Origin of the sequence: Serratia sp. CY84636, from assembly GCF_052166245.1 — a bacterium.
Classification (GTDB): Bacteria; Pseudomonadota; Gammaproteobacteria; order Enterobacterales; family Enterobacteriaceae; genus Serratia; species Serratia nevei.
Genome location: NZ_JBJNOX010000004.1, coordinates 57,672 through 170,218, shown reverse-complemented (window position 1 = coordinate 170,218; position 112,547 = coordinate 57,672). Strand labels below are relative to the sequence as shown.

General features: G+C 57.0%; 112 protein-coding genes and 6 tRNA genes (1 of these 118 only partly in view). 47 read left to right on the top strand and 71 right to left on the bottom strand.

Going from position 1 to position 112,547, the window contains the following annotated elements:
• Positions 1-33 precede the first annotated feature (33 nt).
• From rpsO to rlmE, 13 genes are all read right to left on the bottom strand, one after another.
• The gene (gene rpsO, locus ACJ8QI_RS15090; protein ID WP_004933502.1) at positions 34-303 is read right to left on the bottom strand and encodes a 30S ribosomal protein S15; all 270 of its coding nucleotides are present in this window, start codon (positions 301-303) and stop codon (positions 34-36) included.
• A gap of 124 nt (positions 304-427) precedes the next feature.
• Positions 428-1,372: a tRNA pseudouridine(55) synthase TruB gene (gene truB / locus ACJ8QI_RS15085; RefSeq protein WP_039567792.1), complete on the bottom strand. Its 945-nt coding sequence runs from the start codon at positions 1,370-1,372 to the stop codon at positions 428-430.
• Positions 1,372-1,782, bottom strand: a complete 411-nt coding sequence (gene rbfA, locus ACJ8QI_RS15080) for a 30S ribosome-binding factor RbfA (RefSeq protein WP_004933508.1) — start codon at positions 1,780-1,782, stop codon at positions 1,372-1,374. Before rbfA ends, truB begins: the two co-directional genes overlap by 1 nt.
• Positions 1,783-1,852: 70 nt before the next feature.
• Positions 1,853-4,540 (bottom strand): translation initiation factor IF-2, encoded by a 2,688-nt coding sequence (gene infB, locus ACJ8QI_RS15075; RefSeq protein ID WP_004933511.1) that lies wholly within the window; start codon positions 4,538-4,540, stop codon positions 1,853-1,855.
• 23 nt (positions 4,541-4,563) lie between these two features.
• Positions 4,564-6,072 (bottom strand): transcription termination factor NusA, encoded by a 1,509-nt coding sequence (gene nusA / locus ACJ8QI_RS15070; RefSeq protein WP_019453340.1) that lies wholly within the window; start codon positions 6,070-6,072, stop codon positions 4,564-4,566.
• 21 nt (positions 6,073-6,093) lie between these two features.
• On the bottom strand, positions 6,094-6,546 hold the full coding sequence (rimP, locus tag ACJ8QI_RS15065) for a ribosome maturation factor RimP (protein ID WP_028127574.1): 453 nt from the start codon (positions 6,544-6,546) through the stop codon (positions 6,094-6,096).
• A gap of 217 nt (positions 6,547-6,763) precedes the next feature.
• A tRNA-Met gene (locus ACJ8QI_RS15060) sits at positions 6,764-6,840 on the bottom strand.
• Between the two features lie 60 nt (positions 6,841-6,900).
• Positions 6,901-6,987, bottom strand: a tRNA-Leu gene (locus ACJ8QI_RS15055).
• A 70-nt stretch (positions 6,988-7,057) separates the two neighbouring features.
• A complete protein-coding gene (secG, locus tag ACJ8QI_RS15050; protein ID WP_004933519.1) occupies positions 7,058-7,393 on the bottom strand; it encodes a preprotein translocase subunit SecG in 336 nt (111 codons plus the stop codon).
• Between the two features lie 220 nt (positions 7,394-7,613).
• Complete coding sequence (glmM, locus tag ACJ8QI_RS15045; RefSeq protein WP_038879137.1) at positions 7,614-8,951, bottom strand: phosphoglucosamine mutase; 1,338 nt, start codon at positions 8,949-8,951, stop codon at positions 7,614-7,616.
• A 4-nt stretch (positions 8,952-8,955) separates the two neighbouring features.
• A complete protein-coding gene (gene folP, locus ACJ8QI_RS15040) occupies positions 8,956-9,792 on the bottom strand; it encodes a dihydropteroate synthase (protein WP_033648673.1) in 837 nt (278 codons plus the stop codon).
• Positions 9,793-9,884: 92 nt separating this feature from the next.
• The gene (ftsH, locus tag ACJ8QI_RS15035; RefSeq protein ID WP_004933529.1) at positions 9,885-11,816 is read right to left on the bottom strand and encodes an ATP-dependent zinc metalloprotease FtsH; all 1,932 of its coding nucleotides are present in this window, start codon (positions 11,814-11,816) and stop codon (positions 9,885-9,887) included.
• Positions 11,817-11,872: 56 nt separating this feature from the next.
• Positions 11,873-12,502 carry a 23S rRNA (uridine(2552)-2'-O)-methyltransferase RlmE gene (gene rlmE / locus ACJ8QI_RS15030; RefSeq protein ID WP_004933533.1) on the bottom strand — a complete coding sequence of 210 codons (630 nt, stop codon included), beginning with the start codon at positions 12,500-12,502 and terminating at the stop codon, positions 11,873-11,875.
• A 143-nt stretch (positions 12,503-12,645) separates the two neighbouring features.
• Between rlmE and yhbY the strand changes: the two genes are divergently transcribed.
• Positions 12,646-12,939: a ribosome assembly RNA-binding protein YhbY gene (gene yhbY, locus ACJ8QI_RS15025; protein ID WP_004933536.1), complete on the top strand. Its 294-nt coding sequence runs from the start codon at positions 12,646-12,648 to the stop codon at positions 12,937-12,939.
• A 112-nt stretch (positions 12,940-13,051) separates the two neighbouring features.
• Here yhbY and greA read toward each other — a convergent pair whose 3' ends face one another.
• Positions 13,052-13,528 carry a transcription elongation factor GreA gene (gene greA / locus ACJ8QI_RS15020; RefSeq protein WP_004933539.1) on the bottom strand — a complete coding sequence of 159 codons (477 nt, stop codon included), beginning with the start codon at positions 13,526-13,528 and terminating at the stop codon, positions 13,052-13,054.
• Positions 13,529-13,784: 256 nt separating this feature from the next.
• Here greA and dacB point away from each other — a divergent pair, with 256 nt between their 5' ends.
• Genes dacB through pmrB form a run of 3 tightly spaced genes read left to right on the top strand, consistent with a single transcriptional unit; the run spans position 13,785 to position 16,947 of the window.
• The gene (gene dacB / locus ACJ8QI_RS15015; RefSeq protein WP_048232490.1) at positions 13,785-15,218 is read left to right on the top strand and encodes a serine-type D-Ala-D-Ala carboxypeptidase; all 1,434 of its coding nucleotides are present in this window, start codon (positions 13,785-13,787) and stop codon (positions 15,216-15,218) included.
• 8 nt (positions 15,219-15,226) lie between these two features.
• Positions 15,227-15,889 (top strand): two-component system response regulator PmrA, encoded by a 663-nt coding sequence (gene pmrA, locus ACJ8QI_RS15010; RefSeq protein ID WP_019453348.1) that lies wholly within the window; start codon positions 15,227-15,229, stop codon positions 15,887-15,889.
• The gene (gene pmrB / locus ACJ8QI_RS15005) at positions 15,886-16,947 is read left to right on the top strand and encodes a two-component system sensor histidine kinase PmrB (protein ID WP_197658050.1); all 1,062 of its coding nucleotides are present in this window, start codon (positions 15,886-15,888) and stop codon (positions 16,945-16,947) included. The genes pmrA and pmrB overlap by 4 nt, the downstream gene beginning before the upstream one ends.
• 36 nt (positions 16,948-16,983) lie before the next feature.
• Here pmrB and cgtA read toward each other — a convergent pair whose 3' ends face one another.
• From cgtA to rplU, 4 genes are all read right to left on the bottom strand, one after another.
• The gene (gene cgtA, locus ACJ8QI_RS15000; RefSeq protein ID WP_004933553.1) at positions 16,984-18,156 is read right to left on the bottom strand and encodes an Obg family GTPase CgtA; all 1,173 of its coding nucleotides are present in this window, start codon (positions 18,154-18,156) and stop codon (positions 16,984-16,986) included.
• A gap of 16 nt (positions 18,157-18,172) precedes the next feature.
• Positions 18,173-19,144, bottom strand: a complete 972-nt coding sequence (locus ACJ8QI_RS14995) for a DMT family transporter (RefSeq protein ID WP_055311901.1) — start codon at positions 19,142-19,144, stop codon at positions 18,173-18,175.
• A gap of 105 nt (positions 19,145-19,249) precedes the next feature.
• The gene (gene rpmA, locus ACJ8QI_RS14990; RefSeq protein ID WP_004933559.1) at positions 19,250-19,507 is read right to left on the bottom strand and encodes a 50S ribosomal protein L27; all 258 of its coding nucleotides are present in this window, start codon (positions 19,505-19,507) and stop codon (positions 19,250-19,252) included.
• A 17-nt stretch (positions 19,508-19,524) separates the two neighbouring features.
• Entirely contained in the window at positions 19,525-19,836 is a 312-nt protein-coding gene (rplU, locus tag ACJ8QI_RS14985; RefSeq protein WP_004933561.1) for a 50S ribosomal protein L21, read from the bottom strand.
• A 270-nt stretch (positions 19,837-20,106) separates the two neighbouring features.
• Between rplU and ispB the strand changes: the two genes are divergently transcribed.
• Positions 20,107-21,078, top strand: a complete 972-nt coding sequence (ispB, locus tag ACJ8QI_RS14980) for an octaprenyl diphosphate synthase (RefSeq protein ID WP_047729263.1) — start codon at positions 20,107-20,109, stop codon at positions 21,076-21,078.
• 48 nt (positions 21,079-21,126) lie between these two features.
• Here the strand turns inward: ispB and ACJ8QI_RS14975 are convergent, their stop codons facing one another.
• Positions 21,127-21,483: a DNA-binding protein gene (locus ACJ8QI_RS14975; RefSeq protein ID WP_038879765.1), complete on the bottom strand. Its 357-nt coding sequence runs from the start codon at positions 21,481-21,483 to the stop codon at positions 21,127-21,129.
• A gap of 180 nt (positions 21,484-21,663) precedes the next feature.
• Here ACJ8QI_RS14975 and ACJ8QI_RS14970 point away from each other — a divergent pair, with 180 nt between their 5' ends.
• Positions 21,664-21,924 carry a helix-turn-helix domain-containing protein gene (locus ACJ8QI_RS14970; protein ID WP_038879152.1) on the top strand — a complete coding sequence of 87 codons (261 nt, stop codon included), beginning with the start codon at positions 21,664-21,666 and terminating at the stop codon, positions 21,922-21,924.
• A gap of 66 nt (positions 21,925-21,990) precedes the next feature.
• Here the strand turns inward: ACJ8QI_RS14970 and mdh are convergent, their stop codons facing one another.
• On the bottom strand, positions 21,991-22,929 hold the full coding sequence (gene mdh, locus ACJ8QI_RS14965) for a malate dehydrogenase (protein ID WP_004933569.1): 939 nt from the start codon (positions 22,927-22,929) through the stop codon (positions 21,991-21,993).
• Positions 22,930-23,393: 464 nt separating this feature from the next.
• Here mdh and argR point away from each other — a divergent pair, with 464 nt between their 5' ends.
• The 3 genes from argR to yhcN (ACJ8QI_RS14950) all read left to right on the top strand — a co-directional run bounded on the left by argR (position 23,394) and on the right by yhcN (ACJ8QI_RS14950) (position 24,915).
• Positions 23,394-23,864: a transcriptional regulator ArgR gene (gene argR, locus ACJ8QI_RS14960; RefSeq protein ID WP_004933572.1), complete on the top strand. Its 471-nt coding sequence runs from the start codon at positions 23,394-23,396 to the stop codon at positions 23,862-23,864.
• Positions 23,865-24,267: 403 nt separating this feature from the next.
• Positions 24,268-24,531, top strand: coding sequence for a peroxide/acid stress response protein YhcN (yhcN, locus tag ACJ8QI_RS14955; RefSeq protein ID WP_038879766.1), 264 nt, complete (start codon positions 24,268-24,270; stop codon positions 24,529-24,531).
• Positions 24,532-24,651: 120 nt separating this feature from the next.
• The gene (gene yhcN / locus ACJ8QI_RS14950; protein WP_004933578.1) at positions 24,652-24,915 is read left to right on the top strand and encodes a peroxide/acid stress response protein YhcN; all 264 of its coding nucleotides are present in this window, start codon (positions 24,652-24,654) and stop codon (positions 24,913-24,915) included.
• Positions 24,916-25,112: 197 nt separating this feature from the next.
• Here yhcN (ACJ8QI_RS14950) and mpl read toward each other — a convergent pair whose 3' ends face one another.
• Complete coding sequence (mpl, locus tag ACJ8QI_RS14945) at positions 25,113-26,492, bottom strand: UDP-N-acetylmuramate:L-alanyl-gamma-D-glutamyl-meso-diaminopimelate ligase (RefSeq protein WP_442532752.1); 1,380 nt, start codon at positions 26,490-26,492, stop codon at positions 25,113-25,115.
• 169 nt (positions 26,493-26,661) lie between these two features.
• Between mpl and fbp the strand changes: the two genes are divergently transcribed.
• Positions 26,662-27,666, top strand: coding sequence for a class 1 fructose-bisphosphatase (gene fbp / locus ACJ8QI_RS14940; RefSeq protein WP_004933587.1), 1,005 nt, complete (start codon positions 26,662-26,664; stop codon positions 27,664-27,666).
• Between the two features lie 45 nt (positions 27,667-27,711).
• Here the strand turns inward: fbp and ACJ8QI_RS14935 are convergent, their stop codons facing one another.
• The gene (locus ACJ8QI_RS14935) at positions 27,712-29,265 is read right to left on the bottom strand and encodes a methyl-accepting chemotaxis protein (RefSeq protein WP_084826940.1); all 1,554 of its coding nucleotides are present in this window, start codon (positions 29,263-29,265) and stop codon (positions 27,712-27,714) included.
• A 260-nt stretch (positions 29,266-29,525) separates the two neighbouring features.
• On the opposite strand from ACJ8QI_RS14935, the gene ppa reads away from it, so the two are divergent.
• Positions 29,526-30,056, top strand: coding sequence for an inorganic diphosphatase (gene ppa / locus ACJ8QI_RS14930; RefSeq protein ID WP_004933594.1), 531 nt, complete (start codon positions 29,526-29,528; stop codon positions 30,054-30,056).
• A 53-nt stretch (positions 30,057-30,109) separates the two neighbouring features.
• On the opposite strand, the gene ACJ8QI_RS14925 is transcribed toward ppa, so the two are convergent.
• Genes ACJ8QI_RS14925 through tamA form a run of 3 tightly spaced genes read right to left on the bottom strand, consistent with a single transcriptional unit; the run spans position 30,110 to position 35,993 of the window.
• Positions 30,110-30,457, bottom strand: a complete 348-nt coding sequence (locus ACJ8QI_RS14925) for a gamma-glutamylcyclotransferase family protein (RefSeq protein WP_033648686.1) — start codon at positions 30,455-30,457, stop codon at positions 30,110-30,112.
• A 2-nt stretch (positions 30,458-30,459) separates the two neighbouring features.
• Complete coding sequence (gene tamB, locus ACJ8QI_RS14920) at positions 30,460-34,278, bottom strand: autotransporter assembly complex protein TamB (protein WP_060421927.1); 3,819 nt, start codon at positions 34,276-34,278, stop codon at positions 30,460-30,462.
• Positions 34,275-35,993, bottom strand: a complete 1,719-nt coding sequence (tamA, locus tag ACJ8QI_RS14915) for an autotransporter assembly complex protein TamA (protein WP_204275932.1) — start codon at positions 35,991-35,993, stop codon at positions 34,275-34,277. Before tamA ends, tamB begins: the two co-directional genes overlap by 4 nt.
• Positions 35,994-36,298: 305 nt before the next feature.
• On the opposite strand from tamA, the gene msrA reads away from it, so the two are divergent.
• Together msrA and ACJ8QI_RS14905 are read left to right on the top strand one after the other, a co-directional pair.
• On the top strand, positions 36,299-36,940 hold the full coding sequence (gene msrA / locus ACJ8QI_RS14910; protein ID WP_049201433.1) for a peptide-methionine (S)-S-oxide reductase MsrA: 642 nt from the start codon (positions 36,299-36,301) through the stop codon (positions 36,938-36,940).
• Between the two features lie 180 nt (positions 36,941-37,120).
• Positions 37,121-38,452: a hemolysin family protein gene (locus ACJ8QI_RS14905; protein WP_049270169.1), complete on the top strand. Its 1,332-nt coding sequence runs from the start codon at positions 37,121-37,123 to the stop codon at positions 38,450-38,452.
• Between the two features lie 68 nt (positions 38,453-38,520).
• Here the strand turns inward: ACJ8QI_RS14905 and ACJ8QI_RS14900 are convergent, their stop codons facing one another.
• Positions 38,521-38,727, bottom strand: a complete 207-nt coding sequence (locus ACJ8QI_RS14900; RefSeq protein ID WP_019453363.1) for a DUF1107 domain-containing protein — start codon at positions 38,725-38,727, stop codon at positions 38,521-38,523.
• Between the two features lie 330 nt (positions 38,728-39,057).
• On the opposite strand from ACJ8QI_RS14900, the gene ACJ8QI_RS14895 reads away from it, so the two are divergent.
• Entirely contained in the window at positions 39,058-39,615 is a 558-nt protein-coding gene (locus ACJ8QI_RS14895; protein WP_025159587.1) for a YtfJ family protein, read from the top strand.
• Between the two features lies 1 nt (position 39,616).
• Here the strand turns inward: ACJ8QI_RS14895 and cysQ are convergent, their stop codons facing one another.
• Positions 39,617-40,357, bottom strand: a complete 741-nt coding sequence (gene cysQ / locus ACJ8QI_RS14890) for a 3'(2'),5'-bisphosphate nucleotidase CysQ (RefSeq protein WP_033644177.1) — start codon at positions 40,355-40,357, stop codon at positions 39,617-39,619.
• Between the two features lie 255 nt (positions 40,358-40,612).
• On the opposite strand from cysQ, the gene ACJ8QI_RS14885 reads away from it, so the two are divergent.
• Both ACJ8QI_RS14885 and ytfE read left to right on the top strand, forming a co-directional pair.
• On the top strand, positions 40,613-42,565 hold the full coding sequence (locus tag ACJ8QI_RS14885; protein WP_442532751.1) for a bifunctional 2',3'-cyclic-nucleotide 2'-phosphodiesterase/3'-nucleotidase: 1,953 nt from the start codon (positions 40,613-40,615) through the stop codon (positions 42,563-42,565).
• A 118-nt stretch (positions 42,566-42,683) separates the two neighbouring features.
• Entirely contained in the window at positions 42,684-43,349 is a 666-nt protein-coding gene (gene ytfE / locus ACJ8QI_RS14880) for an iron-sulfur cluster repair protein YtfE (protein WP_070913671.1), read from the top strand.
• A 43-nt stretch (positions 43,350-43,392) separates the two neighbouring features.
• Here ytfE and fklB read toward each other — a convergent pair whose 3' ends face one another.
• The gene (gene fklB, locus ACJ8QI_RS14875) at positions 43,393-44,013 is read right to left on the bottom strand and encodes an FKBP-type peptidyl-prolyl cis-trans isomerase (protein ID WP_442532750.1); all 621 of its coding nucleotides are present in this window, start codon (positions 44,011-44,013) and stop codon (positions 43,393-43,395) included.
• A gap of 267 nt (positions 44,014-44,280) precedes the next feature.
• On the opposite strand from fklB, the gene ACJ8QI_RS14870 reads away from it, so the two are divergent.
• Positions 44,281-44,949, top strand: coding sequence for an OapA family protein (locus ACJ8QI_RS14870; protein ID WP_047729278.1), 669 nt, complete (start codon positions 44,281-44,283; stop codon positions 44,947-44,949).
• A 3-nt stretch (positions 44,950-44,952) separates the two neighbouring features.
• On the opposite strand, the gene ACJ8QI_RS14865 is transcribed toward ACJ8QI_RS14870, so the two are convergent.
• The 5 genes from ACJ8QI_RS14865 to rpsF all read right to left on the bottom strand — a co-directional run bounded on the left by ACJ8QI_RS14865 (position 44,953) and on the right by rpsF (position 46,866).
• Complete coding sequence (locus ACJ8QI_RS14865; RefSeq protein WP_033636795.1) at positions 44,953-45,306, bottom strand: DUF488 domain-containing protein; 354 nt, start codon at positions 45,304-45,306, stop codon at positions 44,953-44,955.
• Positions 45,307-45,417: 111 nt separating this feature from the next.
• Positions 45,418-45,870 carry a 50S ribosomal protein L9 gene (rplI, locus tag ACJ8QI_RS14860; RefSeq protein WP_004933629.1) on the bottom strand — a complete coding sequence of 151 codons (453 nt, stop codon included), beginning with the start codon at positions 45,868-45,870 and terminating at the stop codon, positions 45,418-45,420.
• 39 nt (positions 45,871-45,909) lie between these two features.
• Positions 45,910-46,137 (bottom strand): 30S ribosomal protein S18, encoded by a 228-nt coding sequence (gene rpsR / locus ACJ8QI_RS14855; RefSeq protein WP_000135199.1) that lies wholly within the window; start codon positions 46,135-46,137, stop codon positions 45,910-45,912.
• A gap of 4 nt (positions 46,138-46,141) precedes the next feature.
• Entirely contained in the window at positions 46,142-46,459 is a 318-nt protein-coding gene (gene priB, locus ACJ8QI_RS14850) for a primosomal replication protein N (RefSeq protein WP_049233092.1), read from the bottom strand.
• Between the two features lie 8 nt (positions 46,460-46,467).
• On the bottom strand, positions 46,468-46,866 hold the full coding sequence (rpsF, locus tag ACJ8QI_RS14845; protein ID WP_004933634.1) for a 30S ribosomal protein S6: 399 nt from the start codon (positions 46,864-46,866) through the stop codon (positions 46,468-46,470).
• Positions 46,867-47,102: 236 nt separating this feature from the next.
• Here rpsF and ACJ8QI_RS14840 point away from each other — a divergent pair, with 236 nt between their 5' ends.
• Together ACJ8QI_RS14840 and ACJ8QI_RS14835 are read left to right on the top strand one after the other, a co-directional pair.
• Positions 47,103-47,324: a hypothetical protein gene (locus ACJ8QI_RS14840; protein WP_126179771.1), complete on the top strand. Its 222-nt coding sequence runs from the start codon at positions 47,103-47,105 to the stop codon at positions 47,322-47,324.
• Entirely contained in the window at positions 47,321-47,587 is a 267-nt protein-coding gene (locus ACJ8QI_RS14835; RefSeq protein WP_004933636.1) for a DUF1471 domain-containing protein, read from the top strand. Before ACJ8QI_RS14840 ends, ACJ8QI_RS14835 begins: the two co-directional genes overlap by 4 nt.
• 96 nt (positions 47,588-47,683) lie before the next feature.
• On the opposite strand, the gene ACJ8QI_RS14830 is transcribed toward ACJ8QI_RS14835, so the two are convergent.
• Complete coding sequence (locus tag ACJ8QI_RS14830) at positions 47,684-48,046, bottom strand: hypothetical protein (RefSeq protein ID WP_442532749.1); 363 nt, start codon at positions 48,044-48,046, stop codon at positions 47,684-47,686.
• A 123-nt stretch (positions 48,047-48,169) separates the two neighbouring features.
• On the bottom strand, positions 48,170-48,922 hold the full coding sequence (yjfP, locus tag ACJ8QI_RS14825) for an esterase (RefSeq protein ID WP_442532748.1): 753 nt from the start codon (positions 48,920-48,922) through the stop codon (positions 48,170-48,172).
• Positions 48,923-49,049: 127 nt separating this feature from the next.
• Here yjfP and bsmA point away from each other — a divergent pair, with 127 nt between their 5' ends.
• Positions 49,050-49,358, top strand: a complete 309-nt coding sequence (gene bsmA, locus ACJ8QI_RS14820) for a biofilm peroxide resistance protein BsmA (RefSeq protein ID WP_038879199.1) — start codon at positions 49,050-49,052, stop codon at positions 49,356-49,358.
• A 122-nt stretch (positions 49,359-49,480) separates the two neighbouring features.
• Positions 49,481-49,756 (top strand): DUF1471 domain-containing protein, encoded by a 276-nt coding sequence (locus ACJ8QI_RS14815; RefSeq protein ID WP_033638652.1) that lies wholly within the window; start codon positions 49,481-49,483, stop codon positions 49,754-49,756.
• On the opposite strand, the gene ACJ8QI_RS14810 is transcribed toward ACJ8QI_RS14815, so the two are convergent.
• The 16 genes from ACJ8QI_RS14810 to nnr all read right to left on the bottom strand — a co-directional run bounded on the left by ACJ8QI_RS14810 (position 49,753) and on the right by nnr (position 68,378).
• A complete protein-coding gene (locus tag ACJ8QI_RS14810; RefSeq protein WP_015376394.1) occupies positions 49,753-50,151 on the bottom strand; it encodes a DUF350 domain-containing protein in 399 nt (132 codons plus the stop codon). The two genes, ACJ8QI_RS14815 and ACJ8QI_RS14810, sit on opposite strands and share 4 nt — an antisense overlap.
• Before the next feature lie 66 nt (positions 50,152-50,217).
• Entirely contained in the window at positions 50,218-51,846 is a 1,629-nt protein-coding gene (locus ACJ8QI_RS14805; RefSeq protein ID WP_442532747.1) for an isovaleryl-CoA dehydrogenase, read from the bottom strand.
• Between the two features lie 116 nt (positions 51,847-51,962).
• On the bottom strand, positions 51,963-52,694 hold the full coding sequence (gene rlmB, locus ACJ8QI_RS14800) for a 23S rRNA (guanosine(2251)-2'-O)-methyltransferase RlmB (protein WP_442532746.1): 732 nt from the start codon (positions 52,692-52,694) through the stop codon (positions 51,963-51,965).
• Positions 52,695-52,755: 61 nt separating this feature from the next.
• Positions 52,756-55,230: a ribonuclease R gene (rnr, locus tag ACJ8QI_RS14795; protein WP_060421893.1), complete on the bottom strand. Its 2,475-nt coding sequence runs from the start codon at positions 55,228-55,230 to the stop codon at positions 52,756-52,758.
• A gap of 59 nt (positions 55,231-55,289) precedes the next feature.
• Positions 55,290-55,715 carry a nitric oxide-sensing transcriptional repressor NsrR gene (gene nsrR, locus ACJ8QI_RS14790; protein ID WP_015376391.1) on the bottom strand — a complete coding sequence of 142 codons (426 nt, stop codon included), beginning with the start codon at positions 55,713-55,715 and terminating at the stop codon, positions 55,290-55,292.
• Positions 55,716-55,948: 233 nt separating this feature from the next.
• On the bottom strand, positions 55,949-57,247 hold the full coding sequence (locus ACJ8QI_RS14785; protein ID WP_025159583.1) for an adenylosuccinate synthase: 1,299 nt from the start codon (positions 57,245-57,247) through the stop codon (positions 55,949-55,951).
• 98 nt (positions 57,248-57,345) lie between these two features.
• Positions 57,346-57,546, bottom strand: a complete 201-nt coding sequence (locus ACJ8QI_RS14780) for a DUF2065 domain-containing protein (RefSeq protein WP_004933666.1) — start codon at positions 57,544-57,546, stop codon at positions 57,346-57,348.
• Positions 57,547-57,609: 63 nt separating this feature from the next.
• Entirely contained in the window at positions 57,610-58,614 is a 1,005-nt protein-coding gene (gene hflC, locus ACJ8QI_RS14775) for a protease modulator HflC (RefSeq protein ID WP_004933669.1), read from the bottom strand.
• Between the two features lie 3 nt (positions 58,615-58,617).
• Positions 58,618-59,868, bottom strand: coding sequence for an FtsH protease activity modulator HflK (gene hflK / locus ACJ8QI_RS14770; RefSeq protein ID WP_038879209.1), 1,251 nt, complete (start codon positions 59,866-59,868; stop codon positions 58,618-58,620).
• A 68-nt stretch (positions 59,869-59,936) separates the two neighbouring features.
• The gene (gene hflX, locus ACJ8QI_RS14765) at positions 59,937-61,217 is read right to left on the bottom strand and encodes a ribosome rescue GTPase HflX (RefSeq protein ID WP_004933675.1); all 1,281 of its coding nucleotides are present in this window, start codon (positions 61,215-61,217) and stop codon (positions 59,937-59,939) included.
• A 98-nt stretch (positions 61,218-61,315) separates the two neighbouring features.
• A complete protein-coding gene (gene hfq, locus ACJ8QI_RS14760; RefSeq protein ID WP_004933678.1) occupies positions 61,316-61,624 on the bottom strand; it encodes an RNA chaperone Hfq in 309 nt (102 codons plus the stop codon).
• A 114-nt stretch (positions 61,625-61,738) separates the two neighbouring features.
• The gene (gene miaA, locus ACJ8QI_RS14755) at positions 61,739-62,680 is read right to left on the bottom strand and encodes a tRNA (adenosine(37)-N6)-dimethylallyltransferase MiaA (RefSeq protein WP_442532745.1); all 942 of its coding nucleotides are present in this window, start codon (positions 62,678-62,680) and stop codon (positions 61,739-61,741) included.
• Positions 62,673-64,556: a DNA mismatch repair endonuclease MutL gene (gene mutL, locus ACJ8QI_RS14750; RefSeq protein WP_442532744.1), complete on the bottom strand. Its 1,884-nt coding sequence runs from the start codon at positions 64,554-64,556 to the stop codon at positions 62,673-62,675. The genes miaA and mutL overlap by 8 nt, the downstream gene beginning before the upstream one ends.
• Positions 64,557-64,578: 22 nt before the next feature.
• Positions 64,579-66,375: an N-acetylmuramoyl-L-alanine amidase AmiB gene (gene amiB / locus ACJ8QI_RS14745; protein WP_442532743.1), complete on the bottom strand. Its 1,797-nt coding sequence runs from the start codon at positions 66,373-66,375 to the stop codon at positions 64,579-64,581.
• Between the two features lie 7 nt (positions 66,376-66,382).
• Positions 66,383-66,853, bottom strand: coding sequence for a tRNA (adenosine(37)-N6)-threonylcarbamoyltransferase complex ATPase subunit type 1 TsaE (gene tsaE / locus ACJ8QI_RS14740; protein WP_038879220.1), 471 nt, complete (start codon positions 66,851-66,853; stop codon positions 66,383-66,385).
• A gap of 10 nt (positions 66,854-66,863) precedes the next feature.
• Positions 66,864-68,378: a bifunctional ADP-dependent NAD(P)H-hydrate dehydratase/NAD(P)H-hydrate epimerase gene (nnr, locus tag ACJ8QI_RS14735; RefSeq protein ID WP_084826949.1), complete on the bottom strand. Its 1,515-nt coding sequence runs from the start codon at positions 68,376-68,378 to the stop codon at positions 66,864-66,866.
• Between nnr and queG the strand changes: the two genes are divergently transcribed.
• Positions 68,377-69,516 (top strand): tRNA epoxyqueuosine(34) reductase QueG, encoded by a 1,140-nt coding sequence (gene queG, locus ACJ8QI_RS14730; RefSeq protein WP_060421876.1) that lies wholly within the window; start codon positions 68,377-68,379, stop codon positions 69,514-69,516. The two genes, nnr and queG, sit on opposite strands and share 2 nt — an antisense overlap.
• Before the next feature lie 311 nt (positions 69,517-69,827).
• Here the strand turns inward: queG and ACJ8QI_RS14725 are convergent.
• The 4 genes from ACJ8QI_RS14725 to orn all read right to left on the bottom strand — a co-directional run bounded on the left by ACJ8QI_RS14725 (position 69,828) and on the right by orn (position 70,913).
• Positions 69,828-69,903 (bottom strand) — tRNA-Gly (locus ACJ8QI_RS14725).
• Positions 69,904-69,957: 54 nt separating this feature from the next.
• Positions 69,958-70,033 (bottom strand) — tRNA-Gly (locus ACJ8QI_RS14720).
• A 66-nt stretch (positions 70,034-70,099) separates the two neighbouring features.
• Positions 70,100-70,175: transfer RNA gene (locus ACJ8QI_RS14715), tRNA-Gly, on the bottom strand.
• A 192-nt stretch (positions 70,176-70,367) separates the two neighbouring features.
• Positions 70,368-70,913 (bottom strand): oligoribonuclease, encoded by a 546-nt coding sequence (orn, locus tag ACJ8QI_RS14710; protein WP_130017348.1) that lies wholly within the window; start codon positions 70,911-70,913, stop codon positions 70,368-70,370.
• Between the two features lie 245 nt (positions 70,914-71,158).
• On the opposite strand from orn, the gene rsgA reads away from it, so the two are divergent.
• From rsgA to mscM, 3 genes are all read left to right on the top strand, one after another.
• Positions 71,159-72,208 carry a small ribosomal subunit biogenesis GTPase RsgA gene (gene rsgA, locus ACJ8QI_RS14705; RefSeq protein WP_004929686.1) on the top strand — a complete coding sequence of 350 codons (1,050 nt, stop codon included), beginning with the start codon at positions 71,159-71,161 and terminating at the stop codon, positions 72,206-72,208.
• A 76-nt stretch (positions 72,209-72,284) separates the two neighbouring features.
• On the top strand, positions 72,285-73,178 hold the full coding sequence (asd, locus tag ACJ8QI_RS14700) for an archaetidylserine decarboxylase (RefSeq protein WP_060440899.1): 894 nt from the start codon (positions 72,285-72,287) through the stop codon (positions 73,176-73,178).
• A gap of 13 nt (positions 73,179-73,191) precedes the next feature.
• A complete protein-coding gene (mscM, locus tag ACJ8QI_RS14695) occupies positions 73,192-76,539 on the top strand; it encodes a miniconductance mechanosensitive channel MscM (protein WP_442532742.1) in 3,348 nt (1,115 codons plus the stop codon).
• A 68-nt stretch (positions 76,540-76,607) separates the two neighbouring features.
• Here mscM and epmA read toward each other — a convergent pair whose 3' ends face one another.
• On the bottom strand, positions 76,608-77,585 hold the full coding sequence (epmA, locus tag ACJ8QI_RS14690) for an elongation factor P--(R)-beta-lysine ligase (protein ID WP_004929681.1): 978 nt from the start codon (positions 77,583-77,585) through the stop codon (positions 76,608-76,610).
• Between the two features lie 385 nt (positions 77,586-77,970).
• Here epmA and frdA point away from each other — a divergent pair, with 385 nt between their 5' ends.
• The 5 genes from frdA to blc all read left to right on the top strand — a co-directional run bounded on the left by frdA (position 77,971) and on the right by blc (position 81,892).
• Complete coding sequence (gene frdA, locus ACJ8QI_RS14685; RefSeq protein WP_038879239.1) at positions 77,971-79,767, top strand: fumarate reductase (quinol) flavoprotein subunit; 1,797 nt, start codon at positions 77,971-77,973, stop codon at positions 79,765-79,767.
• Complete coding sequence (locus ACJ8QI_RS14680) at positions 79,760-80,494, top strand: succinate dehydrogenase/fumarate reductase iron-sulfur subunit (RefSeq protein ID WP_033648713.1); 735 nt, start codon at positions 79,760-79,762, stop codon at positions 80,492-80,494. The genes frdA and ACJ8QI_RS14680 overlap by 8 nt, the downstream gene beginning before the upstream one ends.
• Before the next feature lie 15 nt (positions 80,495-80,509).
• Positions 80,510-80,902, top strand: coding sequence for a fumarate reductase subunit FrdC (frdC, locus tag ACJ8QI_RS14675; protein ID WP_038879241.1), 393 nt, complete (start codon positions 80,510-80,512; stop codon positions 80,900-80,902).
• 12 nt (positions 80,903-80,914) lie between these two features.
• Positions 80,915-81,274 (top strand): fumarate reductase subunit FrdD, encoded by a 360-nt coding sequence (frdD, locus tag ACJ8QI_RS14670; RefSeq protein ID WP_004929672.1) that lies wholly within the window; start codon positions 80,915-80,917, stop codon positions 81,272-81,274.
• 84 nt (positions 81,275-81,358) lie between these two features.
• A complete protein-coding gene (gene blc / locus ACJ8QI_RS14665; protein ID WP_141957765.1) occupies positions 81,359-81,892 on the top strand; it encodes an outer membrane lipoprotein Blc in 534 nt (177 codons plus the stop codon).
• Here the strand turns inward: blc and sugE are convergent.
• The 4 genes from sugE to efp form a co-directional block, all read right to left on the bottom strand.
• Positions 81,886-82,203: a quaternary ammonium compound efflux SMR transporter SugE gene (sugE, locus tag ACJ8QI_RS14660; protein WP_004929669.1), complete on the bottom strand. Its 318-nt coding sequence runs from the start codon at positions 82,201-82,203 to the stop codon at positions 81,886-81,888. The two genes, blc and sugE, sit on opposite strands and share 7 nt — an antisense overlap.
• Before the next feature lie 192 nt (positions 82,204-82,395).
• Positions 82,396-82,527 (bottom strand): entericidin A/B family lipoprotein, encoded by a 132-nt coding sequence (locus ACJ8QI_RS14655; RefSeq protein ID WP_033636766.1) that lies wholly within the window; start codon positions 82,525-82,527, stop codon positions 82,396-82,398.
• Positions 82,528-82,648: 121 nt separating this feature from the next.
• The gene (locus ACJ8QI_RS14650) at positions 82,649-82,780 is read right to left on the bottom strand and encodes an entericidin A/B family lipoprotein (RefSeq protein ID WP_049202118.1); all 132 of its coding nucleotides are present in this window, start codon (positions 82,778-82,780) and stop codon (positions 82,649-82,651) included.
• A gap of 70 nt (positions 82,781-82,850) precedes the next feature.
• The gene (gene efp, locus ACJ8QI_RS14645; RefSeq protein ID WP_004929666.1) at positions 82,851-83,417 is read right to left on the bottom strand and encodes an elongation factor P; all 567 of its coding nucleotides are present in this window, start codon (positions 83,415-83,417) and stop codon (positions 82,851-82,853) included.
• Between the two features lie 42 nt (positions 83,418-83,459).
• On the opposite strand from efp, the gene epmB reads away from it, so the two are divergent.
• Positions 83,460-84,488, top strand: coding sequence for an EF-P beta-lysylation protein EpmB (epmB, locus tag ACJ8QI_RS14640; RefSeq protein WP_442532741.1), 1,029 nt, complete (start codon positions 83,460-83,462; stop codon positions 84,486-84,488).
• Positions 84,489-84,569: 81 nt separating this feature from the next.
• Here the strand turns inward: epmB and ACJ8QI_RS14635 are convergent, their stop codons facing one another.
• From ACJ8QI_RS14635 to ACJ8QI_RS14615, 5 genes are all read right to left on the bottom strand, one after another.
• Positions 84,570-84,914: a DUF4156 domain-containing protein gene (locus tag ACJ8QI_RS14635; RefSeq protein WP_025305007.1), complete on the bottom strand. Its 345-nt coding sequence runs from the start codon at positions 84,912-84,914 to the stop codon at positions 84,570-84,572.
• A gap of 178 nt (positions 84,915-85,092) precedes the next feature.
• Positions 85,093-86,718 carry a methyl-accepting chemotaxis protein gene (locus tag ACJ8QI_RS14630; protein ID WP_442532740.1) on the bottom strand — a complete coding sequence of 542 codons (1,626 nt, stop codon included), beginning with the start codon at positions 86,716-86,718 and terminating at the stop codon, positions 85,093-85,095.
• A gap of 225 nt (positions 86,719-86,943) precedes the next feature.
• Positions 86,944-88,590, bottom strand: coding sequence for a chaperonin GroEL (gene groL, locus ACJ8QI_RS14625; protein WP_442532739.1), 1,647 nt, complete (start codon positions 88,588-88,590; stop codon positions 86,944-86,946).
• Positions 88,591-88,634: 44 nt separating this feature from the next.
• Entirely contained in the window at positions 88,635-88,928 is a 294-nt protein-coding gene (locus tag ACJ8QI_RS14620; RefSeq protein ID WP_004952634.1) for a co-chaperone GroES, read from the bottom strand.
• Between the two features lie 189 nt (positions 88,929-89,117).
• Entirely contained in the window at positions 89,118-89,606 is a 489-nt protein-coding gene (locus tag ACJ8QI_RS14615) for an FxsA family protein (RefSeq protein ID WP_019453406.1), read from the bottom strand.
• Between the two features lie 369 nt (positions 89,607-89,975).
• On the opposite strand from ACJ8QI_RS14615, the gene aspA reads away from it, so the two are divergent.
• The 6 genes from aspA to ACJ8QI_RS14585 all read left to right on the top strand — a co-directional run bounded on the left by aspA (position 89,976) and on the right by ACJ8QI_RS14585 (position 95,817).
• Positions 89,976-91,412, top strand: coding sequence for an aspartate ammonia-lyase (aspA, locus tag ACJ8QI_RS14610; protein ID WP_004929659.1), 1,437 nt, complete (start codon positions 89,976-89,978; stop codon positions 91,410-91,412).
• Between the two features lie 125 nt (positions 91,413-91,537).
• Entirely contained in the window at positions 91,538-92,839 is a 1,302-nt protein-coding gene (locus ACJ8QI_RS14605; RefSeq protein WP_038879248.1) for an anaerobic C4-dicarboxylate transporter, read from the top strand.
• A gap of 109 nt (positions 92,840-92,948) precedes the next feature.
• On the top strand, positions 92,949-93,272 hold the full coding sequence (gene cutA / locus ACJ8QI_RS14600) for a divalent cation tolerance protein CutA (protein WP_015376376.1): 324 nt from the start codon (positions 92,949-92,951) through the stop codon (positions 93,270-93,272).
• Positions 93,248-94,966, top strand: a complete 1,719-nt coding sequence (locus ACJ8QI_RS14595) for a protein-disulfide reductase DsbD (RefSeq protein WP_442532738.1) — start codon at positions 93,248-93,250, stop codon at positions 94,964-94,966. Before cutA ends, ACJ8QI_RS14595 begins: the two co-directional genes overlap by 25 nt.
• A gap of 39 nt (positions 94,967-95,005) precedes the next feature.
• Positions 95,006-95,581 (top strand): division control transcriptional repressor DicD, encoded by a 576-nt coding sequence (dicD, locus tag ACJ8QI_RS14590; protein ID WP_016929381.1) that lies wholly within the window; start codon positions 95,006-95,008, stop codon positions 95,579-95,581.
• A 160-nt stretch (positions 95,582-95,741) separates the two neighbouring features.
• Positions 95,742-95,817, top strand: a tRNA-Phe gene (locus ACJ8QI_RS14585).
• Between the two features lie 640 nt (positions 95,818-96,457).
• On the opposite strand, the gene ACJ8QI_RS14580 is transcribed toward ACJ8QI_RS14585, so the two are convergent.
• Together ACJ8QI_RS14580 and ACJ8QI_RS14575 are read right to left on the bottom strand one after the other, a co-directional pair.
• On the bottom strand, positions 96,458-97,318 hold the full coding sequence (locus ACJ8QI_RS14580) for a hypothetical protein (RefSeq protein ID WP_442532737.1): 861 nt from the start codon (positions 97,316-97,318) through the stop codon (positions 96,458-96,460).
• Positions 97,318-102,054: a hypothetical protein gene (locus ACJ8QI_RS14575; RefSeq protein WP_442532736.1), complete on the bottom strand. Its 4,737-nt coding sequence runs from the start codon at positions 102,052-102,054 to the stop codon at positions 97,318-97,320. Before ACJ8QI_RS14575 ends, ACJ8QI_RS14580 begins: the two co-directional genes overlap by 1 nt.
• Positions 102,055-102,472: 418 nt before the next feature.
• Between ACJ8QI_RS14575 and ACJ8QI_RS14570 the strand changes: the two genes are divergently transcribed.
• On the top strand, positions 102,473-103,660 hold the full coding sequence (locus tag ACJ8QI_RS14570) for a tyrosine-type recombinase/integrase (RefSeq protein ID WP_149278265.1): 1,188 nt from the start codon (positions 102,473-102,475) through the stop codon (positions 103,658-103,660).
• Between the two features lie 51 nt (positions 103,661-103,711).
• Here the strand turns inward: ACJ8QI_RS14570 and ACJ8QI_RS14565 are convergent, their stop codons facing one another.
• The 3 genes from ACJ8QI_RS14565 to ACJ8QI_RS14555 form a co-directional block, all read right to left on the bottom strand.
• The gene (locus ACJ8QI_RS14565; RefSeq protein WP_149278264.1) at positions 103,712-104,062 is read right to left on the bottom strand and encodes a DUF4102 domain-containing protein; all 351 of its coding nucleotides are present in this window, start codon (positions 104,060-104,062) and stop codon (positions 103,712-103,714) included.
• Positions 104,063-104,136: 74 nt separating this feature from the next.
• The gene (locus ACJ8QI_RS14560; RefSeq protein WP_442532735.1) at positions 104,137-106,068 is read right to left on the bottom strand and encodes a DUF927 domain-containing protein; all 1,932 of its coding nucleotides are present in this window, start codon (positions 106,066-106,068) and stop codon (positions 104,137-104,139) included.
• A 73-nt stretch (positions 106,069-106,141) separates the two neighbouring features.
• Positions 106,142-107,332: a tyrosine-type recombinase/integrase gene (locus ACJ8QI_RS14555; protein WP_286472546.1), complete on the bottom strand. Its 1,191-nt coding sequence runs from the start codon at positions 107,330-107,332 to the stop codon at positions 106,142-106,144.
• 446 nt (positions 107,333-107,778) lie between these two features.
• Here ACJ8QI_RS14555 and ACJ8QI_RS14550 point away from each other — a divergent pair, with 446 nt between their 5' ends.
• The 9 genes from ACJ8QI_RS14550 (at position 107,779) to ACJ8QI_RS14510 (ending at position 112,331) form a co-directional block, all read left to right on the top strand.
• Complete coding sequence (locus tag ACJ8QI_RS14550) at positions 107,779-108,132, top strand: hypothetical protein (protein ID WP_286472547.1); 354 nt, start codon at positions 107,779-107,781, stop codon at positions 108,130-108,132.
• Positions 108,125-108,556, top strand: coding sequence for a hypothetical protein (locus ACJ8QI_RS14545; RefSeq protein ID WP_442532734.1), 432 nt, complete (start codon positions 108,125-108,127; stop codon positions 108,554-108,556). Before ACJ8QI_RS14550 ends, ACJ8QI_RS14545 begins: the two co-directional genes overlap by 8 nt.
• Before the next feature lie 46 nt (positions 108,557-108,602).
• A complete protein-coding gene (locus tag ACJ8QI_RS14540) occupies positions 108,603-109,031 on the top strand; it encodes a DUF2787 family protein (RefSeq protein WP_286472550.1) in 429 nt (142 codons plus the stop codon).
• Positions 109,032-109,089: 58 nt separating this feature from the next.
• Positions 109,090-109,554 (top strand): lecithin retinol acyltransferase family protein, encoded by a 465-nt coding sequence (locus ACJ8QI_RS14535; protein ID WP_442532733.1) that lies wholly within the window; start codon positions 109,090-109,092, stop codon positions 109,552-109,554.
• Positions 109,533-109,772: a DeoR family transcriptional regulator gene (locus tag ACJ8QI_RS14530; protein ID WP_115463696.1), complete on the top strand. Its 240-nt coding sequence runs from the start codon at positions 109,533-109,535 to the stop codon at positions 109,770-109,772. Before ACJ8QI_RS14535 ends, ACJ8QI_RS14530 begins: the two co-directional genes overlap by 22 nt.
• Positions 109,773-109,845: 73 nt before the next feature.
• Positions 109,846-110,232, top strand: coding sequence for a hypothetical protein (locus ACJ8QI_RS14525; RefSeq protein ID WP_442532732.1), 387 nt, complete (start codon positions 109,846-109,848; stop codon positions 110,230-110,232).
• Positions 110,233-110,374: 142 nt separating this feature from the next.
• Positions 110,375-111,124 carry a DUF3944 domain-containing protein gene (locus ACJ8QI_RS14520; protein WP_442532731.1) on the top strand — a complete coding sequence of 250 codons (750 nt, stop codon included), beginning with the start codon at positions 110,375-110,377 and terminating at the stop codon, positions 111,122-111,124.
• A gap of 102 nt (positions 111,125-111,226) precedes the next feature.
• On the top strand, positions 111,227-111,940 hold the full coding sequence (locus tag ACJ8QI_RS14515) for a helix-turn-helix transcriptional regulator (protein ID WP_286472553.1): 714 nt from the start codon (positions 111,227-111,229) through the stop codon (positions 111,938-111,940).
• A gap of 58 nt (positions 111,941-111,998) precedes the next feature.
• Positions 111,999-112,331, top strand: a complete 333-nt coding sequence (locus ACJ8QI_RS14510) for a hypothetical protein (RefSeq protein ID WP_442532730.1) — start codon at positions 111,999-112,001, stop codon at positions 112,329-112,331.
• Between the two features lie 63 nt (positions 112,332-112,394).
• Here ACJ8QI_RS14510 and ACJ8QI_RS14505 read toward each other — a convergent pair whose 3' ends face one another.
• Positions 112,395-112,547: the 3' end of a phospholipase D-like domain-containing protein gene (locus ACJ8QI_RS14505; RefSeq protein ID WP_442532729.1), read on the bottom strand. 1,224 nt of this gene lie beyond the right edge of the window; 153 of the gene's 1,377 nt are visible here — the last part of the coding sequence; the start codon falls outside the window, past its right edge; the stop codon is at positions 112,395-112,397.

Genomic DNA, 112,547 nt, shown 5'->3' with positions numbered 1-112,547 from the left:
AAAATAGGCCCCTTTCCACTGAAACTTGCTAGATTAGCGACGCAGACCCAGACGCTCGATCAGGCTGGTGTAACGTGCTACATCTTTACGCTTCAGGTAGTCCAGCAGCTTACGACGCTGAGAAACCATACGCAGCAGACCACGACGGCTGTGGTGATCTTTTTTGTGCTCGGAGAAGTGGCCTTGCAGATGGTTGATCTGCGCAGTCAGCAGGGCAACCTGAACTTCGGTAGAACCGCTGTCGTTAGTACCACGACCGAAATCAGCTACGATTTGAGCTTTAGCTTCAACACTTAGAGACATTGTAATACTCCAGATTATAGATAATAAAAACAGGCGCCGATCTCTAATTCAGCAACCCAATGCATAAGCTGCGCCATTCTACTCTTAGCGCAGTGCGATCGCAAGGCGACGCAGTGCCCCGCCGTCAGTCGAAATGCTCGACCACCAGGCGGCGCGGCGCCACGCGACCGTCCTCGGCGATGTCACCAACGCCGATGAATTTTCGCTCTTCACCCTCGGTGATACGCACCAGGCCGGAAGCCGGCGCGCCGGCCACTTGCACCGGTTGCCCCTGCTTGACGTAGCCCGCCACCACCGGCAGCAAATTCACTTCCGGATAGTTCTCAACCGGGCTGTCCATCGGCATCAGCAACGGATCGAGCAGCTCGCCGGGCGCGATCGCCTGTTCCTGCGCCTGAGCCAGCAAAGCGTTCAGCTGTTCCAGCGTCACCATGCGCGCGATCGGATAAGTCGCCACCTGCAGGCGGCGCAGATAGATCACGTGCGCGCCGCAGCCCAGCAGCTCACCGAGATCGTCGGTGATGGTGCGGATGTAGGTGCCTTTCGAGCAATGGATCTCCAGCTCCAGCTCATCCCCTTCCCAGCGGATAAACTGCAGTTCGTACACCGTGATGCTGCGCGCTTCGCGCGGCACTTCAATCCCCTGGCGCGCATACTCGTAGAGTTTCTTGCCCTGGTATTTCAGCGCCGAATACATCGACGGCACCTGCTGGATGTCGCCGCGGAAGGTGTCCAGCGCCGCGTCGAGCTGCGCCTGGGTGAAGTTCACCGGACGCTCCTGCACGATCTGGCCGTCGGCGTCGGAGGTATCGGTACGCTGCCCCAGCTTGGCGATCACCCGATAACGCTTGTCGGAGTCGAGCAGGTATTGCGAAAACTTGGTCGCTTCGCCCAGGCAGATAGGCAGCATGCCGGTCGCCAACGGATCGAGCGCGCCGGTATGGCCCGCCCGGTTGGCGTTGTACAGGCGTTTTACTTTTTGCAGCGCATCGTTGGATGACAAGCCTTGCGGCTTGTCCAGCAACAGCACGCCGTGGATATCACGGCCGCGGCGACGAGGGCGACTCATTAATCCTCCTTGTCATCGCCTGAGGCGGAACGGCGCTCGGCGTCGTTCTTCACCACGTTGGTCACCAGGTTGGACATGCGCATGCCTTCCACCAGGGAGTTGTCGTAGGCGAAGGTCAACTCCGGCACCACGCGCAGGCGCATCGCTTTGCCCAGCAGGGTGCGAATGTAACCGGAGGCGTCTTGCAACGCTTTAATGCCGTTGGTGACCAGATCCGGATCGTGGTTCTCGGTCAGCACGTTCAGGAAGGTGACGTAAACCTTGGCATACGCCAGGTCTCGGGACACTTCCACGCCGGAAACGGTCGCCATGCCGACGCGCGGATCTTTCACTTCACGCTGCAGAATGATCGCAATCTCTTTCTGCATCTCTTGCGCCACGCGTTGACCGCGGCTGAATTCTTTTGCCATTTTGGATTCTCCAGACAAATCGGGGGGCACAAAGGCCCCCCGTAAACAGATATAAGCAGATGTGCAATCGTTAAGCGATGGTGCGTTGGATCTCAATGATTTCGAACACTTCGATCATGTCGCCGACGCGCACGTCGTTATAGTTCTTAACGCCGATACCACATTCCATGCCGTTACGGACTTCGTTAACGTCATCTTTGAAGCGGCGCAGGGATTCCAGCTCGCCTTCATAGATAACCACGTTGTCGCGCAGTACGCGGATTGGGTTGTGACGCTTGATGGTCCCTTCGGTAACCATACAGCCGGCGATAGCGCCGAACTTAGGCGATTTGAACACGTCGCGCACTTCGGCCAGGCCGATGATCTGCTGCTTGTATTCCGGCGCCAGCATACCGCTCATCGCCTGCTTCACTTCGTCGATCAGGTTATAGATCACAGAGTAGTAACGCAGATCCAGGCTTTCCGCTTCGATTACGCGGCGCGCAGAAGCGTCGGCACGCACGTTGAAGCCCAGGATGATGGCATTGGAAGCCGCAGCCAGCGTCGCGTCGGTTTCGGTGATACCACCTACGCCGGAGCCGACAATCTTCACCTTCACTTCGTCGGTGGAGAGTTTCAGCAGCGAGTCGCTGATCGCTTCGCAAGAACCCTGTACGTCGGACTTCAGTACGATGTTCAGCTCGGACACTTCGCCGTCGGTCATGTTGGCGAACATGTTTTCCAGCTTGGACTTCTGCTGACGCGCCAGTTTGACTTCGCGGAACTTGCCCTGACGGTACAGCGCCACTTCACGCGCTTTCTTCTCGTCACGCACCACGGTCGCTTCATCACCCGCTGCAGGCACGCTGGACAGACCCAGGATTTCCACAGGGATAGACGGACCGGCGGAGGTCACTTCACGGCCCAGCTCGTCACGCATCGCACGCACACGGCCGTATTCGAAGCCGCACAGGACGATGTCGCCCTTGTTCAGCGTACCTTCCTGAACCAGCACGGTAGCCACAGGGCCACGGCCTTTATCCAGGAAGGACTCGATCACTACGCCGCTCGCCATGCCGCTGCGAACCGCTTTCAGCTCCAGCACTTCGGCCTGCAGCAGGATAGCCTGCAGCAGCTCGTCGATACCGGTACCGGCTTTCGCGGACACGTGGACGAACTGCGCTTCGCCGCCCCACTCTTCCGGCATAACGCCGTACTGAGACAGTTCCTGCTTAACGCGGTCCGGATCGGCTTCCGGCTTGTCGATTTTGTTCACCGCAACCACCAACGGCACCTGCGCCGCTTTCGCGTGCTGGATAGCTTCGATGGTCTGTGGCATCACGCCGTCGTCGGCCGCCACCACCAGAACCACGATGTCAGTCGCCTGAGCACCGCGAGCACGCATCGAGGTAAACGCGGCGTGGCCCGGGGTATCCAGGAAGGTGATCATGCCGTTCTCGGTTTCTACGTGGTAGGCACCGATGTGCTGGGTGATGCCGCCGGCTTCGCCCGCCGCCACTTTGGTGGAGCGGATGTAGTCCAGCAGAGAGGTTTTACCGTGGTCAACGTGGCCCATGATGGTCACGACCGGCGCGCGCGGCTCGGCCGCAGCGCCCGTATCACGGTCGCTCATCAGCGCTTCTTCCAGCTCGTTTTCACGACGCAGGATAACTTTGTGGCCCATCTCTTCGGCAACCAGCTGTGCGGTTTCCTGGTCGATAACCTGGTTGATGGTGGCCATGGCGCCCAGCTTCATCATCACTTTGATGACCTGAGAACCTTTTACCGCCATCTTGTTGGCCAGCTCGGCCACGGTGATGGTTTCGCCGATCACCACGTCACGGTTAACCACCTGCGCCGGCTTGTTGAAGCCCTGCTGCAGAGCGCTAGGCTTGCGTTTGCCTTTACCGCCACGGGTAACGGCACGCGCTTCTTCGCGGTCCGCTTTGGACTCGGACAGCTTGTTGCCTTTCTTCTGCTTGGTGGCTTTGCCGCCGCGGGTGCGGCTGCGACGATCGCCTTCAACTTTGGCGTCGTTCTCGTCTTCTGCGGCACGGGCGTGCTGAGAGGTGGTCACGTGATAGTCGGCGCTTTCAACCGCGGCGCTTGCCGCGTCTGCCTGGGCCCACTTCTCGCCGTTCTCTTCGGCCATGCGACGGGCTTCTTCCGCCACGCGCTTGGCTTCCTCTTCAACCTTGCGGCGCACTTCCTCTTCCGCTTTGCGTTTCAGTTCAGCGGCTTCGGCTTCACGGCGTGCTTTTTCCGCCTGAGCTGGCTTGGTCATTTCGTCGGTATGTTGATTGGTCACTTTTTCTTTTTCCGCTGAATTACGCTTAGCAATCTCCGCGGCCTCACGTTTGGCTTGCTCTTCGGCAGCGCGCTTCGCTTCCGCTTCGCGTTTTGCGAGCTCTTCCGCTTCGCGCCGTGCCTGCTCTTCCGCTTCACGCTGTGCCTGCTCTGCCGCTTCAGCCAACTGGGCTTCCTGCGTATCGCGATTTACATAAGTGCGTTTCTTGCGGACCTCAATTTGCACCGATTTACTTTTACCGCCGGTGCTCGGGATATTCAAGGTGCTGCGCGTTTTGCGCTGCAAAGTGAGTTTACCCGGCGCGCTGCCGTGTTCACGGTTCAGGTGCGCCAGCAATGTTTCTTTTTCTTGCTGGGTAACAGAGTCCGACTCGGACTTGTTGATCCCTGCATCAGCAAACTGCTGTACCAGGCGATCAACCGGAGTCTGAATCTCTGCTGCCAGCGATTTTACGGTTACATCTGTCGTCATGCTGTTCCTTCCTGCTACAGTTATTACGCGTTGTCGCCAAACCAACAGATATTGCGTGCAGCCATGATCAGCTCACCGGCTTGCTCGTCGCTAAGCCCTTCAATATCAGCCAGATCGTCAACACCCTGCTCGGCAAGATCTTCCAGCGTACAAACCCCACGCGCGGCCAGTTTAAAGGCCATGCTGCGCTCAAGACCCGGCAGGTTGAGCAAATCGTCGGCCGGTTTGTTGTCGCCCAGGCTTTCTTCTTGTGCCAGGGCCAGCGTGGTCAATGCAGCTTTGGCGCGTTCGCGCAATGCTTCAACCGTATCTTCATCCAGACCGTCGATTTCCAACAGCTCTTTGATCGGCACGTAGGCCAGCTCTTCCAGCGTGGAGAAGCCTTCTTCAACCAGTACGGTGGCGAAATCTTCGTCGATATCAAGATACTTGGTGAAGGTATCAATAGCGGCATGAGCCTCGGCCTGGTGCTTGGCCTGCAGGTCGTCCGCCGTCATCACGTTCAGTTCCCAACGATCGTCGCCGCGGTGTTGTTTCAGCAGCTGGGAAGCCAAACGCACGTTTTGGCCGTTACGGCCGATCGCCTGCGCCAGGTTGCTGGCTTCAACGGCGATATCCATGGTGCAGTTATCTTCGTCTACCACGATCGACGCGACGTCGGCCGGCGCCATGGCGTTGATGACGAATTGCGCTGGGTTATCATCCCACAGGATGATGTCGATGCGTTCGCCGCCGAGCTCGCTCGACACGGCCTGAACGCGCGCACCGCGCATACCTACGCAGGCGCCGACCGGGTCGATGCGCTTGTCGTTGGTTTTCACTGCAATTTTCGCGCGGGAGCCAGGATCGCGGGCTGCCGCTTTAATTTCGATCACTTCTTCGCCGATTTCCGGCACTTCGATGCGGAACAGTTCTTTCAGCATTTCCGAGCTGGAACGGCTGACGAACAGCTGCGCGCCGCGAGCTTCAGGACGCACGGCGTACAGTACGCCGCGAATGCGGTCGCCCGGACGGAAGTTTTCGCGCGGCAGCATGTCTTCACGGCCAATCACCGCTTCGGCGTTGTTGCCCAGATCCAGCGCAATGCTGTCACGGTTCACTTTCTTCACCACGCCGGTGACGATCTCACCTTCGTGTTCACGGAAAGCGTCGACCACCATCGCACGCTCGGCTTCGCGCACTTTCTGCACGATAACCTGCTTGGCGGTTTGGGTGGTGATACGGTCGAAGGTCACGGACTCGATCTGATCTTCGACGTAGCCGCCGAGCTCGATGCTCGGGTCTTCAAACTGAGCGGCTTCCAGCGTGATTTCACGCGTTGGCTGAGTCACTTCATCTACGGCGACCCAACGGCGGAAGGTATCGAAATCGCCGGTTCTGCGGTCAATGCTGACGCGCACGTCGATTTCCTGCTCGTATTTTTTCTTGGTTGCGGTGGCTAATGCAGTTTCCAGCGCTTCGAAAATCTTCTCGCGCGGAAGGGATTTTTCATTGGAAACTGCTTCAACAACAGCCAGAATCTCTTTGTTCATCCTAGTTGCCTCTTCCAAACTTTAAAAGTGGGGTACCAGGTTCGCTTTCTGGATGTTGCTCAGCGCGAACACTTCATCTTTCCCTTCCACAGTAACCGTGATCATCTCGCCTTCGACAGACTTGATAATACCCTGCCACTTGCGACGGTTTTGTACCGCCATGCGCAGGACCAGGCTGACTTCTTCACCGAGGAAACGCGTATAGTGCTCAGCGGTGAACATCGGGCGATCAAGGCCAGGAGAGGAGACTTCCAAGTTGTAAGCGACCGTGATTGGATCTTCGACGTCCAATACAGCGCTGACCTGGTGGCTGACATCAGCGCAATCATCAACATTGATGCCGTTATCACTATCAATATAGATGCGGAGCGTCGATTGGCGCGCACGAATGAATTCGATGCCTACAAGCTCAAAGCCCAACGCTTCTACCGGTGCCGAAAGCATCTCTGTTAACTGTTGCTCTAATGTGGACAAGCCCACCCCCAAGACATAAAAAAAGGGCTAAATAGCCCAGTGATTCTGTTGCCAAATAACAAAAAACCCCGAAAAATCGGGGCTTTATGCAACTGGACCCTGTTTGCCGCTAGGCGGCCTCGGTACAACTTTCGAGCAAGTGTCATTTTCAAATGTTGATCGAGAAAAGCGGATTTCAATCGAAAAGTGTATTTGAAAATAAACACTTAAAGGAAAGTGGTTGCGGGGGCCGGATTTGAACCGACGACCTTCGGGTTATGAGCCCGACGAGCTACCAGGCTGCTCCACCCCGCGTCCGAAAACGTGGCAAATACTACGCCGATAATCGCAAAATTGCAAGTTATCTCTGGGATTTGGTACCGAGGATGGGACTCGAACCCACAAGCCCGTTAGGGCACTACCACCTCAAGGTAGCGTGTCTACCAATTCCACCACCTCGGTACTGATTCTTACTGCTAACGGCCGTTGTTCTTTCGAGTTCACAACCACCGTTTTCAAACTTTGTTGCGGCTTACTGCGGGATATCGCTGCTCGGCTTGGCAGGTGCTGCCGGCGCGGTTGTCTGCTCAGTTTTCACTGGCTGACCCAGGTTTTCCCACTCGCTGCCTTTCTTGCTTTGGTTGCTGCTGAGGTTGCCCAGAATCAGGCTGATGACGAAGAACAGCGTCGCCAGCACAGCAGTCATGCGGGTCATAAAGTTACCGGAACCACTCGAACCGAACAACGTGCCTGATGCACCTGCTCCGAAAGAGGCTCCCATATCAGCGCCTTTACCTTGCTGCAGCATAATCAGAGCGACCAGCCCGATTGAGATCAGCAGGAAAATTACCAGAAGAGCTTCGTACATAGTAGTACCCGTATCCTTGCGGCCTCACCGCATGCCAAATGCTTCACACTCATCAAGCAGGCGTTTTTATAAACTGCCTACTGAAGCGGGTGTGAATACTAACCAAAGCCGCCAACCCGCGCAAGGGCAATTTGCAGCCGCCGGCGCGTTTGCGGAAAAAAACGCCAACAATCGCCTCTCCGGGCTCAGCTTTGCCGAGCCCGGCGGCTAACTGTCTGTTTTAACCAGCGGATTTCACCGCGTCGGCGATGCGATGCGCCAGCGCGGTCACCTGCTGTTCGTCCTCGCCTTCCACCATCACGCGGATCAGCGGTTCGGTGCCCGATTTGCGCAGCAGCACCCGGCCGCGGCCGGCCAGTTCGGCTTCCACCTGCTCGGTGACTTTACGCACCGCGTCGGACTCCAGCGGGTTGTGATCGCCGGCGAAGCGCACGTTGACCAGGATCTGCGGCAGCAGCTTCATGCCGCTGCACAGGTCATGCAGGCTCATGTGGTTGCGCACCATGGCGGTCAGCACCTGCAGCCCGGCCACGATACCGTCGCCGGTGGTGGTTTTGTCCAGCAGGATCACATGGCCGGAGTTTTCCGCACCGATGCGCCAGCCCAGCTCCTGCAGCTTCTCCAGCACGTAACGGTCGCCCACTTTGGCGCGAGCGAACGGAATGCCCAGCTGTTTCAGCGCCAGCTCCAGTCCCATATTGCTCATCAGGGTGCCGACTGCGCCGCCGCGCAGCTGGCCCTGACGCAGGCCTTCACGGGCGATGATGTACAGGATCTGATCGCCGTCCACCTTGTTGCCCAGATGGTCCACCATCATCACGCGATCGCCGTCGCCGTCGAACGCCAGGCCCACGTGCGCTTTTTCCTTGAGTACGCGCTCCTGCAGCTGACGCACGTCGGTGGCACCGCATTTTTCGTTAATGTTCATGCCGTCCGGCTCAACGCCGATGGCGATCACCGTGGCGCCCAGCTCGCGCAGCACGCTCGGCGCGATGTGGTAAGTCGCCCCGTTGGCGCAGTCGACCACGATTTTCAGCCCCTTCAGGCTCAGCTCGCTCGGGAAGGTGCCTTTGCAAAATTCGATGTAGCGGCCGGCGGCGTCGATGATGCGGCTGGCTTTACCCAGCTCGGCGGACTCCACGCAGGTCAGCGGCTTTTCCATCTCGGCTTCGATCGCTTCTTCGACGTTGTCCGGCAGCTTGGCGCCGTCGATCGAGAAGAACTTGATGCCGTTGTCATAAAACGGGTTATGCGACGCGGAGATGACGATGCCGGCTTCGGCGCGGAAGGTGCGCGTCAGATAAGCCACCGCCGGGGTGGGCATCGGCCCGGTGAAGGAGGCGGACAATCCTGCGGCCGCCAGGCCGGCCTCCAGCGCGGACTCCAGCATATAACCGGAGATGCGCGTGTCCTTACCGATGATGATTTTGCGCGAACCGTGACGCGCCAGCACTTTACCCGCCGCCCAGCCCAGCTTCAGCACGAAGTCCGGCGTGATGGGGCTGTCCCCGACCTTGCCACGGATGCCGTCGGTGCCAAAATATTTGCGCTCGCTCATGTCTCTACTGTCCCTTAGCTGAAAGTGTTGCCTCGACGACACGCATCGCCTCGACGGTTTCTTTAACGTCATGCACTCTGACAATCTGCGCGCCCTGCATCGCTGCGATCACCGCGCAGGCCACGCTGCCGATAACCCGTTGATCCGGCGGCACGTTCAGCAGTTGTCCTATCATCGATTTGCGCGACATGCCGACCAGCAGCGGCAAACCGAAACGATGAAACTCCGACAACCGGGCCAGAAGCTGATAGTTGTGCGCCAAATTTTTACCGAAACCGAAGCCTGGGTCGAGCAGCAATTTCTGATTTGTTATCCCCGCCTCGTTGCAGCGCCGAATATGGTGCTCGAAAAACGCCTGAACGTCAGCGATCAGATCGTCGTAATGCGGCGCCTGCTGCATGGTGCGTGGCTGCCCTTGCATGTGCATCAGACAAACCGGCAGGCCGCTTTCCGCCGCCGCCGCAAGAGCACCCGGCTCCTGCAGCGAGCGAATGTCGTTGATCAGGTGTGCGCCGGCGTGTGCCGATTCGCGGATCACGCCCGCTTTCGAGGTATCGACCGAGATGAAGACTTCGAAGCGCTGCGCCAGCGCTTCCACCACCGGCACGACCCGTTCCAATTCTTCCTCTTCACTCACCTCCGCCGCCCCCGGCCGGGTCGATTCACCGCCGATGTCGATCATCGTGGCACCGGCCGAAATCAGCGCATGCGCGTGCAGCAGCGCCTGGTTCAGCGTGTTGTGGCGGCCGCCGTCGGAAAACGAATCCGGCGTCACGTTGAGGATACCCATCACCTGCGGATGGGAGAGGTTGAGCGTCATGTCGCGCACGGTTAACTGCATGGTTGGTCCACCTTACTGTTGCCTGGTTCACTGCCCGCCGGGCAAAAAAAAACCCCGGCGTACCGGGGTTTGATGTTATTACACAGCCGCTGTTACTTGTCGAGCTGTTCGGACATGGTGTTGCCCGGCGTTGGGGTGCGCGGCTCATCTACCGGCGTCGGGGCTTTCGGGGTGCCGCCGTTGTCGGAACTGTTGCCTTTGTTCGCATCGTCCCAACCCGCCGGCGGACGCACGTCTTTGCGGTTCATCAGATCGTCGATCTGCGGCGCATCGATGGTTTCGTACTTCATCAGCGCATCCTTCATCGAGTGCAGGATGTCCATGTTTTCCATCAACAGCGAGCGAGCACGCGTGTAGTTACGCTCGATCAACGACTTCACTTCCTGGTCGATGATGCGCGCGGTTTCATCCGACATGTGCTTCGCCTTGGCCACGGAACGGCCCAGGAACACTTCGCCCTCTTCTTCCGCATACAGCAGCGGCCCCAGCTTCTCGGAGAAGCCCCACTGGGTCACCATGTTACGAGCGATGGAGGTCGCCACTTTGATGTCGTTCGACGCACCGGTAGAGACTTTTTCCGGCCCGTAGATGATCTCTTCCGCCAGACGGCCGCCATACAGAGTGGAGATTTGGCTCTCCAGCTTCTGACGGCTGGCGCTGATCGCATCCCCTTCCGGCAGGAAGAAGGTCACGCCGAGCGCACGGCCACGAGGAATGATCGTCACCTTGTGTACCGGATCGTGTTCAGGAACCAGGCGGCCAATGATGGCGTGGCCCGCTTCGTGATACGCGGTCGACTCTTTCTGCGCTTCGGTCATCACCATGGAGCGACGTTCCGCACCCATCATGATCTTGTCTTTGGCTTTCTCGAACTCCACCATCGACACCACTCGCTTGTTGCCGCGGGCAGCGAACAGCGCCGCTTCGTTGACCAGGTTAGCCAGGTCGGCACCGGAGAAGCCCGGCGTTCCGCGCGCAATGACGGAGGCGTCGATGTCGGCAGCCAACGGCACGCGGCGCATGTGCACCTTCAGGATCTGCTCACGGCCACGCACATCCGGCAGCCCGACCACGACCTGACGGTCGAAGCGGCCCGGACGCAGCAGCGCAGGGTCAAGCACGTCAGGACGGTTGGTGGCCGCGATGACGATGATGCCTTCGTTGCCTTCGAAACCGTCCATCTCAACCAGCATCTGGTTCAGAGTCTGCTCGCGCTCATCGTGACCGCCACCCAGGCCGGCGCCACGCTGGCGGCCGACGGCGTCGATTTCATCGATGAAGATGATGCACGGCGCGGCTTTCTTCGCTTGTTCGAACATGTCGCGCACGCGGGATGCACCCACACCGACGAACATTTCGACGAAGTCAGAACCGGAAATGGTGAAGAACGGCACCTTCGCTTCGCCGGCGATCGCTTTCGCCAGCAGCGTTTTACCGGTCCCCGGCGGGCCAACCATCAGCACGCCTTTCGGGATCTTGCCGCCCAATTTCTGGAAACGGCTCGGCTCGCGCAGGTATTCCACCAGTTCGCTCACCTCTTCTTTCGCTTCGTCACAACCGGCGACATCGGCGAAAGTGGTCTTGATCTGGTCTTCCGTCAGCATGCGGGCCTTGCTCTTGCCGAAGGACATCGCGCCCTTGCCGCCGCCGCCCTGCATTTGCCGCATAAAGAAGATCCAGACCCCGATCAGCAACAGCATCGGGAACCAGGAGATAAAGATAGAAGCCAGCAGGCTCGGCTCTTCAGGCGGCTCGCCGACCACTTTCACATTCTTCGTTAACAACGTATCCAGCAACTTAGGATCGTTGACAGGGATGTAGGTCGTGTATTTGTTACTGTCTTTCTTGGTAACGTTAATTTCACGTCCGTTGATTCGCGCTTCGCGAACCTGGTCCTGGGTCAGTTCGGACATGAAGGTAGAGTAATCCACCCTACGGCCATTCGACTCGCTGGGCCCAAAGCTCTGGAATACAGACATCAACACTACCGCGATGACTAACCAGAGAATTAGGTTTTTCGCCATGTCACTCAAGGGATTAACCTCATCTTACAACTGTGTTAACAAACAGCGTTAGGGTACTACAGTTTGCGCCCTGTCGCTACAATGTACACTTCGCGCGAACGTGCGCGGGAAGCGTCTGGCTTACGAATCTTAACCTTCGTAAACAGGGAGCGAATTTCCCGTAGGTACTCGTCAAAGCCATCTCCCTGGAACACCTTCACCAGGAAACTTCCGCCTGGTGCGAGGACATCACGACACATATCCAGCGCCAACTCCACCAGATACATCGACCTTGGAATATCGACCGCCGGGGTGCCACTCATATTCGGGGCCATATCGGACATGACCACCTGAACCTTACTCTCGCCTACTCGTTCCAACAGCGCCTTCAGCACCAGTTCATCACGAAAATCGCCCTGAAGGAAATCGACGCCAACGATAGGATCCATTGGCAAAATATCACAGGCGATGATGCGCCCGGTACCGCCGATTTGGGTGACCACATACTGCGACCAGCCGCCCGGTGCGGCACCCAGGTCAACCACGGTCATGCCCGGTTTGAACAGTTTGTCGCTCTGCTGTATTTCATCAAGTTTAAACCAGGCACGGGAACGCAGTCCCTTTTTCTGTGCCTGCTGTACATATTTATCGCTAAAGTGTTCTTGTAACCAGCGACTGGAGCTAGCCGAACGCTTTTTATTAGCCATCTCGTTTTCCAACTATCATAAAAAGAGTCTTATGTCAGGGTCGCTGCTCACGTAGACTCACACCGGTGAAGACCGATTTGGTGATATACATGAGATGGCGGTAGAATGTACCGTTTTCAATCCCAACTTAAGCAAAAAAGACAATGAATCTGAATAATAAACAAAAACAGCACCTGAAAGGCCTGGCGCATCCGTTAAAACCGGTGGTGATGCTGGGCAATAACGGTCTTACCGAAGGGGTGCTGGCTGAAATTGAACAGGCTCTGGAGCATCATGAGCTGATCAAGGTGAAAATCGCCGCTGAAGATCGCGAAACCAAAACCCTGATCGCCGACGCTATTGTGCGTGAAACGGGCGCCTGCAATGTGCAAGTTATCGGCAGCACGCTTATTCTTTACCGCCCGTCGAAAGAGCGCAAGATCAGTCTACCGCGTTAATAACCATCAGGTTAACGAAAAGGTGCCATGCGCCTGACCAAGATAAAAGGCCGCTTGCGGCCTTTTTCCTATCTTTACAAAACGTTGGCGCATTAATGACCAACGGCCTCGATCAGAGATACTCAACCTTCAGGATCTCATACTCGACGTCGCCGCCAGGGGTTTTGATCACCACCACATCGTCTTGCTCTTTGCCGATCAGGCCTCGCGCCATCGGCGAGTTTACCGAAATCAGATTTTTCTTGAAATCGGCCTCATCGTCGCCAACGATGCGGTAAGTCACTTCTTCTTCACTGTCCAGATTCATCACCGATACGGTGGCGCCGAAGATCACCCGGCCGGTGTTCGGCATCTTGGTGATATCGATCACCTGAGCATTGGACAGCTTGGCTTCGATTTCCTGAATGCGACCTTCGCAGAAACCCTGCTGTTCGCGGGCGGCGTGGTACTCGGCATTCTCTTTCAAATCGCCGTGTTCGCGCGCTTCCGCGATGTCCGCAATGATTTTCGGACGGCGCACGCTTTTCAGATATTCGAGCTCTTCGCGCAGTTTTTCAGCGCCAAACAAGGTCATCGGAATTTGGTTCATCGTATAAATACCTCTAAATCTTTCCTGTTCAAATAACCGTCATCCTGACGTATTCGTATGAAAACACGGTTGGCATACCGCCACCCGCCTCCAGGCGACAAACAAAAGAAACCTGACTCGGAACGGGGCCCAAGCCAAGATCGGTTTTGCATTTTGATACGCATTTTAGCCTAGAGTTCCTTGAGGGTCATCGTTTACTTTTTCCCTGATTGCACCGTAGTATGACGGCACGTTATCCAGCTGTTATCCCGAGATTATGCGTTTTTCACGAATTGTCAGTGCATTGGCTTGCGCATTTGTTCTGAATGCGAATGCGGCCCCGGTTGAAGAGTACACACAATATCTGCCTGATGGGGCCAACCTTGCCCTGGTCGTTCAGAAGATCGGCGCCAGCGCGCCGACGATCGATTACCACTCTCAGCAGATGGCGCTGCCGGCCAGTACCCAAAAAGTGCTGACGGCGCTGGCTGCGCTATTGCAACTCGGGCCCGATTACCGTTTCACCACCACGCTGGAGAGCCAGGGCGATATTCGCGACGGCGTGCTGCGCGGCAACCTGATTGCCCGCTTCAGCGGCGATCCGACTTTCAAACGCCAGAGCCTGCGCAATATGGTGGCCGTCCTGAAGAAGCAGGGCGTGCGCCAAATCAGCGGCGACGTGCTGGTCGACACCTCGGTCTTCGCCAGCCATGACAAGGCGCCCGGCTGGCCGTGGAACGATCTGACGCAGTGCTTCAGCGCGCCGCCGGCCGCCGCCATCGTCGATCGCAACTGTTTCTCGGTCTCGCTCTACAGCGCGCCGAACCCGGGCGACATGGCGTTTATCCGCGTCGCCTCCTATTATCCGGTCAATATGTTTAGCCAGGTGCGCACCCTGGCACGCGGCTCCGCTGACGCGCAGTACTGCGAACTGGACGTGGTGCCGGGCGAGCTGAACCGCTTTACCCTGACCGGCTGCCTGACGCAGCGCAGCGAACCGCTGCCGTTGGCCTTCGCCATCCAGGACGGTGCCAGCTACGCGGGCGCCATCCTGAAAGACGAGCTGACGCAGGCCGGCATCCAAATCGACGGACATTTGAAACGCCAGACGCGCCCTGGCATCACCGGCACGGTGATCGCGCAAACCCAGTCAGCGCCGCTGCACGATCTGTTGAAGATCATGCTGAAGAAATCGGACAATATGATCGCCGATACCGTCTTCCGCACCATCGGCCACGAACGCTTCGGCGTGCCGGGCACCTGGCGAGCCGGTTCCGATGCGGTACGGCAGGTGCTGCGCCAGAAGGCCGGCATCGATCTGGGCAATACCATCATCGCCGACGGTTCCGGCCTGTCGCGCCACAACCTGCTGGCGCCGGCGACCATGATGCAGGCGTTGCAGTACATCGCGCAGCACGACAACGAGCTGAACTTCATCTCGATGCTGCCGCTGTCCGGTTATGACGGCACCTTGCGCTACCGCGGCGGCCTGCACGAAGCCGGCGTCGACGGCAAAGTGTCGGCCAAGACCGGCGCACTGCAGGGCGTGTACAACCTGGCGGGCTTCATCACCACCGCCAGCGGCCAGCGCATGGCCTTCGTGCAGTATCTTTCCGGCTACGCCGTACCGCCGGAAGATCAGAAACAGCGCCGCGCACCGCTGGTACGCTTCGAAAGCCGCCTGTATCGGGATATTTACCAAAACAACTGAGGATCGTCATGAAGCTGTTGGTCGTTGAGGATGATGAACTGCTGCAACAGGGGCTGGCGCTGGCGCTGACCGGCGAAGGCTACGTCTGCGACTGCGCCGCCACGGCGGCGGAGGCCAACAGCTTGCTCATCACCAGCCAATACAGCATGGTGATCCTGGATCTCGGCCTGCCGGACATGGACGGCGCCGCGCTGCTGCGGCAGTGGCGCCGCCAGCAGATCGATCTGCCGGTGCTGATCCTGACCGCCCGCGACGCCCTGGAAGATCGCGTCGACGGGCTGGACGCCGGCGCCGACGACTACCTGGTCAAACCCTTCGCGCTGGTTGAACTGCAGGCACGCGTGCGCGCCCTCCTGCGGCGCTACCAGGGCCACAGCGACAATCTGATGCAGGTGGATGACCTGCAGCTGAACCTCTCCAGCCAGCAGGTCTACCTGCAGCAGCAGCCGGTGGAGGTTACGCCGAAAGAGTTCGCCATTCTGGCGCGTCTTATCATGCGCGCCGGCCAAACGGTCAACCGTGAACTCCTGCAGCAGGATCTCTACACCTGGCAAGACGATTTGGGCTCCAACACGCTGGAAGTGCATATCCACAACCTGCGCCGCAAGCTGGGCAAGGATCGCATCCGCACCGTGCGCGGCATCGGCTACCGTCTGGAACCTTCTTCATGATCAGCATGCGCCGCCGCCTGCTGCTGATGCTGGCGCTGATCCTGCTGGTCACGCAGCTCATCAGCGCCTTCTGGCTGTGGCACGAAAGCCAGGAACAGATCAGCTTCCTGGTGGACGAAACCTTGTCCGCCAAAGTGCGCAGCGAGCGCGTCGATACCGAGATAGCCGAGGCCATCGCGTCGCTGCTGGCGCCGTCGCTGATCATGATGATCGTCACGCTGCTGGCGTCGTTCTGGGCCATCAGCTGGATCACCCGCCCGCTCAACCAATTGCAGCAGCGGCTGGAAAAGCGCTCTGCCGATAACCTGACGCCGCTGCCAATCAACAGCGACAGCCTGGAGATGGTGGCGGTCACCAATGCGCTCAATCAGCTGTTCTCGCGGCTGGACAACACCATCCAGCAGGAGCGCCTGTTCACCGCCGACGCGGCCCACGAACTGCGCACGCCGCTGGCCGGCATTCGCCTGCATCTGGAACTGATGGAGAAACAGGGCGTCAAAGGCAGCCAGGCGCTGATCGCCCGCATCGATCAGCTGATGCACACCGTTGAGCAACTGCTGATGCTGTCACGCGCCGGGCAAGACTTCGCCAGCGGTCATTACCAGCATTTCGATTGGGTGGCCGATGTGATTCAGCCGCTGCAGGAAGAACTCGGCGAAATGACCGCCCAACGCGCGCAGACGCTGGACTGGCAATTGCCGGCCACCGCCGCGGTGAACGGCGATCCGGTGCTGCTGCGGCTGCTGCTGCGCAACCTGGTCGAAAACGCCCACCGTTACGGCCCGGAAGGCGGCGAGATACAGGTGCGGTTAACGCCGCAGCACAGCGGCTATCTGCTGCAGGTCATCGACGATGGCCCGGGGATCAAGGAAGAGATGGTCGGGGAGCTGACGCAGGCGTTTCGCCGCATGGATCAACGCTACGGCGGCAGCGGGCTGGGCTTGAATATCGTGATCCGCATCGTGCAGTTGCACCAGGGGCGTTTGACGCTGGAAAACCGCCGCGATGCCCGCGGCCTGAACGCCCAGTGCTGGCTGCCGGAAAAGGCGCTCAAATAACAAGGGCCCAGCGTTGCTGAGCCCTTTATCACCGAATTACTTCTGGTAAATGATTTCGACGCCTTCGTCGTCGTCTTCGTCCCAGTCGTCATCCCAGTCATCTTCTGCTTCGGCTTCCACTTCCGCGATTTGCTCGCGGTGGTAGTCATCCCACATGAATTCGACTTTTTCCGGCGCGCTTTCTTCGATCGCCATCGCTTTCGGCTGGGTGTTGATGAAGTTCATTACGTCCCAGCACAGCGCGTTGACGCCTTCGCGGTTGGCGGCGGAGATCATGTAGTACTTCCCTTCCCAGCCCATGCCTTCCACAATCGCCTTGGCGCGTTCGGCGGCTTCTTCCTCACCAATCACATCAATTTTGTTGAACACCAGCCAGCGTGGCTTCTGCGCCAGATTTTCGCTGTATTGGTTCAACTCGTTGATGATGACTTTGGCGTTTTCCACCGGATCGGATTCGTCGATCGGCGCGATGTCCACCAGGTGCAGCAGCACGCGGCAACGCTCCAGGTGTTTCAGGAAGCGAATGCCCAGGCCCGCGCCTTCGGATGCGCCCTCGATCAGCCCCGGAATGTCGGCGACCACAAAGCTCTGCTCGTGGTCCATACGCACCACGCCCAGGCTCGGCACCAGCGTGGTAAACGGATAGTCGGCCACCTTCGGCTTGGCGGCGGACACCGCGCGGATGAAGGTCGATTTGCCGGCGTTCGGCAGGCCCAGCATGCCCACATCGGCCAGCAGCAACAGTTCCAGCAACAGGTCGCGCGCTTCACCGGCGGTACCCAGCGTCTTCTGACGCGGCGCACGGTTGACCGAAGATTTGAAACGGGTGTTGCCCAAGCCATGCCAGCCGCCCTTGGCGACCATCAGCTTTTGCTCGTGGCGGGTCATGTCGCCGAGGATCTCGCCGGTGCCCTGATCCTTCACGCGCGTGCCGACCGGCACCTTGATGATGACGTCTTTCCCGCGTTTACCGGTACAGTCGCGGCTCTGGCCATTCTGGCCGCGCTCGGCGCGGAAAGACTTCTCAAAACGGTAGTCGATCAGGGTGTTGAGGTTCTCGTCCGCCAGCAGGTAGACGTCGCCGCCGTCGCCGCCGTCGCCGCCGTCAGGCCCACCGTTCGGGATATATTTTTCGCGGCGGAAGCTGACGCATCCGTTGCCGCCGTCGCCTGCAACGACCAGAATCGCTGCTTCATCTACAAACTTCATTTACCGTCTCCGTAAATCATTCACCGGGCTGCTTCAAAGGAGCAACCAGGGGGGGTTCTGCCCGTCGCGGCCACCACCGGTGACCAATTGCGGAAAACATGGCGCCCGCCACGACCACAAACGCGCCAACATAGCCGACGACATTCAACGTCGGCGCGGCGAATGCCTGGGGCCAGGCCAACGCCAATAAATCTGAAAACAGCAGGGTAAACAGCGGGGTCAGCGTCACCAACGCGCTCACCTGCGCCGCCTGCCAGCGCGCCATCGCCTCTGCCAACGCACCATAGCCGATCAGCGTGTTGGCGCCGCAAAACAGCAGGCACGCCAATTGCCAGCCGCTAAGCTGGAAAATCACCTCGGGTTTGGCCAGAGGGAACAACGCTATCGCACATAAAGTGTACAGCATAACCAGGATCTGCGGCGAAGCCAGCCGGCGCAGCAATACCTTCTGCGCCACGCCGTAGCTCACCCAAACCATCGCCGCACACACGCCCAGCATAACGCCCAGCGTGTAGTCCGTCAGCCGGGTGAAGATCTCTATCAGACTGACGTTGAAAAACAGCATCAGCCCGCCGATCAGCATCAGGGCGCCAATGACCTGGGTGATACGCATGCGTTCTTTTAAAATCAGCACGCTGGCGAACATCATGCCCACCGGCGACAGCTGGCCAATCACCTGCGACGCCGTCGGGCTCAGGTATTGCAGCGAGGAGCTGAAGAACACAAAGTTGCCCAGCAGCCCCGCCGTCGCGATCGCCAACAGCAGCAGCCAGCGCGGCTGGCGGAACATCGTCAGCGGCGGCAGCTTGCCGCGCACCGCGAGGATCGCGCCCAAACCGATGGCGGCCATGGTAAAGCGATACCAAACGACGGTAAACGGCTCCATCACCGTCAACACTTCTTTCATCGCGATCGGCAACGCACCCCAGCAAACCGCCGTGGTTAACGCCAGGGAAATACCAACGCCGACCTGCTGCTTCGTATCCATATCACCTTCGCCAACGCTGACAGGCCAACCCCCAGGCAGCCCATAAATGTAAAAAGCCCCGCAACGAATTGCGGGGCTTACATCTATTTCGTAAGGCTCGAAAAATTATTCAGCTTCGATGCTGATGAATTTACGATTGCTCGGGCCTTTAACTTCGAATTTGACTTTACCGTCTTTCAAAGCAAACAGAGTGTGGTCTTTGCCGCAACCCACGTTGGTACCAGCGTGGAATTTGGTGCCGCGCTGACGAACGATGATGCTGCCTGCCAGTACTGCTTCGCCGCCAAAGCGTTTTACGCCCAGACGTTTAGCTTCTGAATCGCGACCGTTACGAGTCGAGCCGCCAGCCTTTTTGTGTGCCATTAATCCGCTCTCCTAACTTAAGCGCTGATGCCGGTGATTTTAACGTCAGTGAACCACTGACGGTGGCCCTGCTGCTTACGGTGGTGCTTACGACGACGAAACTTAACAATCTTAATTTTCTCGCCACGACCGTGAGCAACGACTTCAGCTTTGATCTTGCCGCCATCGACGAAAGGAACGCCGATTTTGATATCTTCGCCATTAGCGATCATCAGAATCTGGTCAAACTCAACCGCTTCACCAGTTGCGATGTCCAGCTTTTCCAAGCGAACGGTCTGACCTTCGCTTACTCGGTGTTGTTTACCACCACTTTGGAAAACCGCGTACATATAAAACTCCGCTTTCCGCGTGCCCGACTGTGTTAGTTCAGAGCGCGCTATAAATATTCACAATAGGGCGCGAATTCTACGCAAAAAAGCAGCGCATGACAAGAGCAGAATAAGACCAGAAGGAGAAAAAAGAAGAAAAAAAGCGCAGTTTCTTTCGTGGCGTTTATCTGAACCGTTTTTCAAGTACAATCATAGGGACAGTTACCGCCATGTACCGATGTGAGCAGCGATCTCAACGCGGTGAAGAGAAACACAGCTGAAAAAAACACAATGAACCTAGATCAAATTACCGAGTTAACCGCGCAAGATATGGCGGCCGTGAACGCAACAATTCTCGAACAGCTGAATTCCGATGTCACGCTCATCAATCAGCTTGGCTATTACATTATCAGCGGTGGCGGTAAGCGCATCCGGCCGATGATCGCCGTCCTGGCGGCGCGGGCGTTGGGCTATGAAGGCAACAAGCACGTCACCGTTGCCGCCCTGATCGAATTCATTCATACCGCCACGCTGCTGCATGACGACGTCGTCGACGAATCGGACATGCGCCGCGGCAAAGCCACCGCCAACGCGGCGTTCGGCAACGCCGCCAGCGTGCTGGTCGGCGACTTTATCTATACCCGCGCCTTCCAGATGATGACCAGCCTGGAATCCCTGCGCGTGCTGGCGCTGATGTCGGAGGCGGTCAACGTCATCGCCGAAGGCGAAGTGCTGCAGTTGATGAACGTGCACGATCCCGACATCAGCGAAGAAAGCTATATGCGGGTGATCTACAGCAAAACCGCCCGCCTGTTCGAGGCAGCGGCGCAATCGTCGGCGATCCTGTCCGGTGCCAGCGCCGAACAAGAGCAGGCGCTGCAAGACTATGGCCGCTACCTCGGCACCGCTTTCCAGCTGATCGACGATCTGCTCGACTACAGCGCCGACGGCAGCACCCTGGGCAAAAACACCGGCGACGATCTGAACGAAGGGAAACCGACCCTGCCGCTGCTGCACGCGATGCACAACGGCGACGACGCGCAGCGTGACATGATCCGCGGTGCGATTGAGCAAGGTAACGGTCGTCATCTGTTGGAGCCGGTACTGCAGGCGATGCAACAATGTGGTTCGCTGGAGTACACCCGCAAACGCGCCGAAGAAGAAGCCGACAAGGCGATCGCCGCGCTGCAGGTCTTGCCGGCATCGGAGCACCGTACGGCGCTGGAGGGCCTGGCCCATCTGGCGGTGCAACGCGACTTTTAAGAAATGAATATTTCTTAAAAACCATCAGGCCCGCGTACGCGGGCCTGCCTAGCTATTGCTCTCTTCGTCGATGCGCGCCAACAGGCCGCCGATCCCTTCCCGCATCAGGAAAGCCACCATTTTCTCGCGCTCGCTCTCCGTCAAATGGTAGTAATACTCGATCCAGACCGCCAACGGATCCTGACGCTCTACGTCATATACCGCCCCGTCCTCCTTCAGCACCAGCAGGTTACGCACGTTTGAAGGCAGGCTGTCGATATGGTACTCCAACGCTTTTCCCTGCACGCCTTTACGCCTGCGGCTGATCCAACCTTCGCGCCGGGCCATCAGATTAATTCCCTGTGGTGAGGAAGGTAATCCTGCGATGCCTGTCAGTTCCTTGGCGGCAAACCACTCGTTTTTCATGGCCATCATCTCTGGGCAATAGTGGGCAACGTCATTTTTGGAAATTACTTGGGTATTTTTTTGGAAATTTAATGGTATTCTGGTTTCTGAATAAGCGATTCACGTTGTGCAAACGCCTAACCTTGACCCGTTAGTTATACCACTAACGCAACTTTGGCTAATCAGAAAAGGAATGTAAACATGAATTCAAGGAACCCAGATTGGCATCCGGCAGATATCATCGCGGCGCTCCGCAAGCAGGGCACCACGCTGGCGGCAGTGTCGCGCAAGGCCGGATTAAGCTCATCAACGCTGGCCAACGCGCTATCGCGCCCGTGGCCAAAGGGGGAGTGGCTGATCGCCGAAGCGATAGGCATCCACCCTTCGGAGATCTGGCCAAGCCGCTATTACGATCCGCGCAGCGATTGCCTGCTGGATCGCAAGGCACGCATCAAATCGTGAACGCGGGGCAAAAAAAACCGCCGGAACAGCGTCCGGCGGCGTTTATCGGCTGACTATCGGCAACGATCAGTTATTGATGAACTTCTCGCCCAGCTCGATATCTTTGTGCAGCACGTCCAGCATCTCGTTCAGCGCTTTCTGCTCGAAGGCGCTCAGGGTGCCGATATCTTTGCGCTCTTCAACGCCGTTTTTGCCCAGTACCAGCGGTTGTGCGAAGAAGCGAGCGTATTTGCCGTCGCCTTCAACGTAAGCGCATTCCACCACGCCTTTCTCGCCCTGCAGCGCACGCACCAGAGACAGACCGAAACGTGCGGCCGCCTGGCCCATGGACAGCGTTGCAGACCCGCCGCCGGCTTTGGCTTCCACCACTTCGGTGCCGGCGTTCTGAATGCGTTTAGTCAGATCCGCCACTTCCTGATCGGTGAAGCTCACGCCTGGGATCTGCGACAGCAGAGGCAGGATGGTCACGCCAGAGTGGCCGCCGATGACCGGCACGTTCAGCTCTTCCGGCTGTTTGCCTTTCAGCTCGGCCACGAAGGTGTTGGAACGGATGATATCCAGCGAAGTCACGCCGAACAGTTTGTTCTTGTCGTAAACGCCGGCTTTTTTCAGCACTTCCGCCGCGATGGCGACCGTGGTGTTAACCGGGTTGGTGATGATACCGATGCAGGCTTTCGGGCAGGTTTTCGCCACTTGCTCAATCAGGTTACGCACGATGCCGGCGTTAACGTTGAACAGGTCAGAGCGATCCATGCCAGGCTTACGGGCCACGCCGGCGGAAATCAGCACCACGTCCGCACCGTGCAGAGCCGGGGTCGCGTCTTCGCCGCTGAAGCCTTTGATTTTAACTGCGGTTGGGATGTGGCTTAAGTCGACGGCAACGCCTGGGGTAACGGGGGCAATGTCGTAGAGAGAGAGTTCAGAACCTGAAGGAAGCTGGGTTTTGAGTAGAAGGGCGAGGGCCTGGCCGATACCGCCAGCAGCACCGAGAACTGCAACTTTCATCCTATACTCCTTTATTATCTTAAATATATAAAGCGCCGTGAATGTGTTGGTTACGGACCTTAAGTTATTACACCTTTAAAAACAATAAATTAGCCAATTCTTGCCTGCAGGTGTAATAAAACGGCCGCTGTCGCGCCCATTTTAGATTAAATCGCTTACGCATGAAGGGCATAGCGCACATTAATCAAAAATAGTGCGAGGTTATTCACGAGCAAGTTAACCGGCCGTTACATTACACCCTTACGCAACATCAGAACAACATCATTTTAATAACATTTTATTTACCACCGCAGGCCGATTTTCCGTCGTCAAAAGGGCATATTCATCGCTGCCGGATTTTGTTAAAATGCCGTCCTTTCCTCGCCGCCCGGTCATGTTTATTTTCTTTGGGTCGGCCTTTGTTGCATAAAAATTCATCTATATGCATAATCATGACTTCCACTATCAACATTCCACGGTGCAAAATGCGTAATCCCGCAAAACAGGAAGATCTGATCAAGACGTTCAAAGCGTTATTGAAAGAAGAAAAATTCAGTTCTCAAGGCGAGATCGTTTTGGCGCTGCAAGAAGAAGGCTTCGAAAACATTAACCAATCCAAAGTATCGCGCATGCTGACCAAGTTCGGCGCGGTACGTACGCGCAATGCCAAAATGGAAATGGTGTATTGCCTTCCTGCCGAACTCGGCGTGCCGACCACCACCAGCCCATTGAAGAATCTGGTGCTGGACGTCGACCATAACGACGCCGTCGTGGTGATCCACACCAGCCCGGGCGCCGCGCAGCTGATCGCTCGCCTGCTCGACTCATTGGGTAAATCCCAGGGCATCCTCGGCACAATTGCCGGCGACGATACGATTTTCGTCACCCCCTCCAACGGCTTTACCGCTCAGAAACTGCATGAAGCTATTCTGGGCGTGTTCGAGCAAGAGCTGTGAAACCTGGCGCTAACAAAGTGCGGCTGTAGCCCGCACTTTGTTAGCGCTTCTTTAACCCCCGCGTTACCTTCCCTGCCTTCAACCGCGTTTAACACTGCTTTTTTATCCCTCAGCAACACATTTCCATGACATCTCCATGTAACCAGCAGTACCCACTGTGATCTTCCGCACTTTTGGTCAAAAGCACTTACCTCATTGAAATTACATAAATTTAACATCAAAAGATCGTTTTATGAGCGTTTTTTATTCCTTATGGTTATAAAAAATAAGGATCATGAGGTTAAAGTTTCACTAGCAACTGTTAGCGAACTATTAATTTTTCGCGTTACTAGCTGTATACTCATTTTCGTGAACTGAATCACAGTTCGTTGGAACTGATAAAAGAATACGATGAGGTGAGATGATGAAAATTAAAACTACCGTTGCAACCCTGAGCGTTCTGTCCATGCTTTCATTTGGTGCATTCGCAGCACAATCTGTTGACGCAACTCAGGCCGCAAAACTGCAGCCGGCCGGTGTGATCACCGTGAGCGGCGTCGCCGCTGCGCCTTCCGACATTCGCCAGGCGCTGTCCGACAAAGCTGACGCCAAAGGGGCGACCGCTTACCGCGTAATCGAAGCCCGCAATGACGGCAACTTCCACGCGACCGCTGAAATCTACAAATAAGTACCGGCATTACCCGGCAACGGGCAATACATCTCTGGAATCAAACGCTGTCGTAACGGCCTTCAAGAATAAAAATCGCTGCCAAGCCCTTCCAGGCTGTTATGACCAAGGATCGCTATCATGAACATGAAAACTACTGTTGCTGCACTCGGCCTGCTGTCTGTCATCTCCTTCGGCGCTTCTGCCGCCCAATTGGTGACTAACGATCAGACCGCCAACCTGCAATCTATCGGCACCATTACCGTCAGCGGCATCGACGGCGCGCCGACCGACATTCGCCAGGCGTTGTCGGAAAAAGCCGACGCAAAAGGCGCGACCGCCTACCGCGTGATCGAAGCGCGTAATGAAGGCAACTACCACGCCACCGCCGAGATTTACAAATAACAACTCTGGGAACGGCTTTGCAGAGCTGATTACCCTCGTCACTGCCACTGCCGAGTTCTGACGCAAACGCCGATTTCCCAGAGACCCTCTCGTCGTCCTATCCGACGAACCCCGTTGCCCTCGCTCGCGAGGGCTTTTTTATGGGCGCAAAAAAGGCCGCGAATGCGGCCCTTGATGTGACTGATGCGGCTGAGCGATCAGTAGGTGACTTTCGGCTCCTGCTTTTTCGCCAGCGCGTCCAGCAGACGATCGTGAATGCCGCCGAAACCGCCGTTGCTCATCACCAGAATGTGATCGCCCGGCTGTGCGGTTTTCACCACCATGTCCACCAGCGTGTCGAGATCCGCGCTCCAGTGCGCCGGCTGCACGCAGGCATCCGCCACTTCCGCCACCTGCCACGGAATGTGGTGTGGCTGGAACAGGAACACTTCGTCGGCGCGGCCGAGCGAAGGTGCCAGATCGTTTTTGCTGATGCCCATTTTCATGGTGTTGGAGCGCGGTTCCAGCACCGCCAGAATGCGCGCCGTGCCACCGACCTTGCCGCGCAGCGCGGCCAGAGTGGCGAGGATCGCCGTCGGGTGGTGTGCGAAGTCGTCGTAAACCGTGACGCCGTTGGCTTCGCCACGCAGTTCCAGACGGCGGCGGGCGTTGATGAAATCGCCCAACGCGCGGCAGGCGTCCGCCGGCTGCACGCCGACATGGCGGGTAGCGGCGATGGCCATCAGGCCGTTATGCATGTTGTGCTCGCCCACCAGCGCCCAGTTCACTTCGCCGACCTGTTCGCCGTCGAGGAACACCGCGTAATGGCTGGCGTCCGGCGTCAGCTTCTGCGCGCGCCAGGTGCCCTCTTCCCCCACCAGCTCCTGCTCGCTCCAGCAGCCCATCGCCATCACCTGCTTCAGGTGGCTGTCGTTGTCCGGCAGGATGATCTTGCCTTTGCCCGGCACCAGACGCACCAGGTGGTGGAACTGTTTCTGGATGGCTTTCAGATCGTCGAAGATATCGGCGTGGTCGAACTCCAGGTTGTTCATGATCAGCGTGCGCGGGCTGTAATGCACGAACTTGGAGCGCTTGTCGAAGAACGCGCAGTCATACTCGTCGGCCTCGATCACGAAGAACGGGCTGCCGCCAAGGCGGGCCGAAACGTCGAAGTTGCCGGGCACGCCGCCGATGACGAAGCCGGGCTGGTAGCCGCAGGCCTCAAGGATCCAGGTCGCCATGCCGGCGGTGGTGGTTTTGCCGTGGGTGCCGGCAACCGCCAGTACCCAGCGATCGCGCAACAAGGCGTCGTGCAGCCACTGTGGGCCGGAAACGTAAGGGATGCCACGCTCCAGCACCGCCTCCACGCACGGGTTGCCGCGCGTCATGGCGTTGCCGATGATCACCAGATCCGGCGCCGGATCCAGCTGGGCTGGATCATAACCCTGAATAAGATCGATCCCCTGGTTCTCCAGCAGCGTGCTCATCGGCGGATAGACGTTGGCGTCCGAACCGGTGACGTCATGCCCCAGTGAGCGCGCCAGCATCGCCAACCCGCCCATAAAGGTGCCACAGATCCCAAGAATGTGAATGCGCATAGGTTTCTCATGTGAGTGCATCGAATGTCGGCATATTCTAACGCTCAGAATCGTCCAGAAGAAATGGATTTGCCTATGAATGGCGCGCATCTTTGGGCTACACTGCACGCGAAAACGTTGGCGGTTTGTTAACAGGCCGCTATCCATCCGTAGATTCAGGGATTGTGTCATGAAAACGTTAGGCGAATTTATCGTCGAGAAACAGCACGACTTCTCGCACGCCACCGGCGAGCTGACCGCGTTACTTTCTGCAATTAAACTGGGCGCCAAAATCATCCACCGCGACATCAACAAGGCCGGCCTGGTTGATATTCTGGGAACCAGCGGGGTGTCCAACGTACAGGGCGAAGTTCAGATGAAACTGGACCTGTACGCGAACGAAAAACTGAAAGCGGCGTTGAAAGCGCGTGGTGAAGTTGCGGGTATCGCTTCCGAAGAAGAAGATGAAATCGTGATATTCGACGGCGAGCGAGCTGAAAATGCCAAGTATGTCGTTTTGATGGATCCGTTGGACGGTTCGTCCAACATCGATGTCAACGTCTCGGTCGGTACGATTTTCTCTATCTACCGTCGCATCACGCCGGTCGGCACGCCGGTGACCGAAGAAGACTTCCTGCAGCCGGGCAGCGCCCAGGTCGCAGCGGGTTATGTGGTTTACGGTTCGTCCACCATGCTGGTGTACACCACCGGTTACGGCGTCCACGCCTTTACTTATGACCCGTCTCTGGGCGTATTCTGCCTCTCCCATGAGAAAGTGCGCTTCCCGGCGAGCGGCAACATGTATTCCATCAACGAAGGCAACTACATCAAGTTCCCTCTCGGCGTGAAGAAATACATCAAATACTGCCAGGAGCAGGATGAAGCGACGCAGCGCCCTTACACCTCGCGCTACATCGGTTCTCTGGTAGCGGACTTCCACCGCAACCTGCTGAAAGGCGGCATCTACATCTACCCAAGCACCGCCAGCCACCCGCAAGGCAAGCTGCGTCTGCTGTACGAATGCAACCCGATGGCGTTCCTGGCCGAACAGGCCGGCGGTAAGGCCAGCGACGGCAAAAACCGCATTCTGGACATCACGCCGGTGAAACTGCACCAGCGCGCGCCATTCTTCGTCGGCACCAAGTCGATGGTAGAAGACGCAGAACGCTTCATCGCCGAAAACCCGGACGAGTAACGCGTTCTTTGCAAGGGTTCGGCGCCGCGCCGAACCCTTATCGCCTTACAGCTTGAACGCCGCCATGCTCTGCGCCAGCAGCTGAGCCTGATCTTCCAGCGAGCGCGTCGCCGCCGCCGACTCTTCCACCAGCGCCGCATTCTGCTGCGCCACCTGATCCATCTGCGCCACCGCCAGGTTCACCTGTTCGATGCCGCTGCTTTGTTCCCGCGTCGCCGCCGAGATCTCACGCATCAGCGCCGTGACCCGGCCCACTTCGCCGGTGATGCCGCTCATGGTCTGCGCCGCCGACTCCACCATCTGCTCGCCTTCCTGCACCCGGTTTTGCGACGCTTCGATCAACCCTTTGATCTCTTTCGCCGACTGGGCGCTGCGCTGCGCCAGATTGCGCACTTCGCCGGCCACCACCGCGAAACCGCGGCCCTGTTCGCCGGCACGCGCCGCCTCTACCGCCGCGTTCAGCGCCAGGATATTGGTCTGGAAGGCGATGCCGTCCATCACGCTGATGATGTCGGCGATGCGGCGCGAGCTGTCGGTGATCGCCTGCATCTTGCTCATCACCTGGCTGACCACGTCGCTGCCCTGGTTGGCGATATCGGACACGCTCAGCGCCAGTTGGTTGGCCTGTTCGCAGTTCTCGGCGTTCATTTTCACCGTCGAGGTCAGCTGTTCCATGCTGGCGGCGGTCTCTTCCAGCGACGCGGCCGATTCTTCGGTGCGCTGCGCCAGATGCAGGTTGCCGGCCGCCAGTTCGCGTGAACCGGTGTCGATCTGGCTGCTGGCGTCACGCACTTTGCTGACCGAACTGGCCAGCGCCTGCTGCATGCGCTGCATCGCCCGCACCAGGCGGCCCATCTCGGTATCCCCCTCGCCGCGGATCTCATGGGTCAGATCGCCGCCGGCGATGTGTTCCAGCTGCGCGATGGACTCGTCCAGCGGGCGCAGAATGATCACCCGCAGCGCGAACCAGGCCAGCACCGCCAGCAGCACGCTCAGCAGGCCCGCCACCACGATCAGCGAGATCTTGGTGCTGGCGTTGTTTTCCGCGTCATACACCTGCTGCGCGCCAAGCTTCATCGCGAAACTGCGGAAATCGGTGAGATCCTTTTCGAACGCGATGCTCAGCGCGGAGATGCGCGTTTCCTGGATGTGATAATACTCATCGATCTTGCCGGCCTTAATGGCGGCGGCCATCGGCTTCACGCCCTGCTCCAGATAGGCACGGTAGCTGTTTTGCAGGCGGTTGGAGAGTTCACGGCCGCGATCGGTCACGGTGCCGACGCCGACAAAGCGCGCCATTTCCTTGTTCGACTGCTCGAGGTAACCGTAGATGCGGCCCACGGTGGCGTCGGAGACATCGACCTGGCCGATCTCCCGTTGGCGCACCGCCAGCGAAGCGGCGGTTCGGGCGCGCAGCGTCAGGTTGGAGCTGTTGGCCAGCGAGCCCAGCTCTTCGCCGAGGATCTGGTTAAGGGTATGGATCGAGCGCGATCCTTCGTTAATCGCGTTGACGCCAATAACGCTGACCATGATCAGCAGCATGGTCATCAGGCTCAGCAGGGCGATCAGCCCAGCCTTCACCGTAATCTTTTTTAGCATGAGTTCTTCCCGGCTTCAGAATAGTGAGATCAGACGTAGTAGGGGTGGCAAAACGCGGAGCCAGCTTTGCTGGCTCATTATTGTTTGTTGAAGTTATCGGCAGGCGAAGGCAAAACTTCATGCCGCGGCGGGATTAATCTGGAAATTCTCCGTGCGCCGGCACGCTGGGTTTTCAACGATGAAAAGGGCAGGAAATCGCAAAAGAGTCCGCTATAATAGCCGCCACTCCATTTCTGGTTTGATGATTAAAGGAAACCGACATGAGCTTGAATCTGGTCCCTGCTGGCAAAGACCTGCCGGAAGACATCTACGTAGTAATCGAAATCCCGGCCAACGCCGATCCAATCAAATACGAAATCGACAAAGAAACCGGCGCGCTGTTCGTTGACCGTTTCATGTCCACCGCGATGTTCTACCCGTGCAACTACGGCTACATCAACCACACCCTGTCTCTGGACGGTGACCCGGTTGACGTGCTGGTCCCAACCCCATACCCGCTGCAGCCGGGCTCCGTGATCCGCTGCCGTCCGGTTGGCGTGCTGAAGATGACCGACGAAGCCGGTGAAGACGCCAAGCTGGTTGCGGTACCGCACAGCAAGCTGACCAAAGAGTACGATCACGTGAAAGACGTGAACGACCTGCCGGAACTGCTGAAAGCCCAGATCGCTCACTTCTTCGAGCACTACAAAGATCTGGAAAAAGGCAAATGGGTGAAAGTGGAAGGCTGGGCAGACGCTGCCGCAGCTAAAGCGGAAATCATCGCCTCCTTCGAACGCGCTGCCAAGAAGTAATGCCAGCCGCCGTCCGATGAAAAAACACCGCTCATTGAGCGGTGTTTTTTTTCTTACTGTTCGTCGAGACGCTTCAGCCAGTCGCCGCTGGTAATCCGCGGGTAACCGTCCACGCTGTGTTTGTACAGGTAGATCCACGCACTCCCATAAGGCGTCTGAATCAGCTCGCGCTTATAGTCCTTGGTGTTGCTTTTCAGTTCGTCCAGCTCTGCCAGAATCGATGAGTTAATACGATACACCTCGCAATGTATCGTGCCCTCTCCAGGGATCGCCGCCGGGTAATGGCCCAGATTATAAATCTGATAGCCTTCGAGCTCGTGCTCGCCGAGCCATTGGGCGTTGGTCATCCAATGGCTGTTTCCCTGTTTGCGCCGTAAACTGCCGTAGACAATTATTCGCATCGCTAAAACTCAAACTGATAGAGCAAATCTAATGCCTGGTCGAGACCAGACACCGCTTCAAGATATAACTTAGGCATCAGGCGATAACGCAACGTCAGCGTGGCCAGCGAGTCGAAAATGCCCACCCCATATTTTACTTGTAAGCCTGGGAGGACATAGCCGCTCACGACAACCTGGGAATTGTCGCCAACCCCCTGAGTGTCCAGAGCCAAATTACTCACGCCGAATGCCTCGCCGATTTTACCCACAAGTTGACCACTTTGTGCAACCCCCATGCCGATTAACATCGAGGTCATGGCGTTGCCGTCGGCGCCGGAGCTGCTCAAGCCCTGGCCGCGCAGCAGATAAGACAAGGCTTCTTGCTGCGATTTGGCCGGATCGGAGAACACTTCCAGCTTCGGCGCATCCGCCAGGCCGGTCACGCGCACGCCGGCGGTCACATCGTCCTCGGTGGATTCCGGGTTGCGGATCGCCTCGATATTCAGCAGCGGCTGATCCGGCGGGCCGGAGAACATCAGCTGCCCTTTACGCACGATCAAATCCTGACCATAAGCATGGAATCGGCCGGAAGGGATGTCAATCTGGCCGTTGAGGCCCAGCCCTTTCTTGTCCTGCACCACCTTCAGATCGCCCTTCAAGCGGGCTTTCAGGCCAAAGGCGTCCAGCCGCACGTCGTTGCCGACGTGGATCATCAGATTGCTGTTGATCGGGATCGACGCGGTCTTCGGTTGAATCGGCTTCAGCTGGTCGTCCAGCATCACCTCGTCGGAAGAGACGCCCACCGCGCTTTCCGGCAGCTCCTGCACCGTGATGCGCGCCCAGGGAATGTCGACCTTGCCGTTGAGCGAGAACAGCTGCGGCGTGGCTTCAAACACCAGATCCGGCGACACGTCGATGCGGATCATCGGCGGCACCGTCACCCGCAGCTTGTCGCCCTTGGCGGCAATGCGCGCACGCCAGGCGTTGATATCGCGCCAGTCGGCATCGCCCGCCAGATTCAGCTGGCCGCGCGTAGTGCTGAGCAACCCTTCCAGCGTCGAGGTCATGCCGTTGAAATTCACCGCCAGCCGCGCGTCGGTCATGTCGAACGGCATCCAGTGCCCCTGTACCTTCGCCCGATCCAACGCCAGGCGCCCGAACACCAGCGGCTTCTGCGCGCTGCCGCCCAGGCGCAGGTTGGCGTTCAGCATGCCCGCCGCGCTTTCGCCCTTCATCAGCGCCGGGTTGATCAGCGCCAGCGAGATGTTGGTGATATTGACGTTGCCGCTGATGGTGCGCCGCACCTGCGGATCCGCCACCTGGATATTGCCGTCGAACTGGCCGTTGTTGGTCAGTTTGATCCGCCAGTCGGCCTGCGCGCGGCCGTTGTTCAAGCCGGCGTTGAGGGTCAGCGTATCGAAGGCGACCGGCAGCGCGTTGCCCTGCACCTGCTGCACCACCTTGACGCCGTTGCCGGCCAGCGTGACTTTCGCCTCCGGCAGCGCGCCGCCCGGCTTCCAGCTGACGTCGGCCCGGCCGGTGAACACGCCGCTCAGGGCGGTGTCCGGGCCGAGGAACGGCTTGATCATCGCCAGGTCGAACCGGTTGAGCACCACGCTGGCCTGGCCGCTCTGGCCGGCTTCAATGGTCTTAGGCACGCACAGCTCGGCGTTCGGGTTCTGCCAACAGTGCGGCCCGACGCTGATTTTCTGCTCGGTGTTCAGGTAGTCCAGCGCGATGGCGCGCGTCAGGCGCCATTCCCCGACCGGCGTATCGAAACGGGTGTTGTTCAGATTGCCGCGCCAGCGCTGCTGCTGACGATCGAAGCTGCCCTGCAGCGCCAGCTGGCCGGAGACCGGCTTGCCGTCAATCTTCAGCTGCAGCTGGTGCTGCTTCTCGCTGCCTTTGGCGTCGAGGGTCAGCAGGCTGACCTCCAGCGCATCCTGCTTCAGCTGTTCGACGCGTACCGCCAGCTGCCCCTGGATCTGATCCGTGGAGCGCACGTCGCCATCGATCTTCACGCGGTTGATGCGCAGCGCCTGCCACTGCAAGCCGGAAGCGGTCAAATCCGCCAGCAGCTGCGGCGCCTGCAGATTGCCGCGCAGCTTCAGCAGCCCTTTGGCGGTGCCGCCCAGGCCCGGCAGCGCGCCGTCCAGACGCGGCGCGTCGATGTTGGCGTCCAGGTTCCAGCTCTTCTCGTCCAGCTGCCCTTTGACGTTCAGTTGGTTGCGCCCCAGCGCCAGATCGATACCGGGGATTTTCCACTGCCCGGCGGCGTTGCCGCTCAGTGTACCGCGCGCCGTGACCTTGTTCTGCTTCACGTTGCCGTCCAGCTGCAATACCGGCACCTGCAGCTGCCAGCTGCCGCCGTGCAGGCTGCCGCGCGTGGTGATCTTCCCATCCAGCTTCGCCGGCCATTCCGGCCACTGCTTGGCGGTATTGATGCCGCTCAGCGTCAATTGCGAGGTCCAGCTGATGGCTTTGCTCCAGTCCACCAGCGCGGTAAGATCGGTATTGCCCTGCAGCGCCGCCAGGCGCAGGCGCTCCAGCTTGAACTGCTCGACGTTGCCTTTGCCGTCCAGCGTCAGCACCGCCGGCGGCAAGTCCTGGCCTTTCAGATTGGCGCGCGTCGACAGCGCGTAGTCGGTCGCCTTGCCGTTAAAGCGCAGGCGGAAGTCATTGACCTGATACTGCGCCTCGCCGCTCAGCGGCCATTTCAGCTGCTTGCTCTGCAACGTCAGCGCCAGCGGCAGGCCGGCTTCGGCCAGCCGGGTTTGCACATCGAGCTGGGCGCCGACCGGGCCGGACAGGTTCAGCGCCACCTTCAGCTCGTCACGCAACCCACCGCCGATGTTCAGCTTCACCTTCTCGCCCTTCAGCGGTTCGATATTCAGCGCGCTGTTGGCGGTCAGGGCCACCGGCCAGTCGCCGGTCAGGGTTGCCTGCCCCTGCACCGACAGCGTGCCCTGAGGCGACTTCACGTCGAAGTTGTCCAGTTGGATATGCTGATCCTGCGTGCTGGCCTGCAGTAACAGGCTCGTGATTAGCACGTCGGTATCGCCGGTCAAGCGCAGCTGCTCGCCGCTGATCTCTTTGACGGTGATATCCAACGGCAGGCGGATGTCCGGCAGATCCGGCAACAGCGGTTTGGCGAACAGTTCCTTCAGCGTTTCGCCCAGCGGCTTCTCTTCCGGCTGAGGTGCCGGCTTCGCCGCATCGGTAACCTGCTCGCCGACCTTTTTCGCCACCTCGACCGCCGGCTGCACCGCTTCCGGCAATGGGTTTTGCGGCGTTTTCGGCAAGGCGATCAGCAGCGAGCCGATCTTGGTCGGCATCAGCGTCAGCGCGCGCTCTTGCCACTGCGCGCCGGTGCGGAACTCGGCCAGCGAGATGGCGGTGTCGTCGACGGTGACCTTAACGTTGTTCAACGCCAACAGGCGCAGCGTGATAGGGTAAGGCGTGCTGAGATTGGTGGTCGGCTCACTGCTCTCCTCCACCGGCGCGGAAGGCGCCATCTCTTTGGTGTTCACCGCCACGTCCACATCCTGGGCGGTCAATGCATTGACGCACAGCGAGCTGCGTTTAAAGCAGGACAGGTCAAGGGAGAGATGGAACTGCCCGGCGTTGACCGTCACGCCCGGCATCTGATATTTCACGCCCTTCAGCGTCAGATCGCGCCAGCCGCCGCTGACGCCGGCGATCTCCAGCCCCGGCACCCAGCGCGCCGCGCCGTTGATGACCATATGCAAACCGGTGGTGGTGCCTATCAGGAAGGCCAGCCCGCCGATCAGCAACAGCAGAACGACCAGAAATCCGAGACAAATCTTTTTAACCAGGCTCATAGTTCAGGCCCCAAACCGATGTAGAACTGCATCCCGTGGGTGTCCTTGTCTCCCACAGGCGCGGCGATATCCAGCTTCACCGGCCCCACCGGCGACTGCCAGCGCACGCCTACGCCGGCGCCGGTCTTGAAGTTGCTTTTCTTGATATCGTTCACCGCTTCACCGGAGTCGACGAACATCGCCCCCCACCATTTGCCGGTCACGTTGTACTGGTACTCCAGCGAGCCGGTCAGCATCTTGGAGGCGCCGGTCAGCTTGCCGTCGCCATCGCGCGGCGAAATGTCTTTGTACTTGTAGCCGCGAATGCTGCGGTCACCGCCGGCGAAGAAGCGCAGATCCGGCGGCACCTTGTCGAAGTCGTTGGTTTCGATCCAGCCCACCTGGCCGCGCGCCACGAAACGGTGCTTGTCGGCCAGCGTGCGGATCCACACGTTCTGCGCCTGCATCAGCGCGAAGTCCACGCCGGAACCCCAGGTGGTGTCGGACACGTCGATGGAGTAGCGCTGGCTGTCGCCCCAGGTCGGCATCAGGCCGCCGCGCGAGCGGGTGCGGTTGAAGCTGACGCCGGGATACAGCAGCATGGTGGTGTTGCTGACGTTACCCTGGGTAAAGTTATCCCAGCGCCAGGTCAGGTTGATCGCCCGCTGCCAGCCGCTGGAGAGATCCCAGTTGCGCGAGGCCACCACTTTGGAGGTGACGGACTTGGTGTCGTTAAGATTGACGTTCTTGAGGCCGCCCTGCAGCAGGTAATACTGCTCCAGCGGGTTCTTCAGCAGCGGGATCTTGTAGGTCAGATCCAGCTGCTGCTCCGGCGCCGACACGCTGGCGCTGGTTTCCAGGCTATGCCCGCGATCGTTGAGCCAGGGTTTTTTCCAGGTGCCTTTCACCCGCGGGCCGACGTCGGTGGAGTAACCGATACCGGTTTCGACGGTGTTGCGCGTACGCGGCGTCACCAGCGCGTCCAACGGCAAAATCTTGTTCTCTTTGGCATCGTTGAAATCAGGGGATACCACCACCGAGTTGAACCAGTTGGTGGCGGACAATCGGCGGTTCAGCTCGGCCAAATCCTCCGAACTGTAGTAATCCCCCTGATGAAAGGGCACCAGATTTTGCAGATAGTCTTCGCGGATTTGCGAGCCGGTGAATTTTACCTTGCCGAAGCGGTAACGTTCGCCGCTGTTGAAATCGATATCCCAAAACGCCTTGTGCAGATCTTCGGCCACGCCGAGCTGGCTTTTGGTCATGTCGGCATCGAAGTAGCCTTTGCGCAGCGCCAGGCCGGTGAGAGAGCCTTTGAAACTGTCATACTTGCCGTGGTTGAGGATCTCGCCGATGGTCGGCCGGTCCTTCTTTACCAACGCCAGGTAGTCCTCATCGGTCTTCGCGCCGCCTTCCAGCACGATGTTGGCGCCGGCGATACGCACCGGTTCGCCCGGATTGACCTTGGCATGCAGCACCGGGCGCGACATCCCCGGCCGATCGTCCAGCGTAAATTCGATGGTCGGCTGATAATAGCCGAGCGCGCGCAGCCCCTGGCGCACCGCCTCATCCACCCGTGCGCGGAAGCGACCGTCGGTGCCGACCTCTTCAGGCGTGATCGACGACAGGCGCACCCGAACGTTTTTTTCCAACTCTCCGCTTAACCCTTCCACCTGCAACCGCACGTTCGCCGCGTAGGCTGCAGGTGCCGCAAGCAACACAGCTATCAAGCACATGACCGGGTACTTTGGCACGTGTTCTCCTTATTGATTTTACTTTCCTGTTATGGTGTTCGCTCCGGGGCCAGGGCAGACTCCGCGCTATCATGACGGCAGCCCTCTTCAGCCTTGTTCCGGACGCCGCCCGCCGCGCTTTGCCACCGCCGCGCAACAGGCGAATTCTTCACTTTTGGCGCTCAAAATACTGCGTTAAGCTTATACATAAACCCAACTTGCCACTTATTGTGGGCAAAGACGCGGTGAGATACAACCGAACCGCCCCCATGTAGGGTCAATTCTTACTGTGACAACAGGAGTCAACCGTGGTGCCATTTTTTGATAAATCACAAACCGTCGATAAGGCAAGCGCGCTGCCTGGCCGCACCACGCCAATGCCTGTCGCAACGCTCAACGTGGTCACCGAACACTCGATGACCCAGGTGCCGGCAGGCATGGAAGTGGCGATCTTCGCCATGGGCTGTTTCTGGGGCGTTGAGCGCCTGTTCTGGCAGCAGCCGGGCGTCTACAGCACCGCCGCCGGCTACAGCGGCGGCTACACGCCGAACCCGACCTACCGCGAAGTGTGCAGCGGCCAGACCGGCCACGCCGAAGTGGTACGCGTGGTGTTCGATCCGCAGGTCGTCAGCTACAAACAGCTGCTGCAGGTATTCTGGGAAAATCACGATCCGGCGCAGGGTATGCGCCAGGGCGGCGACGTCGGCACGCAGTACCGCTCGGCGATTTACACGCTGAGCCCGGAGCAGCAGGCCGAGGCGGAAAGCAGCCTGCAGCGTTTCCAGCAGGCGATGGACGCGGCGGGCGACAAGCGCATCATCACTACCGAGATCGCGCCGGCGCTGCCGTTCTATTACGCGGAGGACGATCATCAGCAGTACCTGTTCAAGAATCCGGAAGGCTACTGCGGGCTGGGTGGCATCGGCGTTTGCCTGCCGCCGCAGGGCTAATCCGATGCCGGCCGGCGGCACTTTTTTAACCGCTGGCGGCCCCTGTGGGGCAACTGCTATACTATGCGGGCCGCTTCTGCGGCCCGATAGCTTCCCTTCTGGTTGTTATCGCTGCTTTTTTTACTATGTACTACCCTTCCTCAAGAGCGCCGGCATCCCGTCGGCACGTATGGATAGATTATGTTAAACAGTATTTTACTGATTCTTTTTCTGATCGCGGTGAGTGCGTTTTTCTCACTGTCGGAAATCTCTCTGGCCGCCTCGCGCAAGATCAAACTGAAGCTGATGGCGGACGAAGGCAACATCAACGCCGCCAGAGTGCTTAAACTGCAAGAAACCCCAGGCATCTTTTTCACCGTGGTGCAGATCGGCCTGAACGCCGTGGCCATCCTCGGCGGTATCGTCGGCGATGCGGCTTTTTCTCCCACTTTCAAGGTGTTGTTCGATCGTTTCCTGTCGCCCGAACTGGCGGAACAGGTCAGCTTTATCTGCTCCTTCGTGCTGGTGACCAGCCTGTTTATCCTGTTCGCCGATTTGACCCCGAAGCGCATCGGTATGATTGCACCAGAGACGGTCGCCGTCCGGATCATCAACCCGATGCGTTTCTCCATCATGATCTTCCGCCCGCTGGTGTGGTTCTTCAACGGCATGGCCAACCTGATCTTCCGCATGTTCAAGCTGCCGATGGTGCGTAAGGACGACATCACCTCCGACGACATCTACGCGGTGGTGGAAGCCGGCGCCCTGGCGGGCGTGCTGCGCAAGCAGGAACATGAGCTGATTGAAAACGTGTTCGAACTGGAATCGCGCACCGTGCCGTCTTCGATGACCTCGCGCGAAAGCGTGGTGTACTTCGACCTGCGCGAAAGCGAAGAGAGCATCAAGGAGAAGGTCTCGACCCATCCGCACTCCAAGTTCCTGGTGTGCGACGGCCATATCGATCAGGTGGTCGGCTACGTCGATTCCAAAGACCTGCTGAACCGCGTGCTGGGCAACCAGAGCCTGGTGCTGAGCAGCGGCGTGCAGATCCGCTCGGCGCTGATCGTGCCGGATACGCTGACGCTGTCCGAAGCGTTGGAAAGCTTCAAGACCGCCGGCGAAGACTTCGCGGTGATCCTCAATGAATATGCGTTGGTGGTGGGCATCATCACCCTTAACGACGTGATGACCACGCTGATGGGCGATCTGGTTGGCCAAGGCCAGGAAGAGCAGATCGTGGCGCGCGACGAAAGCTCATGGCTGATTGAAGGCGGCACGCCGATCGACGACGTGATGCGCGTACTGGACATCGACGAGTTCCCGCAGGCGGGCAACTACGAGACCATCGGCGGCTTTATGATGTATATGCTGCGCAAGATCCCGAAACGCACCGACTTCGTCAAATACGCCGGCTACAAGTTCGAAGTGGTGGATATCGACAGCTACAAGATAGACCAGCTGCTGGTCACCCGGCTGAGCGACAAACCGGCGGCGGTACTGCCGAAAGCCCCGGAAGACACCCCGGCGGCTTGACGCCAGCCGGCAAAAACATCAGCGGCCCCATCGGGGCCGCATTTTTTTTACCGCTGTCAGCGCAGTGTTCAGCCAAACTCGGCCTGCAACAGCAGCACCTGGCGGTTTACTTCAGACATCACGCTGAAATGGCGCTTGTCACGAATCTTCGGCGGCAGGATTTTCCCCTCGTCGAATTCAAATGCGCCCACGTCCTTGATATACAGCCTTCCGCGAAACAGGGTCTTAACGTACTTTGCCACTTTCAAAGGGTTATAACGCTGGAAGATTCTCATTCTTTTACGCTCCTCCCGTTGATCCATGCGCTCAGCGAGCCGCCAAAGGCGGCAGCCTCGAAATTCAGAACGCAACTTGATTGCATGTAGTAGACCCAGTAAAGACCAGAACGTTCACTTCTGCCCGGATATCTACGCTGGATTTACACTTTTTGACAGAATTGTATATGATAATTTATAACGTTTTCAGGATATCCCTTCAAAATCTGATGATTAGCGAACCAAGGGAAAATCTGCGATCCGGTTAACAGGACAGACCTCTTATCACATCCTATGCTTTAGGCTGTCGAAGTGCTGTCGCACAAATTCCCCCCATTACAAGGAGAAAGCATGAAAACAAGTCGCATGCTGATGGTATCCCTGCTGCTCGCCCCGCTTTTCGCTTCCGCGCACAACTTCCAGCTCCAGCAGCGCGTGGCGCCGGTCGGCGTCAGCGACAAAGGAGAGCTCAATTACGCTGACGGTAATTTTAGCTACCAGAACTGGAACAGCGCGCAGCTCAGTGGAAAAGTGCGAGTGATACAACATATTGCCGGCCGCAGCTCCGCCAAAGACATGAACGACCCACTGATTGAAGCGATCAAGAAGGCGAAGCTACCACACGATCGTTACCAAACGACGACAATCGTCAACACCGACGATGCCCTGATGGGCACCGCGATGTTCGTGCGCAGCAGCATTGAGGACAGCAAGAAGGAGTTCCCGTGGTCGCAGTTTATCGTCGACAGCGACGGCAACGTGCGTAAAGCCTGGGATCTGCAGCCGAAAGGCTCAGCTATTGTGGTGCTGGATAAGCAAGGGCGCATTCAGTTCGCCAAAGACGGCGCGCTGACGCCGGAAGAGGTGCAGCAGGTGATGTCCAAGCTGCACCAGCTGTTGGCGAACTAACTCAGAACAGCGACACCCGGAAGCCGGGGTTGAGGAAAGATTCACGCGGGGTATAGAGCAACGGCTTGCCCTGCCAATCGTGAATTTGCGCCCCGGCGGCCACCGCTACCGCATGCCCTGCGGCGGTATCCCAAATGTTGGTCGGCCCGAAGCGCGGATAGAGCTGCGCCTTGCCTTCCGCCACCAGGCAGAACTTCAGCGAGGAGCCGACGGACACGGTCTGGTGCTCACCCAGCTGCTGCAAATAGTCTTTCAGTTCATCGTCGATATGCGAGCGGCTCACCACCACCAGCGGCGGATGCGCGTTGCTGACGCCGATCGCCTGCCGCACGCCCTTCTCTTCTTTCCAGGCCTTGCCGCGCTCCGCCAGATACAGCACGTCGATCGCCGGGGCGTACACTACCCCCATCACCGCCTGCCCGTCTTCAATCAGGGCGATATTGACCGTGAACTCACCGTTGCGGTGCAAGAACTCTTTGGTGCCGTCCAACGGATCGACCAGCCAGTAGCGCGTCCAGTTGCGGCGTTCTTCCCACGCCGGCGGATCTTCTTCCGACAGCAGCGGCACCTCGGGCGTCAGCGCCGCCAGGCCGCGCTTGATGATGTGATGTGCCGCCAGATCGGCCGCCGTCACCGGTGAATCATCTTTTTTCTGCGCGACATCAAGCGGTTGTTCACCGTCGTACACCGCCATGATCGCCGCCCCCGCCTCGCGGGACAGTTGGCAAATTCGCTCTAACATCATGCACCTCAACTCTGCATCTCCGTGGGAAATTTCCCCCTGTCTCTGCTAGCAGACTAGTTTTTTTTACGCTGAATATCCATCTCAACCGGCTAACCCCCGGGAATTCCTCAGATCTTGTTGGGCACAACTGTGAACTTCCCCGCGTTACCTGCCGCCGTTTTCTGCCACACTTCACAGTTTGCTGTGGCAAGCAATGTTAATTACATTTCCCTCTGCGATAACACTCGAATAATGGAATGGAGAGAGCCCAAAATGATGAAGCATCCCCTGACGCTGTCCGCGCTTGCGCTGCTGGTGTGCGCCTCGGCGCAGGCGGCCACCGTCGACCTGCGCGTGCTGGAAACCACCGACCTGCACAGCAACATGATGGACTTCGATTACTACAAGGACACGCCGACCGATAAATTCGGCCTGGTGCGCACCGCCAGCCTGATCCAGCAGGCGCGCCAGCAGGCTACCAACGCGGTGTTGGTGGACAACGGCGACATCATTCAGGGCAGCCCGCTCGGCGACTACATGGCGGCCAAGGGGCTGAAACCGGGCGACGTGCATCCGGTCTATAAGGCGATGAATACGCTGGACTATGTGGTCGGCAACATCGGCAACCATGAATTCAACTACGGGCTGGACTACCTGAAGAACGCCATCGCCGGCGCCAAGTTCCCGTATATCAACGCCAACGTCATCGACGCCAAAACGCAAAAACCGCTGTTCACGCCGTACATCATCGTCGATACGCCGGTGAAAGACCGCGACGGCAAGGCGCATACGCTGCGCATCGGCTACATCGGCTTCGTGCCGCCGCAGATCCTGGTGTGGGACAAGGCTAACCTGCAGGGCAAGGTGACGGTGGACGACATCACCGCCACCGCCAAACGCTACGTGCCGGAAATGCGTAAACAGGGCGCCGATCTGGTGGTGGCGATCCCGCATTCCGGGCTGTCCAGCGAGCCTTACAAGGCAATGGCGGAAAACTCGGTCTACTACCTCAGCCAGGTACCGGGCATCGACGCCATCATGTTCGGCCACGCCCATGCGGTGTTCCCGAGCAAGGACTTCGCCAATATCAAAGGCGCGGATATCGATAAGGGCCAGCTGAACGGCGTACCGGCGGTGATGCCGGGCCAATGGGGCGATCATCTCGGCGTGGTCGACCTGCAGCTCAACAACGATAGCGGTAGCTGGAAAGTGACCGCCGCCAAAGCGGAAGCACGGCCGATCTACGACAAAGAGAACAAGAAATCGCTGGCGGCGGAAGACGCCGCGCTGGTGAAAGTGTTGGCGGACGATCACAAGGGCACGCGCGAGTTCGTCAGCCAGCCGATCGGCAAATCCGACGGCAACATGTACAGCTACCTGGCGCTGGTGCAGGACGATCCGACGGTGCAGATCGTCAACAATGCGCAGAAGGCCTACGTTGAACATTACATTCAGGGCGATCCGGATCTGGCCGATCTGCCGGTGCTGTCGGCGGCGGCGCCGTTCAAGGTCGGCGGCCGCAAGAACGATCCGGCCAGCTTCGTCGAAGTGGAAAAGGGCCAACTCACCTTCCGCAACGCCGCCGATCTCTATCTCTACCCCAATACCCTGGTGGTGGTGAAGGCCAGCGGCAAAGAGGTGAAAGAGTGGCTGGAGTGCTCCGCCGGCCAGTTCAACCAGATCGACGTCAACAGCGCCAAGCCGCAAGGCTTGATCAACTGGGACGGCTTCCGCACCTATAACTTCGACGTGATCGACGGCGTCAATTACCAGATCGACGTCAGCCAGCCGGCGCGCTACGACGGTGAATGCCAGCTGATCAACGATAAGGCGGAGCGCATCAAGCAGTTGACCTTCAACGGCAAGCCGATCGATCCGAACGCCACCTTCCTGGTCGCCACCAACAACTACCGCGCCTACGGCGGCAAATTTGCCGGCACCGGCGACAAACACATCGCCTTCGCTTCGCCGGATGAAAACCGTTCAGTGCTGGCGGCCTACATCAGCGCCGAAACCCAGCAACACGGCGCGGTGCATCCGCAGGCGGACAACAACTGGCGTTTGGCGACCTTCAGCAGCCAGCAACCGCTGGATATCCGCTTCGAGACCTCGCCGTCGGACAAAGCGACGGCGTTTATCAAGGAGCACGCTCAATATCCGATGACCGCCGAAGGCAATGACCGCATCGGTTTCGCGGTGTATCGCATCGATCTTAGCGCGAAATAATCACCCGGCCGGGGTCCCCAGCCCCGGCCACCTTCTCTTCGATTTTCCCGCTGGCGCGCCCTTTAAATTGCATTTAAAATGCATGTTATAGGATTCCTTCGTTTAAAGAGGCACTACCATGGATTACCGCAATCAATCCCTTGGCGCGCTCGCTATCGCCATTCCCCGTGCATCCCGTCTGTTTCGCCAGCATCAGCTGGATTTCTGCTGCGGCGGCCGGCAATCGCTGGCACGCGCCGCCGAGCGCAAAGGGTTAGATATCGACAGGCTGGAAAACGAACTGGCCGCCCTGGCCGCCACGCCGGAGCCAAGCCGGGACTGGCGCACGGCGCCGCTCGGTGAGGTGATCGATTACATTCTGCCGCGCTTTCATCAGCGACACCGCGAGCAGCTGGCAGAACTGGTGCTGATGGCGGAAAAGGTCGAACGCGTGCACGGCGACAAGCCCAGCTGCCCGCGCGGGTTGGCGAAGCAGCTGAACCTGATCCGCCTGGATCTGGAGAATCACATGATGAAAGAGGAGCAGATCCTGTTCCCGCTGATCAAACAGGGCATGGGGCCGCAGGCCGCCGGACCGATCTCGGTGATGGAGCATGAACATGACGAGGCGGGTGAGCAGCTGGAAGTGGTGAAGTTCCTCACCGATAACGTCACGCCGCCGGAGGGCGCCTGCACCACCTGGCGAGCGCTGTACACCGGCATCGACGAGTTCATCGGCGATCTGATGGAGCACATCAGCCTGGAAAACAATCTGCTATTCCCGCGCGCGCTGCGCGGCGCATAAAATAAGGGCGCCACGAAGGCGCCCAGAGCAATCCTCGGTGGGATTACAGGATTTCCAGCAGCTCGACGTCGAACACCAGCGCGCTGAACGGCGGGATGGACGCGCCAGCGCCACGCTCGCCGTAGGCCAGGTTGTGCGGGATATACAGCTGCCATTTGGAGCCGACCGGCATCAGGGTCAGCGCTTCGATCCAGCCAGGGATCACGCCGCTGACCGGGAATTCTGCCGGCTGGCCGCGCTCAACCGAGCTGTCGAACACGTCGCCGTTGATCAGACGACCGGTGTAGTGCACACGCACGCGGTCCTGACGGGACGGGATCGGGCCCTTGCCCTGCTCCAGCACGGAGAACTGCAGGCCGGACTCGGTCAGCGTCACGTCGTCGCGCTTGGCGTTGTCGTCCAGGAATTTCTGGCCTTCAACGGCCATCGCCTGCTGGCGCTCGCGGCGCACCGCGTCCGCACGCTCGTGGATTTCACGCAGCGCACGGTGCACCACGTCTACCGGAACCGCCGGGGCATTCCCTTCCAGCGCGTCACGCAGACCCGCCAGCAAAGCTTCCGGTTGCAAACCTTCCAGCCCGGACTCTTGCAGCTGCTGGCCGACCTGTAAACCAATCCCGTAACTTGCTTGCGCTTCAACGCTGTCAAAAGAAGGGGTTGTCATGGGGTTTTCCTTAAGTCTGTAAAAAGTCGAAAGCGCAGCATAACAGCGCGTCAATGCCGGGTAAAATCTTGTGTGGAGAATGATGACTTTTGTCGTAGAAAAAGAAACAATAACCTTCTGTTAACGCCCGCAGCCGCAAACCGCGGCTCTGCCGCTCAGCTGCCTTTCGCTTCAATCAGTTAGCGGACTATACTGAAAGCAGGATATCGGGCAGGCGAGGCGCTTGCCGCGCCGCGCTAATTACTACGCCGTCGAAGAGAGGTCACCATGGGCAGAATCGCGCCCAGGAGAAGGAAAACCACCCGCATCTACCAGCCGCTGCTGCGCACCTGGCTGAATGTCAGCCAGCGCCTGAAACCGGGCGCCGCACCCACGTCTGAAGGCGCGGAACCGCCATCGGAGCCACCGCCGGCCAACGACAAAATGCAGCAGGTCAAAGCGCTGCTGGCCAAAGTCTGGCATCTGCCGGACGGTTTCCATTGGATGGAGCCACTGCCCTACTTCCACCGCCGCTGGGTGCTGATCTTCGGCATCATCCTGCTGCTGGCCCTGCTGTGGCCGTACTCGCCCGAAAGACAGCCGTTCCCGGTTTCCCAGCAGGAAACCAGCGTGCCGCTGCAGGCCGATCTGCAAAACGGCGGCACCACGTCTGCCAACGAACCAACGCCGGCGGGCAACTGGCAGCGTTATCAGATCCAACCCGGCCAGACCCTGGCCCAGCTGTTTCGCGACAACAATCTGCCGGTGAATGAAGTGTTCGCCATGGCGCAGGTGGAAGGCGGCGACAAGCCGCTGAGCAACATGAAAGCCGGCCAGGAAGTGCGCATCGAACGCGACGCCAACGGCGTGATTAACGCGCTGTCGGTTACCACGGTGGACAACAGCCAGGCGCTGTTCCGCCGCCAGGCCGACGGCAGCTACCGCAGGGAACGCTAATCCCTACAGCTGCGCCAGCAAAAACTCGCGCAGCACCACGCCCTGGTTGTGCTCGGTATCTTTGCTGCCATACAGCAGCGTCAGCGCTTGCCCCTGCCGTAACAGCGCCACCAGCGGCTGCCAGGCGTCGTTGGCCGCCAGCTGTTGGCGGTAACGCGCCTCGAAGACCGCCCACTGGTCGGTATGCTGATGGAACCACTTGCGCAGTTCGTCATCCGGCGCCACCTGTTTCAGCCACTGCACGCCCGTCAGCCGCGCCTTGCTGATGCCGCGCGGCCATAGCCTGTCTATCAGATAACAGTGTTCCGGCGCCGGCGCGCTGAAATCATAAACCCGCTGTAGCGTAATCTTTGCCATCGCACGCTCTCCTTTTCATCCCGTCTTCAAGCGTAGCGCGTTTTGCCGGGCGCAGAAAAGCAAAACGCCAGCGCGAGGCTGGCGTTTTAACCGGGTTAACAGCAGCGTAAATTACGCTTCTGCAACCACAACTACATTCAGCTGTGCGAACACGTCGCTGTGTACCTGGAAGTGCACTTCGTGCTCGCCAGTGGTACGCAGAACGCCGTTCGGCAGACGAACTTCGCTCTTGGCAACTTCAACGCCTGCCGCAGTCACTGCGTCAGCGATGTCGCGGGTACCGATAGAGCCGAACAGTTTACCTTCGTCGCCAGATTTGGAAGCGATGGTGACTGAACCCAGTTCGTTGATCTTGGTTGCGCGAGCTTCAGCAGCAGCCAGAACGTCAGCCAGTTTGGCTTCCAGTTCAGCACGGCGTGCTTCGAAGAACTCAACGTTTTTCTTGGTAGCAGGAACAGCTTTGCCCTGTGGTACCAGGAAGTTACGAGCGTAGCCCGCTTTAACGTTAACTTGATCACCCAGGCTGCCCAGGTTTGCTACTTTATCAAGCAGAATAACTTGCATTACCTTATCCTCTCAAAGTCGTTAATGGACAGTGGCCGGTTACTGATGACGATCAGTGTACGGCAACAAAGACAGGTAGCGCGCGCGCTTGATAGCACGGGCCAGCTGGCGCTGATATTTTGCACGAGTACCGGTGATACGGCTCGGTACAATTTTACCACTTTCGGTGATGTAGTTTTTCAGCGTAGCGATGTCTTTATAGTCAATCTCTTGAACGCCTTCCGCGGTGAAACGGCAGAACTTGCGACGACGGAAATAACGTGCCATTTGGCTAGTCTCCAGAATCTATCAATTCAATCTGCTCGGCATGCAGAACCAATTTGCTCAGCCCGTTGCGCCCTTGATGGCAGCTTACAAAGCCTTGCACGGTAATCTGACTGCCGACCGTTAATCTTTGAGTTAGTGCTTGTGACTGTTGTCCGCTGACAACCACGGGCATTCGGCACCATGCTTGTCTGCTGAATCCGGCTTCCATCTGCTGCGAACGGTGCTCTAGCACAAATTGGCAGTGCGGTATCCCGGAAGGACTCACTTTTCGAACCGGCGCCTTGCACACAGTGCCCGACAAAACCAGACGATTAGCCGTCACGGCGGCAATTACTCTTCAGAATCCCCAGCATCTGCATCATCTGCGGTTTCGTTAGCGAAGTCTTCGCGGCGATCGCCACGACGTTCGTCTTTCGCTTTAACCATCGGAGATGCTTCAGTTACCGCGTGCTTAACGCGCATAACCATGCTGCGGATAACGGCGTCGTTGAAGCGGAAGTTAGTTTCCAGCTCATCGATCGCTTCCTGCGGCGCTTCAACGTTCAGCAGAACGTAGTGAGCCTTGTGCAGTTTGTTGATCGGATAAGCCAGCTGACGGCGGCCCCAGTCTTCCAGACGGTGAATCTGACCTTGCGCGTTAGTGATGGTAGCACTGTAACGCTCGATCATGCCCGGAACCTGTTCGCTTTGGTCAGGATGGACCATAAAAACGATTTCGTAATGACGCATCGAATTGCTCCTTACGGATTATTCAGCCTCCTGTCAGGGTCAACCGCGGCCCATGGAAGCAAGGAACGTGTTTAGTGTGCGGCTGAAAAATGACGCGTAATCATACTGACGCAGGGCGGGAAACTCAAGGACTGCGTGGGTTTTATTCGCGTTAATGCGAGGCGTTATGGGAAATAGCACAATTTGCTCGTGGGAGAACCTATGTACGCCGATCCATCGGTTTCAAAAATCTTTCAATGAAATCAGCGCTGAGTCACAAATCTATTTCACTTTTTTTGAAAGAAGTCATCAAAAGCCCCCGCTTTTTAATCCGCCGCAACGGACTAAAATTAACCATATCCGCCGCAGACAGCGCGACGAAAAAGATTTCAGGTTATTCAATGCAGATAAATGACTTTTTGCCGCAGCGACATTCGCTGTCAGGCCGTAACGGCAAAGGGTTAAGAGAGGCACTATGAAACGCATCATTCTCGCAACGGCGCTGGCCGCCCTGTTTTCCGCCAACGTAATGGCCGCAACGGAGATCACCTCGCACCAGGCCGATCAACGCCAGAGCGTCGGCTTCGTCACCCTGAACCAGAACGTGGTTTCGCCGGATGACGCCAGCAGCCAGGTCAGCAAAATCGCCGATCAACGCGGCGCAAGCTCTTATCGCATCATCGCCCTGCACGAACCGGGCGACAACAGCACGATGCACGTCAGCGCCGAGCTGTACCGCTAAAAACGCACGCCACGCCAGGGAAATCCCCAGGGCTTCATCAGAAAACCCGTTCAGTCCGCACCGGAGCGCCGCCCGTTGGGCGCTCCGCTTCCCTCATCACAGCTTGAGCAGCGTCGGCATGCTGAACGCCTTGCCCGGATTATGTAATTGCAGCGCAATCTGCAGATAATTTGTCCGCGTTTGCAACAGCTCGGCGCTACCCGTCAGGGTCGCCCGCTGTTCGAACGAGAGCGTATCGGCCGCTGCGATGTGAGTGGCTGCCGCTTTCGGCGCGGAGGCGAACAACGCCGTCATGTTTTGCACCGTCTGCGCCGTGATGCGCGACAGCGGATTCGCCTGGTTTTGCCGCGCCTTGCCGTCGGCGGCCCCCAACATCTCGCTGAAGGCCGCTGAGTTAAGCTCGGCGCGCGCTTTCATCGTTCCCATTAAACCGGCCGTACTGCCGATGCTTTTTATCATGCCCTCTGCTCCTTGCTGCCCTGAAAGAATTCACGCAGACATTTTCCCCTTCATTCGGCCAAACGATGGCCGAAACAGCAGGCACAGAGCGGTGCAGTTCCAGGCATCGCGCCCGGCGGAGCATCACAGTTCGCGGCGGAAGAAGTCGGCCGTGGCGGACAGCGCCAGCGGCGTGATGCGGTGCTTCACCCCCGGTTCGATGAGCGACGTCAAACGGCCGTCCGCGCCTTGCCGCCGCAGTTCGGCCGCCAAACGCAGGCTGTCCGCCGCCGGCACCACGTCGTCCTTCTCGCCGTGCCACAGCAGCAGCGGCCGCCCGGCGATCGCCGCCAAACGCCCTTCCAGCTCATACTCCGCCAACACGGCGGTGCGCGCCGCAAACGCTGGCGGCGAGAGCGCCTCGCCCTCTTCGCCCAACGGCGGATACAGCGTTTGCGCCAGCGCACGGTAATAGCCGGAACCCATCAGGCTGGCGGCCGCCCGGATCCACGGGAAGCGCGCGAAGGCGCCAAGCGCGGTCATGCCCCCCATAGAGGCACCGGCGACGCCGATACGCCCGTCGGCAATCAGGCCGAGCCGCTCGAAATGCGCCTTGATCTGCGGCAGCTCGTCGATATTGCTGCGCAGGATCTCCCAAAACGTGGCCAGACGCCGCGCCTCATCGCCGTCGAACCGCTCGCCGTGCCGATCGGCATCCGGCAATATCACCCGAAAACCGGCGCGCGCCAGCGCATAGGCGAAGTAGGCGTACACCTCTTTCGACGAGGTATAGCCATGACAGAAGAACACCGTCGGCAAGGGCCGCTGATAGTGCCCTGCGGGGACGGCATGGATCACCGCAATATCGCCCGCCCGCTCGTCATGAATTTCGATCATCCGTTCATCCTCAACTCACCTGTTGGCATTCATCATGACAAACTTGCGCCAGCCAGCGTTAGCTCAATCTGTTCCAGCTTATATTGCGTTACACTGAAGCCATCGTACCGGCTCTTTCGAGGTCACCATGACGCTTGTCCGCACACTCATCGCCCTGACGCTGGCCGCACAGCTTTCCGCCTGCGGCATCATGACCACCACGCCGAAACCGCCGCCACCGCCCACCGCACAGGCGCAGGAGATCGTCCGCGCACAGACCGCCGAGCTGGTGAAGATAGGTACCGTCACCGCCGTGGTGCGCGGCAGCCCGATGGACGTGGAAGCGGAGATCCAGCGCAAGGCCACCGCCGCCGGCGCCCGGTATTACGTGATCATCATGAACAGCGAAACCATCGTGCCGGGCCAATGGTATTCCCAGGCGATCCTGTATCGGTAAGGCGGGGATTTTTTAAGCAGATTTACACTGGCTTTGCACAGGCTGAAGTAGGGTATTGCACACTGTCGGACAGCATGCCGCATGTTGCGGGTGCGATTCAGGATCTGACGAAGGGGAACGCCATGAAACGCTCCACCGCACTCACCTCCCTCCTGCTTTCAGTAGGGCTGCTCAGCACCGGCGCACAGTCCGCCGAGCTGGCGCCCGCCGATCGCGTGACGCCGCTCAGTGAAATCGCCGAGATCACCTTTAACGATCTGCCCGGTTCACCGCAGGAGGCGGAGCAGGCCATCGCTCGCACCGCCGGCCAACACGGCGCCAGCTATTACCGCATCCTGCGGATGGAAGAACAGGCGCACCCGCTTGGCTGGCGCGCCTCAGCCATCTTATACCTTTAGTAGCTCATGCAAGCCGCATTCAACACGCCGCCGCTCACGGAGACGCCCCCCAGGAAAATCCCGGCGGCCAGGTGGTTCGCTTCGATCTTGTCGCTGATGCGTGGCATGTAGATCTTCACGGCCGCGAACAGCAGCAGTTGCACCACCAGCGCCACTACGCCCCACAGCAGGTAATCCAGCAGGCTGATCGAGTTGATCGCCGCGCTGGCCAACGGGATCACATACCCCAGGCAAGCGCCGATGAAAGCAAAGGCGGCGGATTGATTATCGGCCTTGATCAGCGCCCATTCGTCGTGCGGAGTGATGCGGGTATAGACGAACAGAAACACCAAAATCATGGCGAAACCGCTGAAGAAATAAGAGGCGAACGCCGCCAACGCGCTGAGAATATCCATGTGCATTTTCCTGTCAGAGTGAGGCTGAATTAAAAAGGTTTTCGCCGCCGCGCGCCACCCTTTTCCCTAACCGCCGATAGCGCGGTTGAGCAGCAGTTCGCACACCTCGGCCGACAGCAGGCTCTCGCCGCGATGATCCAGCGTCAGGTGGCACCAGGCGTCGGCTATCTGCGGGCTGGCATGCTGCAGCAGCTGCGCGGCGCAGCACAGGTCGAACAGCTGCTGGGTCAGCAGCCGCCCCATCTCTTCACGCGGTTGCCGGGCACGCTGCTGCCACTGCCGCCAGGCGTGATCGAACAAGCGATTTTGGCCGCGCACCGGCTGCAGCTCGAACTGCAGCATTTCGAGCGCGCCCGGCAGCTTGTGCAGGCTGCGCAACACGTCCAGACACATGATGTTGCCGGAACCTTCCCAGATGCTGTTGACCGGCATCTCGCGATACAGGCGCGGCAGTTCGCTCTCTTCGCAGTAGCCGATACCGCCCAGCACCTCCATCGCCTCGGCGATGAACGGCATGCCCTGGCGACAGATGCTGTATTTGGCCGCCGGGGTCAGCAGGCGGCTGTAGATCAGTTCGCCCTCATTGCTGCGGCTTTCCCAGGCGCGGGCCAGCCGGAACAGCAACGCGGTATGCCCTTCCAGCCGCAGCGCCATGCGCGCCAGAACCTGGCGCATCAGCGGTTGTTCGATCAGGAGCTTGCCGAACGCCTGCCGTTGCAGCGCATGATACAGCGCCACCGACAGCCCGCGGCGCATCAGGCCGTGGCTGCCGAGCGAGCAGTCGAAACGGGTCAGGCCGCCCATCTTCAGGATATGCCGCACGCCGTCCCCCTCATCCCCCAACAGCCAGGCGGTGGCGTCCTGAAACTCCACTTCGCTGCTGGCGTTGGAGCGGTTGCCCAGTTTGTCTTTCAACCGCTCCAGGCGAATGGCGTTGCGGCTGCCGTCCGGCAAAATGCGCGGCAGGAAGAAACAGGACAACCCGCCTTCGGCCTGCGCCAGCACCAGGTGCGCATCGCTCTGCGGTACCGAGAAGAACCACTTGTGCCCCACCAGCCGGTAGGCTTCACCCGGCCCGCGCGCGCCGAGCGGCGCGGCGGTAGTGGTATTGCTCAAAACGTCGGAACCACCCTGCTTCTCCGTCATGCCCATGCCGATCAGCAGGCCGCGCTTTTGCCTGCCCGGCAGCAGGTGAGCGTCATAACGATCCGACAGCAGCGGCGTCAGCCAGGAGCGAAACTCGGCCGGCAACGCCTGCAGCAACAGCGGCGTGGCGCCGAAGGTCATGGTCACTGGGCACAGCGTGCCGGCCTCGACCTGCGCATGCAGCATAAAGCGCGCGGCGCGCGCCACGAAGGAACCGATGCGCGCATCCTCCTGCCAGGGCAGGTTGTGCACCCGGTTGGCGATCAGCCCCTGCATCAGGATATGCCAGGCGGGGTGAAAGCGAACGTCGTCCAGCCGCTGGCCGGTGGCGTCGTAGCGCAGCAGCTCCGGCGGGTTGGCGTTGGCCAGGCGGCCCAGCTCCAGCGACTCCTGGGTGCCAAGCTGCTGGCCCAGCGAAGCCAATACCTCGGCGTCCCAGCCGCCCTGCTCGCGCTGCAACGCTTCGCGCAGCGGCGTATCGGAGAGAAACAGGTTGCTGTTGCCCAGCGGCTTGGGTTGGTTAAAAACGGTGTGCGTAGTCCAGACCATGAGAGTGCTCCCTGAGAAAAGCGTCAGGAGTAAGTATGGTCGGCGCAGAGATTTCTGCCGAAGGCGGGATCACAAGAGGGGGAATTAACGGGGGCTCAGGGCCCCCGTCAGGAGGATCAGCCGCGCTGACGCACCGCTTCGAACAGGCAAATGCCGGTGGCGACCGACACGTTCAGCGAAGAGACGGTACCGGCCATCGGGATGCTGATCAGCTCGTCGCAGTGTTCGCGGGTCAGACGACGCATGCCTTCGCCTTCCGCGCCCATCACCAGCGCCATCGGGCCGGTCATTTTGCTCTGATACAGCGTATGGTCGGCTTCGCCGGCGGTACCCATCACCCAGACGTTCATTTCCTGCAACAAACGCAGCGTGCGCGCCAGGTTGGTCACGCGGATCAGCGGCACGTTTTCAGCCGCGCCACAGGCCACTTTCTTGGCGGTGGCGTTCAGCTGGGCGGAACGGTCACGCGGCACGATCACCGCGTGCACGCCGGCGGCGTCGGCACTGCGCAGGCAGGCGCCGAGGTTGTGCGGGTCGGTCACGCCGTCCAGCACCAGCAGGAATGGCGTTTCCACGCTCTCCAACAGGCCCGGCAGATCGTTCTCCTGATACTGACGCCCTTCGCGCACCCGGGCGATGATCCCCTGGTGCACCGCGCCTTCAACCTTGTCATCCAGCCACTGGCGGCTCGCCACCTGGATCACGATGCCGGTCGCTTCCAGCTCGGCGATCAGCGGTTGCAGGCGGCGATCTTCGCGGCCTTTCAGGATAAACACTTCCAGGAAGCGTTGCGGATCGCGCTCTAACAGGGCTTTGACGGCGTGAATGCCGTAAATAATTTCGCTCATGATGCTCTTTTAAATTCGTGCGGCCGGCGATAACCGGCCGATGGTAACGATGTGCGGCAGGTTAAGCCTGCTCGGCACCTTTCTTCTTGGCTGCGCGTTTGGCTTTGGTCGCCGCCGCGATTTTCCGCGTTTTGTCGGACGCTTTCTTGGCTTTCTTCTTCGCCTTCTTCACGTTGTCCGCGGGCTTGGCGTCATCCTGCTTGCGGAAGGCGCTGTCCGGCTCGAAGTTGGCCGGCGGTTTGCCGCCGCGGCGCTTGCCGCGCCCCGCGCTACCGCTGTCGCGCAGCGTGCGCTGGCCGCCCTTCTTGGCGCGATCGCGCTCGGTTTTGCCTTCACCGCGCGCTTTGCGGGTGCTGGACACCAGCGCGAAGTCGATCTTGCGCTCGTCCATATGCACCGCGTCCACGCGGATCTCCACCGTATCCCCCAGGCGATAGACCGTGCCGGAAGACTCGCCGATCAGGCGCTGGCCGATATTATCGTAGCGATAGTAATCATTATCCAGCGTTGATACGTGCACCAGCCCGTCGATGAACAGATCGTTCAGGCGCACGAAGAAGCCGAAGCCGGTCACGCTGGAGATGATGCCGCTGAACACTTCACCGACGTGATCCTGCATGAAGTCGCACTTCAGCCAGTCGGCGACGTTGCGCGTCGCTTCGTCCGCGCGGCGCTCGGTCATCGAGCAGTGTTCGCCCAGCTGCAGCATCTCTTCGAATTCGCTGTGCCAGCCGCCGGTCGGCGTCCAGCGCTCTTTCGGCTCGCCGTGTTCTTTGGCCAGCTGGTATTTGATGGCGCGGTGCAGCGCCAGATCCGGATAACGGCGGATCGGCGAGGTGAAGTGGCCGTAAGACGCCAACGCCAGGCCGAAGTGGCCGCGGTTTTCCGGATCGTAAATCGCCTGCTTCATCGAGCGCAGCAACATGGTTTGCAGCATTTCGTGATCAGGGCGCTCGGACACTTCATCCATCAGCACCGCATAGTCCTTCGGCTGCGGCTTGTTGCCGCCGCCCAGCGTCAGCCCCAGCTCGCTCAGCACGCTGCGCAGCGCGGAGATGTGGTCGTCGCTCGGACGATCGTGCACGCGGTACAGCGCCGGCTCGTTGCGTTTCTCGACGAAGCGCGCGGCCGCCACGTTGGCCATGATCATGCACTCTTCGATCAGCTTGTGGGCGTCGTTGCGCACCGTCGGCTCCACGCGCTCGATGCGGCGTTCGGCGTTAAAGATAAACTTGGCTTCTTCGGTTTCAAACGCGATGCCGCCGCGCTCGGCGCGCGCCTTATCCAGCACCTTATACATCGCGTGCAGCTCTTCCAGGTGCTTGACCAGCGGATGGTAGTGCTCGCGCAGCTCCTGATCGCCCTGCAGAATGTGCCACACCTTGTTATAGGTCAGGCGAGCGTGCGAGCTCATCACCGCTTCGTAGAACTTGGCCGTGGACAGGCGCCCCTGGGCGGAGATGGTCATCTCGCACACCATGCACAGGCGATCGACCTGTGGGTTCAGGGAGCACAGCCCATTGGACAGCACTTCCGGCAGCATCGGGATCACCTGCGACGGGAAGTACACCGAGTTACCGCGGCTGCGCGCTTCATCGTCCAGCGCGGTGCGCGGGCGCACGTAGTAACTGACGTCGGCGATCGCAACCCACAGGCGCCAGCCGCCGCCGCGTTTTTTCTCGCAGTACACGGCGTCATCGAAGTCGCGTGCGTCTTCACCGTCGATGGTGACCAACGGCAGCTTGCGCAGATCGACGCGGCCCTTCTTGGCCGCTTCCGGCACCTGCTCACTGAGATCGGCCACCTGCTTTTCCACCTGCGGCGGCCAGGTATGCGGGATCTCATGGGTGCGCAGCGCGATGTCCACCGCCATGCTGGTGCCCATCTTGTCGCCGAGGATCTCGACGATCTTGCCGACCGCCTTGGTGCGGCGGGTCGGACGCTGCGTCAGCTCCACCACCACCATAAAGCCCATGCGCGCGCCGCTGACGCTGTCCGCCGGGATCAGAATATCGAAGCTCAGACGGCTGTCGTCCGGCACCACGAAGCCGGTGCCGGCATCCATGAAGAAGCGGCCGACGATCTGGCTGGTTTTCGGCACCAGCACGCGCACGATGCGCGCTTCGCGGCGCCCTTTGCGATCCGCGCCCAAGGCCTGCGCCAGCACCACGTCACCGTGGATCGCCATTTTCATCTGTTCGGCAGACAGGTACAGATCGTCTTTGCTGCCTTCCACGCGCAGGAAGCCGTAGCCGTCGCGGTGGCCGATCACCGTGCCGCGCAGCAGATCCAGACGTTCCGGCAGCGCGTAGCACTGGCGGCGGGTAAACACCAGCTGGCCATCGCGCTCCATGGCGCGCAGGCGGCGGCGCAGCGCTTCCAGCTGCTCTTCACCGCTGAGGCCCAGTTCGTTGCCCAGTTCTTCGCGGCTGGCCGGCGTTTCACGTTTCGCCAAATGGGCCAGGATATATTCACGACTGGGGATGGGGGATTCGTATTTTTCTGCTTCTCGTTCCAGGAATGGATCTTGTGACATTGCGGTTCCTCCGTTGTCATCAGCAGGATGACGTTGAGCCTTGTCTTCTCAACGTCGTTTTATTCGACAAGCAATAGCTTGTAGAGCGGCGGATTGTCTTCGACCATATCGGCCAACGTATGCTTATCCAGCTCTTCAAGGAAATTCTGTACGCCCTGTTGGAGCACCTGCTTCAGTCGGCAGGCAGGGGTGATGTGGCAAAACTCGCTGCTGCAGTTAACCAGCGCAAGCGGCTCCAGCGCCCGCACCACGTCGCCGAGGCGAATGCTCTCGGCCGGTTTGCCCAAACGAATGCCGCCATGCTTGCCGCGCACCGCCGTGACAAAACCGACCCGGCTCAACTGATTGATGATCTTCACCATATGGTTGCGAGACACGCCGTAAACCTCGGTCACTTCCGAGATACTGGTCATCTTGTCCTGCGGCAACGAGGCCATGTAGATCAACGCCCGCAGGCCATAATCAGTAAAACTTGTTAACTGCACATCTTACCTCTGGGTATCGTTTTACCCGTCTGATACGCCGCTTTTCGGCGCTATTCAAAAGATTACTCATTGGATAATAAACCAGCCGGAGAGTTCGTCGCTAATTATTTAGCGAATCCCGCGCCCTAAGGCGGGTTTATGAAAGGATTTTTTGACGTGAAACCGCAATCGGAGGGAGTCAGGATAAAAACAAACCGGGACACGCCCGGTTTGTTTACTGCCGCAAAGCCTGATTATGCGTCGAACGGGTCGCGCAGGATCATGGTTTCGCTGCGATCCGGGCCGGTAGAGATGATATCTACCGGTACGCCGGTCACTTCTTCGATGCGCTTGATGTAGTTCAGCGCAGCCTGAGGCAGCTTGCTGTGCTCTTTCACGCCAAAGGTGGTTTCGCTCCAGCCCGGCATGGTTTCGTAGATAGGCTCGATACCTTCCCAGCCTTCAGCCGCCAGCGGAGTGGTATCCACTTCACGGCCGTCCGGCATGCGGTAGCCCACGCAGATCTTCACTTCTTTCAGGCCGTCCAGGACGTCCAGCTTGGTCAGGCAGAAGCCGGACAGGGAGTTGATCTGCACGGCGCGACGCACCGCTACCGCGTCCAGCCAGCCGGTACGACGACGACGGCCGGTGGTGGCGCCGAACTCGTTACCCTGCTTGCACAGGTACTCGCCGGTTTCATCGAACAGTTCGGTTGGGAACGGGCCTGCACCCACGCGAGTGGAGTAGGCTTTCACGATGCCCAACACGTAGTCCACATAACGCGGGCCGATGCCGGAACCGGTAGCCACGCCGCCGGCGGTGGTGTTGGAAGAGGTGACGTACGGGTAAGTACCGTGGTCGATATCCAGCAGGGTGCCCTGAGCGCCTTCGAACATGATCAGGTCGCCACGCTTGCGCGCGCCGTCCAGCAGTTCGGAAACGTCAACCACCATGGCGGTCAGGATATCGGCGATAGACAGCACGTAGTCCAGCGTCGCCTGATAATCGACGGCTTCAACTTTGTAGTAGTTGACCAGCTGGAAGTTGTGGTAATCGACGATCTCTTTGAGCTTAACGGCGAAGGTTTCTTTGTTGAACAGGTCGCCAACGCGCAGGCCGCGACGAGCCACTTTATCTTCGTAAGCCGGGCCGATGCCGCGACCGGTGGTGCCGATCGCTTTCGCGCCGCGCGCTTTCTCACGCGCGTTGTCCAACGCGACGTGGTAAGGCAGGATCAGCGGGCAAGCTTCAGAGAGTAACAGACGTTCGCGTACCGGGATGCCACGCGCTTCGAGTTCACCCATTTCTTTCATCAATGCGTCCGGCGCCAGAACAACACCGTTGCCGATGATGCTGGTGACGTTTTCACGCAGAATACCTGAAGGAATTAAATGAAGGACGGTTTTTTCACCGTTGATTACCAGAGTGTGGCCAGCGTTATGGCCACCTTGGTAGCGCACAACATATTGAGCCCGTTCAGTCAGCAGGTCTACAACCTTGCCTTTACCTTCGTCACCCCATTGGGTGCCCAGTACGACGACGTTCTTACCCATTTTTCAAAATCACCGATTGCTTAAAAATGGATTCTACCACCGTAATTTTCGATTTTCAGCACTTTTAGCATACGATTGCATAAATTTTGGGCTAGACTTTAAAGACCCGTGCGGCCGCTCAACATGTAGTAGATCACGCAGCCCGCAACCACTATTCCGCCGCCAAATCGCCGCAGCGTCGCGTCCGGCAGTTGCGACATCGCCACAATCATTTTGCGCCAGGCCTGCGGAAACAGCATCGGCCCTAATCCTTCCAGCACCAGAACCAGCCCGAGCGCCAGCCAAATCGTTGAGTTCATGCATCCCCCAAAAACGAGAAAGGGCCCGCGTAAACGGGCCCTCGATCAGATTGCCTGCCGCGCTTACTTGCGCAGGGTATCAGGCGACTTCATGTAGCGGAAGAAATCGCTGTCCGGGCTCAGTACCAGCACGTCCTGGTTGTCCTTGAAGCTGGCTTCATAGGCACGCAGGCTGCGGATAAAGGCATAGAAGTCCGGATCCTGGCTGAACGCGTTGGCGAACAGCTTGGCCGCTTCGGCATCGCCTTCACCGCGGGTGATACGCGCCTGACGCTCGGCTTCCGCCAAGGTACGGGTCACCTCGTAGTCCGCGCTGGCGCGCAGCTTCTCGGCTTCTTCCTGGCCCTGCGAGCGCAGACGACGGGCTACCGCTTCACGCTCGGCGCGCATACGCTGGTAGATGGCGTCGGACACTTCCGCCGGCAGGTTGATCTGCTTGATACGCACGTCGATCACTTCGATGCCCAGCGCCGCCATGCTGTTCGGGTTCACCTGCGGCTGTTTGCCGGTGGTTTCCCGCTCAACGCGCGCCGCCGCAGAGGCGATAGCGTCATCGGCTTCGGTGGTCGCCACTTCTTCGCCGTCACCCACGGTGCCGGTGTTCAGCGCGTCACGCACGTCGGACATCAGCTTGCCGCGCGAGTCGGTCACGATGTCTTTCACGTCCAGGCGGCCGATTTCGGAACGCAGACGGTCGCTGAACTTACGCTTCAGCAGCACTTCGGCCTGGGAGACGTCACCGCCGCCGGTCGCCAGATAGTAACGGCTGAAGTCGCTGATGCGCCACTTCAGATAGGAGTCGACGATCAGGTCTTTCTTCTCGCTGGTCACGAAGCGATCGGCCTGGTTGTCCATGGTCTGGATGCGCGCATCCAGGTTCTTCACGGTCTCGATGAACGGGATCTTGAGGTGCAGACCCGGCGCATACACCAGCGGCTTGTTTTCGCCGTCGCGCAGAACCTTGCCGAAGCGCAGCACGATGCCGCGCTGGCCTTCCTGCACCACGAACAGCGAAGCGTACAGCACCACCAGCACCGCGAGGACAATAACTACAAAAGACTTACGCATTGATTACTCTCTCCCTACGCGAGTGGTGTCGTCACGCTGCGCATTCGCCCGGCGCTGATCCATAATCGAACCGCCGCTGGTACGCGGAGTGCTGCTGTTGGCAGCCGGCGCAGGATTCGGATTGAGGCGAATCAGGCTGGTATCCTTGTTGCCGCTCTCCGGCGCCGCGCCTTGACCGCGCAGCATCTGATCCAGCGGCAGCACCATCAGGTTGTTGCCTTTGTCGCTCACCAACACCTTACGGGTATGGCCCAGCACTTTTTCCATGGTTTCGATATACAGACGCTCGCGGGTGATCTGCGGAGCGGACTTGTATTCCGGCAACAGCTTGGCAAAGCGCGCCACCTCACCCTGCGCTTCCAGGATGGTACGGTCTTTATAAGCCTTGGAATCTTCCAGCAGACGCTGCGCCTGGCCGTTCGCACGCGGCTGAACTTCGTTGGCGTAAGCTTCCGCCTCACGGATGTATTGCTGCTCGTTTTCACGCGCGGCGATCGCATCGTCGAACGACGCCTTCACCTCTTCCGGCGGACGCGCCGCCTGGAAGTTGACGTCCAGCAGCGTGATGCCCATGTTGTAAGGACGAATGGTCTCTTCCAGCATGCGCTGCGTATCGTTACGCACCACGGTACGGCCTTCGGTCAGGATGCGGTCCATCGAGTATTTGCCGATCACGCCGCGCAGGGCGCTGTCGGTCGCCTGGCTCAGGCTGTCGTCGGCATTGACGACGCTGAACAGGTACGCTTCCGGGTTGGTCACGCGGTACTGCACGTTCATTTCCACGCGCACCACGTTTTCATCGGAGGTCAGCATCACGCCGGACGCCGCCAGCTCGCGCACGGATTCCACGTTCACCGGACGCACGTCGTCGATGAAGGTCGGCTTCCAGTTCAGACCCGGCTGCACCAGGTGGCTGAACTTGCCGAAACGCGTCACGACGCCGCGCTCGGCTTCCTTGATGGTGTAGAAGCCGCTGGCGGCCCAGATCACCACCACGGCCACCGCCGCGATACCGATAATGCGGCCGCTGAAGCCCGGACCAGAGGTGCCGGTGCCGCCGCTATTGCTGTTGGAGCCTTTGCCCCCGCCGAAACCGCTCAATTTCTTGCTCAGTTTGCGGAAGATATCGTCCAAATCAGGTGGCCCTTGATCACGACCGCCTTTGTTGTTACCGCCAGAGTTGCCGCCATTGTTATTGCTGCTCCCCCACGGGTCGCGGTCCTGTCCGTTATTACCGGGCTGATTCCACGCCATGTTTTAGCTCCATATTCTGTGATTGGGTACTTCAGGCTTTCGCGAAGCATAAATGTAACAGGATATGATCATACGATAAAGTCAATCAGGTCCTGTTCTTGCTTGCAGAGACGACGCCATTCGACGATCGGCATTCGCACCACCACGCCAATGCTACCGTCCTCTTCGTTCCACTCTTTTTCAATCGCCTGAAGCTGGTAAAAACGGCTGCGAAGACGGCCTGCCCGTGGCGGTAAGCGCAATTCGTAATGCGCGATCTCCCCCGATAAGCGCTCCGTCAACGCCTGATACAGCAACGGAATACCCTCTCCGCTGGCGGCGGACAGCCACACCCGGATCGGCAAGTTTTCGTCGTTGCGGTCGATACGCGGCACAAAATCGTCCAGCATATCTATTTTGTTCATCACTAACAGTGTAGGGATTTCATCCGAGTCTATCTCCGCCAGCACGGTGTTCACCGCTTCGATGTTCTCATCGACGCGCGGATCTGCGGCATCGATGACGTGCAGCAGCAGAGATGCCTGGCGCGTTTCCTGCAGCGTCGCCTTGAAGGCGGCCACCAGATCGTGCGGCAGGTGCCGGATAAAGCCTACGGTATCCGCCAACACGGTATCCCCCACGTCCGGCACGTCAATGCGCCGCAACGTAGGATCCAGGGTGGCAAATAGCTGGTCCGCCGCATACACCTCGGCAGACGTTATTCGGTTAAACAGGGTGGATTTGCCGGCGTTGGTGTAGCCCACCAGCGATACGGTCGGCACATCGGCGCGGGTCCGCGCGCGTCGGCCTTGTTCACGCTGCTTTTCTACCCGCTCCAGGCGGCGCAGAATTAAGCTGATGCGATCGCGTAACAGGCGACGGTCGGTCTCAAGCTGGGTTTCCCCCGGCCCGCGCAGGCCAATCCCCCCTTTTTGCCGCTCCAGGTGCGTCCAGCCGCGTACCAGACGCGTGGCGATGTGACGCAACTGCGCCAGCTCCACCTGCAGCTTACCTTCATGGGTGCGGGCACGCTGGGCGAAGATGTCTAAAATCAGCCCGGTGCGATCGATCACCCGGCATTCGCACAGGCGCTCGAGGTTTCTTTCCTGCGCCGGGGAAAGGGAATGATCAAACAGGACAACAGACGCGCCGCTGGCTTTCACCGCATCTGCAATTTCTTCGGCCTTTCCTTCGCCGACAAAGTACTTCGGATGCGGGGCTTTGCGGCTACCAGTCACCACTTGCAAAGCTTCGACACCGGCTGAGGAAACCAACGATTCGAACTCGTTGAGGTCTTCCGTATCTTTGTCTTGCGAGAAATAGATATGAACCAGTACGGCCTGCTCACCGGCTTCATAACGGTCAAACAAGCGTGCAACCTCTCAAACGGACACTCACCGTGAGTTTGGGGGACATAAACAGCCCGCGGCTGCTTATGCTCCCCGTCATGGTTGACTTGCAACGCGCTTTATTCAGCGTCATCGCTTTCCTGCTGCGGCTGTTGCTGCGCAGACGGATTGTTGCCATGGTGATAGTTGCTTGAACCGCCGCTCGGGTTGTTGCTGTGATGCGAAACCGGACGTGACGGGACAACGGTAGAGATAGCGTGCTTGTACACCATCTGGCTAACCGTGTTCTTCAACAGGATGACAAACTGGTCAAAAGACTCAATCTGGCCTTGCAGCTTAATACCATTCACCAAATAAATAGAAACCGGAACACGTTCACGACGCAATGCGTTCAGGAACGGATCTTGCAAAGATTGCCCCTTAGCCATTCTATCTTTTCCTTATTTGCTTGTTGTTTGTAACTAAGAACCTGTCGGCTCTAAAATAAACGACGTAAAAAATTTGCGCGCTGAATACTCAGCAATTGTACACAATCACCCAACCTATGCACTAACAACCTGTGTCACCGAGTCCAAAGCCTCTCCCGGCTTTTCACTGTCCAACCAATGGACCGACTCCCAACCCCGTAACCAGGTCATCTGGCGTTTAGCCAACTGACGTGTTGCGCAAATACCACGATAAACCATCTCATCGTAACTAATTTCACCAGACAAGTATGACCACATCTGGCGGTAACCGACACAGCGAATGGAGGGCAAGTCCGTATGCAAATCACCCCGTGCGAAAAGTGCACGCGCTTCCGTCTCAAAACCCGCCGCCAACATTTGATGGTACCGCAGCTCGATGCGTTGATGGATCAACTCACGGCTGGTCGGCGCTATCGCAAATTGGTGAACTTGATACGGTAACGATTCACCCGAAATTTGAGTCAGTTCCGTTAAAGTTTTACCCGAAATAAAAAAAACTTCCAGTGCTCTGGACAGTCTCTGCGGATCATTCGGATGAATTCTCAATGCCGCGACCGGATCGATCGCCTGTAACTGACGGTGCAACGCCTCCCAACCCTGCTCCGCCGCTTGCCGTTCGATGCGCTCGCGCACCGCGGGATCGGCAGACGGCAGCGGCGACAATCCTTCCAACAACGCCTTGAAATACAACATGGTGCCGCCGACCAGCAGCGGAATGCGCCCGGCGGCGGTGATGTCGGCCATCTCCTTCAGCGCGTCGGCGCGAAACTCCGCGGCCGAGTAAGCTTCGGCGGGATCGCGAATATCGATCAGCCGATGCGGCGCCTGCGTCAATTCTTCAGCGCTCGGCTTGGCGGTGCCGATATCCATGCCGCGATAAATCAGCGCGGAATCGACGCTGATCAGTTCCACCGGCAGGCGTTCGCGCAGCGCGATCGCCAGCGCGGTCTTGCCCGAGGCGGTCGGCCCCATGATGAAAATAGCCGGGGGACGTGGTGTCATTTCAGTTTCAGTCATGCTTGAGGGCCGCCAGTGCGGCCTGTAAATCAACGGGTTGTAAAAGTCCGCTCGGTGGCGATTTGACCAGTTGCGGGCAAAGTCGTTCAACGTCGGTCAGCAATTGTATCGCTTGCGAGGTGTTCCACTGTTCATGTTCGCTGCCAAGGCGGCGAGCGAGCCAGGTGGCCAGCACCGCGGGCGACATCTCCTGATGTTCGGCCAGATAGCCTAACAGTTCGGGTATCAGTTTTTGTAAATTTTGTTGGCGTAATGGTAAAGGCACTGCGCGCAGCGTCACACGGCCGTGATCCGCCTGCAGATCCAGCCCCATCATCGTCAGCAGCGCCTGATGCCGCGCGATGGCCGCCACTTCGCGCTTGTCCAACGTCAGCTTGACTGGGATCAGCAGCGGCTGCGGCCGCAGCCCTTCCGTCGGCGGGTTGAGCTGCGCCTGGCGCAGCCAGCGCTCGGCCACCGTCAGATTGAGCAACGCCGGCTGCTGGCGCTGTTCAATCAACGCGTAGCACGGCGGGTGGATCATCAGCACCCGGCCAAAACTGTGCTGGCCGCTCGCCAACGGCGTTTCCGCAGCGGCTTTCGCCGGCGGGAACAGCGGCGGCTTGCTCGAAACTTCCGGCGCCGCATCGGCCTGCGGCTCGGCGGCGGGCTGCATCAGCTTACCGTACAGCTCGCCTTCGCGTTTCTGGTAACCGCCCGCCGTTTGCCAACCCGTCTGCGGTGCGCGCTCGCGGGCGACGCCGGCCGGTGGCGGCGTTTCGCGACGCGGCGCAGGCTGAGAAAAATGGTTGCCGCCGGCGGCGACGCGGTTTTCCGGCTGCCAGACCGGCGCAGGCACTTCGTCAGGCGTTTCCGCCAGCGGCAGCGGCGGCGTCTGACCGGCCTGCTGCAGCACGGTGGTTACCGCCTGGTAGATAAAATCATGCACCAGCCGCGCCTGATGGAAACGCACCTCGTGCTTGGCGGGATGAACGTTGACGTCCACCTGGTGCGGATCGACCTCCAGATACAGCACGTAAGCGGGCTGCTGATCGTCCTTCAGCTGATCCTGATAGGCCTGACGAATGGCGTGATTGATCAAGCGATCGCGCATCATGCGGCAGTTGACGTAGCAGTACTGCATTTCACCCAGCTGGCGCGCCCCGGCCGGATCCGCCACCCAGCCGCGGATGCTCAGATCGCCGTGTTGCCAGTCGATGTTCAGCGCATGCTGCAAAAACGCCGGGCCGCAGATGCTGCCCAAACGGCGCTCGTGCTGGCTCTCTTCTTTCGCTGCCCGGTATTGGCGGATCGGTTTGCCGTTGTGGCTGAGGTTGATCGCCACATCGAAACGCGCCAGCGCGATGCGCCGCACCACTTCATCGATATGGCCGAATTCGGTTTTCTCGGTGCGCATGAACTTGCGGCGCGCCGGGGTGTTGTAAAACAGATCCAGCACTTCCAGCGTGCTGCCGACCGGGTGCGCGGCGGGTTTGACCGTCACCGCCTGCTCGCGCCCTTCGGCATAGGCTTGCCACGCCTCGCTCTGCTCGGCGGTGCGCGACGTCAGGGTCAAACGGGAAACCGAGCTGATACTGGCCAGCGCTTCGCCGCGAAAACCGAGGCTGACGATCGCCTCCAGGTCGTCGAGCGTGCTGATTTTACTGGTGGCGTGCCGCGCCAGCGCCAGCGCCAGATCGTCCTTGCCGATGCCGCAGCCGTTGTCGCGAATGCGGATCAGCTTGGCGCCGCCGCGTTCAATGTCGATATCGATGCGCGTCGCGCCGGCGTCCAGGCTGTTTTCCACCAGCTCCTTGACGACCGACGCGGGGCGTTCAACCACCTCTCCGGCGGCGATCTGGTTGGCAAGCTGTGGCGGTAACACCTGGATAGGCATGCTGACTCCTGTAGCGATGGCGCTAGGCCTGCGGAATGGTCAGCGTCCGATCCAGCGGCGCGACGTCCGACTTCAGATTATTGACCCGTTTCAGATCGCCGACGCTGACCCCGTAGCGAGAAGCGATGGAGGAGAGCGTATCCCCGCGGGCCACTTTATGTTTAGACGGCTTCTTGGCCGGCGTTTTCGCCTTGGCGACGATAGTGACGGCGGCGGTTTTCCCCGCCGGCACCTTCAGGCGTTGCCCCACCCACACGCCGTCTTTTTTCAGTTTGTTCAGATCCCGCAGCGCCGCCATGGTGGTGCCGTAGCTGTCGGCGATGCCGGACAGCGTTTCCGCCCGCTTCACCACGTGGATCTGGGTCTTGCCGCTTACGCTGCGGCTCGCGCCGGCCGAGCTAACGATAGGCTCAGGCTGGCGCACGTCTGGTGTTGAGGTGTTAACCGCCGCTGCGACGTCCAGCGGTCGGTTTTCCACCTTTGGGTCGGCTTGCAGCGGATGCGCCAGGAAGTAGCTGCGCAGGCCGTTATGAATGGCCTTGGCAATCTTCTCCTGATACGCGCTACTGCCCAGCAGCCGCTCCTCCGTGCTATTACTGATAAATCCGGTTTCCACCAGCAGCGAGGGAATATCCGGTGAGCGCAGCACGCCCAGGCTGGCGTGTTCCGGCCGGCGTTTGTGCAGCGATCCGACGCTCTGCAGCTGCTGCAGCACTTTCACCGCCACGTCATACCCGACGCGCTGCGAGTGGCCGAACTGCAGATCCAGCACCGCCTGGCTCAGGTAAGGGTCTGCCTGGCTGTTGGCCAGCAGATCGCCGGCGCCGCCGAGCAGTTCAGATTGCTTCTCATGCTGTTCGAGCCAGCCGGCCATTTCGCTGTTGGCGCGGCGATTGGACAGCACCCAGACGGAAGCGCCGCTGGCGCTGCGGTTCGGCGCGGCGTCGGCGTGGATGGAGACCAGCACGTTGGCGCCCTGTTTACGCGCAACGTCGGAGCGCCCCATCACCGAGATGAAATAGTCGCCGGTACGCGTCAGCACCGGTTTGAACTGCGGATCGGCGTCCAGCATCGCCTGCAGGCGGCGCGCAATGGCGATGGTGACATTCTTTTCTTTCAGCCCGCTCGGACCAATGGCGCCCGGATCCTGGCCGCCGTGGCCGGCGTCGATCGCCACCACCACCCGATCGCCGGAACCGGCGGAAACGCGGCTGCTGCGCGGCGTGACTTCGGTGGCGGTGCCTGCGACGACGGTCTGTTTATGGGTAAAGGGATTCGATCCCGTCGGCGCTTTGCGCAGCGGCGGCTCCGGCGCTTCACGCACCGCGACCGGCGCCTGACGCGGCGGTGGGTTGACCGCAACCGGCGCAGGCGTTTGCACCGGTGCCTTGCGCGCCACCGTATTGGCACTGCCTTCGGCCGTAATGGTGAACACCACGGTATGCACGCTGCCGTTCTGACGGGTGGCGACGCGGGTTTTGGCGCGCTGGGTCAGATCAAACACCAGGCGCACGCTCTGAGCGTCTTTCGGCGCGCTGGAGCGAATGCTTTTCACCAGGTTTTGGCCGCTGAAATTGAGCGGCAGACCGCCGACCTTGCCCTTCTGGTTAACGTCCAGCACCACGCGATCCGGGCCGTGCAGCGGGAAAAACGCGTAGTCCGGCGGGCCATTGAAGCTCACCGACACCGTCGCTTCACGCTGGGCGTTGGACACTTTGATATCGGACAGCGAAGACGCCGCCAGCGCGTTCAGCGCGCCGAGTGGCCCCAGCACGGCGATCAGCATGATGACCGCAAATTTTTTCAACACGTGCGTCATTGCGGCATCATCCCTGTGATCCATGAATGCGGTCTAACAGCTGGCTGCCGTAAGTGGAAATCGCCTCGATCTTCGCCTCTCGCCCCTCGCCCTGATAGCAAAGATGCAGCGCCAGATCCGGCTCCGGCAGCACGCCGGTGCCCTGTTGCGGCCATTCGACCAGGCAGATGGCGTCTTGCGCGAAGTAATCGCGAATGCCCATGAATTCAAGCTCTTCAGGATCGGCCAGGCGATACAGATCGAAGTGATACACCGCCAGCGGCTGCAAGGCATAGGGTTCCACCAGCGTGTAGGTTGGGCTTTTGACGTTGCCCTGATGCCCTAACGCCTGCAGGAAACCACGGCTGAAGGTGGTTTTACCGGCGCCCAGGTCGCCGTAGAGATAGATGACGCTGGCGCGATCGCAGGCCTTGGCCAAAGTGGTGCCCAAAGCGACAGTCGCTGCCTCGTCCGGCAGAGGTAAAACGAGTTCTTTCATTCGATAAAGTCTATTTTGCCCACTCAGGGTTAACGAAATGAAGGATGTCCGGCAGTAAATCGGTCGCCAACATGCCTCTTGTTCCTTGTCTTTCCGCTACGCGATCGCCGGCCGCGCCGTGTACGACGCAGCCCGCACAGGCGGCATCATACAGCGGGAGCTTTTGCGCCAGCAAACCGCCGATGATACCCGACAGCACATCGCCCATGCCGCCGGAGGCCATGCCGGCGTTGCCGACGTCGGCGATCGCCATCTGCCCCTGCTCATCGGCAATCAGCGTGCCGGCGCCTTTCAGCACCGCCACGCCGCCGTAGCGCGCCGTCAGCTTGCGCACGGCAAGTAAGCGATCACTCTCGATGTCGGCAGTGCTGCAGCTCAACAGCCGCGCCGCCTCTCCAGGATGCGGAGTCATCACGCGATTCTGCCGTTTCTCGGGATTTAATGCCAGCAAGTTCAGCGCATCGGCGTCCCACAAGGCCGGTTTATCGCTGGTTTGCAGCACGTTCAAGGCGTTTTTACCCCATTCAGCCTGGCCCAGCCCCGGGCCAATCACCAGCACATCCGCCCATTGCATCGCCTGCCGCAGCGTCGCCTCGTCCAGCGCCTGCGCCATCAACTCCGGCCGGGCCGCCAGCAGCGGTGCGACGTGTTCAATGTGAGTAAGCACTCGCACCAATCCCGCCCCGCTGCGCAGCGCCGCTTCCGCCGCCATGCGAATGGCACCGCCGAATCCGCGGTCACCGCCCACCAACAGCAGGCGGCCATGCTCGCCCTTATGGGCGCAGGGGCGGCGCGGATGCAGCCAGCGCGGCAACGCCTCGGCGGTAAGCCGCTGAATCTGTTCCGGTTGCTTCGCCAGCCAACCCGATAAGCCTAGCGCATTCTGATGAAGTTGCCCGACCCAGTCGCGCGCCTGGCCGGTCAGCAATCCCGGTTTGAGGCCGATGAACGTGACGGTGTGCGCGGCACGCACGACCGCGCCCGGCACCGCGCCGCTTTCCGCCAGCAGGCCGGACGGGATATCGAGCGCGACCACCGGCGCCGAATGGCGGTTGACGGCCTCGATCAGCGCGTCGTAAGGCGCACGCGGCGCGCTGCCAAGGCCAGTGCCTAACAGGCCGTCGATAATGAGAGAGACAGACGCCGGCCAGCGGCTGTTCGCCGGCAGAATATCACCGCCGGCGGCCAGCCAGGCCTGACGGGCCGCTGCGGCTTCCGGCGGCAAAGGCCGTGCGCCTTCGCAGGCGATCAGCGTCACCTGCAGGCCCGCCGCCTTCGCCAGGCGCGCCACCACATAGCCGTCGCCGCCGTTGTTGCCGTGGCCGCACAGCACCAGCCAGTGGTCGCGGGAGGGGTACGCGTTGCGCGCCAATGCGTAGGCCGCCTGACCGGCGCGCTGCATCAAATCGTAAAGAGAAATACCGAGCGAGGCCGCCGCCGCGGGTTCCGAGCGACGGATCCAATCCGCAGGCCAGACAGAGTGTGGTAAACTGTCAGCGTATGCTTTTTCACTGTGGCCCGTCATGACGCACCCCCTCGATCTCCATCAACTCGCCCAACATATCAAGCAATGGGGGCAATCGCTAGGATTCCAACAGGTTGGCATCTGCGATACCGACCTGAGCCTCGAAGAGCCGAAGCTGCAGGCCTGGCTCGACAAGCAGTACCACGGCGAGATGGAATGGATGGCGCGCCACGGCATGCTGCGCGCGCGCCCTCACGAACTGTTGCCGGGCACGCTGCGGGTGATCAGCGTACGCATGAACTACCTGCCGGCCAAGGCGGCGTTTGCCAGCACCTTGCAAAATCCGCAGCTGGGTTACGTCAGCCGCTACGCGCTGGGGCGCGACTATCACAAACTGTTGCGCCAGCGCCTGAAAAAGCTGGGCGATCAGATCCAGGCCTACTGCGGCGAGTTGAATTTCCGCCCCTTTGTCGATTCCGCGCCGGTGATGGAACGCGCGCTGGCCGCCAAGGCGGGCATCGGCTGGGTTGGTAAACACTCACTAATTCTCAACCGCGAAGCCGGGTCGTGGTTTTTCCTCGGCGAGCTGCTGATCGACCTGCCGCTGCCGGTGGATAAGCCGCAGGAAGAGCAGTGCGGCCGCTGCGTCGCCTGCATCACCACCTGCCCGACCGGCGCCATCGTCGCCCCCTATACCGTAGACGCCCGGCGCTGCATCTCCTACCTGACCATCGAGTTGGAAGGCGCGATCCCGGAGGAATTCCGGCCGCTGCTCGGCAACCGCATCTACGGCTGCGACGACTGCCAGCTGATCTGCCCGTGGAACCGCTTTTCGCAGCTCACCGACGAAGACGATTTCAGCCCACGCGCCGCGCTGCATGCACCGCAGCTGATCGATCTGTTCAACTGGACGGAAGAAAAATTTCTGCGCATCACCGAAGGCTCAGCAATACGCCGCATCGGCCACCTGCGCTGGCTGCGCAATATCGCCGTGGCGCTGGGCAATGCGCCCTACGAGGACGGCATTGTGCTCGCGCTGCGCACGCGCCTGGGCCAGGACGCCATGCTGGACGAACATATCCACTGGGCGCTGGCGCAACAGCTTGCCCGCCGCGAGGCGCAGGGCATCGAGGTGCAGACGGCGCAGAAAAAACGGCTGATACGGGCTGTGGAAAAAGGTTTGCCGAGGGACGCCTGACGGCATGCGCCGCGCGGCTATTTCACCGGATGTCTCACTCTGTGGATTTGTGCATAAAAATAAAAACACGTTGTCTTTCAACTGCAACAAAAAGAGCAAGTGATCGGCATAACGTTTTGGGATAAATAAATAAACTTATAAATCAAATAGATAAATATTTAATTTGTATGACGTTGATTTTTCAGGCAGGCGGGTTTATGTACAGAGGCTGTGGATAACTCTGTTTACAACATTTTTACCAGGCGTGTAAAACGGGACAAAAACCCGCGCCGGATAAGGCGTTGGATTTGAATTTGAAACGAAGAGAAAATTGGAGCGGGAAACGAGACTCGAACTCGCGACCCCGACCTTGGCAAGGTCGTGCTCTACCAACTGAGCTATTCCCGCATTGAGATGCTTTTGGCATCCGGTCACCAAACACTGGCGTGACCTTTGAATTTTTGGAGCGGGAAACGAGGCTCGAACTCGCGACCTCAACCTTGGCAAGGTTGCGCTCTACCAACTGAGCTATTCCCGCGTCGCATAGGTACTGCTTGATACTGCTTTATTTATTCATCATGCCGCATCGCGACATTGTTGAATTTGGAGCGGGAAACGAGACTCGAACTCGCGACCCCGACCTTGGCAAGGTCGTGCTCTACCAACTGAGCTATTCCCGCCCGGCGTATCGATGGTGGAACGTTACGAAATTCTTCATCGGTACGGGGTGCGCATTATACGAGAAATCCTTTTTGTCGCAAGCCCCTGAAAGCAAAAAAACGCGATTTTTGTTTGATTGCCGATTAAAGCGCCAGATTGGCGAATTAAGCGGCTAAAAACGGCGTTTTTTCCCCGCAGTGGCCGTCATCGCCTTAAAGCTGAATGAAATGTTCGCGGTAATAAGCCAGCTCGGCCACCGATTCGCGGATGTCGTCCAGCGCCTGATGGGTGCCCTGCTTCTTAAAGCCGGTGAGAATTTCCGGCTTCCAACGGCGCGCCAGTTCCTTCAAGGTGCTGACGTCCAGATAGCGGTAATGGAAGTAAGCCTCCAGCTCCGGCATGTAGCGGAACAGGAAACGGCGGTCCTGGCCCACGCTGTTGCCGCAGATCGGCGATTTGCCGGCCGGCACCCACTGCTGCAGGAAGGCTATCGTTTCCAGCTCGGCGGCACGATCGTCCTGGCGGCTGGCTTTCACCCGCTCCACCAGCCCGCTGCCGGTATGGGTGCGCACGTTCCACTCGTCCATCAAGGCCAGCTGCTCGTCGGATTGGTGCACGGCGATCACCGGCCCTTCCGCCAGGATGTTCAGGTTGGCGTCGGTGACCAGCGTGGCGATCTCGATAATGCGGTCACGCTCGGGATCCAGCCCGGTCATCTCCAAATCGATCCAAATCAGGTTATTTTCGTTTCCTGTCATGATGTTTCCTGCCTAAAAGCCGAGAGAAAAACGCTGTGCGGACGAGACGACGGGCGCCGCCGGTGGCGACGCGCCGCAGCCGGCGGCTAACAACGGTTATTTAATATAAAATAGCGTGTATCATAGTCTTTTTGGTCGCCCTGGGCGACATATACCCTGACGGGTTCAAGGCTGCACCCGGGGCAAGTCCCCCGCCGCAGCTGTGCGTATACGTAAAGGTATAAAACCGATTCAAGTGAGGCGCAGTGAGTAAGAACAAACTGTCCAAAGGCCAGCAACGCCGCGTGCAGGCGAACCATCAGCGCCGTCTGAAGCGCGCTGATAACAAACCGGAACCGGATGATTCCCAGCTGGGCGAGCCGCAGGAAGGCGTTGTCATCAGCCGTTTCGGCATGCACGCCGACGTTGAAGCGCCGGATGGCACTCAGCACCGCTGCAACATCCGCCGCACACTGCGTTCGCTGGTCACCGGCGATCGCGTGGTGTGGCGCCCCGGCCTGGGCACCCATGAAGGGGTAAAAGGCATCGTGGAAGCGGTGCACGAGCGCACCTCGGTGCTGACGCGCCCGGACTTCTACGACGGCGTGAAGCCGATCGCCGCCAATATCAATCAGATCGTCATCGTGTCGGCGATCCTGCCCGAGCTGTCGCTGAACATCATCGACCGTTATCTAGTGGCCTGCGAAACGCTCGAAGTCGAGCCGCTGATCGTGCTCAACAAAATTGACCTGCTGGACGCCGAAGCGCGCAAGCTGGTCGACGGCATGATGGATATCTATCGCAAGATTGGCTACCGGGTGCTGGAAGTTTCCAGCCAGACGCGGGAAGGCATGGCGGAATTCGAACAGGCGCTGGCGGGGCGCATCAGCATCTTCGCCGGCCAGTCGGGGGTCGGCAAGTCCAGCCTGCTGAATGCGCTGCTGCCGCCGTCCGAAGAGCAAATTCTGGTAAATCAGGTTTCCGACGTTTCGGGCCTCGGGCAACATACCACCACCGCCGCGCGGCTGTACCATTTCCAGCACGGCGGCGACGTGATCGACTCCCCGGGGGTGCGCGAGTTTGGCCTGTGGCATCTGGAGCCGGAACAAATCACCCGCGGATTTGTCGAATTCCGTGATTATTTAGGCGGTTGCAAATTCCGCGACTGCCGCCACGATACCGATCCCGGCTGCGCCATCCGCGCGGCGATGGAGAAGGGCGATATCGCGGAAGAACGTTTCGACAACTATCACCGCATTCTGGAAAGCATGGCGCAGGTGAAGGTTCGCAAGAACTTCACGGACGCCGCAGACTGACACTGACGGGCGGGCATTGACGACGGCGGAGCCCTCGTTACAATGCGCGCCCTTTACCCTGATTCACGAGGTTAACGTGCTGGATAGCATCAAGATTAAATTGCAATATTGGTTGCCGAAGCTGGCGCTGACCCGCCTGGCGGGCTGGGGCGCCGACAAACGGGCCGGCTGGCTGACCCAACTGGTGGTCAAGGCCTTCGCCCGCTTCTACCGCGTAGACATGCAGGAAGCGCAAAATCCGGACCTGGCGTCTTACGCCACCTTCAACGACTTCTTCGTGCGCCCGCTGCGCGACGGCGCGCGCCCGATCGTCGCCGACGCCAACTGGCTGGCGCTGCCTGCCGATGGCGCCATCAGCCAGCTCGGCCCGATCCGCGACGATCAAATCTTCCAGGCCAAAGGCCACCACTACAGCCTGGAAGCGCTGCTGGCCGGCAACTACCTGCTGGCCGAGCCGTTCCGCAACGGCCTGTTCGCCACCACCTATCTGGCGCCGCGCGACTACCACCGCGTGCACATGCCGTGCGCCGGCGTGCTGCGCGAGATGATCTATGTGCCGGGCGATCTGTTCTCGGTCAACCCGCTCACCGCCGCCAACGTGCCTAACCTGTTCGCGCGCAACGAGCGCGTGATCTGCGTGTTCGACACCGACATCGGGCCGATGGTGCAAATCCTGGTCGGCGCCACCATCGTCGGCAGCATCGAGACCGTCTGGGCCGGCACCGTCACGCCGCCGCGCGAAGGCATCATCAAACGCTGGACCTACCCGGCCGCCGGTGAAGAAGGCGCCATCGCGCTGGAAAAAGGCGCCGAGATGGGCCGCTTCAAACTCGGCTCCACGGTGATCAACCTGTTTACCGCAGGCAGCGTGCAGTTCGCGCCGCAGCTGCATAACGGCACCGTCACCCGCATGGGTGAGGCCTTCGCCGAGATCCCGGCCGCCGCTGAAACACCACAGACCCCGCTCTAAAGGAATCGACGCCGTGCGCCTGATCATCACGCTTTTGCTCGGTTGCCTGCTGTGGCAACCGGCGCTGGCCGCCCCCGTGCCGACCGAGAACCAGCTCAAACAGGAGCTGAAGCAGGCGGAAAGCAGCAAAAACGCGCCAAATCAGGCGGAGACCACCGAGGCGCTGCAAAGCGCCCTCAACTGGCTGACGGAGCGTAAAGAGTCGCAGACTCGCTCTGAACAGTATCAGAAGGTGATCGACGATTTCCCGAAGATGACGCAGGAGTTGCGCCGTCAGCTGGTGCTGGAAAGCAACAAGATCCTGCCGAACGGCGACGATCTGCCGGCCGCCGAGCTGGAACAGCAGATCCTGCAAACCAGCAGCCTGCTGCTGGAACAGGCGCGCCTGCTGCAACAAGAGCAGGATCGCACGCGGGAAATCAGCGATTCCCTCGGCCAGCTGCCGCAGCAGCAGACCGACGCCCGCCGCGCGCTGACCGAAGTGCAGCGCCGTCTGCAGGCGCAGCCCGCCAACCCGACCACGCCGTACGCGCAGGCCGCCCTGGCCCTGCTGCAGACCGAAGCCGCGGCACGCAAAGCCAAAGTGGACGAGCTGGAGCTGGCGCAGCTGTCGGCCAACAACCGTCAGGAGCTGGCGCGCATGCGCGCCGAGGTCTATAAAAAGCGCCACGAGAAAATAGACGTTCAGCTGCAGGCGCTGCGCAACAACCTCAACGCCCAGCGCCAACGCGAAGCGGAACTGGCGCTGGAAAAAACCGAGCAGCTGGCCGAGCAGAACGGCGACTTGCCAAAAAGCATCAGCCAACAGCTGCAGATCAACCGCGAACTGTCCGCCGCGCTGAACAGCCAGGCGCAGCGCATGGATCTGATTTCGTCGCAGCAGCGGCAGGCGGCGGCGCAGACGCTGCAGGTGCGCCAGGCGCTGAGTACTATCATCGAACAGGCCCAGTGGCTCGGCTCGTCGTCGGCGCTGGGGGAAACCCTGCGCGCCCAGGTGGCGACGCTGCCGGAGATGCCCAAGCCGCAACAGCTGGACGGCGACATGGCCCAGCTGCGCGTGCAGCGCCTGCAGTTTGAAAACCAGCTGGAAAAACTGTCGCAACGCGAATTCAAACGCGACGACGGCAGCGCGCTGACCAACCAGGAGCAGCGCATCGTCGATGCCCAGCTGCGCACCCAGCGCGAGCTGCTGAACTCGCTGCTGTCCGGTTGCGACACCCAAATCCTCGAGCTGACCAAGCTGAAGGTGGCCAACACCCAACTGATCGAAGCGTTGAACGAAATTCGCGACGCCACCCACCGCTATCTGTTCTGGGTGCCGGACGTCAATCCGATCAACTTCTCTTATCCGCTCAACGTGGCGCACGATCTGACGCGCGTCCTGTCGCTGGACACGCTGTCACAGCTCGGCGGCGCCTTCATGATGATGGTGACCAGCCGCGAAACGCTGATCCCGATCTTCGGCGCCCTGCTGCTGGTGATTTTCAGCATCAGTTCGCGCAAGCACTATCACGCCTTCCTCGAGCGCGCCAGCAGCCGCGTCGGCAAGGTGACGCAGGACGAATTCTTCCTGACGGTGCGCACCGTGTTCTGGTCGATTCTGGTGGCGATGCCGCTGCCGGTGCTGTGGGCCGCGCTCGGCTACGGCCTGCAGAGCGCCTGGAACTACCCGGTGGCGGAAGCGATCGGCAAAGGGGTGACCGCCACGCTGCCGATCCTGTGGATCTGCATGATCTGCGCCGCTTTCGCCCATCCGCAGGGGTTGTTCATCGTGCACTTCCGCTGGCCGGCGAAGCAGGTTTCGCGCGCCATGCGTTACTATAAGATGTCGATCTGGCTGATCGTGCCGCTGATCATGGCGCTGATCACCTTCGATAGCCTGAAAGAGCGCGAATTCGCCAACACCCTGGGGCGGCTGTGCTTCATCCTGCTGTGTCTGGCGCTGGCGCTGGTCACCCACAGCCTGAAGCGCGCCGGCATCCCGCTGTATCTGGATAAAAACGGCTCGGGCGACAACATGCTCAACAGCGCCTTCTGGGGGCTGCTGCTGTCGGCGCCGCTGCTGGCGGCGCTGGCCTCGACCGTCGGTTACCTCACCACCGCGCAGGCGCTGTTGGCGCGCCTGGAAACCTCGGTGGCGATCTGGTTCCTGCTGCTGGTTGTCTACCACATCATCCGCCGCTGGATGCTGATCCAGCGGCGGCGCATCGCCTTCGATCGCGCCAAACAGCGCCGTGCCGACATCCTGGCCCAGCGCGCCCGCGGCGAAGACGAAACTTCGCACACCCCAAACAGCACCGAAGGATCCATCGATCCGGACGATTCGGACTTCGATCTGGACACCATCAGCGCTCAGTCGCTGCGGCTGGTGCGTTCGATCCTGACGCTGATCGCGCTGGTGTCGGTGATCGTGCTGTGGTCGGAGATCCACTCCGCGTTCGCCTTCCTGGAAAACATCTCGCTGTGGGATGTGACCTCGACGGTGAACGGCGTGGAGACCGCCCATCCGATTACCCTCGGCGCGGTCCTGATTGCCATTCTGGTGTTGATCATCACCATGCAGCTGGTGCGCAACCTGCCGGCACTGCTGGAGCTGGCGGTGCTGCAGCACCTGGATCTGTCGCCAGGCACCGGCTACGCCATCACCACCATCACCAAGTACCTGCTGCTGGTGTTCGGCGCGGTGCTCAGCTTCGCCTGGATCGGCATCGAATGGTCGAAACTGCAGTGGGTGGTTACCGCACTCAGCCTGGGGTTGGGCTTCGGCATGCAGGAGATCTTCTCCAACTTCATCTCCGGCCTGATCATCCTGTTCGAGAAACCGATCCGTATCGGCGATACCGTGACGATCCGCAACCTGACCGGCACCGTCACCAAGATCAACACCCGCGCCACCACCATTTCGGATTGGGACCGCAAAGAGATCATCGTGCCGAACAAAGCCTTCATCACCGAACAGTTCGTCAACTGGTCTCTGTCGGATAACCTGACCCGTGTGGTGCTGACCGTGCCGGCACCGGGCGAAGCCAACAGCGAAGAGGTGACCAAGATCCTGATGAACGCCGCCGAACGCTGCTCGCTGGTGCTGGATAACCCGGCGCCGGAGGTTTACCTGGTCGATCTGCAGCAAGGTATCCAGATCTTCGAGATGCGTATTTACGCCGCCGAGATGGGCCACCGCATGCCGCTGCGCCACGAGATCCACCAGCTGATCCTGGCGGGCTACCGCGAGCACGGCATCACGCTGCCGTACCCACCGTTCCAGGTGCGCACCGAGACGCTGTCGCGGCTGACCAACAACGGCCGTACGCCGCCGTCTACGCCGGCGCCGAACACCAAGCGCGACGCCGGGGGCCTGTAAGCGGTTCTCACGATAAAAAAAGGGCCGGCAAATGCCGGCCCTTTTTGCTTGTCTTACCGCCTGAAACGTCAGGCGATCCCGACCGGGAAGGCCAACACGTCGCTCAGGCTCTCGGCGCCCAGCGCCAGCATCACCAGGCGATCCACGCCCAGCGCCACGCCGGAACACTCCGGCATGCCGTGCTGCAACGCCGCCAGCAGGTTATAGTCGATCGGCTGCTGCGGCAGGCCGCGCTCCGCGCGCTTGCGGTTGTCCTGCTCGAAGCGCTGCTGCTGCTCACGGCCGTCGGTCAGCTCGCGGAAACCATTCGCCAGCTCGATGCCCTTGAAGTACACCTCAAAACGCTCCGCCACGCGGTGGTCTTCGGTGCTGATCTCCGCCAACGCCGCCTGGCTGGCCGGGAAGTGGTAAACGAACGCCGGCTTTTCACGGCCGATATGCGGCTCCACGCCCACGGTGAACAGCAGCTGCAGCAGCGTATCGCGATCTTCTTCGGTATCGGCGATGTTGCTCAAGTCGAGTTTGGCCGCCGCTTCGCGCAGCTGCGCCTTCTCCGCCGACAGCGGATCGATGTCCAGATGGCGCAGGAAGGCCTGCTGATAAGACAGGGTCTCCGCGCTCTCGCAGTCCAGCACCTGTTGCAGCAGATCGTCCACTTCGTTCATCAAGCGGTACATGTCGTAGTGCGGACGGTACCACTCCAGCATGGTGAATTCCGGGTTGTGATGTCGCCCGGCTTCTTCATTGCGGAAGCTGCGCCCCATTTGGTAGATCGGGCCGCTGCCCGCCGCCAGCAGGCGCTTCATGTGATATTCCGGGCTGGTCATCATGTATAGCGTCAGGCCCTCTGCCGCCCCCGGCCCGACGAAACGCGTCTCGAACGGGAACAGGTGAACGTCGGTGACCGTCGCCTGGCTCATGGTGGGCGTCTCAACTTCCAGCACGCCACGATCGGCGAAGAAACGCCGGATCTCAGCCAGAATCGCTGCGCGTTTCAACAAATTGGCGATGGGTGCACTAGGCTGCCAGCTTGCCGTTTCGCTCATGGTAATTAACTCCGAAATCAAACAGGGGATGCAGTCTACTCGCATCCTTGCAGCCAAACAAATTCTTCACGATACACAACCGGCCATAACGCCAATTTCCGATAAATAGGCGGCAAAAGCGCGTTAAAAAGGGTAAAGCACGCCGAACACGCGAAAAGGCAGGCAAGCCTGTTGAGCGAGCGTTAATCGACAAAACAATCGATCATATCAAATTTCGACTACTTAACTTTAGGTATAGTTAATTCCCCATTATTGGTGGGAGATATCTATCCTTAACCTTTAAGCAACATTAATCGGTTCAATTAGTTAGCACCCGAAGAGTTCGCTAAATTTTAAGCATAGATATTTAACTTGCCGTTCTTAATAAGAACATTGGAGGAATGCAGTGCAAACCTTTAACGCCGATCTTGCCATTATTGGGGCCGGGGGCGCTGGTTTACGTGCAGCAATAGCCGCAGCGGAAGCCAATCCCCAACTGAAAATCGCGCTGATCTCTAAGGTCTACCCGATGCGCAGCCACACGGTCGCCGCCGAGGGGGGCTCCGCCGCCGTCACCCAGGATCACGATACCTTCGACTACCACTTCCACGACACCGTCGCCGGCGGCGACTGGTTGTGCGAACAGGACGTGGTCGATCACTTCGTGCATCAGTGCCCGCGCGAGATGACCCAGCTCGAGCAGTGGGGCTGCCCGTGGAGCCGCAAACCGGACGGGTCGGTCAACGTGCGGCGCTTCGGCGGCATGAAGATCGAACGCACCTGGTTCGCCGCCGACAAGACCGGCTTCCACATGCTGCACACTCTGTTCCAGACCTCGCTGAAATACCCGCAGATCCAACGCTTCGACGAGCACTTCGTGCTGGATATCCTGGTGGATGACGGCCAGGCGCGTGGCCTGGTGGCGCTCAACATGATGGAAGGCACCCGCGTGCAGATCCGCGCCAACGCGGTGGTGATGGCCACCGGCGGCGCCGGGCGCGTCTACCGCTACAACACCAACGGCGGCATCGTTACCGGCGACGGTATGGGCATGGCGTTCCACCACGGCGTGCCGCTGCGCGACATGGAGTTCGTGCAGTATCACCCGACCGGCCTGCCCGGTTCCGGCATCCTGATGACCGAGGGCTGCCGCGGCGAAGGCGGCATCCTGGTGAACAAGGACGGCTACCGTTACCTGCAAGATTACGGCATGGGCCCGGAAACCCCGCTGGGCGAGCCGAAGAACAAATACATGGAGCTGGGCCCGCGCGACAAAGTGTCCCAAGCCTTCTGGCACGAATGGCGCGCCGGCCGCACCATCGCCACCCCGCGCGGCGACGTGGTCTACCTCGATCTGCGCCACCTGGGCGAGAAAAAGCTGCTGGAGCGGCTGCCGTTCATCTGCGAACTGGCCAAGGCCTACGTCGGCGTCGACCCGGTGAAAGATCCGATCCCGGTGCGCCCTACCGCGCACTACACCATGGGCGGCATTGAAACCGACCAGAACTGCGAAACCCGCATCAAGGGGCTGTTCGCAGTCGGCGAATGCTCCTCCGTCGGCCTGCACGGCGCCAACCGTCTCGGCTCCAACTCGCTGGCAGAACTGGTGGTGTTCGGCCGCGTCGCCGGTGAGCAAGCGGCCCGCCGCGCGCTGGAAACCGCGCCGGCCAACGGCAGCGCGCTGGATGCGCAAACCCGCGACGTCGAAACCCGCCTGAGCAACCTGATGAAGCAGGAAGGCAACGAAAACTGGGCGAAGATCCGCGACGAAATGGGGCTGTCGATGGAAGAAGGCTGCGGCATCTACCGCACGCCGGAGCTGATGCAAAAAACCATCGATAAGCTGGCGGAGTTGAAAGAGCGCTTCAAGCGCGTCAACATCACCGACAACTCCAGCGTGTTCAATACCGATCTGCTGTACACCATCGAGCTGGGTTACGGCCTGGACGTCGCCGAATGCATGGCGCACTCCGCGTTTAACCGCAAAGAGTCGCGCGGCGCTCACCAGCGCCTGGACGAAGGCTGCACCGAGCGTGACGACGTCAACTTCCTCAAGCATACGCTGGCGTTCCATAACCCGCAGGGTGCGCCACGCCTCGAATACAGCGATGTGAAAATCACCAAGCTGCCGCCGGCCAAACGCGTCTACGGCGCAGAAGCCGAAGCGCAGGAGAAAAAGAATAAGGAGCAGGCAAATGGCTGAGATGCAAACCCTGAAGATCGAAGTCATGCGCTATAACCCGGAAAGCGACGCCGAGCCGCATTTCGTCACCTACGCCGTGCCTTACGACGAACAGACCTCGCTGCTCGACGCGCTGGGCTACATCAAGGACAACCTGGCGCCGGACCTCTCCTACCGCTGGTCCTGCCGCATGGCGATCTGCGGCTCCTGCGGCATGATGGTCAACCGCGTGCCGAAGCTGGCGTGCAAAACCTTCCTGCGCGATTACGTCGGCGGCATGAAGGTCGAAGCGCTGGGCAACTTCCCGATCGAGCGCGATCTGGTGGTCGACATGACCCACTTCATCGAAAGCCTGGAGGCGATCAAGCCTTACATCATCGGCAACGATCGCAAACCGGAAGACGGCCCGAACGTGCAGACCCCGGCGCAGATGGCCAAGTATCACCAGTTCTCCGGCTGCATCAACTGCGGCCTGTGCTACGCCGCGTGCCCGCAGTTCGGCCTCAACCCCGAGTTTATCGGCCCGGCGGCGATCACGCTGGCGCACCGCTACAACCTGGACAACCGCGATCACGGCAAGAAACAGCGCATGCCGCAGCTTAACGGCCAAAACGGCGTCTGGAGCTGCACCTTCGTCGGCTATTGCTCCGAAGTCTGTCCGAAACACGTCGATCCCGCCGCCGCCATCCAGCAGGGCAAGGTGGAGAGCGCCAAAGACTTCATGATCGCCATGCTGAAGCCGCAATAAGGGAGAAAAATTGCCATGACAACTCAACGTAAGCCCTATGTGCGCACCATGACGCCCACCTGGTGGCAAAAGCTCGGCTTCTACCGTTTCTATATGCTGCGCGAAGGCACCTCGGTGCTGGCGGTCTGGTTCAGCATCGTGCTGCTCTACGGCGTGTTCGCACTGAAGGGCGGCGCCGAGAGCTGGGCCGGCTTCGTCGGCTTCTTGCAGAACCCGCTGGTGCTGTTGATCAACGTCGTCGCCCTGCTGGCGGCGGCGCTGCACACCAAAACCTGGTTCGATCTGGCGCCGAAGGCCGCCAATATCGTGGTCAACAGCGAGAAAATGGGGCCGGGCCCCATCGTGAAAGGGCTGTGGGCCGTCACGGTCGTCGTCAGCGTGGTCATCCTGGCCGTGGCCCTGATCTAATCCGGAGGAAACATGATAAATCAAGCACCTAAACGCTCCGACGAGCCGGTTTTCTGGGGATTGTTCGGCGCCGGTGGCATGTGGGGCGCGATCGTCGCACCGGCCATCGTGCTGCTGGTCGGCATTCTGCTGCCATTGGGGCTGTTCCCCGGTGAAGCACTGGGTTACGAGCGCGTGCTGGCGTTCTGCCAGAGCCTGATCGGCCGCCTGTTCCTGCTGCTGATGATCATTCTGCCGCTGTGGTGCGGCCTGCACCGCATCCACCATGCGATGCACGATCTGAAGATCCACGTACCGGCCGGCAAATGGGTGTTCTACGGTCTGGCGGCGATCCTCAGCGTGGTCACCGTTATCGGCGTCGTCACCCTGTAAACCGCTCAGGCGGCCAACGCCCGTTGGCCGCCCTTTTCTCATCGGCTACACTGTCTACTCGCCCCCGGTAAACAGGAGTCACCGATGCGTTTATGGTCAAAGCTTAGCGTCATGCTTTCCGCCCTGCTCTCCGTCGCTTGCAGCGTCTCCCCGCCCAAAGACATCAAGGTCGTAAACAATTTCGACAGTCAGCGCTATCTCGGCACCTGGTACGAAATCGCGCGTCTGGATCATCGTTTTGAACGCGGTTTGCAGCAGGTGACCGCCCACTACAGCCCACGCGCCGACGGCGGGCTGAAAGTCATCAATCGCGGCTTCAATCCGCAGAAACAGCAATGGCAAGAAAGCGAAGGCAAAGCCTACTTTATCGGCTCACCACAGGTCGCGGCGTTGAAAGTGTCGTTCTTCGGCCCCTTCTACGGCGGCTATAACGTGATTGCCCTGGACCCGGACTACCGCTACGCGCTGGTTTGCGGCCCAAACCGCGACTATCTGTGGATCCTGTCGCGCACCCCGACGCTTGACGCCGGCGTGCGCGACAGCTTATTGCAGACGGCCAAGGGCTACGGTTTCGCCACCGATGCGCTGATCTGGGTGCAACAGTCCGCCGATCAGTGACTGCTGAACTTCAGCCCGAGAATGCCAACCACGATCAGGCACAGGCTGATGATACGCGCGATATTGGTCGACTCGCCCAACAGCACCATGCCCATGATGGCCGCGCCCACCGCGCCGATGCCGGTCCACACCGCATAGGCGGTGCCGGCGGGCAGCGTTTTCATGGCGTTGGCCAACAGCAACATGCTGACCACCATCGCGGCGATGGTGATGATGCTCGGCGTCAGCCGGGTAAAACCGTGGGTGTATTTCAGACCGATAGCCCAAACCACTTCGAGCAAACCGGCGATAAGCAGAATAATCCAGGCCATGAGACGGCCTCCCTACCACTGGGGTCGTCCCCGATATAATGACGCGTAAACGGGTCGTCCCGTTCAGCGGGGTGATGAACGGCGGGTAACCTCACCCGCACTGCGGCAGGATAGCAGCAGCGTTAACGCTCAGGCAAGAGGAGGAAATGCGGCGGCCCTCCGCGCGCGGAACGCCGCCGGGTGGAGAACGGATTATTCCGCGCTGCGCTGAATGGCCTTGCCGCCGGCCTGAATGTCCTCACCCACACCGCGGGTGGTATTACAGGCGGTCAACGAGGTCAAAATCATCAAAGAGAAGATCGCGATAATACTTTTCTTCAGCATAAGAAAGTCCTTATTTGTCGTTGATGAAAAAGTACGGCTTTCTAAGCTTAGTCAAAATTGGCGCAAGGAGTGGGATCGCCACCGGCTTTGTGACGCAAATACATCGGGTTAAAGGGCGGGATCAGCCAGCCGTGCGGGAGATGGCGCCGCCGAGATGCTGAACGTCTTCGCCGAAACCGCGAAACGTATTGCAACCGCTAAGGGAGAAAAGGAACAACAGGGAGAGCACGGCCAACAACGTTTTCTTGAACATGCGGGTTTTCTGCCAACGAACGGGGATGGGATAAAACAGAGGAACCGCGGGGGTTCCTCTGCTTTGAAACTTATTTAACGCGAGAGACGTATTCGCCAGAGCGAGTGTCAACTTTGATCACTTCGCCGATCTGGACGAACAACGGCACTTTAACCACGGCGCCGGTGCTCAGGGTAGCCGGCTTGCCGCCAGTCCCTGCGGTATCGCCTTTCAGGCCCGGATCGGTATCGGTGATTTCCGCTTCGATGAAGTTCGGCGGCTGAACGGCGATTGGACGGCCATCCCACAGGGTGATGATGCACTCTGCGTTGTCCTGCAGCCATTTGGCCGCATCGCCTACGGTTTTGCCGTCAACCTGATGCTGTTCGAAAGACTCAGGGTGCATGAAGTGGTAGAACTCACCGTCGCTGTACAGGTAGTTCATGTTGGTGTCCATCACGTCTGCGCCTTCGCAAGAATCGGTAGACTTGAAGGTTTTTTCCACGCGGGTGCCGGTCAGCAGACGACGCATTTTCACGCGTGCAAACGCCTGGCCTTTGCCCGGCTTAACGAACTCACTGGCTTCGACGGCGTAAGGTTCGCCCTCGAACATGATTTTAAGACCCGGACGGAAATCGTTGCTAGAATAAGTCGCCATGATGGCCCTCTGAATATTTGAACTGGTAGCTTAGCCAAAAAAATGGCACACATTATAACCCAAAGTACGGCACATAGAGAAGATTGGTTGCATCAACTCGCCGATGTTATTACCGATCCTGATGAATTACTGCAGCTTTTGTCACTGAATACGCACCCGGAACTGCCGCAGGGGCGCGATGCCCGCCGGCTGTTCGCCCTGCGCGTGCCGCGCGCCTTCGCTGCGCGCATGCGCCCCGGGGATGCCAACGACCCGCTGCTGCGCCAGGTGCTGACCGCCAGAGAGGAGTTCATCAACGCCCCAGGGTTCACCACCGATCCGCTCGATGAGCAACGCAGCGTGGTGCCGGGCCTGCTGCACAAATACCGCAATCGCGCACTGCTGCTGGTCAAGGGCGGCTGTGCGGTCAACTGCCGTTACTGCTTCCGCCGCCACTTCCCCTATCAGGATAATCAGGGTAATAAGAACAACTGGCGGCAGGCACTGGATTATATCCGCCAACACCCGGAACTGGACGAGATCATTTTTTCCGGCGGCGATCCGCTGATGGCCAAAGACAGCGAGCTGGAATGGCTGGTTGGCGAACTGGAGGCCATCCCGCACCTGAAGCGCCTGCGCATTCACACCCGCTTGCCGGTGGTGATCCCGGCGCGCATCACGCCGGCGCTGTGCCGCCTGCTGTCGGCCTCGCGCCTGCAGGTGCTGATGGTCACGCACATCAACCACGCCAACGAAATTGACCGCGATCTGCAAAGCGCCATGGCGCAGCTGCGCCTCGCTGGCGTCACGCTGCTCAACCAGAGCGTGCTGCTGCGCGACGTCAACGACGATGCCGACACGCTGGCGGCGCTCAGCAACGCGCTGTTCGACGCCGGTATCCTGCCTTACTACATCCACGTGCTGGACAAGGTGCAGGGCGCGGCGCACTTCATGGTCAGCGACGATGAAGCGCGCGCCATCATGCAAGCGCTGCTGACCAAGGTGTCCGGCTATCTGGTGCCGCGCCTGACGCGCGAAGTGGGCGGCGAACCGAGCAAAACGCCGATCGATCTGCGCCTGATGCAGGAGTGACGCGCGCCAAGTCCCCCAACGAAAAGAGGAATGCCGTGGCATTCCTCTTTTTTATCTCTTTGCGGCTCCGGCCTCAGCGCCTTACGGGCACTTGTAAACCTGGCCGACCATTTTGCTGTCCAGCGGTGCGAAGCTGGAGAGCAGATTCTGGCTCGGGCTGTTGGCGCCGTAGATCACGTTGCCGCCCATGGCCGCCGCCTTGTTGCGCAGATCGTTGGCCGCACCGCGCATGGAGCTGCCTTCACCGCCGTTGCCGGACAGCCAGTTGCTCTGGGTGCCGGTCACTTCCCCCAGCAGCTGGCATTCCGCCGCCGGCTTGCTGTCGGTGAACTTGATCTGCTGACCCGCAGCGGTCAGTTCATGAGTGGTGCTGCAACCCGCCAGCAGCATCGCTGCCGAGAGACCCAGTAAGGCTTTAATCCGCATCTTGTTCCCCATTCGATGTTGAGAATTACGCAAAAGCTTATCAGAAAGCGATGCCATCTCTTAAGCATCCGTTGCCACGCGAGCGGGCCAACGTCTTGAGCGACAGCTGATGACTTACCAGTTTACCAGCTAAATCGCCCCGGGCGGCAAAAATATCATCAAATACAGTGCGGCGGCGTTAGGCCCAAGCGGCAACGGCCGCCGATGCCTGCGCCGCCACGTCGCCCTGGTGCGGTTCCCCCTCCGCCAGTTGGAATACCGCCACCGCCTGCGCCAGCAGGGCCGCCTGCTCCTCCACGCCGACGGCGGTGGTCGCCACCTCCTCCACCAGCGCGGCGTTCTGCTGGGTCACCTGATCCATCTGGGTCACCGCTACCCCGACCTGCTCGACGCCCTTGCTTTGCTCTTCCGACGCGTACGAGATGTTATCCATCAGCGACGTCACCTGGTTCACCGAGCCAACGATGGCATTCATCGTCTCGCCTGCCTGCTCCACCAAGCGCACGCCGGCGGCGATATCGCCGGTCACGCCGTCGACCAAACTGCTGATTTCCTTGGCCGAAGTCGCGCAGCGCTGCGCCAGATTGCGCACTTCGCCGGCCACCACCGCAAAACCCCGCCCCTGTTCACCGGCCCGCGCGGCCTCCACGGCGGCGTTCAGCGCCAGGATATTGGTCTGGAAGGCGATGCCGTCGATCACGCTGGTAATATCCCCCACCTGACGCGCGCTGTCGTTGATCGCCCGCATCTTGTCGACCGCGCTGGCCATCAGCGTTTCGCCGTTGCGGGCAATGCCGGCGGTCTGATTGACCATCCCGGCGGCCTGGTTGGCGTTATCGGCGTTTTGCCGCACCGTCGCGGTGATCTGTTCCATGCTGGCGGCGGTTTCCGTCAGCGCGCTGGCCTGTTCTTCCGTGCGGCTGGAAAGATCGGCGTTGCCGACGGCGATCTCGTGCGTACCGTGGTTGATCGACTCCACGCCGTCACGCACCTGCTGCACGGTGGCGCTCAGTTCCTGCTGCATCGTTCGCAGGCTGGCAAACAGCATGCCGATCTCATTGTTGTTGCGTACCGCGATCTCGCTGCGCAGATCGCCGCGCCCAACCTTTTGCAAGTGTTCGGCGATCTGGCGCAGCGGCAGGATCAAGCGCCGGCGGAAATCACGTTGCACGGCGACCAGCAGCAGCAGGATCGCCGCCAGGGTGCCGCTCAGCAGGCGTGCAAAGACTTTTTGGGTCTGCTCCGCCTCTTCCACCGCCAGACGGTGGGCGGCCACCGTGGCCCGCATGTAGTCGGCAAACTGGCTATCCAGCCGCTGGCGCACCTGGCGCTTCTCTGCCGCCATGGCGTGCAGCCGCTCGATCAGCGCCGCCTGCGGCGTATCGGCCAACAGCGTCAGTTCTTGCTTCAGCACCGCCTGCTGCGCCAGGTAGACCTTTTTCATCGCCTCGCCCAGATCCGGGCGCGATACCGTCAGGCCCGGCGTCTCCCAGAACAGGTTGAACGCGACGTCGGCGCTGCGCAGCTCGTTACGTGCCTCAATGATGCCCTGCCGGATATCGGCGGCGTCCGTCTGCGCCATGCGCTCGAACGCCATGTTGTCGATCAGCGTCTGCGTTTGCAGCAAAGCACGCCAACTGCGGTTCAGCGCGGCTTCCTCGTCGGAGAAAGTGCTCATCCTGCCGATGCTGTTGCCGTTTTGCTGCATGAAATAGAAGGCGATGGCGCCGGTTCCCATGGGCATCAAGCCCAACAGCAACAGCATCAACATCAGCCAGGTGGCTATTTTCATATTTTTCAGCATAAGTCGTCTCCGTTGACAGTCACACCGGCGAGGGAAAATTCCCCGCCTGGTAGGGGCTATATCGGTACGAAACGACAACGGTTTAGGGTAAAAGCAAAATAATGCAATAATTCATTCAGTGAACTAATAACAAGCTAAATAAACATTCTTTTTATTGATTTTTAAGGTAAAAAAAACCCCGGTCGTTTGACCGGGGTTCTCAGCACACAAGCGTGTGGGGGATGATTACATCATGCCGCCCATGCCGCCCATGCCACCCATGCCGCCTGCTGCGCCCAGATCCGGTGCGTCAGCCTTCGGCAGGTCGGTGACCATGCATTCGGTGGTGATCATCAGGCCAGCCACGGAAGCCGCGTACTGCAGAGCAGAACGGGTCACTTTGGTTGGATCCAGGATACCCATCGCGATCATGTCGCCGTATTCTTCAGAGTAAGCGTTGTAGCCGTAGCTGCCTTCGCCCGCTTTCACCTGGTTGGCGATAACGGAAGCTTCTTCACCGGCGTTGACCACGATCTGACGCAGAGGGGCTTCCATTGCGCGCAGCGCAACTTTGATACCCACGTTCTGGTCTTCGTTGTCGCCTTTCAGCGCGGCGATTTTGCCTGCAACGCGGATCAGCGCTACGCCACCGCCAGCCACCACGCCTTCTTCCACTGCGGCGCGGGTCGCGTGCAGGGCGTCTTCAACGCGGGCTTTCTTCTCTTTCATTTCAACTTCAGTGGCTGCGCCAACCTTGATAACGGCAACGCCGCCGGCCAGTTTCGCTACGCGCTCCTGCAGTTTTTCACGATCGTAGTCAGAGGTCGCTTCTTCGATCTGCTGACGAATTTGAACAACGCGGCCCTGGATGGTCGCTTCGTCGCCCACGCCATCGATGATGATGGTGGTGTCTTTGTTGATCACAACGCGTTTTGCCTGGCCCAGGTCTTCCAGGGTGGCTTTTTCCAGCTCCAGACCGATCTCTTCAGAGATAACGGTACCGGCAGTCAGGGTCGCGATGTCCTGCAGCATGGCTTTACGGCGGTCGCCGAAGCCAGGCGCCTTAACGGCAGCCACTTTCACGATGCCGCGCATGGTGTTGACCACCAGGGTCGCCAGCGCTTCACCTTCTACGTCTTCAGCGATGATCAGCAGCGGTTTGCCTGCTTTGGCAACGGCTTCCAGCACCGGCAGCATTTCGCGGATGTTGGAGATCTTCTTGTCAGCCAGCAAGATGAACGGGCTTTCCAGCTCAACAGAACCGGTTTCCGGCTTGTTGATGAAGTATGGGGACAGGTAACCGCGGTCGAACTGCATACCTTCAACCACGTCCAGCTCGTCTTGCAGGCCGGTGCCTTCTTCAACGGTGATAACGCCTTCTTTGCCCACTTTCTCCATCGCTTCCGCGATCAGTTTACCCACGGTTTCGTCGGAGTTGGCGGAGATGGTGCCTACCTGAGCGATAGCTTTGGAATCGGAGCAAGGTACGGACAGTTTTTTCAGTTCTTCAACCGCAGCGACAACCGCTTTGTCGATGCCGCGCTTCAGGTCCATTGGGTTCATGCCTGCAGCAACCGCTTTCAGGCCTTCGGTGATGATGGATTGCGCCAGTACGGTTGCCGTGGTGGTGCCGTCGCCCGCCGCGTCGTTCGCTTTGGAGGCCACTTCTTTCACCATCTGTGCGCCCATGTTCTCGAACTTGTCTTCCAGTTCGATTTCACGCGCAACGGAAACGCCGTCTTTGGTGATGGTCGGTGCGCCGAAAGATTTATCCAGCACTACGTTGCGGCCTTTCGGGCCCAGAGTCACTTTTACTGCATCAGCGAGAACATTCACGCCGCGGAGCATTTTCACGCGAGCGTCATTGCCGAATTTTACGTCTTTAGCTGCCATTGGTATTTCCCTTCAACTCGTTCAGTTCAGAAGATAAAGCGCAATTACGCTTCAACAATTGCCAGAATGTCGCTTTCGGACATGATCAACACTTCTTCATTGTCGATCTTCTCTGCTTTCACGCCGTAGCCGTCGTTGAAAATCACGATATCGCCAACTTTCACATCCAGCGGTTGGATGTTGCCGCTTTCCAGCACACGCCCTTTACCCACTGCAACCACTTCACCGCGAGTGGATTTACCCGCCGCAGAGCCAGTCAGGACGATGCCGCCAGCAGATTTTGATTCAACTTCTTTGCGCTTGACGATAACGCGGTCATGCAATGGACGAATACTCATTGAACGCTCTCCTGTAAGAAGGTCTCTATCAGATTTAGGGTTGTACACCGGATGGTTGTTATTACCGGCCTCGTGGGATTTGAGATGGGGGCGTTCCAGCCCCCTTCAAGGGGGCTAGCGAAAAAAATTTCGCATTTTTGGTCGCGCGGGTGCTACAGAGATGAAAAACGCGGCCTGAGCCGCGTTTGCTTAACGATCGTGAGGCTTGCGCTCCTCGTCCGGGCGGTGTTCCAGCACCGGGCGTTCGTCGTCCTTGCGCTGGAATTCACCGTCGAAGGTGTTGCCGTTAGCGGCGTCGCCGCCCGTCCAACCGCCGGGGCGATAAACCGACAGGTGCGGCATCAGCTTCAGCGTCAACGATTTTTGCACCGGCGGCAGCAGCAGCAACAGGCCGAGGAAGTCGGTGAAGAAGCCCGGGATCAGCAGCAGGAAGCCCGCCAGCACCAGCGAAACGCTTTTCACCATTTCCGCCGCCGGGCTTTCGCCGGCCGCCAGTTTTTGCTGCATCTGCACGAAGGTTTTCATGCCCTGATTGCGCACCAGCGAAATGCCGACGCAGGAGCTGAACACCACCAGCAGCAGGGTGACAGCCACGCCGAGCACGGCGGCGACTTTGATAAAGATGGATATTTCTATGTAAGCCAGCAGAAATATCAGCAGTAGCGGTAACCAGCGCACCTGGTTCTCCTATCGGTAGGTAAAGCGCGGCCGCCACGGGGCGACGGCGCGAAAAAAGAGGCCGTAAACGGCCGACACCATTACAATGAGGGCATCACCCCACCATTTCAACCGAGAGCCGGTTTTTATTGCTAAAGTTCACAAACGTGAAAGAAGTCACAGAACCGGAAAAGGGCATATCCTTAAACACCATAAGGTGATCTGGATTCAGTCATTTCTTACCAACCAGCATATGATCTGGGCAGCAACGGGCGATTTGGTTAATCGTTTCACGCCCCAAGCCTTCGGCAATATTAATTTAGGCTGTGCCCTTACTAGCCTTGACCTGACAAATTATTAATTCGGCAGCAACACATAGAGAAGGTTCTCATGTCAAACAACATTCGTATCGAAGAAGACCTGTTAGGAACACGTGAAGTCCCCGCAGACGCTTACTACGGAGTTCACACTCTGCGTGCGATTGAAAACTTCTACATCAGCAACAGCAAAATCAGCGATGTCCCCGAGTTCGTTCGCGGCATGGTGATGGTGAAAAAGGCCGCGGCGATGGCCAACAAAGAACTCAAAACCATCCCGCGCAAAATCGCCGACGTGATCATCCAGGCCTGCGACGAGGTGCTGGATAAAGGCAAATGCATGGATCAGTTCCCGGTGGACGTGTTCCAGGGCGGCGCAGGCACCTCGCTGAACATGAACACCAACGAAGTGCTGGCGAACATCGGCCTGGAGCTGATGGGCCATCAAAAAGGCGAATACCAGTACCTGAACCCGAACGATCACCTCAATAAGTGCCAGTCCACCAACGACGCCTACCCAACCGGATTCCGCATCGCGGTGTACGCCTCCAACCAGAAACTGATCGACGCCATCAACCAGCTGCGTGAAGGCTTCGACCGCAAGGCGAAAGAGTTCGAAACCATCCTGAAAATGGGCCGCACCCAGCTGCAAGACGCAGTGCCGATGACCCTCGGCCAGGAGTTCCACGCCTTCAGCGTGCTGCTGAACGAAGAGACCCGCAACCTGCACCGCACCGCGGAGCTGCTGCTGGAAGTGAACCTGGGCGCCACCGCCATCGGCACCGCACTCAACACCCCGGAAGGCTATCAGCCGCTGGCGGTGCAAAAACTGGCGGAAGTCAGCGGCCTGCCGGTGGTGCCGGCGGAAGATCTGATCGAGGCCACCTCCGACTGCGGCGCCTACGTGATGGTGCACAGCGCGCTCAAACGCCTGGCGGTGAAACTGTCCAAAATCTGCAACGACCTGCGCCTGCTCTCCTCCGGCCCGCGCGCCGGCCTGAACGAAATCAACCTGCCTGAGCTGCAGGCGGGATCGTCCATCATGCCGGCCAAAGTGAACCCGGTCGTGCCGGAAGTGGTCAATCAGGTGTGTTTCAAGGTGATTGGCAACGACACTTGCGTTACCATGGCGGCCGAAGCGGGCCAGCTGCAGCTGAACGTGATGGAGCCGGTGATCGGCCAGGCGATGTTCGAGTCGATCCACATCCTGACCAACGCCTGCTACAACCTGCTGGAAAAATGCATTAACGGCATCACCGCGAATAAAGAAGTCTGCGAACACTACGTCTTCAACTCGATCGGTATCGTCACCTATCTGAACCCGTTCATCGGCCACCATAACGGTGACATCGTCGGGAAGATCTGCGCCGAAACCGGCAAGAGCGTGCGTGAAGTGGTGCTGGAACGCGGCCTGCTGACCGAAGCCGAGCTGGATGACATCTTCTCCGTGGAGAACCTGATGCACCCGGCCTATAAAGCCAAACGCTATACGGATGAAAATGAACAATAACAGACCTACCCGGTAGCCCTGAAAGGCACGCTAAATCCTCTGGATAGCGTGCCTTTTTACTTTCCGGCGCCCACAAAATTTTAACGTTTGATTTTCAATTTCTCTCATTTTAAGGAGTAAACACTATGCTAGCCTTGGAATTGGTTATCGTTCTGCTGGCCATCTTTTTAGGGGCCAGGTTGGGCGGTATCGGTATCGGGTTCGCGGGGGGATTGGGCGTTCTGGTCCTGGCGCTGATCGGCGTCAAGCCGGGCAGCATTCCCTTCGACGTGATTTCCATCATCATGGCGGTGATCGCGGCGATCTCCGCGATGCAGGTCGCCGGGGGGATGGACTATCTGGTGCAGCAGACCGAAAAGCTGCTGCGCAAGAACCCCAAGCACATCACCATTCTCGCCCCTATCGTCACCTACTTCCTGACCATCTTCGCCGGCACCGGCAACATCTCGCTCTCGGCGCTGCCGGTGATCGCCGAAGTGGCGAAAGAACAGGGCATCAAGCCTTGCCGGCCGCTGTCCACCGCCGTGGTGTCCGCCCAGATCGCCATCACCGCCTCGCCGATCTCCGCCGCGGTGGTGTACATGTCTTCGGTGATGGAAGGCCACGGCGTCAGCTACCTGCACCTGCTGATGGTGGTGATCCCGTCCACCTTCTGCGCCGTGCTGGTGATGTCGCTGCTGGTGACCTGGCTGTTCGACTCCAAGCTGTCTAACGATCCGGTGTACCTGAAACGCCTGGAAGAAGGCCTGATCACCCTGCGCGGCAACAACGCGCTGGCGATCAAACCGCGCGCCAAAGCCTCGGTGCTGCTGTTCCTGCTGGGCGTGCTGTGCGTTGTCGCCTATGCCATCATCAACAGCCCGGGCCTGGGCCTGGTGGCCAAGCCGCTGATGAACACCACCAACGCCATCCTGATCATCATGCTGAGCGTCGCCACGCTGACCACCCTGCTGTGCCGCGTCGACACCGACATGGTGCTGAACTCCAGCACCTTCAAGGCCGGCATGAGCGCCTGTATTTGTATCCTCGGCGTCGCCTGGCTGGGCGATACCTTCGTGCAGGCCAACATCGACTGGATCAAAGAGACGGCCGGCAGCGTCATTCAGGCGCACCCGTGGCTGCTGGCGGTGATCTTCTTCTTCTGCTCGGCGCTGCTGTACTCGCAGGCCGCTACCGCCAAGGCGCTGATGCCAATGGCGCTGGCGCTGAACGTATCGCCGCTGACCGCCGTCGCCTCCTTCGCCGCCGTCTCCGGCCTGTTCATCCTGCCGACCTACCCGACGCTGGTCGCCGCGGTGCAGATGGACGATACCGGCACCACGCGCATCGGCCGCTTCGTGTTCAACCATCCGTTCTTCATTCCCGGCACCATGGGCGTGATCTTCGCCGTGGTATTCGGCTTCCTGCTCGGCAGCATCATGCTGTAACGCTCCGACCGGGGCTGCGGCCCCGGTTTTCCTTCTGGCGATAAACTCGCCTTCTAGCCAATCCGCCTTCAGGGTATAGTGCCCATTCGAACCGATGAGAGGGCTGAAGATGTCTGATTGCGAAGCTGTCGTCATACTCTGTACCGCACCCGATGAAGCCAGCGCCCAGGAACTGGCGGCGCGGGTCTTGGGCGATAAGCTGGCGGCCTGCGCCACGCTGCTGCCCGGCGCTACCTCGCTGTATTACTGGGAAGGGAAACTGGAACAGGAATACGAAGTGCAGATGCTGTTCAAAAGCGATCGCCGCCGTCAGCAGGCCCTGCTCGACACCCTGAAACAACATCACCCTTACCAGACGCCCGAGCTGCTGGTATTGCCGGTGATGGCCGGAGATAAAGACTACCTGTCATGGATCAACGCTTCATTAAACTGATTTTGCTGCTGTGCAGCCTGTTCTTCCTGCCGCAGGCGGCACAGGCTTCGCTGTTCGCACCGACAGGCGGCAGCCAGTTCGTGCCCGTCGATCGGGCCTTCGCTTTCGATTTCAAACAGCAAGGCAACCAGGTAACGCTGAACTGGCAGATCCGCCCCGGCTATTACCTGTATCGTCAGCAGATCAAACTGGTGCCCCAGCAGGCGACGCTCGGCGCCTTTACCCTGCCGGAAGGATTGAGCCACAAGGACGAGTTCTTCGGCGAAGTCGCCATCTTCAAGCAGCAGCTTAATCTGCAGGTGCCGCTGCAACAAGCAGCGGCCAACGCCAGCCTCAGCGTCACCTATCAGGGCTGCGCCGAGGCCGGCTTCTGCTATCCGCCGGAAACCCGGGTGATCCCGCTGGATGCCGTCAGCGCAAACGCTGCCGCCCCGCTCCCGGCCGCTGCACCGGCTGAAGCGCCCGCCGTACCGGCCAGCCTGCCGTTTTCGCCGCTGTGGGCGCTGCTGATCGGCATCGGCATCGCCTTCACGCCGTGCGTGCTGCCGATGTACCCGCTGATCTCCGGCATCATCCTCGGCCGCGACCGGCCGCAAAGCAGCGGCCGCATTCTGGCGCTGGCGGTGGTTTACGTGCAAGGCATGGCGCTGACCTATACCCTGCTCGGGTTGGTGGTGGCCGCCGCCGGCCTGCAGTTCCAGGCGGCGCTGCAGCATCCTTATGTCTTGATCGGCCTGTCGGTGCTGTTCATCGCCCTGGCGCTGTCGATGTTCGGCCTCTATTCCCTGCAGCTGCCTTCCGCACTGCAAACCCGGCTGGCTAACTGGAGCAACACCCAGCGCGGCGGCTCGCTGACCGGCGTGTTCCTGATGGGCGCCCTGGCCGGGCTGATTTGCTCGCCCTGCACCACCGCGCCGCTCAGCGCCATCCTGCTGTATATCGCCCAGAGCGGCAATCTGTGGGCCGGCGGCGGCACGCTGTACCTGTACGCGCTGGGGATGGGCATTCCGCTGGTGATCGTCACCCTGTTCGGCAACCGCCTGCTGCCGCGCAGCGGCCCGTGGATGCAGTACGTGAAAGAGGCCTTCGGCTTCGTCATTCTGGCGCTGCCGGTGTTCCTGCTGGAGCGAGTGATCGGCGATCTGTGGGGCATGCGTTTGTGGAGCCTGCTCGGCCTGGCGTTCTTCGGTTGGGCCTTCGCCCTGAGCCTGAGAAGCGCGCGCGGCTGGGCCCGCGCCTTGCAACTGCTGCTGCTGGCGGCGGCGGTGATCGCCGCACGGCCGCTGCAGGACTGGGCTTTCGGCGCCGACCAGGCGCAGCAGGCCGCTCAGCCACACCTGTCCTTTACCCGCATCAACAACGTCGCACAGCTCGATCTGGCGCTGCAACAGGCACGCGGCAAGCCGGTGATGCTCGATCTGTACGCCGACTGGTGCGTAGCCTGTAAAGAGTTCGAGAAATACACCTTCAGCGATGCGGCGGTGCAGGCGAGCCTGGCCAACGCGGTGCTGCTGCAGGCGGATGTGACCGCCAACAGCGCGGAACAGGCGGCGCTGCTGAAGCATCTGCAGGTGCTGGGGCTGCCGACGATCCTGTTCTTCGATCCGGCGGGCCAGGAACTGACGGCGCAGCGGGTCACCGGTTTTATGAAGGCGGAAGCCTTCAACGCGCATTTGCAGAAAGTGATGCGATAACTGACACTGAAGATCGGAAGCGAATGGGAGGAAGCACAAGTGCAACGTGAACACGTCCTTGATACCGCGCTGGGCCTGTTGGAACAACAGGGCCTGGCGACCGCCACATTAGAGATGCTGGCGGAAAAACTCGACGTTCAGCCCGGCGATCTCAAACGGTTCTGGCCGGATCGCGAAGCGCTGCTGTACGACTGCCTGCGCTACCACGGCCAACAGATTGACACCTGGCGCCGCCAGCTGCTGCTGGACGAAAATCTGAGCCCGCAGCAAAAGCTGCTGGCGCGCTATGACGTGCTGGCGGAATACGTGCAGCAAGACCGCTATCCCGGCTGCCTGTTTATCGCCGCCTGCAGCTTCTTCCCGGAAACGGACCACCCGATCCACCAGCTGGCGGAGCAGCAAAAGCTGACCTCGCTGGAGCTGACCCGCGAATTGCTGCGTGAAATGGACGCCGACGACGCCGATATGGTGGCGCAGCAAATGGAGCTGATTCAGGAAGGTTGCCTGAGCAAACTGCTGGTAAAACGCCAGCTCCAGGACGTATCGGTCGCCAAACGGCTGGCGGAAGACATCTTGCAGGTGGCGCAGTGCCGCCGCAACGGAGCGTTGAGCTGAATCTGCAGGGTTGGCAGCGCCACCAACCCGAGGCGATAGCCACAACAGGCGCATTTTTTGCGCCCTTTGCCTGAAAAGCCAGCAACCGGAGGCATTTTCGCGTCTTTCACGCATAAAGCCGTTGACGGCTTTCGGCCAATACGGTTTAATGCTGCCCGTTGCCCGGATAGCTCAGTCGGTAGAGCAGGGGATTGAAAATCCCCGTGTCCTTGGTTCGATTCCGAGTCCGGGCACCACTATTCATAAGGCCTCGCTGCAAAGCGGGGCTTTTTCCTTTTCTGGCTACGGTAGATTTCTGGTCGTTGCGACACGTTATTTGTTTGCTGGATTTCTCGCCATTTTCGCAGATGTTCTTTGTTATTAAAGGCATCCACACCCTCTAGCAAGCCTATCTCTGTCTTCCATGCTACGGTCTTTCTACGGTCAATTACAGTTTCTCTCATTTTCTAGTTGTTCATAATGATGCAAAAGCGCGGGGGAAGAGGGGGAATTGACATTAAGCCTCAATCTACTGGTCTTCCATAGGATTCTGACACGGGGTATATGGTGGGTAACCCCCCTTCCCCTAACGGGGAAATCTAACAACATACGTCCTCCACTAGTAACATGGGGGTCTTCACTAGACAACCCACCAGAGGCATACACTTCTTTCCCTTTCATTTCTTAACATTATCAGAATTCCCCGACCTCCACGGCATTATGCACTTTATATATGTAGTAATATCACTAACAAGGATTAATTTACACGATAAATCTGATTGTTAATTCTTTGCATAGGATTATATATTTATAGAATATAAAACCGCTAGCCCATTCGGCTGTTGTTTTAAGGCCACCAAACTTAGATTAACATCATATAAATCGGTGTGTATGTTATTAATTGAGAATATAAGAATTAAATGTTAAATTAGGCAGTAAAAGTTCTAACTTTTTATAATAATCGGCCCTCATAATTAAATCACTACCTTCAAGTTTTGCGATATTACAACACGTGCCAACAAAGTATGAACCGTTTCCGATCAGTTTATCTTTCCACTGTCTAAATTCTAAAACAATCTCATTATGCTCATTAATAGCTCTTAGTCCATTTTTATAGCTATCAAGCCTTAGCCTAAAGAGTTCTAACAATTCACTATTCAACCATAATACATGTGATGGTTCTAATGAATTCATCTTACCGCACATTCCCTGTACAAATGGAGTGTTATTATAAAAGCTTCCGTTCCAGATATGGTATGATGATAGCTTTGAAGGGAGGGGATTTATATCAATTGCATCAGGTAGTAGTCCTTCTAATAGCACTGTTGTTTGTGGTTGCTTCCCATATTCTCTTAGGCTTAATTGTTTTTCAAATCTTGCGATCCTAACAACACCACTCTCATAATGTGGCTCTTTAAACCCCTCAAGAGTTTCAACTGGCGTAGGGATCTTCGGCCTTTGAATCAATGAATTGGAATGAGATATTATTGTTTTGACATCAAGTCGCCCATCATTTTCGAAGCTAAAACCATCAGGTGCATTATCATTTAAATATTTGCACAGCACTTTAAACAGAGTTTCTTCCACACATATATTAGGAGACAGTAGCCCTTCAGAATTATTTATAAACAGAGAGAAAATTTCATTATCAAATTCAGCACAAAAAATATCAATGATCAGATCAGTTTCAACACCTATTTGTTCAAGATAATCAATGAATTTATTGGATCTAACGAGTCGAAAGAGTTGATCATCCATTAGATAGCCTCCTTAACAAGCTCATTAAGTAAGTTTTTAATATACAAACTATCTACTCTCATAGCTTCCTTCAATTCATTCTGAACATTTAAAAGCAACTCGCTGCATTCATTCTTTTCTATTACAAGCATTTCCAGCAAGCTACTAATAGTTAGCTCGTTGAATTTTTCAATGTTTATAAAAAACCATCTTAGCGGTTTTACTAATAACTTCCCCCTGTAGGTTAATAGATAATTAATAGCAAAAAGAACTTCTCTTTGAATTTCTGAATCGTTGTTTTTAGTTTTTGCTAATATTAATACAACAGCTAATTCATCATGATTCATCTCAGACATCAAAAAGTTTTCGACATCATCCCATCGAAAATCATTATGGTCTGGCAATCTATTCTCAATGAATTCAACCCCGCGACTATACATATCCAAGACAATATTTTTATCTATTCCTGAATGCTCGAAAGCAATAATAAGATTAGCAGTGGAGTTAGACATATAGCCAATATTTGAGAAAATATGTGCCAACTCTTTAGCTAAAAATATCAGTGCTTTTTCATTATCAATCTCCACTGCTTTTTTTAGTGATTCTTTATGAGTAAACATAGCAAACCAACCGTCCTTGGAATAAAGAAAATTATTGACAAGAAGACTTACTTTACTATCTGTATCCAGGCCCAAATGCATGATCAAACTGTAAAAATACTCATAACGAGTACTACTATCACCAGGGAATTGTTTTCTTATCATTGGGACTAGAAACTCATCAATACATTGAGCGCTATCAAATTCGCAAAGATAAAAATATATAGCATTAAAATCCCTAACTGATAAACATTCCTTTTTAACATAAAACCCACATAAATCAGATATGGAGAAACCAATGGCAGAGTTTCTTACACAAAGGTTCTCAGACAAAATCATTGAGAGAGTTTGAGTTTTATCTAATTTATTGCTCACATTATTCTGAGGTTTACCTTCAATATTAACGGGAGTCAAACCGAACTCCCTCACAACATCTCCTAACTTAATCAGTGAGTTAGGTTCAATTTTATTATCACTACCATTTAAATCTCTACTTAACAGATTGATAACAAATAACTTAGCCAAATCCTTATCAATATGTCCCACTGATAAAATTACATCCATATATCCATTTATATATTCAACTCTATTATTGGTTGGAGACAATCTATACAAAAATGCAATCAAGATTGGATTTATATTATTACTATTCCTCAATAAATCAATTAACATATAATCCAATTTCCAAAAATATGGGTCGTTAATTAATTCATATGCAAGGTATTTTTTCGCCAGAAGACTATCTATATGCAAAAGTTCACTGAACCATTCTATAGCTAACCACCTTATGCCTTTGCCATCTTCTGTATGCTTCATGACAGCATCACTTAGATATTTCAGTTTATTAACATGTTCTTTAGCAACTTCTATGTCTATTCTATTTATTGAACTTAAGGGTGCTATTAATTCGGAAAGTGTTGTGTCTTTACGAGAAGTATAAGTAGTAATATATTCCATGGCTTTTTTTAATTCTTCTTTGGCTAAGTCCAGCTTGTTAGATTTAGCCAGTAATATAGCTTTCTTAAAACAATAATCTGCATATTCGCTATAATCTAATTTATCAGACTCTTCAAATCCAGAATACGCATTGATAATGTAGTCAATATTTTTCTCATTAAGGAAACGGTTCTCAACCATCGATAAGGAAGAGCATGGAATTGAAATTATACTTTTTATAACTAACTCCCAGGAACTTTTAGAGTTTATATGCTTAAGTGCAATTTTCAAAGTATGATTTATTAAAGGAGAGTTATCATATATAAAATCTATAGCTCTAGGCTTACCTTTATATCGCTCAACATCACTTGATAAAAAAACTATATTTTCAACAAATGCATTTTCTTTCTTTTCGTCCAGAACAGTATGCTCTATGATAAAATTTCGAATAAAAAATTTAATCCAATTATAGAAGAAATTAAACTGTGGTATTGATTTCTCGAAATCCACTAAAATGTTTATATCTTTTTCAGCGTACTGAGAAATTGTATCGTAAAAAACATTTAACTTATCACTATCAATGTAGCCATCTATAAAATCAATCGCTAAAAGCGGTAACACCCTGCTTTCAACCGCTGGTTTTTTAGTAAATTTTACTCGCTGTTCTACATTATAACTTTCAAATATACTATTAATTCTTTCAGCTATTTCATCAGTATTCTTTTTAATTGCACTAAACATCGTTAAAACAACATCTATCTTATCATTTTCAATTAGAGCAAAAACAACCTCATCAAATAAACTTTTATTTTCATGTTCCGCTACAGATACGAATAACTTTTCTAGATCAGTAGAAAGCAGAATTCGACTATAAACATAACATCTCATATGCTCCTTTCTAATACTCCCTTGAAATAAATCATTTACTTCATCCCATCTTGGTGAATATCCATTTCTCTGTAGAATAACAAAAGCTTTAGCAGTAATTTCATCACTAAAATTTTTATCACCATCAAAAAACAATAGAGAATTTGCTTTCTCCGTACCATATATTAGACAAACAGTCTCAAAATAAATTTCGAAATTCTGAAGGAACTGACTATGCAAATCTTCTGAATTTGTAGCTAATATAGTACGATTTAACTCACTGAGATAAATAAACAAATCCCATTTCTGTAAAACATTAGCGATATGCAGAAACCCCTTATAATTATTTTTTATCGCTGTTTCAGAATGACCTTGATAAAGACTATTAATTAGAAAATTGTTATCAGCGATGTTTAATGCTTCATTATAATCTTCAGATTTTATTAGATAACTAAGTAGATATCTATAAGATTTAGCATCTTCATAAAACCCCTGATTTTTGAGCCAAGTTCCTATCTGGTAGTTAATTTTTTTCTGACCTGAAGAGGATAGACGCTCTATTATATATCGCCTAAAACTATCATGATATAACTTAATACCTCCTCTAGAACTGTTTGTAGAGATAACGGGGGACAATATCTCAAGATCTTTTTCTAGATAATGGCTGAAAATGAGAATGTTTTCCAATTCTGTCTTAGTAATAGAAAACTCCAAACACCCCAATATATCAGCCGTTAAATTACTCTCTAACTGACCTGAAAGATATTCATAGTAACTTTTTAGATTGTGATCGTATGCAGGCAATATTTCTATAATTTCTTCCGAAACACCTTGTTGACCATTAATTACTTTGAGTATATAAGTCGCATACAATGGATTACCTTGACTTTTTATATTTATCAATGAAGACAAATGCACATTATTTATCTTGATATCGTCAACATTATACTTATCCATTAAAAATTTAATTGCTGCTATATTCCATTTTGGTAGTTCTATGCGTTGGTAATCTTGATTGTCTATCAAAGAACAAACTTCATTGACCGGTTGAGATCCAATCAAAATTGAAATATTTGGATGCCCATCAATTCTTGAGATAAAGTCTATTATTCTAGTTCTATCTTCCGATAATGAAGATGATGTATTGATAACTCTTTCTATGTGATCTAAGCCATCAATAATGATCACCAAAGCTTCATCGATATTTGAGAGTAACAAATTTAACTCATCAAGGTTAGACGCAAGCAGTTGTGACTTTTTAGACTGTAATTTGGGGAATAGTTCGATGATATTAGCTATCAGATTCCCGAAGAAAACATCCGACAATACTCTCTTTTCACTAAAATCATCATTTGTACTAGTAAAGCAATAATGCCTAATTGATTTAATATTTTTTTCATCAAGATAATCAATGAAGTTTGTCAACAACCATGATTTTCCAGAACCAGGCTCCCCGAGCAAAATACTTTTTTTATTTTCAATTGTTTTTATAAGAAGCTCGTCATGAGCCTGCTTAAAAATAATATTTTTATTTGGATTTATCTCAAACCTTTGGTCTATTTTACCGAAATTCGTTCTTACCCTTAGATCATTAAAAATATATCTAGCCGAAACTTCACGAGTTCCACTTCTATAAGAACCTGCTAATTTTGCAAGTCTAACTAAAAAATCATTAATATATATATCATCATTTGGATACTGACCGATTCCAATTCTTTCTGCTTGCTCGATTAATATTCGTTCCAATCCACCGGGTTTATCAAATTTCAAACTTGCCTTTGGTAGGCTTACTTCTATTAACAGTTCGCTACAGAATTGATTGAAAATATCTCTTTTAAGATTATTTTCTTTTATATATTTTTTAAAGCTATCCCATCTATTAAAGTTTTCAGAGTTTGCCTCCCATAGTTTATCAAGATTAATTTTGTACACATTTGTTGGATAGTTCTCAAACGATGAATTATCTTTTTGCTGGGTTAATACCCGTGTAATATCATCTGACACCGGTTCATCCCATGCTAAACATAGCCGAAATTCTGTTTCCGCAGTTCTGAGATCAATCCATGTTTCAAATAATTTATAAATAGCCAAGCCATAGCCATTATCATTTGCCAAGTCAGATTTTTCTAAGACCTTAGAGATGGAATCATTACTATATTTTATTTGCTTTCGCTGTATTCTTGAGCCATTAACGATAACCAAATCATCAAATCTGTCTGGCACATTATCAGATGTGTTTTTCTTGTCGATGGAAAAAATGCTATCCCAGTTTCCATCTAAAACCTCCTTTAAAATAAAGTAACTGGTTAGTAAATCTTGATAGTCGTATCCTTCATGGGCATTATTCAGACTCAAAATAATTGTCCTTATAGCGAAAATTAACTTAATAGATTTTTGCGAGTGAGGGATTAAGCAACGCTACCGCCCTCAGGGCGCAGTCCTGATCAATTTTGATTATATCTGGATGTTACCTAATCCTTACATTTATACAAGTTATCAATGAGATAAATGTAAATGCAGACTGTTAAACCTGCATGTAATTATCCCCACCTGAAACATATATTATTGCTGTGAACATCACTCATAGCGGTGCTTTTCCCTTAAGACCAGAAGCAGACCGTAACACCTGCTCATGCAACATTTATCTTCTTCATTCATCTCATATGACACCAGCATTCTCTTTGCCGCGCCAGAAAATCAACTTAGCCATTAAGGGTACCGTGCCGGGGATGGGTCAACCCTGACGTTCTTTACACCAGTCACAGGAGGTAATATGTCCAGCCCGAAACGCTTCCGTTTTACTAATCAGCTCATTAAATCCCTGCCCCCTAACACATCAGATTCACGCAGCACCGATGCCGAATACAGCGATACCGAGATTTCTGGCCTGAAGTGTCTGGTCAGCAAAGGCGAAGGACGTAAAAAATTTTTGCTCCGCTACCTCTATCATGGACGAAAACGCGCCATAGCTATTGGTCACTGGCCTGAGGTGGATGTCACCTTAGCCCGTAAGATTTCCATGGAGCATAAACGCTCACTTGCCACCGGAACTGACCCTAAGCAGGAACGTGAAAACAAGAGACAAGAAATGACATTCGATGAACTCTTTAACCAGCATTATCTGGTATGGGCAAAATCTGCTAAACGTAGCTGGGGAAAGGATTTCCAGCGCTACCGGGATCATATCCGTCCCGCCTTAGGTCAGATGCTACTGAGTGATATCACACCAGCCAGCATTCTCCGCCTCCAGCAGACGTTAAGCATTTCACTGTCAGCAGCAACCTGTAATCGTGTCATCGTACTGATTAAAGCGGTGTTTACCTGGGCTGGAAGGCAAGGCATTACCTCTATCCATCCGGCAAGAGCGGTACAGCTTCTCAGGGAGAACAACGCCCGGCAGCGCTATTTCACCGAGGATGAAATCCGTCGTATTTTTCTCTCCGCCGATGATGATACAAGCCCCGTCGCTGCATGCTATGTCAAACTGCTGTTACTGACTGGCCTTCGTCGTGATGAGCTGCGTCTGGGAAGGTGGGAGCATGTTGACCCGGTTAAACGCACCCTGTGGCTCCCAGAAACCAAGAATGGCTATGGACGGATTGTTCATCTTAACTCACTGGCGATGGACGTAATCAGAACGCTGCCAACACAGCGTGGAAATCCGTGGTTGTTTATCGGTAAAAAGCAAGGAATGCCGCTGAACAATCCGGTCAAAGCCTTTCAACGTATCGTGCGCCGGGCGGGAATTTTCGACAAAGAAGTGTGTATTCATACCTGCCGCCATTCGGTTGCAGCGCTCATCGTTTCCCATGGTGGAACGCTGTATGACGTTCAGGCGCAGTTAGGTCATCGCAGTAGTCAGTCATCACAGCGTTATGCGCACCTTCATCCTCAGCGCTTACAGAACACCAGCCAACTTCTGGCGGAAAGGATAACAGCTCAGCTATCTTCTTTGCGATAAATGAACAGCAGAGGCAAATGCCCCTGCTTTTTTTGAGGGTAAACCCATCAATCAGAATGGGATATATTCATAAGCGGTCTCATCCTCATTACTTCTGGCAAGATATCGGGCTTTATTGCGAGCCTGATCGATTGATAGTGTTGGAAATTCGCCAAGATAATCATAACGAACGTTACCTTTGAAAATATAACTGGCAAAGAAACGAATATTTTCATTTCGGTTAATCATTGCTTTTAATTCAGGATACTCACTGTCTGTCACTTCCCTACAGATATCATAGAAATTGCATTTAGCCTGCGTCATGATAAGACCATGAGGCGTAAATGGTGGGCGAATAGTTTCACAGCCTGTAATAGCACCAGGAAAAGTGTGAGTTTCATTTAATTCGCAGAATTCAGTCATGGGGTTCCCCTTCTATTAATTTATTCAGAATAATAAGATTAAAGATAAGTTAGTTAACTACATTCAGATAATGCTCAAGCACAATTCAAATCAGCACTGATAAACCCTCGCTTAATGTGGTAGTAACACCTATCCATACCAGTAAGAGGACGCTTTTTGTAATGCCCTTTACTTTCTACCCGCAGCAGTTTTCGTCGTACCAGCTCCTTAGCGACTTCACTGGCGCTTAATGAATGTTTCTGACACCACTCTTCAAATACAGGTGCGAAGATTAAAAAATCCTCAGTAGCATGGTGAATATAGCCCCAGTGATTTCCGGGTTTACGATTATCCGGTTCTTTAAGACCGATAAAATGCGCACCTTCTCGCTTTACAAGGTCACGCTGAATATCAATAAGAGCCAGTAACACGGGGTTATACTGGTTAGGCTTATCATCAAGCCAGCGGCGAGCGGCACTCATTACCGCATCTGCAATAACATCCTCACCAAAGGGAAGAATATTCCATTCAGTTGCTAGGCCCCCGGCGCACCAGCACAGTGCAAAACGTTCTAATGCACGCTTCTGAATATCACTGAGAGAATAGCCTTCTTCCTGCAATTCACCGATCAGAATGCCATAGCAATCTTTTGATGCACTCTGGATGAATTTACACATCTCCTGATAAGATAAGGCCTCATCATTTTCACCCTTCAACGTTAGAAGGCAGGCAATAAATTCCTTACCCGCAGTGCCGTAAGTCTCACACAACCCATGTTTCAGTCTCTCAGCACGATTACGTACGCCTTCAGAGGTCTCACCGTCTTTACGGGCATCTTCGGGGCGGATGTTAAGACTGATGGCACGATGCTCCTGCCCTCCCTGAATTTGCTCTTTCTGCGTGGCAAGCTTCTCAGGGATAGACATTTCCCCTGACGAAAGAATAAACATTTTCCAGGTGAAGGCCTCATCTATCTCCAGATGCTGATTCATTCTATCCTTACCCTTCGAAGCAGTAATATTGTACAGCAAGGAAGCAAAGTCCTTCTGTTTGTAAGCACCCAACTCATCAATACAGGCTAATATCCCTGAATACCGACTCAGGTTTTTCTCAAGCGCATTCGCTGTAGTATTCCAGCGTAAAATGTTCACATCTGGCGCACTGCCGGGTTCTCCACCATGCCCGTGAACTGACATGGGAAGCTGAAGAAGAATTGTTTTTCCGGTCGTTGACCCCCCGTAAAAATGAAACAATGCTACATCCATTTTGCACAACGACAGCAGCATCGAAGCAAAAGCTGTGGATAATGCAAAGACCTGAGGCCAGCCATGAACCAGCTCAGCTACCATAGTTTTCCAGTCATCCAACGTTCCTGACTCGACAATCCCTCGTGGAACACGGGAAGCTGGAATCAAATAGTCAAATCCCAAAAGGTGCTGCGCGATAGGCATACTGCCGTGAAGAAATGCTTTGTTGCCGGGCACAAAACCCATCGAATCTGCGACAAGATAAGTAGGCAATTCCAGAGATTTCTTCATACACACCTGTAAGAATTGCACCAGCAGCTCTTTAGACTTTATCGTCAGGGAGATACCAAAACCTTTGCCCGCCAGAGAAGCCATGACGTGATCAGGTTTTACCATCGCATCACTTAATGAGATATCCGCACAGGCTAACTCTCCAGCATGGTTGATAGTCATCAACTCGACGCCCATATTGCGCGTTTTACAATCCGAATAATGCCTGTAGACAGGGAGAATGGGGGTCGAGCTTAACTGGTACCATTTTTTTCCTTCATAATAGAAAAGCCCTTTTGCAGTATTGACAAAGCCTTCAGGCAGACCATCACGGCATCCGCACTTAGAAATGTCATCGAGATCGATGTCGATTGCAGCAGCCTTGTTCAGGTTTTTTCTTACCACCTTCAGATGAAGAGCACGACGAGCCAGAAATGCATTTAATTTCGTGCAGGCAAAACGAGCAGGGGCCATTGTAGTCAAGGGTGATGGTGTTGATTTATTATTCATTTACAGGGTCCTTTTTGAATGTGAACCACAGGCAGTAAAGCGCAGAACTCACTTGCCTGAGGAGGAATTCTGTTTAGGCCGGAAAAACATTCATCGCCCGGTTAACAGCTTCGTGGTAACGCGCCGGGGAAGCGTGCAAGTAAAGCTCCGTTACTTTGATAGTGCTATGACCCAGTAAGTCTTTGACGGTGTGAATGTCGGCCCCGCTCTCAATGAGCTTTGTCGCAAAGGTATGACGCATCTCATGGATGGTGAACGTTGGAATACCAGCAGCCTCACAAAGCCTTTTTTGCAGGCGACGCGGCTCAGAAACCGGATTGTCGGCCCCCTTACCCGGAAATACCCAGCCTTCATCACCCAGATGTTGACGCTGTTCTGTCAGAAGAACGAAAGCCTTATCACATACCGGTACACGGCGGAGTCTGCCGTTTTTGGTATGGCGAAGAGTGATAACCTTTCGGCTCCAGTCCACATCCTCAAGGCGAAGATGACGGGTTTCCCCCAGACGCAGTCCCGTCAGGGCAAGGAACATGAGCAGAGCAAGAGCTTCATGATCGGGTTTACCATTACGCCAGCGCTCACAGACATCCATCCAGCACTGAAGCTGGGAGTCATCCATGGCGCGGCGATCGGACGTCACTTCAGGCAGCGCTTTGATATAAAGCGCCGGAGAGCGGCTGATATATCCCATGCGGATAGCCCAGGTAAACACCGCTTTAATGAGTGCCAGATGGCGGTTGCGGGTGGCAGGCTTGAGATCGAGATCATGCAGATAGGCCACAATGTCCGCCTCCGTCATATCGGCGATTTTTTTATTGCCAAGACGAGGGAGTAGATACTTGTGAATTTTAGACAGGTCTGTCCTTGCTGAACGCTTAATACCTTTGTTCAGAACCTCTTCAACGTATGTTTTCAGCAGGTCATTAAAGTCCATTTTTTTAATCTTACGGTAATCTTTACCGTGCTTTTTAGCGCTCTCTTTCAGGCCGGTGATAATTTCAGACGCAATTTCACGAGCCTCTGCAACAGACAATTCAGGATATCGTCCAATACGCTTATAGATATTTTCGCCACAGATACTTTTGCGAACGATAAAAGTGGCTCCATCAGGGCTAGCAGGAGAGGCAATTATCTTTAGCCCCGTCAGTTTACTATCACTGGCTTCGACTGCCCGGCCCTCATGCAATGCACGGGCACAGCTTTCCGCAATAACAGATTTAGTTAATGGCTGATTCGCCTTTTTTGTGGAGGGATATAACTTCATATCGCGTTCATCTCATTAAAATCGTCAGAAACAAATTACAAGAGACGCTGGCCAGCGATAATGAAATACTACTCATGACTAATCACTACTGCAAATCGACACGGCAGTGTATTACTCTGACAAACCAATAAAATTCATAAATTAAAAGAATAAAACACTAAATGGTAATGAGTATCAACTATTAATTTATCTATTAAAATCATACAGTTAATTTTTTTAGTGTATAAATTCCCTGAAGTTCGGGGGGGAAACCATTGTGAGATCGTTTTCGCCCTGAAGATCCTTGCCAAAACGGATCGTGTTCTTTTTACAAAAATATGGCCTCCAGAATATTCATCGTTTTTTCATGCCCTCGAAAAAAATCATCTGGAGAATTAAGCGCCGTAATAACAACAGCATGGAAAATATATTATTTCATTGAATATCAATGATATATGGAGAAAACCATGTTTAAGCTCACTACCCCCACCAGTATTCCCCTACTCAAACTGCCCGCCTCCGCGCTGGAAGCCCTCAGCAATGAAATCCTTGGACCCGTCGAGGATATCGACCTGTTTACCGCCTTCTGGAACGAAACGGGAACCCTGCTCTGGCATCTCAACCACGATGACACGCTCCCCGAAGACCCGCTGCTGGCAGTGGCACTGGCTAACCCGGAATACGTCACCGCACTTGATGATGGGTGGTATCTCCTGCTCGGTATCGTCTGCGATAACGGTCAGGGTATCTATCTGGTGTTCCCGGACACGACCGTTATCACTCAACTCCAGAACCTGATTGAGGCGCTGACCCATGAGTAAGAAAAAAGGCGCTACCGAAGCCGCCGTCACCGAAAGCTATACCGTGTTCTACAGTGGTGAAGCCGAGAAAATCAGCCCCCACAGTAAAGGACTGCTGACGTATGAGCTGGGTAAAGAGGGTGAAACCGGAAGCCTTGCCCTGCGCTTAACCGCCAATGGCGAAGGGGGCCTGTTCTCCCGTGAATGGATAGCGCTTGATGCGATTCACGCCATTCTGGAACAGCAGCTAGACAGCTTTCCGTCCCGTGTATTTCGCCCACTGTTTGGTCAGGGCAGCACCAATAACGCCGGTTTTCTTGCCGCTGTGCTCAGAAGTCCGGATATCTGCCTTATCGAAGCGGACAGCAGCAGACTCTTTATGCACCGCTGCTATGCCGACTGGCAGCATCGTATGACGCAGCTTGCTACGCTCAGCCAGGACTAACCCCGCTTTTTCTGTGTTCTATTAACCAAAAATCAGGAAATTCACTATGTCATCACCCGTAATATTACAGGGCGGCTATGTGCTGCCTCTCTCCCGGTCGTTCACCCAACTGCTTCTGGATATCCTCGCGCAAAAACCGCCTCATCGTCACCCCATCACCGGATTAACCATTAACTTCCGTGACCCTGAATACTCACCGGAAAAGGGCGGCTGGCATCCGGTAGAAATACGCCTCATCCCTGCCGGAGAAAACTGGCAGCTCGATTACGTCACCGATTTTCACTATGCAGGGCATCCGTGGCCTGAGCTTGAAAAAGATGTCGATATGAGCTGGACGCATCAGTACACGTGGCTTTCCCGCTGTGGCGATATCTCTCATATCGACGCCCGTGAGTTCTGGTCGCTATGGGAAAGTAACTTTATGGCTTACCACGAGATGGGGGTTTTCACGGTCCGTATTTTGTGGGAAAGCTGAGTATTCACTACGTTTCCCCCGCATCCCCCCTCTCCCCCGTAGTAAGGAACTGAATATTATGTACCGGCTTCTGCTGCTTAACTTCGTGGATTCATTTATCGATAACTGCATTCTGTCCTGCGTCGATGAACCGGCTTACGGCGGTATCGTGCAGTGCGAACTGCTTTTTGGCCTTGCCGCACACAGCGGTATCTATGTGGGTAACGGCGATATTGTTCATCTTGATGGAGATGGAACCGTTATCAAAAGTAAGGCCAAAGGGTTTCTTGACCGGCTCGATGGCTGGAACTCCGCTATCTCGGTGTATAGCGACTGTATGGATTTGACGCCTCGGGGTTGTGCTCAGGCCGCTGAACGGGCAAAGGCGGCAGTGGGTCAGCGCTATCCCTACAGCCTGTTCGACTTTAACTGCCACCGGTTCACTGCCCGCTGCGTTACCGGCAATTCATGCCCTGATATCTGGCTTGCCAGACACCTCGATTCATTTCAGAAAGGGGACCGATGGCGTGTATGGCAACGATGAAAGCCAGCCGTTACAGGCAACGTGTCGCCGGGCAGGGAGAACGGCTTATCCGGCTTACCATGGCCCTGTTTTATGGTCAGACGATATCTGTTCGCTATATCACCCGGCAGTTTGACGTATCTCCCCGTACGGCAAGACGGGACCTCACTCATCTGGCCTTTGTGCTGGAATCCGCTGGCCCTCACCACTGGCGACTGGCCCCCTCACTAAAACCCTGATTTTTTCTCTGCCGGACATCTCCTGACCACCTCGTATGGCAGGCTGTCTCCGCTTTTCAATCCATAAGGGAACATGATGAAAATTTTTAAACTGTTAACTGCCACACTTCTGCTTTCAGCCTTCAGCCACAGCGCGTTCGCCGACGAGCAGGCTGACGCTCAGATGATAACCAACTCGACCTTCTGTGCGATGTACTCCACCCGCCTGACCCAGACCAGTGACAGCGGCCTTCAGGTAAAAGGCGTCAATCTCAATGCCCGCATCAACGGACCGGTATTCAGCAGGGTACTTCAGGTGATGAACAAAACCTATGGCAGAACCTGGCTCGAATCAAATGCCCGCAACGGCAGCATGACCGCCATGCAGCTTTCGCAGTCGGAGCTGCTCTATAACCCGGAGTATGCCCGGCAGTGCGATGCCTTTGCGGATAAAGTGGAAAAGGAATGGCGCGGAAAGTAATCCCGACGCGTTAAACCTCCATACGGTAAACAGAAACCTGCTTTCGGGCAGGTTTTTTTTCTCTTTTTCTTTTACGGGCGGACAAACCCTGTCCGGGGGCATCCTTAAACTGTCAGGTCCAACATCTGCAATGAGGTGAAATATGGCTACCTACCGACACGACCCCGACCTTGAGTTTCTGCGCCACTGTCATCGTGACGATCTGGATTTACTGGTTTCTGTGCTTATCTGCGATCCGAAAGACGGACTGGCACGCATCACGGAAACGCTGACTTACGATCCTCAGTATAAAAAACACAAGCCCAACCACCCGCACTACTGGGATGCCATTGCTGCCGAGGTTCAGACATTTGGGGCGAACAGCTTTGCCACGCTACTCCGCTGGGGTAAAGGGGTGCTGTACCGGGAAATTCTTACCGATGCCTGCGATAAAATGAAGGTGAACTACAACAGCAAATCCAGCGTCGAGACGATTGAAATGAATCTGCTGATGAAGATTCTGGAGAAAAGCCTTGAGAAGATGACGCCCGACCAGCTAAAGACTGTGGCGGAAGAATTGCAGACAGGCTACAGCAATCCCACACCGGAGCTGCTGACCATGGCAATACAGGCGGGGATAAAAACCTCCGGGTTTGCGGCCTATCAGATGGCACTTGTTGTAACGAATGGCGTGGCGAAAGCCTTGTTAGGCAGAGGGCTGACCGTTGCAGGAAATGCCATGCTAACACGCACCATGGGCGCTTTTGCCGGTCCCGTAGGCTGGGTGCTCAGTTCTCTCTGGCTGCTGATAGATTTAGCCGGTTCCGCATACCGGGTGACGCTACCATCCTGTATTTTTATTGCCTACATGCGCCAGAAGCATCTTTATTCACCTGAGAATACTGACGCTTAGCACTTACATTTAAGATTTTCAGGCTTTAAAAAATTTCAGAGGGCGGACAAATCCTGTCCGCTACTGCTGACATCATTTCCGGGCAAAATTCGGGAACGATGTATGACGCTGATAACACAAGAAAACGAACATGACAGACTGGCAACCCGCCTTTCCATCATCCTGAGCCGTTTGTTTCAGGGTGAAAAGTTGCATATCGGGACGCTGGCAGAAGAATTCGGGGTGACAACACGAACGCTGCGGAGGGATTTCAATGTCCGCCTCACGTATCTTGATATTGAACAGGCAAACGGCGTGTATCAGCTCGCCTCACATTACTTTCGTCGCCGCACGGAACGGGATATGAAAATACTGGCGAGACTACTGCATCTCGACCGTCTGTTACCCGCGATGGATGCCAAACTGCTGAGCCTTCTGCTTGACGGGGAGCACCCTTCACCCTACAGGATTATGCTACCGGAGCCGCGCCAGAAACCAACGCTGTTCGGTGATTTCAGCAGACTAACCCTCGCCATACTTAACCAGACCAAGGTGAGTATCAGAACCGACGAAAACGTCAGCCATACCGTTCATCCCTATCGTCTGCTTTGCAGCCATGCAGAGTGGTTTCTTGCCGGATGTGCTTTATCGGGAGTGTTCGTTATTTCCCTGTCCCGAATCAGGCTGGTAGAGGTTATACCAGATACAACTTTTGAGATCGATAACACACTCATTTCGCTGATTGAACAGTCTGACTTTATGGAAGCGTTACCCCACATGAACATTATTCATCAGATAATGGATTACGGGGCAAAACAACCGAATAATCGCAATTAAAATCACAACATATTATTAGTGATAATTAAATCACATTAACATGATAAGTGAGAAAGTTATGATTATCGATAAAGAATACGCACTTGTAAATGCAACAGCAAGACTTAACACTGACCTGAGAGATTATGAAAGTGAAATAAACAAGGCTGCCAGCGTAACGTTTGGTAATGACCTCACTGGCATAGTCATTTATCAGTTCAGTTTTATCATTAAAGTCAGAACAGATGGTGAGAAGATAAAGCACGGTCTTCTTGTTAACTTTGGTAAAAACATAGCAAGACAGGTTTCATCTCTTTGTGCATCCGCAATGCGATTCTATCCGAATGAAAAACACAAGCCTAGCCGTCAGCTTTTCAGGTGCACAAACATAAGTACAGAACAAAAGATGTAACAAACATAAAATGATGTATATGCCGCAATTAGTTTTAATTAAAACTAATTGCGGCAATAATTACTACTGAGTCACCCCACCTTTATAGCCATTTTTAAGAAGATTAATATCGTCCTCAAATTGTCTGTCCACATAGCGCTTTTTATTTACTAACTGGCCTCTTTCATCTCTAGGCTTTCCTTTATCGCCTCTAAATGATAACCAGTTGAAACTAGT

Excerpts from the sequence above, each read along its gene's own strand:
- mdh (WP_004933569.1), bottom strand. The coding sequence starts at position 22,929 with ATGAAAGTTGCAGTTCTCGGTGCTGCTGGCGGTATCGGCCAGGCCCTC.
- ACJ8QI_RS14535 (WP_442532733.1), top strand. The coding sequence starts at position 109,090 with ATGTACCGGCTTCTGCTGCTTAACTTCGTGGATTCATTTATCGATAAC.
- infB (WP_004933511.1), bottom strand. The coding sequence starts at position 4,540 with ATGACGACAGATGTAACCGTAAAATCGCTGGCAGCAGAGATTCAGACT.
- ACJ8QI_RS14565 (WP_149278264.1), bottom strand. The coding sequence starts at position 104,062 with ATGACTGAATTCTGCGAATTAAATGAAACTCACACTTTTCCTGGTGCT.
- ACJ8QI_RS14515 (WP_286472553.1), top strand. The coding sequence starts at position 111,227 with ATGACGCTGATAACACAAGAAAACGAACATGACAGACTGGCAACCCGC.
- ACJ8QI_RS14510 (WP_442532730.1), top strand. The coding sequence starts at position 111,999 with ATGATTATCGATAAAGAATACGCACTTGTAAATGCAACAGCAAGACTT.
- nusA (WP_019453340.1), bottom strand. The coding sequence starts at position 6,072 with ATGAACAAAGAGATTCTGGCTGTTGTTGAAGCAGTTTCCAATGAAAAA.
- ACJ8QI_RS14560 (WP_442532735.1), bottom strand. The coding sequence starts at position 106,068 with ATGAATAATAAATCAACACCATCACCCTTGACTACAATGGCCCCTGCT.
- efp (WP_004929666.1), bottom strand. The coding sequence starts at position 83,417 with ATGGCGACTTATTCTAGCAACGATTTCCGTCCGGGTCTTAAAATCATG.
- yjfP (WP_442532748.1), bottom strand. The coding sequence starts at position 48,922 with ATGATCGAAATTCATGACGAGCGGGCGGGCGATATTGCGGTGATCCAT.
- ACJ8QI_RS14525 (WP_442532732.1), top strand. The coding sequence starts at position 109,846 with ATGATGAAAATTTTTAAACTGTTAACTGCCACACTTCTGCTTTCAGCC.
- frdD (WP_004929672.1), top strand. The coding sequence starts at position 80,915 with ATGATAAATCAAGCACCTAAACGCTCCGACGAGCCGGTTTTCTGGGGA.
- ispB (WP_047729263.1), top strand. The coding sequence starts at position 20,107 with ATGAACCTAGATCAAATTACCGAGTTAACCGCGCAAGATATGGCGGCC.
- groL (WP_442532739.1), bottom strand. The coding sequence starts at position 88,590 with ATGGCAGCTAAAGACGTAAAATTCGGCAATGACGCTCGCGTGAAAATG.
- ACJ8QI_RS14630 (WP_442532740.1), bottom strand. The coding sequence starts at position 86,718 with ATGCTGAAAAATATGAAAATAGCCACCTGGCTGATGTTGATGCTGTTG.
- rpsR (WP_000135199.1), bottom strand. The coding sequence starts at position 46,137 with ATGGCACGTTATTTCCGTCGTCGCAAGTTCTGCCGTTTCACCGCGGAA.
- hflC (WP_004933669.1), bottom strand. The coding sequence starts at position 58,614 with ATGCGTAAGTCTTTTGTAGTTATTGTCCTCGCGGTGCTGGTGGTGCTG.
- rbfA (WP_004933508.1), bottom strand. The coding sequence starts at position 1,782 with ATGGCAAAAGAATTCAGCCGCGGTCAACGCGTGGCGCAAGAGATGCAG.
- ACJ8QI_RS14885 (WP_442532751.1), top strand. The coding sequence starts at position 40,613 with ATGATGAAGCATCCCCTGACGCTGTCCGCGCTTGCGCTGCTGGTGTGC.
- ACJ8QI_RS14970 (WP_038879152.1), top strand. The coding sequence starts at position 21,664 with ATGAATTCAAGGAACCCAGATTGGCATCCGGCAGATATCATCGCGGCG.
- rplU (WP_004933561.1), bottom strand. The coding sequence starts at position 19,836 with ATGTACGCGGTTTTCCAAAGTGGTGGTAAACAACACCGAGTAAGCGAA.
- ACJ8QI_RS14635 (WP_025305007.1), bottom strand. The coding sequence starts at position 84,914 with ATGCGGATTAAAGCCTTACTGGGTCTCTCGGCAGCGATGCTGCTGGCG.
- ACJ8QI_RS14935 (WP_084826940.1), bottom strand. The coding sequence starts at position 29,265 with ATGCTAAAAAAGATTACGGTGAAGGCTGGGCTGATCGCCCTGCTGAGC.
- ACJ8QI_RS14570 (WP_149278265.1), top strand. The coding sequence starts at position 102,473 with ATGTCCAGCCCGAAACGCTTCCGTTTTACTAATCAGCTCATTAAATCC.
- ppa (WP_004933594.1), top strand. The coding sequence starts at position 29,526 with ATGAGCTTGAATCTGGTCCCTGCTGGCAAAGACCTGCCGGAAGACATC.
- truB (WP_039567792.1), bottom strand. The coding sequence starts at position 1,372 with ATGAGTCGCCCTCGTCGCCGCGGCCGTGATATCCACGGCGTGCTGTTG.
- tsaE (WP_038879220.1), bottom strand. The coding sequence starts at position 66,853 with ATGAAAGAACTCGTTTTACCTCTGCCGGACGAGGCAGCGACTGTCGCT.
- mutL (WP_442532744.1), bottom strand. The coding sequence starts at position 64,556 with ATGCCTATCCAGGTGTTACCGCCACAGCTTGCCAACCAGATCGCCGCC.
- epmB (WP_442532741.1), top strand. The coding sequence starts at position 83,460 with ATGGCACACATTATAACCCAAAGTACGGCACATAGAGAAGATTGGTTG.
- rpmA (WP_004933559.1), bottom strand. The coding sequence starts at position 19,507 with ATGGCACACAAAAAGGCTGGCGGCTCGACTCGTAACGGTCGCGATTCA.
- frdC (WP_038879241.1), top strand. The coding sequence starts at position 80,510 with ATGACAACTCAACGTAAGCCCTATGTGCGCACCATGACGCCCACCTGG.
- ACJ8QI_RS14620 (WP_004952634.1), bottom strand. The coding sequence starts at position 88,928 with ATGAGTATTCGTCCATTGCATGACCGCGTTATCGTCAAGCGCAAAGAA.
- dacB (WP_048232490.1), top strand. The coding sequence starts at position 13,785 with ATGCGTTTTTCACGAATTGTCAGTGCATTGGCTTGCGCATTTGTTCTG.
- ACJ8QI_RS14785 (WP_025159583.1), bottom strand. The coding sequence starts at position 57,247 with ATGGGTAAGAACGTCGTCGTACTGGGCACCCAATGGGGTGACGAAGGT.
- nnr (WP_084826949.1), bottom strand. The coding sequence starts at position 68,378 with ATGACGGGCCACAGTGAAAAAGCATACGCTGACAGTTTACCACACTCT.
- hfq (WP_004933678.1), bottom strand. The coding sequence starts at position 61,624 with ATGGCTAAGGGGCAATCTTTGCAAGATCCGTTCCTGAACGCATTGCGT.
- ACJ8QI_RS14780 (WP_004933666.1), bottom strand. The coding sequence starts at position 57,546 with ATGAACTCAACGATTTGGCTGGCGCTCGGGCTGGTTCTGGTGCTGGAA.
- tamB (WP_060421927.1), bottom strand. The coding sequence starts at position 34,278 with ATGAGCCTGGTTAAAAAGATTTGTCTCGGATTTCTGGTCGTTCTGCTG.
- amiB (WP_442532743.1), bottom strand. The coding sequence starts at position 66,375 with ATGACGCACGTGTTGAAAAAATTTGCGGTCATCATGCTGATCGCCGTG.
- greA (WP_004933539.1), bottom strand. The coding sequence starts at position 13,528 with ATGAACCAAATTCCGATGACCTTGTTTGGCGCTGAAAAACTGCGCGAA.
- yhcN (WP_038879766.1), top strand. The coding sequence starts at position 24,268 with ATGAAAATTAAAACTACCGTTGCAACCCTGAGCGTTCTGTCCATGCTT.
- ACJ8QI_RS14680 (WP_033648713.1), top strand. The coding sequence starts at position 79,760 with ATGGCTGAGATGCAAACCCTGAAGATCGAAGTCATGCGCTATAACCCG.
- miaA (WP_442532745.1), bottom strand. The coding sequence starts at position 62,680 with ATGACTGAAACTGAAATGACACCACGTCCCCCGGCTATTTTCATCATG.
- fbp (WP_004933587.1), top strand. The coding sequence starts at position 26,662 with ATGAAAACGTTAGGCGAATTTATCGTCGAGAAACAGCACGACTTCTCG.
- ACJ8QI_RS14975 (WP_038879765.1), bottom strand. The coding sequence starts at position 21,483 with ATGAAAAACGAGTGGTTTGCCGCCAAGGAACTGACAGGCATCGCAGGA.
- fklB (WP_442532750.1), bottom strand. The coding sequence starts at position 44,013 with ATGACAACCCCTTCTTTTGACAGCGTTGAAGCGCAAGCAAGTTACGGG.
- ACJ8QI_RS14520 (WP_442532731.1), top strand. The coding sequence starts at position 110,375 with ATGGCTACCTACCGACACGACCCCGACCTTGAGTTTCTGCGCCACTGT.
- queG (WP_060421876.1), top strand. The coding sequence starts at position 68,377 with ATGACGCACCCCCTCGATCTCCATCAACTCGCCCAACATATCAAGCAA.
- epmA (WP_004929681.1), bottom strand. The coding sequence starts at position 77,585 with ATGAGCGAAACGGCAAGCTGGCAGCCTAGTGCACCCATCGCCAATTTG.
- yhcN (WP_004933578.1), top strand. The coding sequence starts at position 24,652 with ATGAACATGAAAACTACTGTTGCTGCACTCGGCCTGCTGTCTGTCATC.
- blc (WP_141957765.1), top strand. The coding sequence starts at position 81,359 with ATGCGTTTATGGTCAAAGCTTAGCGTCATGCTTTCCGCCCTGCTCTCC.
- rlmE (WP_004933533.1), bottom strand. The coding sequence starts at position 12,502 with ATGGCTAATAAAAAGCGTTCGGCTAGCTCCAGTCGCTGGTTACAAGAA.
- hflK (WP_038879209.1), bottom strand. The coding sequence starts at position 59,868 with ATGGCGTGGAATCAGCCCGGTAATAACGGACAGGACCGCGACCCGTGG.
- ACJ8QI_RS14650 (WP_049202118.1), bottom strand. The coding sequence starts at position 82,780 with ATGTTCAAGAAAACGTTGTTGGCCGTGCTCTCCCTGTTGTTCCTTTTC.
- ACJ8QI_RS14540 (WP_286472550.1), top strand. The coding sequence starts at position 108,603 with ATGTCATCACCCGTAATATTACAGGGCGGCTATGTGCTGCCTCTCTCC.
- ACJ8QI_RS14865 (WP_033636795.1), bottom strand. The coding sequence starts at position 45,306 with ATGGCAAAGATTACGCTACAGCGGGTTTATGATTTCAGCGCGCCGGCG.
- cutA (WP_015376376.1), top strand. The coding sequence starts at position 92,949 with ATGTCTGATTGCGAAGCTGTCGTCATACTCTGTACCGCACCCGATGAA.
- rpsO (WP_004933502.1), bottom strand. The coding sequence starts at position 303 with ATGTCTCTAAGTGTTGAAGCTAAAGCTCAAATCGTAGCTGATTTCGGT.
- yhbY (WP_004933536.1), top strand. The coding sequence starts at position 12,646 with ATGAATCTGAATAATAAACAAAAACAGCACCTGAAAGGCCTGGCGCAT.
- rpsF (WP_004933634.1), bottom strand. The coding sequence starts at position 46,866 with ATGCGTCATTACGAAATCGTTTTTATGGTCCATCCTGACCAAAGCGAA.
- bsmA (WP_038879199.1), top strand. The coding sequence starts at position 49,050 with ATGACGCTTGTCCGCACACTCATCGCCCTGACGCTGGCCGCACAGCTT.
- rplI (WP_004933629.1), bottom strand. The coding sequence starts at position 45,870 with ATGCAAGTTATTCTGCTTGATAAAGTAGCAAACCTGGGCAGCCTGGGT.
- ytfE (WP_070913671.1), top strand. The coding sequence starts at position 42,684 with ATGGATTACCGCAATCAATCCCTTGGCGCGCTCGCTATCGCCATTCCC.
- cgtA (WP_004933553.1), bottom strand. The coding sequence starts at position 18,156 with ATGAAGTTTGTAGATGAAGCAGCGATTCTGGTCGTTGCAGGCGACGGC.
- ACJ8QI_RS14925 (WP_033648686.1), bottom strand. The coding sequence starts at position 30,457 with ATGCGAATAATTGTCTACGGCAGTTTACGGCGCAAACAGGGAAACAGC.
- tamA (WP_204275932.1), bottom strand. The coding sequence starts at position 35,993 with ATGTGCTTGATAGCTGTGTTGCTTGCGGCACCTGCAGCCTACGCGGCG.
- ACJ8QI_RS14900 (WP_019453363.1), bottom strand. The coding sequence starts at position 38,727 with ATGAGAATCTTCCAGCGTTATAACCCTTTGAAAGTGGCAAAGTACGTT.
- ACJ8QI_RS14835 (WP_004933636.1), top strand. The coding sequence starts at position 47,321 with ATGAAACGCATCATTCTCGCAACGGCGCTGGCCGCCCTGTTTTCCGCC.
- glmM (WP_038879137.1), bottom strand. The coding sequence starts at position 8,951 with ATGAGCGAGCGCAAATATTTTGGCACCGACGGCATCCGTGGCAAGGTC.
- ACJ8QI_RS14555 (WP_286472546.1), bottom strand. The coding sequence starts at position 107,332 with ATGAAGTTATATCCCTCCACAAAAAAGGCGAATCAGCCATTAACTAAA.
- ACJ8QI_RS14550 (WP_286472547.1), top strand. The coding sequence starts at position 107,779 with ATGTTTAAGCTCACTACCCCCACCAGTATTCCCCTACTCAAACTGCCC.
- ACJ8QI_RS14905 (WP_049270169.1), top strand. The coding sequence starts at position 37,121 with ATGTTAAACAGTATTTTACTGATTCTTTTTCTGATCGCGGTGAGTGCG.
- pmrA (WP_019453348.1), top strand. The coding sequence starts at position 15,227 with ATGAAGCTGTTGGTCGTTGAGGATGATGAACTGCTGCAACAGGGGCTG.
- ACJ8QI_RS14840 (WP_126179771.1), top strand. The coding sequence starts at position 47,103 with ATGAAATCAGCGCTGAGTCACAAATCTATTTCACTTTTTTTGAAAGAA.
- argR (WP_004933572.1), top strand. The coding sequence starts at position 23,394 with ATGCGTAATCCCGCAAAACAGGAAGATCTGATCAAGACGTTCAAAGCG.
- cysQ (WP_033644177.1), bottom strand. The coding sequence starts at position 40,357 with ATGTTAGAGCGAATTTGCCAACTGTCCCGCGAGGCGGGGGCGGCGATC.
- secG (WP_004933519.1), bottom strand. The coding sequence starts at position 7,393 with ATGTACGAAGCTCTTCTGGTAATTTTCCTGCTGATCTCAATCGGGCTG.
- rnr (WP_060421893.1), bottom strand. The coding sequence starts at position 55,230 with ATGTCACAAGATCCATTCCTGGAACGAGAAGCAGAAAAATACGAATCC.
- ACJ8QI_RS14595 (WP_442532738.1), top strand. The coding sequence starts at position 93,248 with ATGGATCAACGCTTCATTAAACTGATTTTGCTGCTGTGCAGCCTGTTC.
- sugE (WP_004929669.1), bottom strand. The coding sequence starts at position 82,203 with ATGGCCTGGATTATTCTGCTTATCGCCGGTTTGCTCGAAGTGGTTTGG.
- mpl (WP_442532752.1), bottom strand. The coding sequence starts at position 26,492 with ATGCGCATTCACATTCTTGGGATCTGTGGCACCTTTATGGGCGGGTTG.
- ACJ8QI_RS14995 (WP_055311901.1), bottom strand. The coding sequence starts at position 19,144 with ATGGATACGAAGCAGCAGGTCGGCGTTGGTATTTCCCTGGCGTTAACC.
- ACJ8QI_RS14580 (WP_442532737.1), bottom strand. The coding sequence starts at position 97,318 with ATGGATGATCAACTCTTTCGACTCGTTAGATCCAATAAATTCATTGAT.
- ACJ8QI_RS14655 (WP_033636766.1), bottom strand. The coding sequence starts at position 82,527 with ATGCTGAAGAAAAGTATTATCGCGATCTTCTCTTTGATGATTTTGACC.
- aspA (WP_004929659.1), top strand. The coding sequence starts at position 89,976 with ATGTCAAACAACATTCGTATCGAAGAAGACCTGTTAGGAACACGTGAA.
- ACJ8QI_RS14545 (WP_442532734.1), top strand. The coding sequence starts at position 108,125 with ATGAGTAAGAAAAAAGGCGCTACCGAAGCCGCCGTCACCGAAAGCTAT.
- ACJ8QI_RS14870 (WP_047729278.1), top strand. The coding sequence starts at position 44,281 with ATGGGCAGAATCGCGCCCAGGAGAAGGAAAACCACCCGCATCTACCAG.
- ACJ8QI_RS14810 (WP_015376394.1), bottom strand. The coding sequence starts at position 50,151 with ATGGATATTCTCAGCGCGTTGGCGGCGTTCGCCTCTTATTTCTTCAGC.
- ACJ8QI_RS14605 (WP_038879248.1), top strand. The coding sequence starts at position 91,538 with ATGCTAGCCTTGGAATTGGTTATCGTTCTGCTGGCCATCTTTTTAGGG.
- ACJ8QI_RS14830 (WP_442532749.1), bottom strand. The coding sequence starts at position 48,046 with ATGATAAAAAGCATCGGCAGTACGGCCGGTTTAATGGGAACGATGAAA.
- orn (WP_130017348.1), bottom strand. The coding sequence starts at position 70,913 with ATGACAGGAAACGAAAATAACCTGATTTGGATCGATTTGGAGATGACC.
- ftsH (WP_004933529.1), bottom strand. The coding sequence starts at position 11,816 with ATGGCGAAAAACCTAATTCTCTGGTTAGTCATCGCGGTAGTGTTGATG.
- ACJ8QI_RS14530 (WP_115463696.1), top strand. The coding sequence starts at position 109,533 with ATGGCGTGTATGGCAACGATGAAAGCCAGCCGTTACAGGCAACGTGTC.
- ACJ8QI_RS14895 (WP_025159587.1), top strand. The coding sequence starts at position 39,058 with ATGAAAACAAGTCGCATGCTGATGGTATCCCTGCTGCTCGCCCCGCTT.
- ACJ8QI_RS14805 (WP_442532747.1), bottom strand. The coding sequence starts at position 51,846 with ATGGTCTGGACTACGCACACCGTTTTTAACCAACCCAAGCCGCTGGGC.
- folP (WP_033648673.1), bottom strand. The coding sequence starts at position 9,792 with ATGCAGTTAACCGTGCGCGACATGACGCTCAACCTCTCCCATCCGCAG.
- ACJ8QI_RS14815 (WP_033638652.1), top strand. The coding sequence starts at position 49,481 with ATGAAACGCTCCACCGCACTCACCTCCCTCCTGCTTTCAGTAGGGCTG.
- pmrB (WP_197658050.1), top strand. The coding sequence starts at position 15,886 with ATGATCAGCATGCGCCGCCGCCTGCTGCTGATGCTGGCGCTGATCCTG.
- rlmB (WP_442532746.1), bottom strand. The coding sequence starts at position 52,694 with ATGAGCGAAATTATTTACGGCATTCACGCCGTCAAAGCCCTGTTAGAG.